Origin of the sequence: Synechococcus sp. Minos11, assembly GCF_014279855.1 — a bacterium.
Classification (GTDB): domain Bacteria; phylum Cyanobacteriota; class Cyanobacteriia; order PCC-6307; family Cyanobiaceae; genus RCC307.
This window is the reverse complement of record NZ_CP047953.1, coordinates 1,673,249-1,781,072: the sequence shown is the minus strand read 5'-3', so window position 1 is coordinate 1,781,072 and position 107,824 is coordinate 1,673,249. Positions and strand designations below refer to the sequence as shown.

Sequence of the window (107,824 nt, the reverse complement as noted above, 5' to 3'; positions counted from 1 at the left end):
TCATGGCAGGCGCTGAAATTCAGCAGGCTCGTGCCAGCTGGGAGCTCTGGCCAGCGCGCGAGCCATTGATTCAGCAGGTCGGCGCGGCGGCTGATCAGGGCCTCAACGAGCAGCGGAGGCAGCGGGAAGTTGTAAGCCAGATGGGCATCGTTGCCGCTGCGCAGATAAGAGAGGTTCTCCTGCTCGGGAACGTTGGTTTCGGTCACCACAACGCCCCGGCTACTGACTGTCTCCAGCAGTTGCCGCAGGATGCGAACCACTGTGTAGGCCTGCGGGCGATGCAGGCATGTGGTGCCCTCTTCCTTCCACACAAATCCCACGGCATCGAGGCGAAGCCAGCTCACCCCATGGCGGCTCAGCCGGCCCAGCAGTTCGCTGAAGCCCAGCAACACCTGGGGCTCGCTCCAATCGAGATCGAGTTGATCAGGGCCAAAGGTGCTCCACACCGGCCTCGGCCCATCGTCGGTGGCCAAGGTGGTGAACAGGCTGGTGCTGCGTGGGCGGATCACATTGGCCCAGCCTGCCTCTGGATCGGGAGCCAGGATGCAGCTCCGCCCAGGCTCGCTGCGCTGCAGAAATTGCAGCACCCAGGGATGGGAGGCAGAGACATGGTTCAAGACCAGATCGGCCATCACCGTTCGCCCTTCGGCGAGTGCAGCGAGATCGGTCCATTCGCCAAAGCCTGGCTCCAGTTCGCTATGGCTGGCTACCGCAAAGCCGCCATCGCTACTGGCCTTGAGGAAGGGCAACACATGCACCACACCATCGAGAGCGCTGAAGTGGGTGTTCAGAATGCCTTTGAGCGTTGTTAGGCCCCTTTCGCCATCTCGTTGCAAGGTGTTGGCGTAGGTGATCAGAACGGCGGTGCTGGCATCCCAACGGGGTTGTTGCTCGGTTATCTGCTTTGTGCTGGTTTGCAGAGATTGCAGCAATTGCGACGACAGTTCTTGGATGAACTCGGAAGACTCCTCCCGATAGAGCTCTCCAAGGAGTGCGTCCAATTGGCCGCTGTGTAGGGCACTCCCCTGCATTCACTCCTCCATTTCTTGCCTACACGGTATGGAGAAATGAGCTCATCGCTGTTGTCGCACGAACTATCGAGTGGATTTCCAGCAGGGGCCCATCACCAGCATCCATGACTACGGCACCGACGCTGATGCGGCCGGCCTGTTGCGTCGGGGATTGCAGCAGCGGCCGACAAGCCTGCTGATCCCCTGTTTGATGGAGGAATTCAGCCGGCCGGCACTGGGGCTGATCCGTGAGGTGCTGCGCGAGCTCGATGGCCTGCAGGAGCTGGTCATCGCCCTCTCGGCTGGAACGGCTGAAGAGGTGTTGCAGGCGGAGGCGTTCTTCGCCGATATGCCCTTCCCCGTGCGGGTGCACTGGACCAATGGGCCGGCGGTGAAGGAGCTGCTCGCCTCGCTGCAAGAGTTCAATCTCGAGGTGATGGGCCCACCTGGCAAGGGTTGGGCTGTTTGGCAGGGGCTTGGGGTTGCCACCCGTCAAGCCGAGGTGGTTGGCCTGTTTGATGCCGACATCCGCACCTTCTCCCCGCAATACCCGGCTCGGATGCTGGCGCCCTTGCTCGACCCCTCCCAAGGCATCGCCTACGTCAAAGCCTTTTACAGCCGCCTGTCGCTGGAAACTCGTGCCTTGCAGGGCCGCGCGACGCGCTTATTTGTGAATCCGCTTCTGGTCAGCCTTGAGCGGATGTTGGGTGAGCTCAACTATCTGCGCTATTTGCGCGCGTTCCGCTACCCCTTGGCCGGTGAATTCGCGTTCACCACTGATTTGGCCATGAACCTGCGCATCCCTAGTGATTGGGGATTGGAAGTGGGCTTGCTCTCAGAGGTCTATCGCCAGGTCGCCATTAGCCGGATTGCACAGGTGGATTTGGGCTTGTTCGATCACAAGCACAAAGAGCTCGGCAACACGCCCAAAGAGGGCTTGCAGCGGATGTGCGGCGAGATTCTCTCCACGGTGCTTCGGGGCTTGATGGAGCACGAAGGTGTGGCCTTGGCTGAGGCCCATGTGCCTGCCCTGGAGGTTCTCTATCGCCGCGTTGGTGAAGATCGCGTGCGTCAGCACGGCTTGGATTCCAGCGTCAATGGCCTGCCCTACGACCGCCATGGCGAAGAGTTGGCTGTGCATGAATTTGCCAATTTGATCCGCCCGGGGATGCATCAGTTCCTACAGCAACCGGTGTCGCTGCAATTGCCGTGCTGGTCGCGCTTGTTGAGCTGCTCCGCATCCCTGCGCGATGACCTGGCCTTGGCTGGTTCGCAGGGCCGCCAAACCCGATTGGTCAATGTGCCTTTGGCTCCCAAGCCCAAGATGGAGGTGGGCCGGGCCCAGCCGGCCCCTTGGCACCAGCCCGCTGCCAGCGGCTCAGCCCGTTAGATCCAGTTGGATGAATTCGGCTCCGTAACATCAGCCCTCGCGCGAGCTGGTGCTGATGGAGGTTCCCCCCAAGCTGATTGCACTTGGTGATAGCGGTGTTTTCGGCTGGGGTGATCTTGAGGCTGGTGGATGGGCAGAGCGGTTGCGCTGCCATTGGATGCCCAGGCCCCAAGCCCCGGTGGTTTACAACCTGGGCGTTCGCGGCGATGGGCTGGAGCGGGTGGCCGCCAGACTCCAGCAGGAGTTCAACGTGCGTGGAGAACTAAGGCGTCAGCAGCCTCAAGGGATGTTGTTGGGCGTTGGCCTCAATGATTGCGCCCGGGTGGGTCGCTGCGATGGCCGCTTGCAATTGGAGCCTGAGGCTTTCCTGTTTGGTTGGGAGCAGTTGCTCAGCCAAGCGGTGCAACTGGCCCCGGTGTTTGTGTTGGGACTAACGCCTGTGAATGAAGAGGCCATGCCCTATGCCGGCTGCCTTTGGTATGGCAATGGCGATGTGGCGCGAGCGAATCGCTTGATCGAAGAGGCCTGCCTTGAGAAGGACGTGCCGTTTTTGCGCTTGTGGGATGGCGATGCCGTTGGAGCGCAATGGCTTGCCCGCCTCAGTCCCGATGGTTTGCATTGCAATAGTGACGGCCACCGTTGGATTTTTGAGCGGCTGCGTAGTTGGCCCGAGCTCTTGCAGTGGGCTGGCTTGCCACCAGAGGGTGCCTGCAAGCTCTAACCCAGAGCTATGACAGGCGTCTTGGCCCTTGTCTGTGATGAATCCCTTTTTGTTGCTGCTCTACACCGTGATTTTTTGCGTGGTGTATGGAGCTGCCTATGGCGCTGCACTCACAGGCAAAATCGCTTGCATCAACCGCAACTCGGCAATCACCGCCCTGGTCTTTGCTGTGGTGCTCTGGCTGCTGAATAAGCCCTTTGGCTGACGCTCATAAAAACGACGCCACAAATTGCGAGCGCAGCAATGTCTCGCCAGCGGAGCGGTTCACAGAGCTTTGTCGAAACAGCTCAGCGACCGCTCCAAAGCTGGGCTCCCTTGGTGTTGATGGGGCGCTGCAGTACTGAATTCCGATCAAGCGGAGCACCGTTCCGCAGCCCATCCCGTCTTGCTGCAAATAGGGCTTTTGCAGCATGGCCAGCCGCACTAGCTCGCCGCTTTGGGCTGCCATCTCGTCACCCATCACCGGCTGACAGTCGCTATCGAGCCTGTGGGGGGCGGTTGCATCACTCCATTGCAGTGCAATCGCATGGCACTGCTCATCGTGGGGGGTCCAAGGGGTAGGCAAGCACTGCCCGCCGCGTTGCGTAACGCTCTCCAGCACATGCTGCAGCTGCTCATCGCGATCGTGCTGCAGTTCGTCGATCACGTGGTTTGGAACTAGGGCGATCAGGCTCTGTCCATGGCTTTCTAGTAGGGGAACCGGATCTGGGGTTAGGAACACTTTGGTGGTCATCAATCCGTTATCCAGCCCTGGTCAGGCCTCCATGCTGGCTGATTGGCCCACAACAACTGGCTTCTTTAGTCTGAAGTGATCTGAGAGTGCCCCATGCCTTTGCTCTGGGAAAACCTGGCGCGCCAACTCGACAGCGTGCGTGCAGCAGACACCACAACAACTGCTGTCACTGATGGCACTGGTGGAGTGTCACGCCAACAGCGTTTGCAGGCAGCTTTGGCTGCCATCCAGGACAAGGGCAATCCCTTGATGGTGGAGTCCCTCAAGGCTGCTCTTGAGGGCAGGGAACCTCGGATGGAATTGCCTGAACTCCCTCAAAGCCTGCAGTCAGATCTCAGTGGCCCGGAGGCTTACCTTCGCTCGATTCCTAAGCAGTTCCAGCCCAAGCAATAACCCCTGCTTTGAACCGAGCTTTGGCAGCGCTTGCTTACTCAACGTCCATCTCAGAGGCATCGAGCACCTGCCAGTCCCCATCACCTTCTTGCTCGCAAAACTCAGCGGCATCTGCCTCGCTGCTGAAGGTGGCGACTTCCCGGTAGATGCCCTCGCTGTCTGTTGGCGCCATCACCAACCAGCGCTCGTCGTGATTCATAAATCAAAAGAGGCTGATGTCATCAAGCATGCTTGATTATGAAAAGTTTAAGTGAGGCGCCTTAAGGAGATTGGGCTTGGCTTAATGATTTCAATGCGAGACGTCCCGGCTAGCCCGGGGCTTTTTTTGTCTTTTTGGCATTCTGCGGCGCCATGATGTTGGCGCTTTCTTGCCCGCCATGGTTGATCCCAAAGAGGAGCAATTGTCGAAGTTGAAGATGGTCCTGGCGCTTGCTGAGAAAAACGGGAATCAGTTGTTTATCGACAACATCAAGCGCGATATCGAGGCCCTGGAGAGCGGCCAGGAGTCTCCGATCATCGCTGAATACTTGACCGACGAGGAGCGCCGCTGAGCGGCGGCGGATCAATTGCTTGATGCCGCATCGCCTAATGCCTGGGCGAGTCAGCAAGAGGCGATGGGCCGGTGATTCCGCTGTTGAGATTTGGTTTCGATATCCATGGGCGTTGGGTGATCAGGCCTTGCTGTTGTGTTTTCGCCTGAACTCCCTCGTTAGGGGCTGGCCTCGTACAACCTCAGCTCCGGCGTTTCCTCTCATGTCCGATCTGCAGTACCGCACTTGCCAGCACAGCGGTGAAAAGGCTTTTGGAGGGCAGTCCCGTCTGCTGACCTATCGCGGCAACACCTACCGGACTCGGGTGTTCCAAGCGCAGCAGTCGGTCAATGGAGGCAGCTCCAACGTGGTTGAGCTCTTTGAGGACCGGCGCGCCGCTTGAGCTGCAGCTGCTGCCGAATCGCTTTGCCCCTGCTTTGTTAGGGGTTTTTTGCTGCGCTCCATAGCGCCAAGCCGCCGCCCCGCCCCCTGGCGACAAGCCATTGGTCCTGTTGAGCGGCAATCAAGGCAAAAAACGGAGTTCGCTTGGGTTTGGGTGCTGGAAGTGGTCGTTGCAGCAGGGTTGTTCCGCCAAGTTCCAGGGTGAGCGTCTCGAAGCGAAAGCACAGCAAGGGCCGTTTGCCCTGCAGCCAGCCAGGTCCGTTGAAGCGCAGCTTCAGGGGGCCCAGGCTGACGGCGTTGCAGATGTTGAAATCACTGGGTTGATCCTCATGGGCGCCGCTGATCGAGAGGCGGGCGTTCAGCCATCGCAGCACTTTGGTTTGGCTTTGGCTCTCGTGGGACTCTCCTTTGCTCCAAAGCCGTTGGGGTGACCATTCCCCTAATAGCGCTGTGGTTGGGATCCCCGATCCTTGGCTGCGGGCCTGAGCTTCCTGCTTGAGGAGGCCAGTGAGCGTGAACGACTCGATGTCGCCAGCGTCGTTGGACATGGTGATGTTTCGGCGATTGTGGCCAATTTTTACGTTGTGTATCGCACTGAACGACAGAGGGATGTTCCAAGCCGATAAAAAGTGTGTGTAGCAACCGCTACAGCACGTTCACCTCGCTCCGGTGAGGCGCAGTTCGATCCAGGCCATGGAACGGGGACCTGGACTGACTCAGAGGAACCTCCCATGACCCTGACCTATCGCGGCCAGCAGTACATCCAATCGAAAGCTGCTGTTGATCAGCAAAAGCCTGCCCTGACCTACCGCGGCGTGTCTTACGCCAAGTGATTAGGCCTTAAGGCTGAACCACCATGGCCCCCGCTTCGGCGGGGGCTTTTTTGTTGCTGTGTCGCTGGCTGGTCGTGGAGCACGGCAATTCGCGTTAACCTTAATCAATCATTAATCAACAAATTCTTTGAATCTGGAGAAGCAGCAGCGAAAGCTGGTCATGCTCAAAGAGCGGGCAGAGCTCTGTCTGAGCCGCGATCAGGCCCAGACGATCATCCGCAAAGCGGAGAAGGCGCAGCGCAAAATTGAGCGGGCGCAAACTGCAATCTGAGCGATGAACCCTGACTTGGCTGACGCGTTGCAGGCTTTGGTGGCCGTCGCGATTGAAAGCACCGTTGGGCTTGAAGATCACACCCAATCAGCTGCTGTAGCTGATGCCATGCGGGCCTGCACGGCTCAATTGCTGAGCGTGTCTGAGCAATTCCAAGACAGCGACTTGGATTAACGACCACCAGCGCAAAGCTGGGCTTGCACTTACTTGGGTCGTTTGGTGATGTCGCCGAAATCATCGTCGTTGGGTTGCAGAAACTGCCACACCACAGGAACAGTGAACAGCACGGTTAAACCGATCGTGGCCCAGATGGCCACTGTGTAGTCACCATTCATGGTCAGAGCTCCAGTCGCTCAGACCTTAACCCTTGCTACCGGCCAATTCGCTTTGTAGTTCACGGCGAATCGTCCGCAGGGATTGCAGCTTGCGGCTGGCTGTCTCCCAGAGCCGGCGATGTCCGTCGTCAAAGAGGCCATCCACCAGACTCTGATGCTCGGCGATGGCGACGTCTACTTGATTCAAGGCAATCTGCAGTTCGCTCATCTGCCTGTGCTTGTCGATAACCACGAGTCAGCCACAGCTTGATGTCGAGTGCAAGGGAGGCATCGGTAACTAGGCGATGCGCATCACTGATCCTGTTTGCCAGGATGGCCTAACACGGGGTCGCGCAAACTCTCCATGACCTTCCGTGAAGCGTTAGTTGCGATCAATCCGGCAACTGGATTGACCATCGACCACTACCCGGTTCTAGATCTCGACGAGATCGATACGAGCGTTCTTGGGTGTCATCGGGCCCATAAAGCTTGGGAGATTGTTGGATTCCAGCAGAGGGCTGAACTTCTTCAGCGCTTGGCAGGCCGGCTTGAGGATCAGCGTGATGACCTCGCACGATTAATTACTGGGGAAATGGGTAAACCCCTGGCTGAGGCAGGAGCTGAGATCGATAAATGTGCCTGGGTATGCCGCTATTTCGCTGAATCAGGTGAGGCTTTCTTGCGGGCCGATGAGATTCAACTGGATGGATCAATCGCCTCAGTTGTTTCAAGGCCTTTGGGCGTCATTTTGGCGATCATGCCTTGGAATTTTCCGTTTTGGCAGGTGTTCCGAGCCTTAGCTCCAGCCTTAATGGTGGGAAATGGGATGCTTCTTAAAGGCGCTTCCAATGTGCCTGGCTGTAGCCGAGCGATTGCCCAACTTCTCGCAGCACTCGACGTTCCTGCTGGCCTGCTCACAAATTTGCCGATCCACGCCTCTGAGATTGAGAGGGTGATTGCGAATCCATTGGTACGTGGTGTGACCCTGACTGGGAGTGAAGCCGCCGGCCGCGCGGTTGCGGCAATGGCTGGCACTCATCTCAAAAAATGCGTTCTCGAATTGGGTGGTCAAGACCCTTACATCGTCCTGGCTGATGCTGACATTGCCCTGGCAGCGCAAAAGTGCGTGCAAAGCCGGATGCTTTGCTCTGGCCAAGTTTGTATTGCCGCTAAACGGTTGATCGTTGTTGATGCGGTTTACGACGCGTTCAGGGGTGAGGTTCTCAAGCTGCTCGAGACCTATCCCTTGGCTAATCCCTCAGAGCAAGCTTGCCGTCTTGGCCCATTGGCGCGACAAGATCTTCGCGACCAGGTGCATGCCCAGGTTGTCGCCAGCATCGCTGCTGGTTGTCGCTTGCTCCGTGGTGGAGCGATTCCAGATCAGCCAGGTTGGTGGTATCCGGCAACCGTGTTGGAAGGAGTTGTGCCTGGCACTCCAGCTTTTGATGATGAGGTGTTTGGCCCGGTTGTGAGTTTGATTCGTGCCAGCGACGAAGAGCACGCCTTAGAGCTGGCTGCTGAGAGTCGCTTTGGCTTGGGGGCTGCAATCTTCACCGCACGGCAAGACCATGCGCAGCATCTGGCTGCTGAGCGCATCGAATCTGGTTCAATCGCAATCAATGATTTTGTTAAGAGTGACCCTCGCGTTCCTTTTGGCGGGATGAAAGACAGCGGCTTTGGTCGTGAACTGGGCCGGCTTGGGATGCAGGAATTTGTGAATCACAAAACTATTGTTTCCCCTGTCTGAAGGGGCACTGATGGATCAGCAAACCTGGGCTGTGGCTCAGAGTTCTGGCACAGCTTGCGAGGGCTCTTTGCAATGGCATCTCATCGCGTCGTTTCCCTCGCAAGCAGAGGCTGAGGCTTATCGCGACGCGTTCTGTCCCGATGATCCGGCCATCGACGTTATGCCGTTGGATCTGCTGAGCTAGAGCGCAAGGCTTTGAGTTCCCAAACAACCCCTCTGGGGTCGTAGCCATCCACCAAAAACTTGCAGAACAAAGGATCGATCACCAAGGGTTCGACACCCTCTTCGCGCCATTCGACCCAATGGTGTTGCCCTTTGCCGTGCTGCCCCATGACGCTCGGGTGATGCAGTTCCCCCGATTCCCTGAACAGGTGCTCACCCCAGGTTTCGTCGTAGGCAACCATCGCTGCCAGGGTGACCCAACTGGCTTCCTCGCAGTCGCTCCAGCTCAGCCCATGGGAGCCAACGGCTTGAAGAGCCATGCCGCTGCGCACTAGATCAAGGTGGCTGAGATCTCTGAGCGCCGTGGTGTCTGGGGTCAAAAACGAGCTGCAACCTTGGCCGTCTTAGCCACGATTGATCGCGGGTTGGAAGAACAGCTCTCCAGCTACCGATCTCTGCCCATGGCGCAGGCTTGAGCACAAGGCTGAAGAGTGCCTAATCCATGAGCAGGCCCAGAGACTCATTCGGAAGGCTGCAAAAGCTCAGCGCACAATCAATGATGCCTTCGCTGAAATGGCAGGGAGGCCCTTCCATCGTTGGCGCTTGATCGGGATGATGCAGTGTCCCCGGACTGCACTAACCCTGTGAGGATCCACCATCCACTGGTGCTCGCTGGCTTGGCCCTGCTGGTTGCTTGCGCGAACCAATCCACAGATTCCGCTCCACCAGTTGCGCCAGAGCCTCCAAAGGCTGACCCTGAAATCTCAATGCCGCTCGAGGATGCCTCTGTTCCGGTGCATCAGGCGGCGATCCAGGCTGGGGCTCTCACCCCGTACAGCGAGGACCAAGCGCCTGAGCTCATCAACCGCTTTTCCACTCGAATTGATGAGGTGGAAGCTTTTCGCCAGCTTGCGGCCAACGCCGCTGCCGCCGATCCGGATTGCCAGGTGATCTCCATGGTGGAAGTGGCCAGCACCAGCACCACAGATGACCTGCGTTTTTGGGTTGAGTGCAGCGACAACAATGGTGATCCGGTTCGCTACAACTTCACTGAGGCTGAGCTCAAGTCTCAGAGTTGAAGACCGCGAGGGCGGATTAGACGTCGGTGTGGATCAGAACTGTGTTGATCAGTTCACAGGCCAACTCTTCGCTTGTGTCCTGCAGGATTTGGCAGGCTTGCAAGACAGCCATTTCCATCTCAGGGCTCATGGTGTCCCCGCGCATGGCAAGAAGAACTTTCTGCTGTTGGAGCTCGGTTGCTTCTTGCTCCAGAATTCTCTGGACGCTGCGGGCGAGCAGCGTTTCGACGGCTTGGCCGACGGGATTGGTGGCGTTGCTTTTCAACGATCTCGTTCGGCTTAAACCATGCTTGCCAAGCTCCGATCTGGCTGTGGCTCCCAGACACAAAACAGCACTTGACTAGGCGACGCGGCAGCCAAGGTTGACCTGCCCTTCATCGATCAAGCGGCCCAGTCGGACGGCTGTCGCGACTTCGGCGCGGCTGAAATTGTCTTGGTGTGCACCCACCCAGGCCATCTCTTGGATGGTGATCACGCCTGTGGAGATCGACTCCAAGAACACTTCGCCAAGAGTCATTAGTTTGTAACGATTCCGTTACATGCTGGCGCGGCCTTGCTCTGGCTGTGGGTTGTTGGTCCTCTGTTTTGGTTTTGGTAAGAGTTAATCCCTAAACCGTGCCCGATCTGACAATAAAGTTCATTTCATGGCCTAAAAATGGACGCATCCCTGGCGGGAAACCGGGGATGCGTCGAGCGCTTGGGGGGCCTGTGGGAGGGCCTTCCTTTTTTTTGTCTGATTCCGGCTGGCGATCGAGCAGGCTGAGCCGATGGATCAGTTGAGTGCGGGCTATTGGCAGCTGGGCTTGTTGGCCCTTGTGTTTGCTGGACTCCAGCTTTGGTGGATTGGCAGCACCTTGCGCCGCAACCGCCAGCGCGACTTGGCCAGGCCCATGAGCGAGAGGGAGTTCAAGCGCTCGTTGGAGCGGATTTTTAAAGACTCCTGAGTCACACGCTGCTCAGCCAAGCTGCTTAGCGCTTTGTCACACATGCGTTAACATTTCTTCATCTGCACAATTCAGATGACCTCATCCGCTTCTACTGATAGCTGGTATCAAGATGCTGCTGCTGCCCAAATCAAGTCAGAGCGACTTGAGAAGGCTGAGCTGCTCAATGGCCGCGCGGCCATGCTCGGTTTTGTCATCGGTGTGCTGACGGAAGCCATTACGGGGCACGGCATCGTCAGCCAGATCACCCTTGGCGCCTTCGGCTGCAACTGATGACCGACTACACCTTGGCCATCTATGGCCTAATTGCCGTCACTGTCGTTATCACTGCTGCTGTCGTCTTCGTCTTGCGTCAGCCTTCGGATCTTCCAGCTTTCAAAAAGCAGCGCGACTGAGCCAATGGCCTTCAGGCCGCGCTTTGCCCCCGCCTAGGCGGGGGCTTTGTTTTGTTTGCTTTTATCCCTCTCAGTGGTGGCCAGCAATGATCGTGGCGGCCGGTTCGGCGCTCCAGTCGGGCCTCGCTTTGCAGTAGGCATTCGGTGCCCAGCTGTTGCAGCGGCGGTTGTAATGGGCCTTCGGCGCCAGCACCATTTTTCTGGTTTGGCAGCTGGCTAGCGTTCCCTGCCAGAGCTCAAAGCCTGCGCAGTAAAGGCAGCGCTTCCATGGTTGTTCGGCTGGTAGCTCAGGCATGAGGAAGCCTTGGTCCCAGGCTTTGTCTGGCATCACTAAGGATAGTAGTTCTGTACTATTTTTAGCTGGCGCTGCTCGTTTTGGCTGTCTGATCAATCGAGCACAAATTCATTGCGCAGAGCCCTGGCATCTTGAATTCTCTGGTCTGCCGCCAAGGTCCTCAAGCGAGTGTCCAGCCAGCGCCTTAGGCGCGTTGACCACATGGATTGGTTCAAAAGATCGTCCGACGGCTCAGGCTCGCCGAAAGGGATCGTCATCGAGCCGTAGCGGTCGTTAACGATAGAAAATTCTGCCGCCAGCGTTGCGTGAGTTAGCGCTGCTGGCCGGCGTTTAGCCCTTGGGCGACAAGTCGAAAGGCGAATGCAGCGGCGATGGAGACAACAGCGGCCACGGCGGCAGAAACAACGATGAACATCGGCGTGTCTCGGATGCCTACAGCGTGGCTCAGGTGCCGCAAGCAGCGCATCCCTTGCAATGCGCAATCCAATCGAAATGAATCCCCTGGATTGGGGGCATGGTCTTCAAGAGGTGCTGCGTGGTTGAGCCCCTAGCGGTCATGAGGCTGGCCAAATCCAAGCTTTTCAGCACGCCAATCTTGATGAAGCACGCCAAAGTTCCATGAACCACCATTGCGGCTCGATGGCTCTCTTTGGGATGTCGAGTAGAAAATCCTTGGCGCCCACCTCTAGGCCCAAGGAGCGACAGAGCCCATGCTCGGAACTCTGTCACCCATTGCTAGCTCCTGGTATGGCTTTGCCGTGAGCAAAAAGCCAGTTTTTATCAAGGGAAGCTTTGGCTTCGTTGGCGGTTAATCAAGGAGTGAGCCGCTTTTTTATTGGCTGCCAGGTGATGTGATGGTTGCCTCTCGTCTGAGCTTCCAAAGCCTTTTCGGGTCCGGCTCGGGTTGGTCGAGCCGGGTGATCCTGTTCTTCCTTGCTGCTAATCGACCGCCAACAAGCACGGGTGTGATCATGAGGTGATGCAGAGATGCGTTACAAAAGTCCGGTGGGGAGCACTCCAGTAGTCAGGATTGTCTATAGAAACTTTCTTCGTGATGACTCAATCTTCAACTTGGAAAAGTGGACCGCCTGCTAACTATGAAAAGCTTTGGCGTGGTCTTGCTCTAGTGGGTGGGGCGCACCTGGCTGGAATGCTCGTCAACGTTCTCTCGCAAATGGCTGGCATTCATGCGTTAGACCGAATTCCTGCGATGTTCCTTGGTCTTTAAATCAACTTGGGTACTAGCAGAACTGCTAATGCCCAAGGGGCCAACAAGGAGTGCATCTGCTTAGGCCGAGGCTTTATGTAATGATCCAAGCCGCACCATTAGGAATGGGCGGCATTTTTTTTAGGTGGTTGGTTCCTCTCGACTGATCCGCCACTCCAGCATCACGCAATCCTTGAAATCAACGTGTTGACAGAGGATCCCTTTCTCTGTGGTGCTGGCCACAAACCCGCTACGCCATTCGCTGCCGTTCAGGCCACCTTTAAACCACAACCAAACTTTTGTGCGGGCGTAATCCATACCTTTCAACAAGGGTTTCCCATGTTGTTGGAATGGGTTCCATTTTGGCTTGCTCACTCCTGGTGCTGCGTCTGGGGGTTCTTGCTGCAGATTTGAGGCTCAGAGATCAAGTGTTGCCAAGTGATGGAAGAGACACGACTGCTTTTAAATCAGTTGATTGATTGTTGTGAGCTTTTGAAATTAGTGAGAGCTTAAAATGTAACTCAGGTCAGGCTATTTACGCTAATTCAAGAATTTCTCATGAAGCATGGGGTGGGTCAAGGACTTTTAGGTGAAAACTCGCTCTTGAAGATGCCTTCTGGGCATGTGAGCAAGGCCCCATAATCCTCTCGGCTATCTGCGTTCGGTTTCCGGGGGTCTCAATTGACGACTGTGTTAGATATTGGTTAGGTGATTGAGGTGTTTATGCAGGAAAATGGAGTTCACCCTTGCAAGCAGGCCTTTTCGGACCAGCTTGCCTTGGGTATTAGTCATTATGGAATCTGGAGTGTATCGAATCCACATACTGAAGATCTTTCCAGGAAGTATTCTGACTTTCTTGAGATGATGAAAAATGCGTTGGAATGGGAAATGGTTAATAACTCAAATAATAATGACTCGACAATTCTTGATAGGGAGAACCTTCAATTTCAGCATTGGTCTTCCAAGGGTGACACTCAATGAGGCTTATAGGGGGCAGGCCTGATGACTTACGCTCTGCGACGTGTGCGATCTGCCGCAGTGTTTTGGTGAGGCGCGTTGAGGGTCTGATAGGAGATGCCTGGGACCATCATCCCATCGGTCGTGATTGCGGTGTACCTCAGGCCAAAGCATTTGGCATCCTTGTTTTGGGGTGACCCGAGGGGCAACCGCCCGCCTAATAGGAGAAAAGTTGAGCAGTTAAGTCTTGTGGAAAGTATCCCTGCTGGTAGTTCTTTGGTTTCAGAGATTCACCAGTATCTGTTGACTCATTGCCTTCTTTCTTGTGGTCTGTTGACGTCGTTGCATAGCTTTGAATCAGAGATTCCATCTGGCCAGCTCGGTCTTGGGCCATTCGTCCTTCTCCTTCGGCCAGATGCTTCCGCAGTTGTGGCAAAACCAAACTTGGTTGACTGCTGACAGCCTTCCTTCGCCGCTGACCCACTCAGTGGTCTGTTCCATGTGGTGGGTTCCACCGGCTCCGCAGCAATAACGGGGCATTAATCCAAAGCCATAGCACTTATTTCTAGAGGCGTTTATCTTGACTCTTATGCAGCGTTGAGATGGGTAACAGAGAGGAGGGTCATCAGCCTCGCCTCAGCCTCGTCACTCAGCAAAGCATGTGTCGTGTGGCCGTCTCCGTCTTCATAGGTGAGCACCTCTTCATCATCAAGCTCAACAGGTGCGTTGATGATGTTGCCGTCGCGAAGTAAGAAACTAAGCATTGCTATTCAAAAATCCGATAAAACTCTGCCGAGTTGAAATCTGATTGCCAAGGAGAAGTTATTGATCCTTCACTCTTGGCCAAAGCAAGCCGGTGATCGGAATTGAACCGACGACCTACTGATTACGAAACGGTGTCAGATCTCAGTGCTGGCCTGGAAAACCCAGATATAGCTTGAATCTTACCGGCTACTTCCGGAAGGCTCCGGAGTGATTGACGTGATTAGTGCGCCCATGTGCGCACTTTTCCTGGGCTGTCAGGTCGGCGATCCAGAGCTCCTGGGCCAGCAAGCCCAGTGAGGCCCCCATTGCGGCGATGCCCTCGCCCAAATCGATCTCGCCGATGGATTCGCAAGCGCGGGCGATGTCCAAGTGATCCGCAAAGGCGGTCTGCATCCACTCGTTCATCCCGTTCCCTAAGTCTGTCTGGAGTGTTCCCCCCTCTAGGCTGAGGGGCTTTTGCGGCGGAGGTGCACCCGCCAAACCACCAAGGCCATGGTTGGGTCGTCTGCAGAGAACAGTCAGGAGGACTTGGTCAAAACATGAGCCTTGACTTTCCACTCGTCGCATTTGGGTTGGGCTTGGGAGCGGTGTGCGGTTTTTTCAATGCTGTTGCTTCAGGTGGCTCGGCAGTGATGTTCCCCGCCTTGCTCGCAATCGGTATGCCAGCTGATGTTGCTAACGCCACTGCACGCCTCCCGATTCTTCTGGGAAGCACAACAGCTCTGTGGTCATTCGAGAGAGCCAAGCTCATCCCCTGGCAATCAGTCCTGCAGCTTTCAATCGTCTTTCTGCCATTCAGTCTGTTGGGAGCAGAGATTGCCACAACAATGAATACTTCGACCAGTCTTCTTCTGATTCGTATTTCCGTATTGATAGCGCTTGCATTTCTTCTGATACGTCCCCAGCAGTTATTGAAACACCGACCGGATGATGGTGATAAAGCCTATATTCAAACGCCTCTGTCTCTCTGGCTGTTAACTGCTTTTTGCGGTTTTTGGGCAGGGCTGATCATCGTTGATGCTGCCATATTTCTCCTTTTAAGCTTGGTGCTCGTTGGAGGTATAAGTCTGAGACAGGCAGTGCCTGTAAAAACTGGCATGGTTTTCTTGTTCAGTATTTCCACTTTCTTGATCTTTGCGAGAAGCGGAAAGGTGGAATGGCAAATCGGGATTCCTATGGTGATTGGCAGCATCTTCGGGTCATTAATCGGGGCGAGGGTGGTAATGAGCCAGTACGCCAATCAATGGGTTTACCGCTGCTTGATCGTCATAGTGCTGATTGAGACCGTGCGGCTATTCCTATGACTCATTGCATGAAAGTCGCTGCCTTACTCGTCAACCTGCTCGAACGGCATTGCAAGGCTCTTGTTTTGGCCTGGGCTTTGGCTTATGGGCTTGTTCCATCACCACCCGCTTTGGGGGAGCCGTACAGCTGGTAAAGGTGAATCAGCTTCAAGGAAACACTGTTTCTGAAATAAATCACCCTGTCGCGCCACTGTCACTTCAGGGACAAAATTGCCTGGCGCCTTTGCTTGCAGCACGGCCCCAGCAGCTCACGCCGCAAGATCAAGAAAATTGCACCGCCACCGCCAGCGCCATTCACCGCTGAATCAGCTGCGGTGCCATTGCTGCGAATTGCTGAGCTTGAGCAATGCCTCGCAGAGTGAACACCTGGAGCAAGGCCCAAGCGATGGTCAGCGCAGAGACCCTGCGCCGCATTGAACAGAGCGGGCGCAATCCAGCGGAGTTCTGCTGCGAGGTTCTTGAGGCAAAACTCACCCAAACGGGGGATCCGCTGCACCCCATGCCGCAGTGATGGTGGAGCCATGAAAAGCCAAAACCTCCGAATAGGGATGCCGCTGGCAGTGTTGCTGTTTTTGGCGACGCCAATCGCAATGCCACGCCCTGCTCATGCTCGCTGTGGGGCTGACTCAATCAATCTCACGGGCACTTCAAATTGGTGCATCCCGCTTTACGGCAGAACGATTAACGAGGCGTGCTGGGAGGAGTGGCAAAAGGTCTTCAAGCGGGCAAGCAAAACCAATGGACCCTGGCCTCAGTACTCAATGAGGGACAACGCAAACATCTGCATTGATGCCAACGGAGGGCGAAAAGGCGCGTGACTGAACTGATTCAGGCTGAACAACTCAAACCGTTCGACACCTCTGGTTTCACCAGAAAAACCTCCTGTGTAGCCAAGTGCCTGCGGGACGAATCCACATGGGAAATCATCTCCATCCATGAAGGCACCTCAGCCATGAAACACGCAGAGCGCCTACAGGAAGAGAACACCGACCAAAACGTCTGGTTTAACGACGGTGCTTGGTTTGAAGGTCGTTTCTGGTTTTACGCAGACCACACCGCAACCCTTGCAATCCCGGCTTCTATAGCTGAGAAGTTTGACCTTTCGGATCGGCTGGCCGAGCACCTAGAAGATTGCGAAGGAATGAATGAGGATGACAAGCCTTTGGATTACAAAGATGAGTTCACTATTTGCTTCGGCCAGGTCATCCAACACCCTTGGCAATTTGACGAACCAGAAGAAGGTGAATTACTGAGGTTCCATGATTTTGACGACCAATTATTGAAAGAAGGTGCCTACTTCGTTGGATGGATGGACGGATAGATGAACAGCTTTCTTGTTGCCGTTGGATTCCTCTTGTTCGCAGCACCTGCCCACGCACGCTGGGCTGACGGTTGCGGCAGCTATGGCAATCCACCCTGCTCGCTGTGTGCCGAACTCAAGGCGGGCGCACCACTTGAAACTCAATGCGTTTGGGGTGCCAACCGCCGCACCTCGTTGCGCGAATACCTGCAAATCAGATTGGAGGAATCCCGATGAAGCAAACGACAGCAAGGGAAGCACTGCTGCGAATTGCCCTGAATGGGATCCGCGAGGGCCGCTGTGAAGACGTGCCCAAGAAAGACGTTGAGACATTCCTGCGGCAGCTGGAAGCGGACAGCCCGCACCTGCTCACTGATGACCCAAAAGCCAGCAAAGCCTGATTGCGCTGCTTTCAAAATCCGCTGACTCAGCACGTTGAACCCCAGTGGTGAAGGTGGGATACGGCTGCTGGTCTTCCAGCGTGCGTTCGGCATCATGCGCGCAGATTTCCCGCCCCAATGCGTCGCCTGCTGACTGCTGCTGCAACCGCGTCACTGCTGCTGGCGCAGGCACCAGTCTTGGCAGAAGGCAGCGCTGATGACATCGGGGTGATGAGCATCAGCCTGAAAGATGTGGTCAAGCCTGATTTTGGCTTTCAAGGCGAAACGCAAGGTGCAGGGACGCCGAATCAAGCCGGTGTTGGCGGGTTCCTACCGCTCAAGATCAACGACAACAGCGTTTGGTTCGTCGATGCACTGGCAAACGTCAACTTCGCGGACTTCAACGCAGCCAACAGCAGCCTTGGCGGCACGGTGCTTGATGCATTCACGATCAGTACCTCAACCCGTCTCGGCTACCGCTGGCTGAACGATGACCGCAGCTGGATGTTTGGCATCAACGCTGGATATGACAGCCGCCCAGTGAAATCAGGTGACACGGTGAGCGGATACAAGGTCTATGACCAGCAAACGCCGTTCTTCCAGCAAGTGGCGGTTTCAGCAGAAGCCATCCATAAGAAATGGGACTTGAACGCCTACGCCTTGATCCCTATTGGCGAATACGGACTGGGCAGTGACAACGTGGCCAACCTCAACAGCTTGGCTGGCGCATCGCCACTGACCACCATTGGATTAAAGGTGGCTTATGCCATCAGTGATCAGTGGAAACTAGGCGCTGGTTATTACTACGAATTTGACGAGAAATCAGATCCTTATTACCCAGAATCTGTCGATGGCTCAGGCGTGCAAGCCAGCCTTAGTTACAACATCAACAACCAACTAGAAGCGGGTGTTCTTTATAGTTATGACGATTACTTTGAATCCAGGGTGAGTGGTAATCTAAGCTGGCGATTCAATAGCCATGAAGGCAAGCCTGATAGCAGCAAATCCTCTGTGCTGCAGGGGCTAAGCGCCAGTCCAATCAACAGAAATGTCAGAGTAGCCAATTCGAAACGCTATTATCCAATCACTCCTCGACAACTGATTGACATATTAAATAGCAGGACGATATTACCTACTGACGAGATCAGGTGGACACCGATGATTTATGCCTATCCGCTTGATCTAGGCTACTCGTATACCTACTGGGAATGGAGCGATCAACAAAGAGCTCCAGGACGTGCTGGGCAAGGTTCTGGTCATGGCGGAGATGCTGCGTAGACACGCCTGGCACCAGAGCTATAGATCAGCTGATCTTGCTTTAATTAACCGCTGAACTTCAACTTGGCGTCTGCAGGAATGGCAGGGGGTTTTGACGACCTGCTTCGGCGGGGGCTTTTTGATGGCGCGTTGAACCGCAGTGATGAAGCTGGAATACGGCTACTGGTCTTCCAGCGTGTGTTCGGCATCATGCGCGCAAATTCAGCTGACCCATGCGCCCGCTGCTGTCACTTGCCGCTGCTGCATCACTGCTAGTTGCCCAGGCACCCGTTCTGGCGGAAGGCAGTGCTGATGACATCGGGGTGATGAACGTCAGCCTCAAGGACAGCATCAAGCCACGCTTTGGATTCCAAGGGCAGACGCAAGGCGCAGGTACTCCCAACGAGGTTGGTGTTGGTGGCTTCCTGCCCATCGCGGTAGGCGATAACAGCGTCTTCTATGCCGACGTTGAAGCCAACGCCAACTTGGCTGACTTCTTGGGCTACAGCTCAATCGACAACACCCAAGTCGATGGCGTCACGGTCAGCACCTCATCGCGTCTCGGCTACCGCTGGCTGAACGATGACCGCAGCTGGATGTTCGGCGTCAACGCTGGTTACGACAGCCGCCCGATGAACACAGGTGACGCCAAGCCTTGGAACCCGATCAAGCGGCGTTATCAGCACCTGTATCTGCCATCGATCAAGTACGCCAAGAACCCCAGAAGTGTGTTCTTCCAGCAGGTTGCTGCTGAGGTGGAAGCGGTCAGCCCGACGTGGAACTTCGGCGCTTATGCCTTGGTGCCTTTCGGCGATACCGAGCAGCGCCTGAACAGCCATTACCAAGGTGGTGCCTTGGATACCTACGGGCTTGATGTTGGGTACTTCATCACCCCAGAGATCAATGCTTCCGTTGGTTATTACTACCAGCAGGGTGATGACAGTGCTGGAAACAGTTCAGGCGTCAAAGGTCGTTTGGCATTTGCTGTCGCCAAGGGTGTTGAGTTCGGTGGAACCTATACCTATGACGATGCTTTCAATGCCCGTGCCTCAGCTGATCTAACGATTCGCTTTGGCGGTGGCAGCCATAAGGAGAAATCAAAGGAACAAGCCAAAGCCGAGGAACAGCCTCAAATCAAGCAGATTTCATTGTCTCCAAGCAATAGGGATGTGCGAGTGCATGATAAGAAGATTTTGATACCTTTTACGACAAGGTCCCAAAGTTCCTATGAAGCTATTTCTTTTCCGATGGACAAAATCGATGCTCCTTATTTGAAATACTTCCTGCTGAATAATCTCCGTGTTCGGAAGTACCAGTTGTACCCTGACTAACCGCTGAATTTCCAGAATGAAACACATCCTCGCTATCACAATCGCACTGCTTCCCACAGCAGTAATTGCTCAGCAATTCACACCGCAGCAGATGATTGATGTGATGACCAAGTCACCAAGCAATAGGGATGTACGGGTACACGACGAACCATTGCCCTTTAATGGGATACAGGTACACGAACAAGTAGACGTTCCTTTGACGTACCCTTTCCCGTAGCCTAATCACCCAAAGCACGTGCAAGCGCAGGGGCTTTTTATTTCTTCAGTCACACCCATAAGCCAGCTAATCAGCCTCCAATACCTGGCACGATTGCCATCAACGCAGCTTGTTTAACCGCTGAACTTCCACTTGGCGTCTGCAGGAATGGCAGGGCCTTTGTTAACTACTTCTCACCAAGTAATTGAGGCCAGCTGAGTTCACCATCAAGCCATTGCCGGCAGCTGCTGCGAAGGCCTTTCACCCATCTGGGCGATTGCTTTGGGCTCTGGGTTTGTGGCATCGGCGTCTCCACTGAGTTGGGTCTAACGCGGAAGTGCGCCCAAAGTGCGCACACCGTCGCTGAAGCCTGGGTGAGAGCCTGGACCGAGTCCCTGAGATCCTTTGCCGTGACTGGAAGCCGGTGATCGGAATTGAACCGACGACCTACTGATTACGAATCAGTTGCTCTACCCCTGAGCTACACCGGCGTGGGCGTCAAATTAGCATCGGCGGAGGTTTGAGCTGAGCTCACTGTTCATGGCAGATCCCTCATCCCGACTGGATCCTGAGCTCAAAGCTCGTCTTTTGCAGGAGGCGCGCACGCCGTGGCGTGGGCTACGCCGGGCCCTCTGGCTGGCCCTCTTCGCTTCCGCCGCTGTCGGTGCCGCCACCATGGCTCTGCGCGCCTCCAGTGGTGGTGTTGTCCCCCTCTCCGACCTCGGAATTCAGGGGCTCGCTTTGTTGATTAGTGGCGCTTTGCTCTGGTGGGATCGCAATCGAGACAGTGCCGAGAGCTGAGCGCAGTTGCCATTGGATCGCTAGCAGCAACAGCAAGGCCCACAGCAAACAGGCCACCCGGCTCTGGTCAGCCCAAGGGCTCATCGTCGTTGCGAGCCCTGCCCGCTGATCGAGCCACAACAGCAAGGGCAGCTGCAGCACAGCAAGCACGGGCCTGAGCAGCGCGAGCGGCAGCACCCAGGGCGGACGGAGCTGCGGCAACAGCACCGCTAAGGCCCACAGCAAGACCATTTCCAGCCGTGGAGCTGGTCCCGGATTGCCGCCAGCGAGAACCAGCTGAAGCAACAACAGCTCCAGCGGCAGCAGCGCCAGGCTGAGCCGTGGGAGCCAGGCTTCCATTTAGGTGGCCAGTGTGCGGCGCTGGGTCACCATCGCAAACGCTTCAACGCGGTCGCCCTCTTGCCAGTCGGCAAAGCGATCGCAACCAAAGCCGCATTCGAAACCGGTGTTCACTTCCTTAACGTCGTTCTTCATTCGCTTGAGCGAATCGAGATCGCCGCTGAACACCAGCTGCTTGCCGCGGTGGACGCGAATCTTGCAATTGCGTTGAATGCTGCCGCTGGTGACGTAGCAACCAGCCACGGCGCTCTTGCCAATGCTGAACACAGCGCGCACCTCGGCTTCGCCCAGAGGTGATTCCACCAGCTCGGGTTCCAGGAGGCCTTCCATAGCGGCCTGGATGTCTTCCAGCAGCTTGTAGATGACGTTGTAATCGCGAACGTCAACACCAGCCAATTCAGCGGCTCGGCGAGCGCCGGATGCCAAGGTGGTGTTGAAGCCAACGATCACAGCGCCCGATGCGGCAGCTAGGTCAACGTCGGTTTCGGTGACTTCGCCTGGTGCAGAGAGCAGCACACGCACCTGAACCTCGCCTTGGGGTAGCTGTTCCAACATTCCCAAAATGGCTTCGACGCTGCCCTGAACGTCGGCCTTCAAGATCAAATTGAGCTCCTTCAGCTCACCTTCGCTGGCCTGGCCAGACATCGACGTCAACGAGACGCGGCGAGAGGCCATCTGCTGAGCCAAGCGAGTGGCGCGCGCCTCGCTGGCGCGATCACCCACCACCGAGCGTGCGGCTTTCTCGTCGGGGTAGACCTCGAACTCGTCGCCAGCGGCTGGTACCTCGCTGAAGCCCAGGACCTCCACGGCGGAGGAGGGAGCCGCTTCCTTCACGCGGCGGCCGCTGTCGTTCACCATGGCCCGGACCTTGCCCAGGACAGGGCCTGCAGCAACAACGTCGCCAGGGCGCAGGGTGCCGTTTTGGACCAGCAGCGTGGCCACGGGGCCCTTGGCCTTGTCGAGGTGAGCTTCCACCACGGTGCCTTTGGCCATCCGCTCGGGGTTGGCCTTGAGGTCTTCAACCTCGGTCACCAGCAGGATCATCTCCAGCAGCTTGTCGAGGCCTTCCCCCTTGAGTGCGCTGACCGGCACCATCACGGTGTCGCCGCCCCAATCTTCCGCCAGCAGGCTTTGATCGGAGAGCTCCTGTTTGACGCGATCGATCTGGGCGCCTTCTTTGTCGACCTTGTTAATCGCCACAACGATAGGCACTTCCGCAGCGCGGGCGTGACTGATGGCTTCCAGGGTTTGAGGCCGAACGCCGTCATCAGCGGCCACCACCAGGATCGCCACGTCGGTGACCTTGGTACCGCGGGCGCGCATAGCGGTGAACGCTTCGTGGCCGGGGGTGTCCAAGAAGGTGACCTTCTTGCTGGCACCGGCATGGTCCACATCGACTTGATAGGCGCCGATGTGCTGGGTGATGCCGCCAGCTTCCCCTGCCGCCACACGCGTTTTGCGGATTGCATCGAGCAAGCTGGTTTTGCCGTGGTCGACGTGGCCCATCACGGTGACCACAGGCGGGCGCCGGATCAGGTGATCGAGGTCGCTCTCCTCGATCATTTCGACGGTCTTCTTGGCGGCTTCTTCGATGTCGTCCTGCAGCACAGGAACACCAAATTCCTGGGACACCTTCTCGATCGATTCGAGATCAAGGGTCTGGGTGACCGTGGCAATGATCCCCTTGAAGAAGAGGGATTTGATGATCTCGGAGCTCTCGACGCTCAGCTTGTCGGCAAGCTCTTGAACGGTGAGGTTGCCTTCGGGCACCACCAGCATTTCGGGCCGGATTTGCTTGGCCTCTCTGGCTTGCCGTAGCTCCATGGCACGGCGGCGTTGCCGTTGACGGGTGGTTTCCTTCTTGCGGCGACGCAGGGCCACGGGCCGTGCGCCTTTGTTGCCCGGCAGATTTTTGGGCTTGCTTGGCCTGGCCAGGCTGGCTTGCAGCACCAGGGCCTCTTGGCCACCGGCGAAGCCGCCGGTCTGTGCGGCTAAGGAATCGTCGTTCTCCCCAATGATGTGCACCTTCTGGCGCTGTTTCTGGGGTGAGCGACTGCGCAGGGCATCGAGCCTGGCGCTGTCATCCCAATCCGGGCGACGAGGACGCCCAGCCATGCCGGGAGCGGCTGCAGGGCGGTAGCCGGGACGGCGCGGCGGCGCTGTGGGTGCGTTGGGGCGGTTGGGGGCTTCGCCGGGACGGCGCGGTGCCTCACTGCCTGGGCGTGCGGGTGGACGCCGGGGACCATCACCAGGGGTAGGCCGACTCCCGGGCTTCTGCAGCTGCATGAGCTCGCCGGGGGACACCGGCTTGCGCATGCCGCCAGGACCACCAGGCCGGCTGGGGGCGCCACCTTGGCGGCCCTGGGGCGCATTGGGTTCGCGCCGAATCGGTTTGCCGACCAGCTCAAGGGAGGACGGGGGACGACCTCCCGGTCCTCCAGGACCGCGACGTTGTTGTGGAGCACCGCCGCGACCAGGCATTCCCGGGCGTTGGGGTGCGCCAGGACGAATCGGGGCGCCACTACGGGGTGGACCACTGCGTTGTGGCGACGGTCGCTGCTGCTGGTTGGGCGGCCGCATGGGGACCGCCGGCCTGTTTTGGTCGCGACGAGGCGCTGGGGCCCCAGGCCTGGCAGGCCTGGGCGGTGGAGCGGTGGGTTTGCTCATCACCACCGGTGGTTTGGCGGCGGGCCTGGCCGGCGGCCGGTTGCTGGGCTGCTGCGGCGGCCGGTTGCTGGCTTGGGGACGCAGGGGTTGGGCAGGCCGCGCTGGAGCTGGCGCGCTGGCTGGCTTAGCGATGGGTTTGGCCACCGGTTTTGGTGCCGGTTTGGCGGGGCTTGCCGGAGCGGCTGGCTTGGCCACCACCTCAGGTTTGCGGCTCGGCGGCGCGCTGGGGGCTGGTTTGGCGGGGCTTGCCGGAGCAGCTGGCTTGGCGACGATTTCTGGTTTGCGGCTCGGCGGCGCGCTGGGGGCCGGTTTGGCGGGGCTTGCCGGAGCGGCTGGCTTGGCGACGATTTCTGGTTTGCGGCTGGGCGGTGCTGAAGCAGGAGCCGCCGCTGATTGGCTTGGCGTGCTTGGCGCTTTCTTCAGCGACAGGATCTGATTGCCAGCGTCTGGCTTGGCCGGTGCCTTGGCGCCACCTGCTGCTTTGCCATTGCTGTTGAGCAGGGCTTTGATCTTGGCCGCTTCACCATCACTGATGGAGCTGCTGTGGCTCTTGGCCGCAATCGAAAGCTTCTCCGCGGCATTAAGCACGTCGCGGTTATCGAGACCAAGGTCCCGGGAAAGCTCATAGATCCGGACTTTGCCGCCGCTCGTCATGCATGACTCCAACAATGTCATCTTGCCTGAAAGGCCGTCAGGCTTCAGGTTCCAGCCGTTTGGCCAGGGCGTCGTAGACGCTGTCTGCAACCGGGACCCTGAGGGCGCGTTGCAGTTTTCGCCGTTTGCGGGCGTCCTCTACGCAGGCATGTGAGGCGCAGACATAGGCCGAGCGGCCCATTCCTTCATCCATCACAACGCCGGCACCCCCTGCAAGCCGGATGATGCGCAGCAACTGACGACGGTCGAACAGTTCCCGGCAACTCACGCAGCGGCGCAGGGTGGGCTGAGCACTCACCTGGCCTCGTCCTCGCTGGCCACGGGCTCTTCGCTGCTGGCTTCGGCGGCAGGCTCTGGTTCGGCTTCGACTTCGGCCTCTGCGATGGGTTGCTGTTCCTCGCCGTAGTCCTCAAGCTCGTCTTCCTCGATCGGATACAGCTCCCTGAGGCGAGCATCTTCCTCGGCTCGGGCAGCTTGTTCGGCTTCGAGGCGGGCTTCGGCTTCCGCTTGAAGTGCTTCCTCCTCACGGCGGTGCTCGATCAGCTCAGCCACCTGTTCGTCCTCGGAGGCCTGGTCGTATTCCTCGCTGTTCTTGATGTCGATTTTCCAGCCGGTTAAGCGTGCTGCCAGGCGCACGTTTTGGCCCTCGCGGCCGATGGCCAAGCTCAGCTGGTCGGGCGGAACCAACACGTGGGCGTGCTGCCCTTCTGGGTCCACCAGACGCACCATGTCCACCCGTGCTGGGCTGAGGGAGTTAGCGAGGTACTGGCCGGGGTCAGGCGACCAACGGATCACGTCAATTTTCTCGCCGCGCAGTTCGTTGACCACCTGTTGAATCCTGGAGCCCCGCGCGCCAATGCAGGCGCCAACCGGGTCAACTTCCCGCTCAACACTGTCGACCGCCACCTTGGTGCGAGGTCCAACGGCCCTCGAAGGTGGGTTGGCTTCACGGGCAACGGCCACGATCCGCACTGACCCTTCCTGGATCTCGGGAACTTCGTTTTCGAACAAATAAACAACCAACCCGGCGTTAGCCCGGCTGATGAACAGCTGGGGGCCGCGGCGGGCAATTTCAGACACCTCTTTAAGGAAGACCTTGAAGGTGGCGTTGGCCCTGTAGTTGTCGTTGGGGAGCTGGTCGCGCCGTGGCAGTTCAGCTTCCACTTCCGGGCGGCCCAGTCCGGAACTCACAGCCATGATCACGCTCTGGCGCTCAAAGCGGATGACGCGAGCGGTCAGAACCGGATCTTCTAGGTCGGCGAATTCCTCCTGGATCATGCGGCGCTGATGCTCCCGCAATTTCTGGGCCAGCACCTGCTTGGTGGTCGCTGCTGCCATGCGCCCGAAATCATCTTTTTCGGGGGTCACATCCAGCACCACCGTGTCGCCCAGTTGGGCGTCGTCGGTCACCTGCTGCACGTCCGCCAGACCAATTTGATGGTCCTCGCTTTCCACCTCTTCAACAATGATTTTTGAGGCCAGAACCCGGTAACCCTCTTCATCGAGGTCGAGGCCCACGTCGAAGTTGCTGAAATATTCTTCGTCGAACGGGTCTTCGCTAATGCCGATATAGAGCGTGCGGCGGTAGCGCTCATAGCCCTTGAGAAGGGCTTCGCGCAGGGCGGCTTCCACCACGTTGGCGGGCAGCTTCTTCTCCTCGCTGATGTCTTCAATGAGGGCCGAGAGGCCCGGGAGCATCACGAGTGCCATGGGTGATCCGTTGAAGCAGTGAACAGAAAGGTGGGCGTGCCGTTAGGCGCTGGGTGAGGTCAGACGAACCTCGAGCACATCGCTGCGTGGGATCCGCTGAATGCGCCCCCGCAGGTTGAGTTCGACCGCATCGGCATCTCTGCCAAGCAGGGTTCCCTCGCGCTGGATTTCGCCTCCTTTGGCATCCCGCTGCCGAACGCAGACGGGGAAACCGCGGAAACTGCGAAAGTCCCGGTCCTGCTGGAGAACGTCTCCAAGCCCTGGACTTGTGATTTCCAGAACATACGCCCCGGTGAGGAGTTCACCGGTCTCCAAGGCCTCCCCGAAGGCTTGGCTGAAGCTGGCGCAGTCGTCGAGATTCACATCGCTGCCATCGCCCTTGCGCACAGCAACGATCAACGCTTGAGGAGCGCGATGGCTATGCAGCACCACGCTCTCCACGAGAAAACCAAGAGATTGAGCCGTTGTCGAGGCAAGGGCTTCGATTGGTTCCAGCGGGGGATGAGCCAAAGCTCGTGGTGCGGAGGGCCGGCCCGGCCCTGCAATCGCCTGATTGGTACGACTGCCTTCTCGCAAGCGAGAAGCATGCCCGCCGGGCACCCTTTCACATTAATACCTGGCCTTTAGGCCGCGCCACCAAGGTCCATGTCAGGCGCGTCGCTGTAGCCATCGCGTGGTCCAGGAGTGCCTCGCAAGGCGGGATCCGTGTTGATGCAGCCCTTGCCCTTGGCGTACTGGCAGACCCGCGCCCAAAGGCGGGTGCGGGTTGATGGTTGACCGGTGCTGAAAATCACCTCCACGTTGGCCGAAGCACTGGTGTCAATCGTGACTTTGCAAAGCGGACAGACTTGGGCGCAGGTGTCCAAAGATCGCTCGGCAGCGTCGCAGGACCCTAGTGAGTCTTTCTGGTGCTGATGGTGTGAATCGATTCAGTCCTGCTGATCTCCACCGATTGCGCTGGTCTTCCTAGGCTCGGTTTTTGGCTGCAGTCGATGGGACGCTGGCGAGGGCTCTGGGCAGCCATGGTGGCTCTGGTGGCTGCGCTGTCGTTCGGCGTTGAGCCGGTTCTCGCTGCCCATGGCTTTGTGGCTCAGGCCGTTGGCCGAGTGGCCCCCAGCGTGGTTCGCATCGACACTGAGCGTCAGGTGTTGATGTCGGGTCTCGATCCTGGTTTGGACGACCCGCTTCTCAAGGAGCTGTTTGGGGATCTGCCCAGTAGCCATCGCGAAAATGGCCAGGGTTCTGGGGTGGTGATTGGCCGCGATGGGCTGGTGTTGACCAATGCCCATGTGGTGGAAGGGGCTGATCGCGTTCAAGTCAGCCTGGCCGATGGAACCCAGTGCGATGGCGAAGTGGTGGGGAGTGATCCGGTGACCGATCTTGCGGTTGTGCGCTTGGCCTCAACGTCTCAAAAACTCAAGGCAGCCCCACTCGGTGATTCCGACGCGCTTGAGCCTGGCGATTGGGCCATTGCCTTGGGCCACCCCTACGGACTCGATAGCACCGTGACCCTTGGCATTGTCAGCAGCCTGCACCGCAACATCAGCAGCCTTGGCTTCACCGACAAGCGCCTTGAGCTGATCCAAACCGATGCGGCGATCAACCCGGGCAACTCTGGTGGGCCACTCATTAATGAGTCCGGGGAAGTGATCGGCCTCAACACCTTGGTTCGTGCTGGCCCCGGCGCAGGACTGGGTTTTGCGATTCCAATCAATTTGGCTAAGGGCGTCGCTGAGCGCTTATCGAGTGGCGGCGAGGTGGTGCACCCCTATCTCGGCCTGCAGCTGGTGCCGCTCACCGTTCGCCGAGCCAAAGAGCACAACGCGGACCCCAATGCCTTGGTGCAGCTGCCGGAACACGATGGTGCCCTCGTCCAGCAGGTGCTGGAGCAGAGTCCCGCTGTGGCGGCTGGATTGCGCCGCGGGGATCTGGTGATTGCCGCCGGTGAGCGCAATGTCCGCGCTCCGGCCGATTTGCTTGCCGTGGTGGAGGCGTCCTCCCTGGGTGATCCTTTGCAACTCAAGGTGTTGCGAGGCTCTGAGCAGATGGAGCTGTCGATTGAGCCAGCTCCGCTGCCGATGAGCCAAGCCGGATGACGCGTTCAACGGGCCATTGCTAAGTTCCCGCGACATTGAGGCGATCGGATGGCAGACCTGCAGACCCAGATGAAGCAGGCCGTTGCCTTGGCTGCCACCGATCAGGTCAAGAACGGCATGGTGCTGGGTTTGGGTTCAGGCTCCACGGCGGCCTTGATGATTCAGGAGGTGGGAGCTCGGCTGCGCGATGGCCGCCTCACCGACATCGTCGGCGTCACAACCTCATTTCAAGGCGAGGTTCTCGCGGCCGAACTGGGGATCCCGTTGCAATCCCTCAATGCCATCGATCGGATTGATTTGGCCATTGATGGCGCTGATGAGGTGGATCCCGCTTTTGAACTGATCAAAGGGGGTGGTGCTTGCCATGTGCAGGAGAAGTTGGTGGCTCGCCGCGCTGAGCGTTTCGTGGTGGTGGTCGACAGCACCAAGCTGGTTGAGCGCCTCAACCTTGGCTTCCTCTTGCCGGTGGAGGTGCTGGCAGGCGCTTGGCGCCAAGTGCAGGCTGAGTTGCAGCAACTGGGTGGTAGCGCTGAATTGCGCATGGCACAGCGCAAAGCAGGTCCTGTCGTCACCGATCAGGGCAATTTGGTGCTGGATGTGAGCTTCGCTGGTGGGATCAACGACCCCGCTGGACTGGAGACCACCATCAACAACATCCCTGGCGTGTTGGAGAACGGTTTGTTTGTGGGGCTAGCTGATCAGGTGCTGGTTGGCGAGATCAACGATGGTGTGGCCGGCGTGAGGGATCTGGTCAAATCTTGATCAGCAATGGCAAGCGCCTGCTTTGGGTTGGCCTTGGCTTGCTCGTCGCCCTTGAGGTTGTTGTCCTTTACCCCCTGGTGAAGGCGTTGTGGCAGGTGGCCGTTATTGCTTCGCGCTGGCCTCACCTGATCGCTGATTCTGCGGTGTTCTTGCAGCAGCAGCCGTTGCATCAAGGGGTGGCTGGTTGGCTTGATCTGCTGAACCCTGTCAATGAGCACAGGGTGCTGGTCAGCCGCCTGATTGCTGTTGTGCCTTTGAGCTTTGGCGGCGAGTTCGGCGTTTGGAGCGTTGGGTTCTCGCTGGTGGTGCTGGCGCTATCGCTGGGCTGGATTTTTTTGATCCTGGGCAGATTGAACCCTCAAGCGCCATTGGCCCTGCGCGTGATGGTGGGCCTTCTCTGCGGTTTGATCCTTGCCAACCCGTGGCAGCTGGAAAACCTGATTTGGGACATCAATGTCCATTGGTTTTTCCAGGGATTGCTGTTGCTGGTGTCCCTGCATCTGCTGCTGAGAAACCAGAGCGTCCCGCCTCTTTGGCTCGATGTGTTGTTGCCCGGATTGGCCCTGATCAATGGCGGCTTGGGGGTGGCCCTGCTGCTCAGCTACAGCGCGATTCGCTTGCTCGCGTTTGGCCGGCGTTGGTTGATTGTTCTATCGGCTGGGTCTGCGCTGCTGATCTACAGCCTGACCTCCTTGGCCAGCTCTGGTTCCCCACTGAATTTCAGCGGGTTATTCGCCTGGCGCATGTTGCAGATCTGGTGGCCCCACAGCGGTCTTTGGATGGCCGCATCGGGGGTGGCCCTCTTGATCCTCCTGTGGCGGCACTGGCAAGGCTTATCCCCTCTGGATCAGCGGCAGCTGCTGGTCTGTTGCCTCCCGGGCGTTTACGCCGTTGCCTTCGCGGTTTTGGTTGACCTCAGTCGCTCAGCGATTTCGCCTGGTTTGGTGATGCGCGAGAGCTACGTCACGCCGGCCTTAATGCTTGGCCTCAGCTTGATTTTTCTGACTTGGAAGCTCTGCGCAGAGCGATCTCTGTGGCGTTGGACTTTGTTAATTCAGGCCGGTTGGTTGCTGTTGCTGCTGCTGCCTCGAGAGTCTTGGACCATTGCTCCAGGGCTCAACAAGCAGCACTTTTCACGGCAGGTGGCCCGCCTGCTCAATGAGCAAGATCGCCGCATCACCTGGTTTCACTGCGCCCAGTTGGAAGCGGGTCAATTGCATCGCAATTGCCCTGAGGTGCCCTTTTACGACGGCTGGAATGTGATCCGCTCGTCGTTGCAAGAGAAGCTTCCGCTTGGCATGCAGCAAGGGCACTTGTCGCCATCACAGGCCAAAGACCAACTGCGCCGCCAACAGCGTGCCGATCTGGAGCGTTGGTATTTGGTTCGTGCTGACTCTGATGGCCGGCGTTGGATTGCTGGCAGACGAGTGGGTGAGCCCCGCCCAGGCGATCTGGTGTTGCAGATGATCCCTGGCCAAGAGCCCGCCCATTGGCTTGTGACCCCGTAAGTCAGCTCTGCAGCCTGCGGCGCACCGACTCGCGGTGACTATGCAATCCCTCATGGGCTGCTAACTCCATGATCGCGGCGCCCGTGGCTTCAAGCGCTTGCCGGTTGAAGTTGATCAGGCTGGTGTGGCGCATGAACGTTTCCACGCTCAAGGCGCCAGCAAAGCGGGCTGTCCCGGAGGTCGGCAGGGTGTGATTGGGCCCAGCAAGGTAGTCGCCAGCTGCTTCTGGGGTGTGCTGTCCCATGAAGATCGCGCCGGCCTGCTGAATGCGTTCAGCCAGCGCGGCTGGTTCCTGCACCAACAACTCCAGATGTTCAGGAGCAAAGCGATCGGAGAGCTGCGCGGCTTGCTCGAGTGATTCGCAGAGCACTATTAAGCCCCAATCGCGGATCGAGGCTTCCGTTACCTCGCGCCTGGGGTGATCCTCCAGTTGCGCTGCAATCGCCTCGGGCACCTCTTGCACGAGGCGCGGGCTGGTGGTCAGCAGAATCGCTGCAGCCAGGGGGTCGTGCTCTGCTTGGGCCAGCAAATCCGCCGCCACCAGCTCGGCTGAGGCGCTGTCATCGGCGATCACCAACACTTCGCTGGGCCCAGCCAGCGAATCAATGCCAACCCGGCCATACACGCTTTTTTTGGCCAGGGTCACAAACAAATTTCCAGGTCCGGTGATCACGTCCACCGCCGGGATCGACTCGGTGCCGAAGGCCAGCGCCGCCACGGCTTGGGCGCCGCCGACGCTGTAGATCTGATCGATGCCAGCCACGTGGGCGGCCGCCAACACAGCGGGGTTGACTTGCCCGTCTGGCCCTGGCGGGGTGACCATCACCACTTGCTTCACCCCCGCGACTTGGGCGGGGATGGCATTCATCAACACCGTGCTGGGGTAAGCCGCGCGGCCACCAGGCACATAGAGCCCAGCGGAGTTGACCGGGCGCCAACGCCTGCCAAGGCTTTCCCCATGGGGACCTTTGAGCTCGATGTCCTGCGGTAGTTGTTCGCGGTGGAAAGCGCTGATGCGCCGATGGGCCAGTTGCAGGGCATCGCGCAAAGCCAGGGGAGCGCTCTGCCAGGCCGCTTCAGTCGCGGCTGGATCCACACGTAGGCAATCGAGCACAACCCCGTCAAAACGCTCGGTGTACTCCTTGAGGGCTGCATCGCCGCGCTCTTTGACAGCCGCCAGAACGGAATCCACGGTGGCTTGCGCTGTAGCGACGCCACTGGAGTGGGTTCTCGCTTCGATTTGCCGCAGACGATCAACGGCCGCGACAGGGTCGTTGAGCAGCTGCATCATCGCGTCTGTCGAGACAATCACTGACGCTAAGCCACCTCTAGGGAAGGCTGTGGAGTTAGGATCTTTGTTTGTCGATCTGCGGCCCCGAAACTTCTGTGGCGAATAACAAGTCTGCTCGTAAGCGCATCGAGATTGCTGAGCGCAACCGCCTGCACAACCGCAGCTATGTCTCGGCGCTTCGCACCTTGATGAAGCGCTGCTTCACCGCCTGCGAAAGCTACGGCAGTGAGCCCGGCGAGCCGGCCAAGAAAGCCGTCAAGGAGAGCCTGAACGCTGCTTTCAGCAAGATTGATAAGGCTGTCAAGGTCGGCGCACTGCATCGCAATGCCGGTGCTCACCAGAAGTCACGCTTGAGCGCTGCTGTCAAAAAGGCCATTGATCCGGCTCCTGCGGCCAAGGCCTGATTTCATCGGTCAAACTGGCAGCTGAACCCGCCCAGATCCGGTGAGTGCTGCCCCACCTCTGATCGATAGCCACTGCCACATCGTTTTTCGGCAGTTCGACGACGATCTTGATGTGATCGCAGCCCGCTGGCGCGAAGCGGGCGTTCAATCGTTATTGCATGCCTGCGTCGAGCCTTCAGAGATCCCTGGGATCCGGGCGCTGGCTGATCGCTTCCCTGAATTGCGTTATGGGGTGGGGGTTCACCCTCTCGATACTGAGCATTGGCAAGCCGACACCCCTGAGGTGCTGCGTGAAGCGGCGGGTGCTGATTCTCGCGTGGTGGCGATTGGTGAACTCGGCTTGGACCTGTTTCGAGCGACCAACCTCGATGAGCAGTTGGCCATGCTGGTGCCCCAGCTTGATTTGGCTGAGGAGTTAGGGCTGCCAGTGATTATTCATTGCCGCGATGCGGCTGAGCCAATGCTGGCCCTGCTTGAGCAGCGCCGAGCTGCTGGCCACAGCATTCAAGGGGTGATGCATTGCTGGGGCGGCACCCCGGCTGAGATGCACGCGTTTTTGGCCTATGGCCTCTACATCAGCTTCAGCGGCACGGTGACCTTCCCGAAGGCCACCGAAACCCATCAGTGCGCCCAACAGGTGCCTGAGGACCGGTATTTGGTGGAAACCGATTGCCCCTTCCTCTCGCCAGTGCCCAGGCGGGGCAAGCGCAATGAGCCTGCGATGGTGCGTCATGTGGCCGAGCGGGTGGCCGAGTTAAGGGGGCAGAGCTTGGAGCAGGTGGCACGCCGCAGCAGCGCCAATGCCAGCAAACTGTTCGCGCTCCCATACCAGCCTCAACCGGAGCCTGCCAACATCGGTCAAGAAGGTTGACAGAAGTTGGACCTGGCTGGGTAAGATCGAACATTGCCCTGCCGTAGCTGGCAGGTCAGTGTTGCTGGCGTTTCTCTTGATCTCTCGCCTCTGATTAAGCCTTCACGGGGCCGCTTCTCAGCTTGCTGGGGGCGGCCGTTGGTGTGGTCAGGCAGAGAATGATGGTGCCGTCAGCAGCTTCTTCCTCAATCCGTTCAGGTCTCCGAATGAGCAGCGCGATTCAGGTCGCCAAGACCGCTACCTACCTCCCTGATCTTGTGGAGGTGCAGCGGGGGAGCTTCAAGTGGTTTCTGGAGAAAGGGCTAATCGAAGAGCTGGAGAGCTTTTCGCCGATTACCGATTACACCGGCAAGCTTGAGCTTCACTTTGTCGGCAGTGAATACCGCCTGAAGCGTCCTCGCCACGATGTGGAAGAGGCCAAGCGCCGGGACGCCACCTTCGCGTCGCAGATGTATGTCACCTGCCGCCTGGTCAACAAAGAGACTGGCGAAATCAAAGAGCAGGAGGTCTTCATCGGCGAGCTGCCGCTGATGACCGAGCGGGGCACGTTCATCATCAACGGCGCTGAGCGCGTGATCGTCAACCAGATCGTGCGCAGCCCCGGTGTCTACTTCAAAGATGAGCAGGACAAAAACGGTCGCCGCACCTACAACGCCAGCCTGATCCCCAACCGTGGTGCCTGGCTGAAGTTTGAGACCGATAAAAACGACCTGCTGCATGTGCGGGTTGATAAAACCCGCAAGATCAACGCCCACGTGATGATGCGGGCCATCGGCTTGTCGGACAACGATGTCCTCGACAAGCTGCGCCACCCGGAGTACTACAAGAAGTCCATTGATGCGGCCAACGAGGAGGGAATCTCCTCAGAGGACCAGGCCCTGCTGGAGCTCTACAAAAAGCTGCGTCCTGGTGAGCCCCCCTCCGTCAGTGGCGGCCAGCAACTGCTGCACAGCCGTTTCTTTGATCCCAAGCGGTACGACCTCGGACGGGTCGGTCGCTACAAGATGAACAAGAAGCTGCGCCTCACCATTCCCGATGCGGTGCGCACGCTGACCCCCGAGGACGTTCTCTCCACCCTCGATTACCTGATCAACCTGGAGCTCGATGTCGGTGGGGCTTGCCTCGATGACATCGACCACCTGGGTAACCGCCGCGTTCGCTCGGTTGGTGAACTGCTGCAAAACCAGGTGCGGGTTGGCTTGAACCGACTGGAGCGGATCATCAAAGAGCGGATGACCGTCGGTGAAACCGATTCCCTGACGCCGGCCCAGTTGGTCAACCCGAAGCCCTTGGTGGCCGCCATCAAGGAGTTCTTTGGCTCCAGCCAGCTGAGCCAGTTCATGGACCAGACGAACCCCCTGGCTGAGCTCACCCACAAGCGCCGCATCAGTGCCCTTGGCCCTGGTGGCCTCACCCGTGAGCGGGCTGGCTTCGCGGTGCGGGATATCCACCCGTCCCACTACGGCCGCATTTGCCCGATCGAAACTCCTGAAGGCCCCAATGCTGGCCTGATTGGTTCGCTGGCGACCCACGCTCGGGTGAATGAGTACGGCTTCATCGAAACCCCGTTCTGGAAGGTCACCGATGGCGTGGTCGATAAGAGCGGTGATCCGATCTATCTCTCCGCTGATCTGGAAGACGAATGTCGCGTTGCCCCCGGTGATGTGGCCACCGATGCCGATGGGCGCATCACAGCCGAGCTGATCCCCGTTCGCTACCGCCTTGATTTCGAGACGGTTCCGCCGAACCAGGTCGACTACGTGCAGCTCTCACCGGTGCAGGTGATCTCTGTGGCGGCGTCCTTGATTCCCTTCTTGGAGCACGACGACGCCAACCGCGCCCTGATGGGCTCCAACATGCAGCGTCAGGCGGTTCCCCTGCTGCGTCCGGAGCGTCCCCTGGTGGGCACCGGCTTGGAAACCCAGGTGGCTCGCGACTCCGGCATGGTGCCGATCACGCGGGTCAATGGCGAAGTGGTGTTTGTGGATTCCACCCAGATCATCGTTCGCGATGACCAGGGCGTGGATCACTACCACCTGCTGCAGAAATACCAGCGCTCCAACCAGGACACCTGCTTGAACCAGCGCCCGATCGTCCAGCAAGGCGACCAGGTGATCGCCGGTCAGGTGTTGGCCAATGGTTCGGCCTGTGAAGGGGGCGAAATTGCCTTGGGTCAGAACTGCCTGATCGCCTACATGCCCTGGGAGGGCTACAACTACGAGGACGCCATCCTGGTGAGTGAGCGCCTGGTGCGCGACGACCTCTACACCTCGGTGCACATCGAGAAGTACGAGATCGAGGCCCGTCAAACCAAGTTGGGCCCTGAGGAGATCACCCGGGAGATCCCCAACGTTGCCGAGGAAAGCCTGGGCAACCTCGATGAGATGGGCATCATTCGCATCGGTGCTTTCGTCGAAAGCGGCGACATCTTGGTGGGCAAGGTGACCCCCAAAGGCGAATCCGATCAGCCGCCAGAAGAGAAGCTGCTGCGGGCGATCTTTGGTGAGAAGGCCCGGGATGTGCGCGACAACTCCCTGCGCGTTCCCAACACCGAACGCGGCCGCGTTGTTGACGTGCGGATCTATACCCGCGAACAGGGCGACGAGCTGCCGCCGGGCGCCAACATGGTTGTGCGGGTCTATGTGGCTCAGCGCCGCAAGATCCAGGTCGGCGACAAGATGGCCGGCCGCCATGGCAACAAGGGCATCATTAGCCGCATCCTTCCGTTGGAGGACATGCCCTACCTGCCCGATGGCACGCCGATCGACATCGTGCTCAACCCCCTGGGTGTGCCGAGCCGGATGAATGTCGGACAGGTCTTTGAGTGCCTGATGGGCTGGGCCGCCGACAACCTTGATTCCCGCTTCAAGATCGTCCCGTTCGACGAGATGCACGGAGCTGAAAAGTCTCGTGAAACCGTTGAGGGCTACCTCAAAGAAGCGGCGAAGCAGCCAGGGCGTGAGTGGGTCTACGACCCCGAGAACCCCGGCAAGATCCAATTGATCGATGGCCGCAGCGGCGAGCCGTTTGATCAGCCGGTCACCGTTGGACGGGCCTACATCCTCAAGCTGGTGCACCTGGTGGACGACAAGATCCACGCCCGCTCCACTGGCCCCTACTCCCTGGTCACCCAGCAGCCCCTTGGTGGTAAAGCCCAGCAAGGTGGTCAGCGTCTTGGTGAGATGGAGGTTTGGGCTCTCGAGGCCTATGGCGCCGCCTACACGTTGCAGGAGTTGCTCACCGTCAAATCCGACGATATGCAGGGCCGCAACGAGGCGCTCAACGCCATCGTCAAGGGCAAGCCAATCCCCCGTCCGGGCACCCCAGAGTCCTTCAAGGTGTTGATGCGAGAGCTCCAGTCCTTGGGCCTCGATATCGCTGTCTACACAGACGAAGGAGCCGAAGTGGATCTGATGCAGGACGTCAATCCCCGCCGCAGCACCCCCAGCCGCCCCACCTACGAATCCCTCGGCGTCGCCGATTACGACGAGGACTGAGCTCTAGGGCGGCCCAGCCCGCCATCTGACGACCATCCGCGACCCATCGATCTCAGGCCATGACCAACAGCAACACCCGTACCGAGAGCCACTTCGATTACGTCAAGATCAAGCTGGCCTCCCCCGAGCGCATCAGGGAGTGGGGTCAACGCACCCTGCCCAATGGGCAAGTGGTGGGTGAGGTGACCAAGCCTGAGACGATCAACTACCGCACGCTCAAGCCCGAGATGGACGGGCTGTTCTGCGAAAAGATCTTTGGTCCCTCCAAGGACTGGGAATGCCACTGCGGCAAGTACAAGCGGGTGCGTCACCGCGGCATCGTTTGCGAGCGCTGTGGCGTTGAGGTCACCGAAAGCCGGGTGCGCCGTCACCGCATGGGCTTCATCAAGCTCGCTGCGCCGGTGTCCCACGTCTGGTATCTCAAGGGCATTCCCAGCTATGTGGCCATCCTGCTCGACATGCCCCTGCGCGATGTCGAGCAGATCGTCTACTTCAACTGCTATGTGGTGCTTGATCCAGGCGACCACAAGACCCTGAAGTACAAGCAGCTCCTCACCGAAGATGAGTGGCTGGAGATCGAAGACGAGATCTACGCGGAAGATTCAGAAATTGAGACCGAGCCTGAGGTGGGCATCGGTGCAGAAGCGCTGAAGGCTCTGCTGGAAGATCTCGAGCTCACTGAAATTGCTGAGCAGCTCCGCGAAGACATCAGCGGCAGCAAGGGTCAAAAACGGGCCAAGTTGATCAAGCGCCTGCGCGTGATCGACAACTTCATCGCCACCGATGCCCGCCCTGAGTGGATGGTGCTCGATGCCATTCCGGTGATTCCCCCCGATCTGCGCCCGATGGTGCAGCTCGATGGCGGTCGCTTTGCCACCAGTGACCTCAATGACCTCTACCGCCGGGTCATCAACCGCAACAACCGCTTGGCCAGGCTTCAGGAAATCCTGGCTCCTGAAATCATCGTCCGCAACGAGAAGCGGATGCTGCAGGAAGCTGTTGATGCCCTGATCGACAACGGCCGTCGCGGGCGCACCGTGGTGGGTGCAAACAACCGTCCGCTGAAGTCACTCAGCGACATCATCGAAGGCAAGCAGGGTCGCTTCCGTCAGAACCTGCTCGGCAAGCGTGTTGATTACTCCGGCCGTTCGGTGATCGTGGTTGGACCGAAGCTGAAGATGCATCAGTGCGGTCTGCCCAAGGAGATGGCGATCGAGCTGTTCCAGCCGTTCGTGATCCACCGCTTGATCCGCCAAAACATCGTCAACAACATCAAGGCGGCCAAGAAGCTGATCCAACGCGCCGACGATGAAGTGATGCAGGTGCTGCAGGAGGTGATCGATGGTCACCCGATCCTGCTCAACCGTGCTCCCACCCTGCACCGTCTTGGCATCCAGGCCTTTGAGCCGAAGCTTGTTGATGGCCGCGCCATCCAGCTGCACCCCCTGGTCTGCCCAGCTTTCAACGCTGACTTCGACGGTGACCAGATGGCTGTCCACGTGCCCCTGGCCCTGGAAGCGCAAACCGAGGCCCGCATGTTGATGCTGGCCAGCAACAACATCCTCTCGCCGGCCACCGGCCAGCCGATCATCACGCCATCCCAGGACATGGTTCTTGGCGCCTACTACCTGACGGCAACGCGCCAAGAACGCAGCAAGCCTGAGTTTGGAGATCGTTCCCGCACTTACGCCAACCTCGAAGACGTCTGCCACGCCTTCGAGGAGAAGCGCATCACCCTGCATGACTGGGTGTGGGTGCGCTTCAACGGTGCCGTTGACGATGACGACGAGGCCAAAGAGCCCATCAAGAGCGAAACCCTCAGCGATGGCACCCGCGTGGAGCAGTGGCAGTACCGCCGCGATCGTCTCGACGAGGACGGAGCGCTGATTAGCCGTTATGTGCTCACCACCACCGGCCGTGTGGTGATGAACCGCACCATCATCGACGCGGTGGTCACCAGGTGACGCTCTTCTGATCGTTCTCTCTTTCTGTTCTCTGCCCTTCCAACCTGTCCCCGGTCATGACCAGCTCCTCCAAGCCCGCCCGGAAGACCTCCAAATCCAAGTCGAAAGCCAGCAAAGCTGCTGAAGCCCCTGCGGCACCCAGCAACGAGCTGTCTCGTGAGGCGCCCACCTTCCAGAACAAGGTGATCGACAAAAAGGCTCTGCGCTCGCTGGTGGCTTGGTCCTACAAGCACCACGGCACCGCGGCCACCTCAGCTCTTGCTGACGATCTCAAGGATCTGGGCTTCCGTTTCGCGACCCAGGCCGCCGTGTCGATTTCGGTTGACGATCTTCGCGTTCCTGGCGACAAAAGCACCCTGCTCCAGGAGGCCGAAGATCAGATCACGGCGACCGAGGAGCGCTACAGGCTTGGTGAAATCACCGAGGTGGAACGTCACACCAAGGTGATCGACACCTGGACTGAGACCAATGAGCGTTTGGTTCAGTCCGTTCGCCGCAACTTCGACGAGAACGATCCACTCAACTCGGTGTGGATGATGGCTAACTCCGGCGCCCGGGGAAATATGTCCCAGGTGCGTCAGCTGGTTGGCATGCGCGGTCTGATGGCCAACCCGCAAGGGGAGATCATCGACCTCCCAATTCGTACCAATTTCCGCGAAGGCCTCACGGTCACCGAGTACGTCATTTCCTCCTACGGCGCTCGTAAGGGCTTGGTGGATACCGCGCTTCGCACCGCGGACTCGGGCTACCTCACCCGCCGCTTGGTCGACGTCGCTCAAGACGTCATCGTCCGTGAAGACGACTGCGGCACCACCCGCAGCATCAAGGTCGCCGCGGATGACAACGGCAAGTACAAATCCCGCCTGGTCGGTCGCCTGCTGGCTGAAGACGTCGTCGACGGCGCTGGGGAAGTGATCGCCACCCGCAACACTGAGGTGGACCCTCCGCTGAGTGCGCGCATTGAGGCGGCTGGCATTGCCCAGGTGCAGGTGCGCTCTCCGCTCACCTGTGAGGCGGCCCGCTCGGTTTGCCGCAAGTGCTACGGCTGGGCTCTGGCTCACAACGAACTGGTGGACCTGGGTGAAGCCGTGGGCATCATCGCGGCCCAGTCCATCGGTGAGCCCGGTACGCAGCTGACCATGCGCACCTTCCACACCGGTGGTGTGTCGACCGCTGAAACGGGTGTGGTTCGTTCGGTGGTGGAAGGCAGCGTTGAATTCAGTGCCAAGGCCAAGGTTCGTCCCCACCGCACCCCGCACGGCGTCGAAGCGCAGCTGGCTGAGACCGACTTCTCTCTGACCGTGAAGCCCAGCGGCAAGGGCAAGACTCAGAAGCTGGATGTCACTGCCGGTTCAATCCTGTTCGTCAATGCCGGTGGCAGTGTCCCCAACGACACGATCCTGGCTCAGATTTCCAGTGGTTCAGCGGTCAAGAAGAGCGTCGAAAAAGCCACCAAGGATGTGGTCTGCGACCTGGCTGGTCAGGTTCGTTATGAGGATGTCATTCAGCCCAAGGAGGTGCCCGACCGCCAGGGCAACATCACTCTCAAGGCCCAGCGTCTCGGCCGTCTGTGGGTGTTCAGCGGCGACGTTTACAACCTGCCGCCCAACGCCATGCCGGTGGTCCAAGGTGGCGCCAATGTCAAAACCGGTGAGGTGCTGGCGGAAAGCCGTCAGGTTTCCGAATTCGGTGGTGCCGTGCGCCTGCGCGAATCCCAGGGTGATTCTCGCGAAGTTGAGATCGTCACCAGCAGCCTCACGCTGAAAGATTGCAAGCTGGTCGCCACCACGACCCACAGCGGTCAGATCTGGCACCTCGAGAGCAAGGACAACACCCGCTATCGCCTCAACACCGAGCCCGGCACCAAAATCGCCAATGGCGAGGTGATCGCTGAGCTGGCTGATGACCGCTTCCGCACCCAGACCGGTGGTTTGGTCAAATTTGCTCCTGGCCTGGCCATCAAAAAGGCTCGCAGTGCCAAGAACGGTTTTGAAGTCAGCAAAGGCGGCACCCTGCTCTGGATTCCGCAAGAAACCCACGAGATCAACAAGGACATCTCCCTGTTGATGATCGAGGACGGTCAGTGGATCGAGGCCGGCACTGAGGTCGTCAAGGACATCTTCAGCCAGACCGCCGGCATCGTCACGGTCACCCAGAAGAACGACATTCTTCGCGAAATCATCGTGCGCTCAGGGCAGTTGCACCTGGTCTCTGACAGCAAGGTGCTGGCTCGCTACACCGATGGTGGCGGCAAGATGGTCAACCCCGGCGAAGAGATCGCTCCTGGCCTCAAGGCTGAGGCCATGCACATGGTCGAAGCCGTCGATACCCCGGAAGGTGGGGCGCTGCTGCTTCGCCCTGTTGAGGAGTACGCCATTCCCAACGAGGCCCACATGCCGGAGCTCGGCTCCGTGAAGCAGGCCAATGGCCCATCGATGGGGCTCAAAGCTGTTCAGCGTCTTGCTTTCAAAGACGGCGAATTGGTGAAGTCCGTCGAGGGTGTGGAACTGCTGCGCACCCAGCTGCTGCTGGAAACCTTCGACACCACTCCCCAGATGACGGTGGATGTGGAATCAGCGCAAGACAAGCGCGCCAAGACCATCCAGCGTCTGCAGCTCACCATCCTGGAAACCCATCTGGTGCGGCGCGACACCCTCTCCGATGCCAGCCATGGCTCCACCCACACCGAGGTGAAGGTGGCCGATGGAGACAACATCAAGCGCGGCGATGTGGTCGCCACCGTTCAGATCCTCTGCAAGGACGACGGTGTGGCTCAATTGCCAGATCGCAAGGACGACGAACCGATTCGCCGTTTGATCGTTGAGCGCCCCAGCGACACCATCACCGTTGACCTCGGTGGCAGCAAGCTCAGCCTCAAGGCTGGCCAGCGTGTTGTGGAAGGCGATGACCTTGGTGGCGGTCTCACCTGCCCCCATAGCGGTCAGGTGGAAGAGGTCAAAGGCAGCAGCCTCACCCTGCGGGTTGGACGTCCTTACATGGTCTCCCCCGACTCGATCCTGCACGTCCGCGATGGCGATTTGGTGCTCCGCGGAGACACCCTGGCCCAGTTGGTGTTTGAGCGGGCCAAGACCGGTGACATCGTTCAGGGTCTGCCCCGTATTGAGGAACTGCTCGAGGCCCGTCGTCCCCGTGAGTCCGCTGTGCTCTGCCGTAAGGCCGGCACCATCAAGGTTGAGCAGCCCGAAGGCGAGGACAACCCCACCGTGTCGGTGAACGAAGGCGAAGAGCTGCACACCGAGTACCCGATCCTGCTGGGCCGCACCGTGATGGTCAGCGATGGCCAAGAGGTCAAAGCGGGCGACCTGCTCACCGATGGTCCGATCAACCCCCACGAACTGTTGGAGGTGATCTTCGAAGACCTGCGCGGTCCCCTGCCAACGATGGATGCGGCCAACCAGGCGATCGGACGCTTGCAGACCGCTTTGGTCCAAGAGGTGCAGAACGTCTACAAGTCCCAGGGCGTGACCATTGATGACAAGCACATCGAAGTGATCGTGCGGCAGATGACCAGCAAAGTGCGGATTGAAGATGCCGGCGACACCACCCTTCTCCCCGGTGAGCTGATTGAGCTGCGCCAGGTGGATCAGGTGAACCAGGCCATGGCGATCACCGGTGGGGCTCCGGCTGAATTCACACCGGTTCTGCTGGGTATCACCAAGGCCTCTCTGAACACCGACAGCTTCATCTCGGCGGCCTCCTTCCAGGAGACCACCCGTGTGCTGACGGAAGCCGCGATTGAGGGCAAGAGCGATTGGCTGCGCGGTCTCAAGGAGAACGTGATCATTGGTCGTCTCATCCCGGCCGGCACTGGCTTCAGTGGCTTTGATGAGCAGCTCAAGGCGGAGGCCTTGCCCCATCCCGACATCCTTGGCGAGGAAAACGCCGGCTACCGCCGCGCCACCAACCTGCGCCCGGATTACACCGTGGAGATGCCGCTGCCTCAGTCGAATACTGCGGTGTTGGATGATCCATCCGATACCGAGTTGGAGGCCACCCGCAGCCGCCACGGCATTGAGGATCGCACTAACCTCGCAGCCTTTGCTCGCCCTGCGGCGGGTGAGGAACTCGCCGAAGAGCATGTCCCTGATCCCGGTGCCCTTGAGGGCCTCCAGGAAGAAGGCCTGCCCAGCCAAGACAGCTGATCTTCATGGTTGCCGCTTCCCCTGTGCCCGCCGCCTCGACGCCGCTCAAGCCACGCTTGGTGCCCCAGCGGCGTCTGCCGCGCTTTGGGTTCCATACCCATTGCGAACGTCTCAATGGCCGGATGGCCATGCTCGGCTTCTTTGCCCTGCTGGCCGCTGAGCATTGGCTGGGCCACGGCCTGCTGGTTTGGCCCTAAAGGCACTGCTGGGCCTGAGTCAGGCTCAGCTAGAAACCTGGGCTAAAGATCAAGGGTTGCCGCCGTTTCGCGGCCGGCAATTGCACGATTGGCTCTATGCCAAAGGCGCCCGCCACTGGCACGACATCACGGTGCTGCCCGCTGCCCTGCGTCAGCAGGAGCCACTGCCCTTGGGGCGTTCCAACGAGCTTGAGCGCCACCTCGCCCAAGACGGCACCCTCAAACTGCTGCTGGCCACAGATGACGGCCTCTCCCTGGAGACCGTTGGGATCCCTACGCGGGATCGGCTCACGGTCTGCGTCAGCAGTCAGGTGGGCTGCCCCATGGCCTGCCGCTTCTGTGCCACAGGCAAAGAAGGTCTGCAGCGCTCGCTTGAGCCCCATGAAATCGTCGACCAAGTGCTCACCGTGCGCGAGGTGATGCAGCGCCGCCCGTCCCATGTGGTGTTTATGGGGATGGGTGAGCCGCTGCTTAATTCAGACCATGTCTTGACGGCGATTGACTGCCTCAGCCGTGATCTGGGTATGGCGATGCGTCAGATCACCGTCAGCACTGTTGGTGTGCCCAACACACTGCCCAGGCTGGCCGAGCTGGCGCTTGAGCGCCTGGGCCGGGCCCAGTTCACCTTGGCGGTGAGCTTGCATGCGCCCGATCAAGCGTTGCGGGAAGAGCTGATCCCCACGGCACGGGCCTACCCCTATGAGCAACTGCTGGAGGATTGCCGCCACTACGTCGCCATCAGTGGCCGGCGCGTGAGTTTTGAATACATCTTGCTGGGCAACCTCAATGACAGCCCGCGTCAGGCCCAAGCTCTGGCGGAGCAGGTCAGAGGTTTCCAGAGCCACGTGAATCTGATTCCCTACAACCCCATTGCTGAAGAGGAGTTTCAGCGCCCTGAGCCAGCGCGCGTCGATGCCTTTGCGGCCGCATTGAAGCAGCGGGGTGTGGCTGTCAGCGTGCGTGCCAGCCGCGGTTTGGATCAAAACGCCGCCTGTGGCCAGTTGCGCCGCCAGCGTAAGGGAGGCCGCTAATGGCCCCCATTGATTGGATCTTGCTGGCGGCTTATCTGCTGTTCACCTTGGTACTGGGCCTGTGGTTGGCGCGGCGTAACCGCAGTGAAGACGACTACTTCGTTGCTGGCCGCAGCCTCAATGGCTGGTTGGCTGGGGCCTCCATGGCGGCCACCACCTTCTCGATCGATACGCCCCTCTACGTGGCAGGTCTGGTGGGCAGTCGCGGTTTGGTGGGCAACTGGGAGTGGTGGAGTTTTGGCCTGGCCCATGTCGCCATGGCGGTGGTGTTCGCACCCCTCTGGCGCCGCAGCGGGGTGCTCACCGATGCGGCCTTCACAGAGTTGCGTTACGGCGGTCCAGCGGCGGCTTGGCTGCGGGGAATCAAGGCCTTTTTGCTGGCCTTGCCTGTGAATTGCATCGGTATTGGCTACGCCTTTTTGGCGATGCGCAAGGTGGTGGAAGCCTTGGGGATCGTTCGTGGTGAGCCGGCCTTCGCTGGCCTCAGCGACACGGTCTGGCTGCTGGTGGTGGTGGCCGCCCTGGTGCTCGTTTACACAGTGGCCGGCGGCCTTTGGGCTGTGGTGGTTACCGATGGTTTGCAGTTGCTGTTGGCCCTCGGTGGTGCCTTGGCGGTGGCGGTCGTCGCGCTGCAGGCCGTTGGTGGCATGGATCAACTGCTGGAGAAGCTGGCTGCCATGGATCGCCCTGAACTGTTGTCGCTCTTCCCTTGGGAGTGGGGCAGTGAGGGGCCCAGCTGGATTGAGGGCAGTGGCATCAGCATCAGCATGTTCAGCGCTTATCTGGCGCTGCAGTGGTGGAGTTTCCGCCGCAGCGATGGGGGCGGTGAATTCATTCAGCGCATGCTGGCCACCAAGGATGAGCGCCAAGCGCAGGTGGCGGGTTGGGTGTTTTTGGTGGTGAATTACCTGGTCCGCAGTTGGCTCTGGGTGGTGGTGGCCCTAGCGGCCTTGGTGCTACTGCCGGCCCAGCAGGACCTGGAGCTCGGCTATCCGGCGCTGGCGGTCTCGTTGTTGCCGCCCGTTGCTCTGGGCCTGGTGGTGGTGTCGTTGGTGGCTGCCTTCATGAGCACGGTCAGCACCGCGGTCAACTGGGGAGCCAGCTATTTGACCCACGACCTGTATCAGCGCTTTTGCCGGCCTCAAGCGGGGCAAAAGGAATTGCTGCTGGTGGGCCAGCTCACCTCGGTGCTGCTGTTGTTGCTTGGTGTGGTCACGGCCTTGATCAGCGACAGCATCGGCACCGTCTTCCGTTTGGTCATTGCCATTGGCACAGGTCCTGGCGTGGTGCTGGTGCTGCGCTGGTTCTGGTGGCGCGTCAATGCGCCGGCGGAGCTGGCCGCCATGCTCAGCGGCTTTTTGGTGGGTTTTTCCACCTCCGTGGTGCCCGTGCTGCGCATCGATGACTACGGCATCCGCTTGATGGTGACCACCGGACTCTCGGCACTCATTTGGCTGGGTGTGCTGGTGGCCACCCCACCGGAATCTCCGGAGGTGCTGGAACGTTTTGTTTTGCAGGTCAACCCGCCGGGCCCGGGCTGGAGCCGCTGGCGCCAACGGCTTGGCGTGGAGCCCTTCGAGGGCTTGGATCGTTTGCTGCGCCGCTTTGTGCTCAGCACCGGCCTGCTCTTTGGTGGATTGCTGGCCACCGGAGGCTTTTTGCTGCATCAACAGCGAGCAGGCTGGATCTGTTTGGCGATTGCGGCCCTCTGTCTGCAGCCCTTACGGCGTGACTGGCGACAGTCGGTAGCCGCGGTTGGGCCCCACAATGGTTGAACGCTTGTTTTCGTTGTGTCTTTTTTCCGTTCCAAGCTGCTACCGGCCGCCATCTTGTTGGTGTTCTCTCTTGCCTTGTTTGCTGTGAGTGCGCGCATCTGGCTACCCGGAGACATGGCCGCTCCAGCTCCCATTGGTTAAGCCATGGCCCAGAGCAACGATCTGCCATTTGATCTGTCTCTTCTCGAGGGGGAACTGCAGCAGGAGGACGCTCCTGATCCCCTTGATCTGATTGATGATTGCGATCAGAGCGAGGCCGTCCCGGAAGCGCTGTTGCAAGACGCCTTGCGTCAGCTGCAGGGCAACCAAGAGGAGCAGCTTCAGGGGCTCAAGGTGTTTTGTGAGCATCGCGATCCCCGCAGCCAGCCTTTGCTGAGGCCCCTGCTCGGCAGCAGTTGCCCCATCCTGCGGATGAGTGCGGTCTATGCCCTGGGCCGCAACCCTGATCCCCAGGCGTTGCCTCAGCTTCAGCAGCTGTTTCGGCTCGATAGCAACTGCTTTGTGCGCAAGGCCTTGGCCTGGACTTTGGGGAACTATCCCGAGGCTGAGGTGGTGCCGGATCTGCTCAATGCCCTGCGCCTCGATAACGCGGCGGTGCGTCTTTGGGCCGCTGGCTCGTTGGCTGATGCCGCTTTGGCTCAGCCCCAGCAACTCGACACCGTGACCCGTGAGTTGCTGCTGACTCTTCAAGTGGATGGTCAGGCGGAAGTGCGCAGCAATTGCGCTTGGGGACTGGGCCGATTGCACTCGGTGTTGGCACCTGAAGCCCAAGCGGAGCTGGTGCATGGCTTGCTGCAGACCCTGCTCAACGACAACGATTTCGGCGTCCGCCAAGATGCCCGCTCAGCCCTGGAGCAACTGGGGGATGGTGACGTCTTGGCCAAGTTGCAGGCTTTGGTGGAAGACGGCCTCATCGCCTGAATTCCGCTGAGATCTCAAGAATTTGGCTAACATCGGGCCTCCTCGGTTGCTTCTCAGTGCCCCTGCAAAGCATTCGCTTCCGCATTCGGCCCGACGGTCGTGTAGAGGAGATGGTTGAAGGGGTTCAAGGCGCCGGTTGCCAGGAGCTCACCAGCTCCATTGAGCAGCGTTTGGGACATGTCAGCTCACGCGAGCTGACGGCTGAGCATTTCCAGGCCAGCGCCAATACCTCCGTAGAGCAGAACAACCATGTCTCACTTCAGCACGGTCAAAACTGAACTCCGCGATCGGGAATCCCTGCTGGCCGCACTGCGTGATCTGGGTCAAGAGCCCAGTTCCGGTGAGCAGCCTGTGCGTGGTTATCGCGGTCAGACGGTGACAGCAGATCTTTGCTGTCCGCAAAGCGAGGGTGGTGATATCGGTTTCCGCTGGAACAGCGCTGAGCAGCGCTACGAATTGGTCACTGACCTCGATCTCTGGAAGCAGAGCGTTCCCGTTGAGCGCTTCTTGGCCCAGCTGACCCAGCGTTATGCGCTGCAGTCCATCCTGCGCAGCAGCGCCGAAGAGGGTTATCAAGTGGCTGAACAGCGCCAACAGGCTGACGGCAGCATCGAGTTGGTGGTGACCCGCTGGCAGGGGTGAGCGGCCTCGATCCTTCACTGGCTTTTCGCGCAGTCCCTGCCCCAGCGGCAGAGGCTGCTTCCAATGGCATGGAGCCTTTGCTCGGGGGTGCCCTCGGTGAGAAAGCGGTGTGGGTGGATGAAGTCGTCTGCATTGGTTGCCGCTACTGCGCCCATGTGGCGTGCAACACCTTCGTGGTGGAGCCGAACTACGGACGCTCCCGCGTGATTCGCCAAGACGGGGACAGCACTGAGCGCATCCAAGAGGCGATTGATACCTGCCCAGTGGATTGCATTCATTGGGTTGGATTTGAAGATCTCGAGGGTTTACGCCGCCAGAGGGAAGGCCAAGACCTCCTGCCCCTGGGCTTGCCCAGTGCCGTTCGGCCCAAACGTACCCTGCCCAGGCCATGATTCCCACCCGCCGTTTCGGCCGCACTGAGCTGCCGATGCCGGTGCTCAGCCTTGGCGGCATGCGCTTTCAGCAGAGCTGGAGCGATTTGGCAGCGGATGCAATTGAGGCCGAGAGCCAGCGCAATGTGGAGGCCACCTTGGCGGCCGCGGTGGCCGCTGGTTTTCACCATGTGGAAACCGCTCGCTACTACGGAACATCCGAGCTGCAGCTAGGTCCGGCGTTGGCCCGCCATCCCGATCCCGAGCGCATCCTGCAAACCAAGATTCCGCCGCGCGATGATCCAGCCGCCTTTGAAGCCGAGTTGGAGCGCAGCTTCGCTCTGTTGGGAGTTGAGCGGGTTGATTTGCTGGCTGTTCATGGCCTGAACCTGCCCGAACACCTTGAGCAGACCTTGCGGCCAGGGGGCTGCATGGAGGTGCTGCGCCGCTGGCAGGCCGACGGGGCCATTGGCCATGTGGGCTTCTCCAGCCATGGCCCCCTGGAGCTCTTGCTGGAAGCCATCGCTAGCGATGCCTTCGATTACATCAACCTGCATTGGTATTACATCCGTCAGGACAACGGCCCTGCCCTCACGGCTGCGCGGGAGCGGGACATGGGGGTGTTCCTGATTAGTCCCACCGATAAGGGCGGCCATTTGCACAGCCCTTCGGCGCGGTTACTGGAGCTTTGCGAGCCACTTCACCCGATCGTGTTCAACGATCTGTTTTGCCTCAGCGATCCCCGGGTGCACACCATCAGCGTTGGTGCCGCTCGCCCCAGCGATCTTGATCGGCATCTGCAGGCCCTGGAGCTCTTGGAGCAGGCACCGGAGTTAGTGAGCCCCATCGCGCAGCGTCTGCAGCAGGGGCTCAGCGAGCGCCTTGGCGAGGCCTGGCTGCAGAGCTGGCAGGAAGGGTTGCCCAGCTGGAACGACACACCAGGCGACATCAACCTGCCGGTGCTGCTGTGGCTGCACACCCTGTTGCAGGGATGGGATCTCGAGAGCTTTGCCCAGGCCCGGTATGGCTTGCTGGGCAATGGCAGCCATTGGTTCCCAGGCCGCAATGCCAACCGCTTTGAGGCAGGTCCCAGCGAGCCGGCCGCCGTGAGCGAAGCGCAATTGTTGGAGGTGCTTAGCGCCAGCCCGTGGCAGCAGCAGATTCCCGGAATTCTGCGGCAAATGAAGGCGCGCTTGGGTCAAAAAACCGTCAAGCGCCTGGGCCCCTAGCTCAAGCCAACGGCAGCTTGGCGGGCACCCCAACAGCCCGGGGGTACTGCTTTGGGCAAACCCCTTGAGGCCGCAGCGGGATCACATGGCGCAGGCCCCGCTCTGCGGGCAGCTCTTGAACTTGGATCGTTTCGGTGCTGCTGTTCAGCTGGGCAGCAGCCCGTTGCAATTGGCGTTGATCCTCATCGCTCCACTGGCCCCGGTACAGCAGGGCGGTGCCATCAGCGCTCAGCAGCGGCACCAAGTATTCGGCGACAACCGGGGCCGCAGCGACAGCGCGGGCGACGGCCAGTTGGAATTGGCGGCGGCAGTGGGGGTCTCGCCCTGTCTTCTCTGCCCGTTCACAGCGCAGTTGCACTCGCTCAGTGAGGCCCAAAGCATCGGCCATGGCTTGCACAGCTTGCACTTTGCGGCCCACCGAATCCACCAGGGTGAGCTGCGCTTGCGGCAGGGCAATGGCGATCGCCAGTCCTGGGAAGCCGCCACCGGTGCCCACATCGATCACCTTGAGCGGCTCGCCCTTGCTCAGCCAGGGCTGCAGCGGCCAGAGGCTGTCAAAAATCTGGCTAATCCAATAGTCCTCTCCCTCCACCAATCGGGTGAGGTTGACCTTGCCGTTCCACTCGCGCAGCAGCTCTTGCAGCCGGTTGAACTGCTGCAGCTGATCGCTGGAGGGCTGCCAGGTCAGTTGGTCCCAGGGTGCGGTTGAACTCAGTGCAGACGGCGCAACATCACTAGGATCGCAAGCCGCGTCTGCAGCCGCAGCTTTGGCCCCTGCTCCCGCCAGCCTCTATGCCCTGTTGGAGGTTCCCCAGGAGGCCAGCAATGAACAGGTGCGCCAAGCCTTTCGCAATCTCAGTAAGCGCTTTCATCCCGACACCACCGAACTGCCGCCTGACTTGGCTTCCGCCCGGTTTCAGGCTCTACAAGAGGCCATGGTGGTGTTGGGAGACCCGCAGAAACGGCGTCTGTATGACGCCAGCCTCAAGGCCGCCGAGCTCAATCAGCAGCGCTTGGCGCAACGCTTCACCTGGCGCCCCAACACCGATCCACCACCGCGGCGCGATCTCTCTGGCGGCGAATGGTTCGCCCTGGTGCTGCTGGCTCTGGCTTTGGGCTTCAGCTTGGTGCTCGGGGTTGGTTTGGCCTGGTGGCGTGGTGTGGATTTGCTGCAAGAGGCCCCGCCACTGCTCTAGGGAGGGCTTCAGGCTTGCCAGTCGCTGTCGAGATACTTCTGCTTGAACGCCAACTGCTCAGAGACGTCTTCAAAATCAGCTGGCGGCTGCACCACGGGCGGGTGTTTCGCTATGAGCAATTCAGCATCAATGTGCGCCAGAGGGGGTTTGCCGTTGCGCTCTCTTTCCTGGTTGAAAATCCTGAGGTGGTGAGCAAATTGCGTCACCACGTAACAGCTCACCAGCCCATTCATGAAGTCAATGAACTCCTGATGGGCGTCGGCATCGTTCATGGCTGCTGTTCTTCTAGTTGCGTTGCTTTGTTGTGAACGTCGATCTGCTGTGTCGCCGGTGGTTTGAGGCTGTCGGTCGCCAAGACATAGGTCACGCCGATGGCGAGAAGTCCCAGCACAAAACCGAAAACCCTGGCGCCACCACCGGGTTTGCTCTGACGAAAGATGTCCCTTTCGTGTCCTGCTCGGCGGCGCTTGTTGATCACGACCATCTCAAGTGGACCAAATCCAGCATTAAGAGCCTGGCGCCGCTGTGTTGTTGCTTACGAATTGCCCTGTTTCCCAGTGCTTGGCTTGACAGGGCTTGTGGTTTTTCTTTGATGGCTCACTAGGGAATGGAGAAGCCAACCATGGGTCCCGAGATCACCACGCAGCCGGATGGCTCACTGCGCGTTTGTTTGACTGAAAGCGGCATCACGGCCTGCTGTTATGTCTCCAGCACGCATCTGGTCGACAGTCATTTGCAGCAACTGCGCGAGTCCATCTTCAAGCAAGCGCTTCGCGCTTACGAGCAGCCCTGTTAAAGGCAGCCCTGCGTCGTCCAGACTGAGACGATCACGCATGGACAATGCCGCTTCCTAGCGCTGAGACCCCGCTGTACAACCATCCGTTGCCGGCCTTGGAGGAATGGCTGCGCAGCAGTGGTTTTGTCCGCAGTGACGAGGATGTGTGTGTGTGGAGCTTGGAGCGGCCGCAGTGGACAGCCCAGCTCGTGCTGCAAAGCGATGGCCTGGTCATCAGCTGGAGCCAGCAGGGCAGCAGCACCGAGCGGGCGTTCTCCTATGGCTTGAGCCGCGCTGATCTGGAAGCCGCCATCCTGGCTGGGCCCTAAAGCGGTAGGGAATCCAGCACTGCCTGCAAGCTGGCGTAGCACTGCGCCAATTCCCCGTCGTTGATGCCGAGCGGTGGCATCAGGTAGACGACCGATCCCAGGGGGCGAATGAACAGCCCTTGTTCCAGGGCCAGTCGCTGCACCTCCAGACCAATCGGTTGGAGGTAGCCGCTGTCCCCTGGCAGCTCAAAGGCAGCAATTCCTCCGAGCAATCGTGGTTTGGTCACCAGCCGGTGCTCGGCCAAGTGTTCCAGGTGCGGCCGATGCCGCGCTTCGATGCTTGTGTAGCGCTGGGGTTCCCGCTCCAGCAGCTCGAGGCTGGCCACGGCCGCGGCACAGCCCAAGGGGTTGGCGGTGAAGCTATGGCCATGGAAAAACGTGCGGTCCGGCTCAGGGCCCACAAAGCTTTGATAAAGCGCCTCACTGGCCAGGGTCACGCCCATCGGCAGAAATCCTGCCGTGAGTCCTTTGGAGAGGGAGACGATGTCGGGTGCAATGCCAGCGCGATGGCAGGCAAACAGGCTGCCGCTGCGGCCAAAGCCCGTGAGCACCTCATCGGCAATCACCAGGGCACCCGCCGCGTGGGCCCGTTGCTCGACGGCTTGCAGGAACGTCTCACGCACCATCGCCATGCCACCGGCTCCCTGCAGCAGGGGCTCAAAGATCACTGCAGCAGTGGGGGTTTGCAGCAGCTCATCCAGCCGTTGCAGGGCCTGGGCTTCCTTTTGCTCAATCTCCCCATCTCCCCACCAGGTGGCGGGCCAAGGGGCTCGGGCCACCGCAAACAGCAAGGGTTCAAACGGGGCGCTGAATAGGCCCCGCTCCCCGAGCGCCATGGCTCCAAAGGTGTCGCCGTGATACGCCCCGTCAAAGGCGATCACCTGCTGCCGCTCAGGTGCTTCCCGTTGGCAGTGCTGCCATGCCATCTTCAAGGCCACTTCCACCGCGGTGGAGCCGTTGTCGGAGAAAAACATCCGATCCAGCCCATCCCATTTGCCGCACAACCGCGTTGCCAGGGTGCTGGCCGGACCATGGCGGAAGTTGGCAAAGATCACCTGCTCGAGCTCTTTGGCTTGATGGCCAATGGCCTCAGCAATGCAGGGCTCCCCATGGCCATGCAGGGTGACCCACCAGCTGCTGATGCCATCGATCAAGCGGCGGCCGTCATCGAGCTCTAGCCACACCCCTTGGCCGCGGCGCACCGGAATCGGAGCAGGGCCTCGCCCTGGCTGGGTAAAGGGATGCCAGAGGTGGGGATGCCAGCCGCTGGTTGTCATCTCAGTCATGGGGCTTGGCCATCCATCCAGGGTTCACGGCTGCATCAAAGGCGTCGGCTTCGATGGCATTCAGCACCAGTGCCGCTTCCCGCAGGCTCAGCCCTTCACTGTGGGCATGCAGAGCAATTTTGGCGGCCATGTCGTAGCCGATCACGGGTGCCAGGGCCGTCACCAGCATCAGCGATTGGTCGCGGAAGTGCCCCACCTTGGAATGGTCCAGGTCCATGCCGCGCACCAGGTGCTCCTCCAGGCTGCGGCAGCTGTCGGTGAGCATTTCGCCGCTGCGCAGCAGATTGAGTCCGAGCAGGGGTTTGTAGACATTCATCTGCAGGTGCCCGGCGCTGCCGCCAATCGCCACCGCTTGATCCATGCCCATCACTTGGGTCGTGGCCATCGCCACGGCCTCGCATTGGGTTGGATTGACCTTGCCGGGCATGATCGAGCTGCCTGGTTCGTTGGCGGGTAACTGCAGCTCCCCGAGCCCTGCCCTGGGACCGCAGGCCAACAGGCGAATGTCGTTGACGATCTTGTGCAGCGCTCCAGCCAGGAGCCTCAGCCGGGCCATTTGCTGCACCAACGCGTCATGGCTTCCCATCAGCGCGAAGCGGTTGCCATCACTGCGCCACTCCACGCCTTCACAGCTGCTGAGCTGCTCACACACGGCTTGCGGATAGCCCTTGGGGGCCCCAATGCCGGTGCCCACAGCTGTTCCGCCAAGGGGAATAGAGCGCAATTCCAGCAGTCCTTGCTCTAGCCGCTCGCCAGCACTGCGCAGTTGGGCGGCCCAGCCACCAACCTCTTGCCCCACCGTCAGGGGAACGGCGTCTTGGAGGTGGGTGCGGCCAATTTTGACGACACCGTCCCAGGCGGCAGCTTTGCTCTCTAGTGCCTCCACCAATTGATGCAGGGCCGGCAGCAGCGCTTGCCGTTGCTGCCGCTCAGCAGCCAAATGGATGGCACAGGGGAACACATCGTTGGTGCTCTGGCTGCGGTTGACGTGGTCATTGGGATGCACCACGTCCCTGGAGCCGCGAGCTTGGCCGGCCAGTTCGCAGGCCCGATTGGCAATCACCTCATTGACGTTCATGTTCGTTTGGGTGCCGCTGCCGCTTTGCCAGCAGGACAGCGGAAATTCCCCATCCAGCTTTCCCCCTTCCACCTCGCGGGCTGCCTCGCTGATCCATTGGCAGCGCTGTTCATCCAGCACGCCGAGCTGATGGTTGGTGTGGGCGGCCATGCGCTTGAGGCAAGCGATCGCATGGATTAACTCCAGCGGAATTGGGTCGTTGCCGATTTGAAAGCGATGCCGGGCCCGTTCGGTTTGAGCTCCCCAGTAACGGTCGGCGGGGACGCGCACATCGCCAAGGCTGTCGTGCTCGAGCCGCCAGGTTTGACCGGTGTGGCTGTGCTGATCCGACATAAAGCAAAAACGTGCCCTGACGAGTTCTTAATCGTTCACCCTTACCACTGACTCATGTGCGCCTTGGGGTCCGGCGATGCTCGAGCACTTGCTCCCGCCGCTGAACGACAAAAATTTGCCCTGGATGGATGTGCTCCATCCCATCGTTGTTCACTTCGTGATCGCGATGGCGCTGATCACGGTGGTTTTTGATCTGATCGGCGTGATCACACGCAAGCCCAACCTCTTTGAGGTGAGCTTCTGGAACCTCTTGGTGGCAACGGTTGCCATCTTCGTGGCGATCATTTTCGGCCAGGTGGAGGCGGGTCTGGCCAGCCCCTACAGCGGCGCCCGCGACATCCTCAACTACCACAGCACCATTGGCTGGTCGTTGGCTGGTGTGCTCAGCCTGCTCACCGCCTGGCGCTATGTGGTGCGTCAAAAAGATCCAGCGGTCTTGCCCAAGGGCTTTTTGGTGATTGATGGGGTTTTGGCGGCCTTGGTCTTCACCCAGGTGTACCTCGGCGACAAGTTGGTCTGGGTCTATGGCTTGCACACGGTGCCGGTGGTGGAAGCCATCCGTGAGGGGGTGATCTCATGAGCCTTCTGGCCACGATTGTCTCCCCCATCAACGACATCGTTGATTCCCTGGGGCCCAACGACCTCCCCTATGCGATTCCGGTGCATCCCAATTTGGTGCACCTGACCATCGGACTGTTCTCGATCGGAATCGCGTTTGATTTCGCCGGGGCCTTCTACCCCTTGGAAAAACGGGTGTTTCGCTTGCTGGCTCTGCCGGTGACCCGCGTCGGTTTCCACGATGTGGGCTGGTACAACGTGCTGGCCTGCAGCATCGTCACCTTCTTCACGGTGGCCGCCGGCTTCTACGAAATGCTGCTGGCCGTGCCCTTGCCCGGGGTCACCAGCGTTTTGGGGCAAAACGCCATCGACACCATGCTCTGGCATGCCGTTGGCGGTGTGGCCCTGCTGCTGCTCATCGTCGCGATAACGATCTGGCGCGGCTTTCAGCGCTTCATCTGGCGCAAAGACCTTGGGCGTCAGGTCAGCTGGCTGTACCTGGCCTGCGGGGCCTTCATCCTTGTGGTGATGGGCGTGCACGGCAGCCTCGGCGCCTGGCTGGCCAGTGAATTTGGTGTGCACATCACTGCCGATCAGTTGCTGGCGGCCGGTGCCAATGTTCAGGAGGTGTTGCCATGACCCCTACAACGCCGATCAAGAAAGGCCCCAACCTCGGCGCCATCGTGATCATCACCCTGGCTGTTGGCGCCAACCTCGCGCTGAGTTGGCTGATGGCCCAGTGGTCCTACGGCTGGTTCCCGCCGCAGGCGTCCACGGCTGCCCCCTATGTCGACAATCTTTTCGCCCTGGAAACCGGCATCGGCACGTTTGTGTTTTTGGGATGCACCGGTGTGATGGCCTGGAGCCTGTTGTTTGACCGGGCAGATAAGTACGACGAGAGCTATGGCGCTCCGATCGAAGGCAACACCCGCCTGGAGATCACCTGGACCTTGATCCCCACGGTGGTGGTGTTTGCCATCGCCTTCTATTCGATGCAGGTCAACGACAAGCTCGATGCCCTGGGGCCGAAACACAAATACGCCATTGGCACGGATCCCCTGGTGGGTGCGGTGGAAGACCCCCGCGCCACCGTTGGGCCGATCGATGTCATTTCGCGGCAGTGGAGCTGGGAGTTTGTGTATCCCAATGGGGTGCGCAGCTCAGAGCTGCACTTGCCCATTAATCAGCGGGTGAACTTTCGCCTGATCAGTGAAGACGTCAACCACAGCTTTTATGTCCCGGCCTTCCGCCTCAAGCAGGACATCGTTCCGGGCAGCGTCATCTCTTTCAGTGTGACGCCGACCAAAGAAGGCCGTTTCCGTCTGCGTGATGCCCACTTCAGCGGGGCCTACTACTCCCAGAACCAAACCGATGTTCTGGTGCAGTCCCAGGCGATCTACGACGACTGGCTGAAGACAACAGCCAAACAACCCCTCCAACCCGGATTGAGCCCTGGCAATGAGCTCTATGCCAAGCGTTTGGCAACGGGGGATCGGGGCTGGGCCACTGTGCCACCCGCGCCACCCCCAATGGTCAATGACCCCGGCGATGCCTCCATCCCCCACGACGCCTGAGCACCATGACCAGCACCAACTTCGATCCCCGCATCCTCAAGGCGCCCCACCCCGTTCCGGGGGCGCCCGATAACTGGAAGCGCTTTTTCAGCATCAACACCGATGCCAAGGTGATTGGCATTCAATACATCGCCACTTCGCTGTTGTTCCTCTTGGTGGGAGGACTGCTGGCGATGATTGTCCGCGGCGAGTTGATCACACCAGAGGCGGATTTGGTGGATCCCACCGTTTACAACGGCCTCTACACGATGCATGGAACAGTGATGCTGTTCCTGTTTTTGTTCCCGGTCCTCAACGGCCTGAACAATCTGCTGATTCCCACCATGATCGGCGCGCCCGACATGGCGTTCCCCAAGTTGAACGCGGCGGCGTTCTGGCTGGTGCCGGTGTTTGCCGTGTTGCTGATGGCCAGCTTTTTTGTTCCTGGCGGACCTGCCCAAGCCGGTTGGTGGTCCTATCCACCGGTGAGCATTCAGAACCCTCTGGGGCATTTCTTCAATGGTCAGCAGCTCTGGCTGTTGGCTGTGGCCTTGTCGGGGATTTCATCGATCTTTGGTGCCATCAATTTCGTCACCACGATCATCCGCATGCGTGCCCCTGGCATGGGCTTTTTCAAGATGCCGCTTTACTGCTGGACGGCGTGGGGCGCGCAAACCATTCAGCTGATTGGCCTTCCTGCGCTCACCGGTGGCGCGATCATGCTGCTGTTTGATCTGAGCTTTGGCACCAGCTTTTTCAAGCCAGAAGGTGGTGGTGACCCGGTGCTCTATCAACACTTCTTTTGGTTCTATTCGCACCCGGCTGTTTACGTGATGGTGCTGCCGGTGTTTGGCATTTTCTCTGAGGTCTTCACCTGCTATTCCCGCAAGCCATTGTTTGGCTACAAATTCGTGGCGTTGGCTTCCTTCGGGATTGTGTTTCTGTCCTTGATCGTGTGGGCCCACCACATGTTTTACACGGGCACACCGAACTGGATGCGCATCCTATTCATGTTCACCACGATGACGATTGCGGTGCCTACCGGCGTCAAGGTGTTCGCCTGGGTGGCCACATTGTGGCGAGGCAAGTTACGGCTCACCACGCCCATGCTGTTTTGTCTTGGCGGCTTGGTGAACTTCATTTTTGCTGGCATTACTGGCGTGATGCTCGGCACCGTGCCGATTGATATCCATGTGGGCAACACCTACTTCGTGGTGGCCCACTTCCACTACGTGATCTTCAACGCGATTGTGCTGGGTGTGTTTGCGGCTGTTTATCACTGGTTCCCCAAGTTCACCGGCCACATGTATTACGAAGGCTTGGGCAAGCTGCACTTTGCGCTCACCTTCATTGGCTGCACCCTGAACTGGTTACCGCTGCATTGGGCTGGCCTGCTGGGAATGCCGCGGCGGGTGGCCTCCTACGACCCTGAATTCGCGATCTGGAATGTGATCGCCAGTGTTGGTGCCTTCCTGTTGGGTGTGGCCGCGATCCCCTTCATCCTCAACATGGTGAGCTCCTGGGCCCGTGGTCCAAAGGCGCCGCCCAATCCGTGGGGTGCCATTGGCCTGGAATGGCTTCTGCCCTCTCCGCCACCGGCTGAGAACTTTGAAGACGACGTTCCCACAGTGCTCAATAACCCCTATGGCTATGGCCTTGATCAGCCCCAGGTGGCCGATGAGGCCTTCTATGTCCGCCGCGCTCAGGAGGCCTGATTGATGACCAGTTCTGATCCATCTGTGCAGCTCGACCACACCCCAGGGCACATCAAGCATGACGGCCACAACCTCACGGGCTTTGTGATCTTCCTGTGCTCAGAAAGCATCATTTTTCTGGCCTTTTTTGCAGGCTTCTCCCTATTCAAGCTCACCTCACCGGAGTGGTTGCCGGCGGGCGTTGATGGCCTTGAGGTGAAGATGCCCCTGATCAACACCATCGTGTTGGTGAGCTCCAGTTTTGTGGCCTATTTCGCCGAGCGCTATCTGCACAAAGGCAATCTCTGGGGTTTCCGAATTGTCTGGTTCATCACCATGTTGATGGGCGCCTATTTCGTCTATGGCCAATACGTCGAATGGTCGAGCCTCAAATTTGGTTTGGATAGCGGTGTCTTTGGCGGCACCTTCTATCTACTCACTGGATTCCATGGCCTGCATGTGATCACGGGCATCGGCCTGATGGGATTAATGCTGTTCCACTCCTTCCGGCCTGGAAATTACGAGAAAGGGGACATGGGTGTGACATCTGTGAGCCTCTTTTGGCACTTTGTGGATGTGATCTGGATCATCCTTTTCTTCTTGATCTACGTCTGGCAGCGCTACTAGGAGACGACCCATGATCATCGACGACCAGCATTACGACGTCATCATCATTGGCAGCGGTGCTGCCGGTGGCACGTTGGCCGGCTCCTTGGCTGGCCAAGGCAAAACAGTGCTGATTCTTGAGCGCGGTGGCCCCATGCCATTGGCGGATCAGAACATGGCGGATGTGGAGCTGCTGCGTTCAAAAGATCGCTTCCACCCCACAGAAAACTGGTTTGGCCCCGACGGCGATCCTTTTGCGCCCCAAACGATGTATGCCCTTGGTGGCAACACCAAGATCTGGGGCGGCGTGCTGGAGCGCATGCGCGAAAAGGATTTCGGCGCCCTGCCTCTGCAAGAGGGTGTCTCGCCGCAATGGGAGCTGAGTTATGGCGATGTCGCCCCCTATTACGACAAGGCCGAACAGCTTTATCAGGTGCATGGCCGCGCCGGTGTGGATCCCACCGAGCCCCCACGGCAGAGCGATTTCAGCGCAGCACCGAAGCCGGTGGAGCCCTTCTTGCAGGAATTGCGCAGTTGCCTCGAGCGTCAGGGTGCTCAGCCCTATGACCTACCCATCAGTTGGTCCGACAACAAGGAGGACCCCAGTGGGGATGCCGAGTTGTTCGGCGTTGCGCCAGCCACGGCAACCTCATCGGTGCAGCTGCGTAGTGGTGCTCGAGTCACGCGGTTGCATGTGAATCCCAGTGGCCGCGAGGTCAAGGGCGTGGAGGCTTGTATCGCTGGCCAGGACTGGTTGTTCCAGTCCCATGTTGTGGTGCTGGCTGCCGGTGCGGTGAACACCCCGGCCATCTTGTTGCGCTCGATCAATGACAGCCACCCGCGTGGGTTGGCCAATGGTTCTGATCAGGTGGGGCGCAACCTGATGAAGCCGCAGCTCACCTCCATTCTGCAGCTGGCGGCAGCTCCCAATAGCGGCCGCTACCACCGCTCCTATGGCGTCAACGACTACTACTGGGGCGATAAGAACGTCAGCTTTCCCCTCGGGCATATCCAGAGCTGCGGTGGTGTTCTGCAAGACGCCCTGTTTGCCGAATCACCTCCGGTGCTTTCTTTGGTCACGAAGTTGATGCCCAACTTCGGCCTTGAGGAGCTGGCCTCCCGCTCGGTGGCCTGGTGGGCCATGAGCGAGGTGCTGCCAGATACCCACAACAAGGTCTATCTGCAGGGCGATCAGCTGCGCATCAACTACATCCCCAATAACCGCGAGGCCCATGACCGCTTGGTCTACCGCTGGATCGACACGCTCAAGGCGGTGGAGGCAGATCCCAACACCCATGTGGTGCGTTCAGCACCGACCCATCCCCGCGGTGAAGCCCCGATCAGCGTGATGGGCTATGCCTGCGGCACCTGCCGGATGGGCAGCAATCCGGCCACCTCTGTTGTGGATCTCCAAGGCCGTAGCCATGAGATCGACAACCTCTACATCGCTGATGCCAGCGTGTTCCCCAGCTGCCCCAGCATTGGCCCCGGACTCACGGTGATCGCCAATGCCTTGCGCTTGGGCGAGCAGCTGGCGGCTGTTCTGTGAGCAATTCTGCGGTGAGTTCCTCCGATGCCACTAGCAGCGAACATCGGCGCATGGCCGAGCGCGATGAAGGCCATCAGCCTTGGTCGCGTTGGGGCAGCTACCTGAGTGATCGCCAATGGGGGACTGTCCGTGAGGACTATTCCGCCGATGGCAATGCGTGGAGTTCATTCCCCCATGACCACGCCCGCATGCGTTGTTATCGCTGGGGCGAGGATGGCCTGCTTGGTATCAGTGATGAGAAGGGGCTGCTTTGTTTTGGCCTAGCCCTTTGGAATGGCCGTGACCCGATCTTGAAAGAGCGGCCCTTTGGCCTGGCCAATGGTGAGGGCAACCACGGCGAAGACCTCAAGGACTATTTCTTTCACCTGCTCAACACCCCAACCCACAGCTTCATGCGGGGGTTGTACAAGTATCCGCAGCAGGAATTCCCCTACCAGCACCTGGTGGAAGAGAACGGTCGCCGCGGCCGCGATCAGCCCGAATACGAGCTGGTGGAGACCGGAATCTTTGATGACAACCGTTACTTCGACGTTTTCGTTGATTACGCCAAAGCCAGCCCTGAAGACCTGCTCATCCGCATTCGCGTGGTCAACCGCGGGGCCGATGAGGCGGAGCTCAGCCTGATTCCTACGCTCTGGCTGCGCAATATCTGGGACTGGGGTTACAAGGAGGAGTGGCGCCAACGCTCACCGATTTGCCGCGATGGCGATGGCATCAAAACGCCTGATGTTCATGGCATTGGCAGCTACCAACTGGCCTGCCGGCAGCAGGGCACCTGGCTGTTCACCGAAAACGCCACCAACACCGAGCGGCTCTATCAACAGCCCAATCTGGAGCCCTATGTGAAAGATGCTTTTCACCGTTATGTGGTGAATGGCGAGCAGGAGGCTGTTAATCCGGCGCAAGAAGGCACCAAAGCCGGGTTGTTGTTGCAGCAGCGCATCGCCGGCGGTGGGGAGTGGGTGGTTGATTTGCGTCTGGCACGCCAGCTGCCAGCTGATCCTTTCGATGGTTCCTTTGATCAGCTGTTGCAACAGCGCGAACAGGAATGTCTTGATTATCTCGATTCCTGCGCCCCTGGCCTCAGCGCTGATGACGCCCTGATCTTTCGCTCGGCGGCCAGTGGTCTGTTGTGGTGCAAAAAGTTTTACCGCTGGACGGTGGTGCGCTGGCTCAGTGGTGACCCCAACCATCCCTCACCGCCACCGGAGCGACTGAAAACAGAGAACGCCTACTGGCGGCGGATGCATGCCGATGATGTGATCTCCATGCCCGATAGCTGGGAGTATCCCTACTTCTGCCAGTGGGACTTGATGTTCCACTCGGTGGCCTTTGCCTGCATTGATCCAGCGATGGCCAAACAGCAGAGCATGTTGCTGCGCAGCCCCTGGTACACCGCCCCCAATGCCCAAACTCCGGCCTATGAATGGGCGCTCTCGGACCCCAATCCGCCCATCGGCGCCTGGGCGGCCTTGCGGATTTTTCAGATTGAACGCAACGAGAAGGGCTTTGGCGATCTGCCCTTTCTGCGCAGCGCCATGCGCAAACTCATCCTCGAGTACGGCTGGTGGGCTAACCGCAACGACCGCTCCGGCGACAACGTGTTTGAGGGGGGCTTCCTTGGCCTCGACAACATCGGGGTCTTTGATCGCCGTTATCCCTTGCCCGATGGCAGCCGCATTGAGCAGTGCGATGGCACCGCCTGGATGGCGACCCTCAGCCTCAGTCTGCTGCAGATGAGTGTGTCCCTGGCCAGGGAAGAGCCTGAGTACACCGATATCGCTGAGCGTTTCCTCTACGACTTCGTGCAGTTGGCCACCACGTTGAACACCGAGGCGGTGATTGATTCCAAGGCCAAGGTGCTGCGCAGCTACAAGAACTGGGATGAGGATGATGGCTTCTATTACGACGTCATCAAGCGGCCCGATGGCTCTTGGGAATACCTGCGTAGCCGCTCGATCGCTGGGTTGATTCCGCTGCTGGCGGTGGCCAGTTTTTCTGTGGACACGGTTGAGAAGTTGCCGGTTCTCAATGTCAAAGAAGATCTCAAGTGGCTGAGCAGCGAACGCGTTCACCCCACGTGGTTGTCTGACCATTTCGGCCTTTGGCACAACGACCGCACCCTGTTTGCCGCCGTACCGGAAGAGAACCTGCGCCGCATTTGTGAATACCTCTTTGATGAGGAGGAATTCCTCTCTCCCCACGGGATTCGTTCGCTCTCCAAGTACTACGAGCAGCACCCCTACAGCTTCTGTGAAGGAGAAGCTTCCGCAACGCTCGCTTACAGCCCAGCGGATAGCCCCGTGGCGATGTTTGGTGGGAACTCCAACTGGCGTGGGCCGGTGTGGATGCCGTTCAACTACCTGCTGATTGAAGCCCTGCAGAAGTTTGGTCACTACTACGGCGACAGCCTCAAAGTGGAATTCCCCACCCGTTCTGGGAATTGGATCAACCTCTGGGATGCCTCACTGGAATTGGAGAAACGCCTTGTGGGGCTCTTCCGGCGCAATGCGGATGGCCAGCGTCCATTCAATGGAGCGGTGGAGCTGTTTCAAAGCGATCCCCATTGGAAGGATCTGCTGCTCTTCAACGAGTATTTCCACGGCGATAACGGCTCCGGTGTTGGCGCCAGCCATCAGACCGGATGGACCGCCATGGTCCTCAAATTGCTCACCCAACTGCAGCGCTACTCCACCCCGTAGCGCTGCTGTTCACCGCCACGCCCAACCATGGATAAACACGTTGAAGTGTTGATCATCGGCAGTGGTGCCGGTGGTGGCACCTTGGCCCGTTGCCTCGCGGAAGCAGGCCGCGAGGTGCTGGTGCTCGAGCGCGGTGATTGGCTTCCTCGCGAACCGCAGAATTGGGATCCTGAGGCGGTCTTTCAGCAGGGGCGTTACGTCTCCACCGATCTCTGGAAAGACAAACACGGCAAAACGTTTCAGCCGGGGAGCCATTACTTCGTTGGCGGCGCCTCAAAGATGTATGGCGCTGCCCACTTCCGCTTTCGGGAGCGGGATTTTGAGGAGATGGTCCATGTCGATGGCCTCTCTCCTGCTTGGCCTGTGCGCTACGGCGACTTCGAGCCGTACTACACCAAGGCCGAGGCGATGTACCACGTCCACGGGCTGCGGGGAGAAGATCCAACCGAACCGCCTGCTAGTGGGCCCTACCCCCATCCGCCGGTGGCCCATGAGCCGCGCATGCAGCAGCTGGTGGATGTGTTCAGCCAGGCCGGGCTGCATCCGTTTCACATGCCGGTGGGGGTCAACCTCACGGAAAACGATTTGCCCCAGAGCGCCTGCGTGAAGTGCAATCGCTGTGACGGCTACCCCTGTGTGCTCACTGCCAAAGGTGATGGCGAGGCCATGGGGATTCGTCCGGCCTTGGCCGCGGCTGGTTCACGCATGAGTTTGCTGACCCGCTCGATGGTCAAGCAGCTCAAAACCGATGCCAGTGGCCGGCGGATCGCCTCGGTGCTGGTGGAACGCGATGGCGAGTTGCTGGAGTTGAGCGCTGATCTCGTTGTGGTCAGCTGTGGTGCTGCCAACTCCGCGAAGTTGCTGTTGATGTCGGCGAACGACCACCATCCGAGTGGCTTGGCGAACAGCTCCGATCAGGTGGGCCGCAACTACATGTTCCACTACAGCAAAGCTGTGGTGGCGGTCACCCATGAGCCCAACCCCACGGTGTTTCAAAAAACACCGGCAGTAAACGATTGGTATTTCGGTGATGCCAACTTTGATTTCCCGATGGGCCATGTGCAGCTCACCGGCAAAACCAATGGGGCGATGATGAAGGGCTACAAGCCGCGCCTCACGGCTTTGGCTCCCAGCTGGAGCATGGATAAGATCGCGGCCCATTCGATGGATTTTTGGCTGCAGACCGAAGATCTGCCGCTGGCCCAGAACCGAGTCACCGTCGATGGCCAAGGCCAAATCACCTTGAACTACACCGCCACCAATGTGCGGGCTTCAGAGGAGCTGCAGCACCGGCTGGAAGCGGTGCTCGATAAGAACTATGGGGTCCATCACTTCGCTGAGCGCGAGATCTATTTCGGCTCGGCCATGGGGATTGAGGCCGTCGGGCATCAGGCCGGCACCTGCCGCTTTGGTGATGATCCACGCACCTCCGTGCTCGATGTGAATTGCAAGGCCCATGACCTCGACAACCTCTATGTGGTCGATACCAGCTTCATGCCGAGCATCAGTGCGGTGAATCCATCACTGACCGCGATTGCCAATGCCATCCGGGTGTCGGAGCACCTGGTTGAGCGCTTGAGCTGACCCGCTTGCTCCATCACCACAGGAGGACCCATGGCCGTTCATTCCGTTGAAGCGGTGATCCAAAACTCAATGGCGGCTGAGGCCGCTGTTGCTTGGTATCAATCCCGCCTTGGTTTTGTTTGCAGCGCGAGCGATGTGCTCACAGGGCCGGAGCTGGCGGCGCTGTTTCAGTGGCCCGAGTCCACCAGCCTGCAGCGCTGGATCCTGCGGCTTGGGGAAGAGACCCTGCAGATCTGGGGATGGCCAGCGGGGGCCTGCGCTCCCTATCCCGATTCCTGGGGCGGCAACGACCGCTGGTTCCAGCACATCTGCTTGGTGAGCGACAACCTGACGGCTCAAGTGGAGGCAATGGCACCGGATCGGCTCGGGGTGATCTCCAGTGCTCCGCAGACGCTGCCGGATTGGAATCCAGCGGCCGCTGGCATTCAAGCCTTCAAGTTCAAAGATCCCGATGGGCACCCGTTGGAGTTGCTCCAGTTCCCTGCTGATAAAGGCGATCCCCGCTGGCACCAGGCCCAGGTTCCATCGGGCCAGCCCAAAGGCATGGATCATTCCGCCATCAGCATCGCCAACACCGATTCGAGCCTTGCGTTCTACCGCGATGTGTTGGGTTTTGCGCTCAAAGGCCAAGGGGTGAATTCAGGCATCGAGCAAGACCGCATGGATGGCCTGCCGCAAACCCGCGTTGCCATCACGGCGATTGGCCCTAGCGCTGGAGCCATGGGAATCGAATTTCTGAACTACCAGTCACCCCCGGGGGGGCGCGACCGCCAGCAGCCCCTGTGGAGTGATCTTTGTGATCGCAAGTTGCTGCTGAAAAGCTTCAATCTGCGCGCCTTGCATCAGCAACTGCTGGCTGATCAAGCCAGTAACCATTGCTCTGCGTTGGTTGCCATTGACCCTGCTTTGCTGGGTGCGCCGATGGCCTTCACGGTGCGTGACCCCGATGGCCATGGCTTGATCGTGATGGGTGATTTGTGAGGGCTTGACAGTCTGTTGGCACTGTTTAGGCCGATGGCTACGTTTTTGATATCTGCGATGGCACGCCGGTGGAGCTTTCTGTAGCGGAGATCTTGCTGCCTTCTGGGCCTTCCACCTTCACAGAAGCAACCCTGTTGCTTCTGCGTTTGTTCATGGGTGTTTGCTTCATTCGCCATGGCTGGCCGAAGCTGCGCAATCTCAAGACTTGGTCCACGGCGATGAAAACACCGGCTTGGTTGTGCTTCCTCTCCGCCTTCTCCATGTGGGCTTCAGGATTTGCCCTGCTGCTGGGGCTGCTGACTCCTTTGGCAGCCTTTGCCATCCTCACCTCGATGGCCTACGCCGTGGTGCTGGAAATTCGCGCGGGCACTCCCTTCATTGCTCCTGACCCTTATCAAATTCCTGAGGGGGATTACGCCGGTCCCATGGGGGTTGGAGAACCTCCGAGCTGGGAAAAAGCCTCGATGTATGTGGTGATGTGCTTGGTGTTGATGTTTTGTGGCGGTGGCTTTTTCTCTCTCGATAACCTGTTGATTGCCGAAGTCCTCCAGGCTTAGGGGATCACTTCCCACCGGCGGATGCCATGGTTGAACAATTTCTCAGCGGCAAGGTGGCCATCGTCACCGGTGCCAACACCGGCATCGGTAAAGCCATTGCCGAAGAGTTAGCCAAGCGCGGCGCCAAAGTTGTCGTTAACTACCGCTCCCATCCCGAGCGCACCGACGAGATGATCAGCGCCATTAAGGCTGCTGGTGGTGAGGCGATGGGCGCTCAAGCCGATGTCACCCATCTCGATCAACTCCAAGCCGTTGTTGATCAGGCCGTTTCCAGCTACGGCCGGCTCGACATCATGGTGAACAACGCTGGATTGGAAACGCGCACGTCCGTGCTCGACACCAGCCCAGAGGATTACGACAGGGTTCTCGATGTGAACCTCAAGAGTGCCTTTTTTGGCACTCAATTCGCTGCCAAGCAGATGATCAAACAAGGCGGTGGCGGCCGCATCATCAATATCTCCTCGGTGCATGAGGACTGGCCCATGCCCAACAACACCGCCTATTGCCTCTCCAAAGGAGGCGTTCGCATGCTGACCCGCACCGCGGGTGTGGAGTTGGCTCCCCACGGCATCACCATGGTCAACATCGGACCTGGTGCTGTCGATACGCCGATCAATGCCTCCTACGCCGGCAACAAGACCTTGCTGGATAAGTTGGACGCCGCGATTCCCCTCGGCCGCATGGCTGAGCCCCAAGAAATCGCCTCTGTGGCTGCCTTTGTGGCCAGCGATGGCGCCAGCTACATCACCGCTACCAGCATCTTTGCCGACGGCGGCATCATGCAGTCAAGCCCGGGCCTCTAGGGCCTCTGACAGGCGTTCAGCCAGGCCGCTGCTGCTCCACAGGCGGCTCAACGCCTGCTGATCAAGTCTTGGCTGCGGCTCCACTTCCGCCAGCACCGTGGTGCCGCCCATGGCGCTGAGGGTTTGGTGATTCGCTGGGTGCCGGGGCCCATTGAGGATCAACCCCAACACCGGGATCTGGCGCCGCTGCAAGGCTTCCAGTGACAGCAGCGTGTGGTTGAGGGTGCCCAGTCCGCTGCGGGCCACCAGCAGCACCGGACGTTGCCATTGCTGGATCTGTTGAATCTGCAAGTAGTCATCCCGCAGGGGCACCAGCAGTCCGCCTGCTGTTTCCACCACCAAAGGCCCGTCCACGGGCGGCAAGCTCAACTGAGCTGGATCAACGGCAAAGCCTTCAGCCCTAGCGGCTTGGTTGGGGGATGCCGGTGCTTTGAGCCGGTAGGCCTCGGGCAGCAGCCGCTGCTGTTGCTGTTCTGCGCTCAAGCCGCAGAGGTTGGCGACACGGCCTGTATCGCCGCCGATCTCAAGATCACCGCACTGCACAGGCTTCCAGTAGTGGGCGCCCAGCCCTTGCACCAACAGGGCGCTGATCACGGTCTTGCCCACGTCGGTGTCGGTGCCCACCACCACCAGTTGATGGGGATGGCGGGGTTTAGGGCTCATCACGACAAGCGAGCAGCAGCAATAGATCCCAGTTCAGGCTCACCCCTTGATCCTGCTCCTGCAGGGGCCAGTGCTTGAGCAGCCGGCGCAGTTCTGTGGGGCTGAGCTGGGCGCTGGCGCCACCATTGACGCCATGGCGTTTGAGCTCAGCGAGGAACGTCATCGCTGAGGGATAGCGGCAGCTGAAGCGCAGCCGCTGCTGCCGGTGCGGCCGGCACCCCGGCGGCAGGGCCGCCAATAGATCCAGCTCTCGCGGCAAGGGCAAGGCGGAACAGGCCACCCCAGCGCCCTCGGCGGCCTGATGCCAACTGGTGAAGCTGCCCTGCAGCGGCACCGCCAAGGCCAGCCAGCCACCAGGCAGCAGCTGCTCGCACCAGTGCCGCAACTGCTGCTCCGGTGCTTTGAGCCAATGCAAGGCAAAGCTGCTCAGAAGCAATGCTGCTGCGCGCGCTTCTGGCGGCAGCCCGGCGTTGAGATCCCATGGCCGGCAGCGGCTTGCTGGTGCTGCGGCCTCCGCCAGCAGTTCCGGGCAGTTGTCCACCAGCAGGGGATCGAGCCCGGGCCGTTGGGCGCTCAGGGCCCGGCTCAAATTGCCTGAGCCAGCACCGAGATCCACCACGGGGCCCACAGGCAGCGGCAAATCACGGCAATGGCGGGCCAGGCGCCAGGCCACGGCCTGTTGCAGCCTGGCGTTGCGGGCATAGCAGCTCGCTCCTCGGGCAAAGGCGTTCAAGGCAGCGCGTCGAGCCAGCCCACCACCTGCTCGCACAACCCAGGGCTGAGCAGTCCATGGCCAACGCCGGCTAACTCCACCAGCTCGGCCTGGGGCAGTTCCTGGCGCAGGGCTGCGCGGCTGTTGGGGTGAACGATGGTGTCGGCCATCGCTTCCACGATCAGCACGGCTGCTTGCTCTGGGAAGGCGCCGGGCAGGCCTTGGCAGCAGCGCAATAGCTCCAGGTCTTGGCGCAAGCGCTGCAGCCCCTCGGCCGATACCGGGCCGTCTTCGATGCCAGGGGGCAGGTGCTCCACGGCCTGGGGTTCAGCCACCTTGATGCGGAAGTCGGCAAACAGGCCGAGCAGATCGCCAGCATCCAGGCGCTGATCCATCAGCCGCAGGGCCTGCTGCAAGGGCCGCCCCGCTGCCCCCGCCGGCACAAAGCGGCCAAAACTGGCCAGCAGCACCACGGCATCGGCCTGCTGCAGCAGGTCGCTGGGCACCAGCTGGCTGCCGAGGGAGCTGAGCAGCAGGGCGCGCCGGCCCTGCGGCAACCAGCTGGCGCTTTGCTGCGGGTAGCGGCCGTAGCCGCGATCAAGCCGTTGCAGCGGCCAGCCCCGTTGCTGGCAGTGGGGCTCAAAAGCGTCCCAGTTGCGCTGGTCGCTGCCCCAGCCGTGCATGCCGATCAGCTGCCAAGAAGAACCCAACGGCGCATCACTGCGGTGTGGTGTCCATCTTTGATCACGGCCGTTTGAAGGGCTCCAGCGTTGCCAGCACACGGCCCAGCGCGTCTTCGGGCAGTTGCGGCCGCAGGCTGAAGCGCAGCATCGCCTCACCTTCGGGCACGGTGGGCGGGCGGATGGCGACCACCAGCAGGCCCTGCCCTTCTAGGGCGGCTGCGGCCTCGAGGGCCCGGCTGTCATCCCCCAGCTTCAGCGCCACGATCGGGCCAACGCCCGCTGGGCGGGGCCAACCCGCGCGGCTGAGCGAATCGCGCCAAAGCTGGGCGTGCCTGCGCAGTTGCTGGCGCCGCTGATCACCTTCAGGCGAGGCAATCAACTGCAAGGCCGCGGCCGCCGCAGCAGCCAGCGGTGGGGCCAGGGCTGTGGTGTAGCGAAAGGCGCCGCTGGTTTGCAGCAGCTCTTCTCCCAGCGATTCGCTGCAGGCCAAAAACGCGCCGCCGCTGGCAAAGGCCTTGCCAAAGGTGCCGCACAGCAGGCTCACCCCATCGAGCCCATGGCCCAGCCCGCGCCCACCGGGCCCCAAAACACCGAGGGCATGGGCTTCATCGAGCAGCAAGGGGGCGCCGTGGCGCTGGCAGAGCGCTGCTAGTGCGCCCACATCGGGGCTGCTGCCTTCCATCGAAAACAGGCTTTCGCTGAGCACCACGCAGCGGCTGCCCTGGCGCTGGTGCAGGCGCTGCTCGAGGTCTTGGAGGTCGTTGTGGGCAAAGCGCTCGAGCTTGGCGCCGCAGGCCCGCACGCCCACCAACAACGAGTGGTGGATGCGCCGGTCGGCCAGCACCACCGTGTGGCGATCAGCCAGCAGCTGCAGGGCGGCGATGTTGGCCTGAAACCCGCTGGGGAACAGCAGCACGCGGCTGCGGCCCAGCCACTGGGCCAAGGATTGCTCCAGCTCGGCGTGCTCAGGCCGGCTGCCGCTGATCAGCCGGGAGGCACCGCTGCCAACACCACTGGATGCAATGGCCGCTTGGGCTGCGGCATTGAGATCTGGGTGCCCCAGCAACCCCAAGGTGTCGTTGCTGGCGAGATCCAACAGGGCCTGATCAGCGCTGCTGCGCAGCTGACCTGGCTGGTCCACCTGGAAGGTTCGCAGCCGCCGAACTCGCTGTGGTGGCTGGTCACCCATAAGATCTAGCCATGAATGCCGCCACTGCAGACTCCCAGGATGGTGGAGTCGCTCTGAGCTCGAACAGCGGACTGGATCCGGCGGCGCTGTTTCCGTTCCCCCTCGATGACTTCCAGCTGGAGGCCGTCGCTGCCTTGAACCAGGGGCATTCGGTGGTGGTGAGTGCCCCCACCGGATCGGGCAAAACCTTGATTGGCGAGTACGCCATCCATCGAGCCTTGGCCCATGGCCAACGTGTTTTTTACACCACCCCGCTGAAGGCGCTGTCGAACCAAAAACTGCGGGATTTCCGCGAGCAGTTCGGCGCCGATCGCGTGGGCTTGATGACGGGGGATCTCACCGCCAACCGCGAAGCCCCGATCGTGGTGATGACCACCGAGATCTTCCGCAACATGCTTTATGCGGAGATCGAAGACGGTAATGACCCCCTGGAAGGGGTGGAAGCCGTGGTGCTCGATGAGTGCCACTACATGAATGATTCCCAGCGGGGCACCGTGTGGGAGGAATCGATCATTCACTGTCCTCCAGCGATTCAGCTGGTGGGCCTCTCCGCCACCGTTGCCAATGCCGGGCAGCTCACCGACTGGATTGAACAGGTCCACGGCCCGGCCGATCTGATCGTCAGCGACTTCCGGCCGGTGCCGCTGCAGTTCAGTTTCTGCAGCGCCAAAGGGCTGCATCCGCTGCTTAATGACAAGGGCACCGGTTTGCATCCCAACTGCAAGGTGTGGCGCGCGCCCAAAGGGCATCACCGCCGCGGCAAAAACCCCAAGCCGCCCCAGCCAGAGCCGCCCTCGATGGGCTTCATGGTGGCCCAGCTGGTGGAGCGACAGATGGTGCCGGCCATCGTCTTTTTGTTCAGCCGCCGCGGCTGCGATAAGGCCGTGCGCGATCTGCTCAAGGCCAGCTTGGTGAATGAGCAGGAAGCCCGTGAACTGCGCTTGGCGCTCGAGGCGTTTGCCCAAACCTCCCCAGAAGCGGTGCGCGATGGCGTCCATGCCGAGGCCCTGTTGCGCGGTGTGGCCGCCCACCACGCCGGGGTGCTGCCGGCCTGGAAAGAACTGATCGAACAGCTCTTCCAGCGCGGGCTGGTGAAGGTGGTGTTTGCCACCGAAACCCTGGCGGCTGGCATCAACATGCCGGCGCGAACCACGGTGATTTCAGCGCTCTCCAAGCGCACCGAGAACGGCCACCGGCCGCTGATGGCCAGTGAGTTTCTGCAGATGGCCGGCCGCGCCGGCCGCCGCGGTCTCGACACCCAGGGCTATGTGGTCACGATGCAGAGCCGCTTTGAAGGCGTGCGGGAAGCGGGCCAGCTCGCCACCAGCCCTCCCGATCCCCTGGTGAGCCAGTTCACGCCCAGCTACGGCATGGTGCTGAACCTGCTGCAGCGCTATGAGCTCTCCAAGGCCAAAGAGCTGGTGGAGCGCAGCTTTGGTCGCTACTTGGCCACCCTGGATCTGGCGGAAGATCAAAGCCGCATCGCCGAACTGCGCCAGCAGCTGGAGCTGCTGGGAGAAACCGTTCCCGATGTGCCTTGGGAAGACTTTGAGGACTACGAAAAGCAGCGCGGCCGTTTGCGGGAAGAGCGCCGCTTGCTGCGGATCCTGCAGCAACAGGCTGAGGAAACCCTGGCCCATGAGCTCACCTTGGCCTTGCAGTTCGCCAGCCCCGGCACGTTGGTGAGCTTGAAGGCACCGCAACTGCGCGGCGGTGTGGCGGCTGCGGTGATCGTCGACAAGCTCGATGGCCCGGGGCAATTCCCCCTGTTGCAGTGCCTCACGGAAGACAACGTCTGGATCGTGGTGCCGTGCAATGCGGTTGTCGGCCTGCATGCCGAACTCAGCTGCCTGCAGGTCAACGATGTGGCTAGCCCCGATATGGAGCGGCCCGGTGAGCTGCGCCATGGCGATCAGCCCAGCGGAGGTTTGGCGTTGGCTGTGGCGGCCATGGCCAAGCGCCATGACATGCACACCCCCCAATACGACCTGGCTGGGGAAGTGAGCGATCAGGCCGAGTTGGTGCGGGCGCTGGAGGAGGAGTTGGAGTTGCATCCCGCGCACCGCTGGGGTGACCGCAAGCAGCTCAAAAAACAGCGCCGCCGCATGGAGGAGCTGGAAGAAGAGATCGCCGAGCGCCAGCAGCTGCTCCACCGCCGCGCCAACCGCCACTGGGAAACCTTCCTGTCTCTGATTGAAATCCTGCAGCACTTCGGCTGCCTCGATGAGCTCGATCCCACCGAGGTGGGCCGCACCGTGGCGGCGTTGCGTGGTGACAACGAGCTGTGGCTCGGCCTGGCGCTGATGAGCGGCCATTGCGATGAGCTGCCGCCGGCTGATTTGGCCTCCGTGCTCGAGGCCATCTCGACCGAGGTGAGCCGTCCGGATCTTTGGAGCGCCTACCCGCCGCCTCCCCAGGCAGAAGAAACACTCCACGACCTGCGGGGCCTACGCCGCGAGTTGCTGCGCCAGCAGGAGATCCATGCGGTGGTGTTCCCTGTGTGGTGGGAGCCGGATCTGATGGGTTTGGTGAAAGCTTGGGCTGAGGGCGAAAGCTGGAGCGATCTGATCGCCAACACCTCATTGGATGAAGGCGATGTGGTGCGCTTGCTGCGGCGCACGGTTGATCTGTTGGCGCAGCTTCCCTATTGCCCAGCTGTGAGTGAGGAGTTGCGCAGCAATGGCCGCCGCGCGCTGCAGATGATCAATCGCTTCCCGGTGAAGGAAGCGGTGGTGGAAGGCGTTGTGGATGACTCGCTGAATCCGGCGACGATGCGAGCCGCTAGTGACTGACTGGGAAAGTCCTTCGTCTCAGTACTTCGACGCCTAACTGTCACCGTTGGCTGCAGTGGCGTCATAGCCCTTCATCATTTCCTCGCTGCAGTGGAAAATTAAAGCTTGGAAGGCTGGCAGAGCAGGCTTTTCATTCATTGATTGCCAAGCAGAATTCGCTTGCTTTCAGCCTTTTTTCTGGTCTTATCGCCATATGTTTGCGACGCCGTTTTTGACCGTGGATGAAGTCCTACTCAATTACTGAGCCTCGCTTCCCTCAAAACCCAGAGCCACAGGCTCTCCGGAAGACATACGTCGATCTACGTAAGACAGCGATCAGCCTCAACATGAGCCGTGGGCGCATTAAGGCTGAGCGCGATAAACAACTGGCAATCGTTCAGGACCAGGAGATCAAGCTTCGTGAGTTCGCAGAACAGGCTGGGCTGCTCCTCAAGCAGAAGGCAGAGCTGAACACCATCCTCGATAGCTACGCATCAACGCTGGAAGGGATGGAGGCAGCGACCGATGAACTGGAGCTGGCCATGGACGAGTTCAAGGGCGGCATCAGGAACTGGTTCAACCTGATTGGAGTCTTCTCGAAGTTCCTTGCCTTCATGCGTGCTTCCAAGGACCTCCCAAAGGCAGACACCAAGGAGCTGACCGATGGGACTAGCTACTGAACTCAGGGCTGCTGTCTCGGCAGTCAATGAAACGGATCGTCAGTTGGCCAGGCTGGTTGGTCAGCACATCACTGATACAGCCCAAGGGCTACAGGAACTCAGGGGCGCACTGGAAGCAAAGGCTCTTGCCCCAGCCAATTTCCGCTCACTGCCACCCGCTTCAGCAGAACAGCTGACCAGCCTGAAAGTGCCCGAGTTGAAAGCGATTGCTACACGGATGAATCTTCCTGGGCGAAGTAAGCCCAAGCGGAAGCCAGACATCATCAACTTCTTGGTCGCTCATCAAGCCCCAATGGCTCCGTCATACGAGCAGCTACTGGCCTTCTGGGTGGAGCACGGCTGACTCGGTTCAGATCGGGCCGCAGGCCCGCTCCAGGCGCTGAGCATCGAGGTCCCCAGCTATCGGCTCGATCCAATCGCCGGGATGCCAGGCCTGCTGCTGGTAACGCAGGCGTCGCTCAGTGCAATCAAATTCAACCGTTCCCTGCTGCTGGACTGGACATGGTGTGCGCCATGGCGCCAGATGACGGCCATCAGCATTGCGCCGCAACGCTTGCCAGATCACCGCACCACGGCAACTGCTGGCCTCTTCAAAGGTGCGCCAAGGGGCGGCGACTGCCGTGCCACAAGCCAGCAAGACAAGCGCAGCGGACAGCAGGCGACCCATTAGGGCGGGAAATCTGCGCGCATGATGCCGAGTTCAGCGTCGTCGTTGCAGAGCTTGGCTTGATGGTGAACTCAGCTGGCCTCAATTACTTGGTGATAAGTAGTTACTAAAGGCCCTGCCATTCCTGCAGACGCCAAGTGGAAGTTCAGCGGTTAGTTAATGAGCGAAATGCTGGCTGGCAACAAGGTGACTTAATTGAAGTTGGATTGATTAATTGGCTTCAGCAAGGGTGGATCAGTAAACAAAAGGTGGCAGGTAGTCATTCCCATGGAGTTGGTTGTCGCGCCGTAAAGATGCACCGGCTTCTTGGATCTGTCCAATCGAGTCGACCCCGGTGAGCTGCATCGCCCGCACCAGATCAGCTTTGAGGATTTCAAACACTCGCCTGAGGCCGGTTTCGCCTCCAGAACCAATACCTGCTGCCATGGCACGGCCAATACCAACTGCACGGATGCCATAGGTAAGAGCGATGAAGATATCGGTGCCATTGCGAATACCGCCGTCCATCAGGAATTCAAGCTTCGAATCCTTCAACTTCGGCATCTCATTTCGGACCATATGCAGTGTGGGTTGGACCCGATCCATTTGACGGCCGCCATGGTTCGACCAGACCACCCCATTGGCGCCGCAATCCTCGGCGCGCTGAGCATCCTCAGCACAATGCACACCTTTGACAATCAGGGGTTGGTCGCTACCCCACGCCTGCTTAATCCACTCGAGATCGCTCCAGGTGATTGCTGATTCAGCCAATTGACTGCCGATGTCGGTAAAGGGCATCGGCTTGCCTTCGGCATCAATGATGTTGACGAACTCCATCACCCCGTGATCGGCGTAGAAATCAAGCAACCAGTTGAGCCGAGGCAGCATCTGCGGAGCCAGCGAGATAATCCGCCGCAGTGATTGCAGTTTCTGCTGCAGTGTCAAACCCTCCCAGGAGCGCATTGCCTCCAACGGCTTCATCCGGGCATGCACCAGCCTCTGCCCTGAGACGCTGGTGTCAATGGTCAGGACTAGTGCTGTGAAGCCGGCTTTCTTAGCGCGAGCGATGCCGCGCAGTGCTGTCTCCCTACCACCGCAGAGATAGAGCTGGAACCAGCAGGAATTACTGGAAGCCTGCGCCACCTCCTCCATCGGTGTGCCCGAGAGGGTAGATAGGCCCATAACGGTGCCGAACTGCCCCGCCACCTTGGCCGCAACAGCTTCTGCCTTGGGATAAAGCGTGCGCAGGCTGCCGACAGGCGTGATGTACCAGGGCAGCTGAATCCGGTGATCCAAAACCGTAGTAGAGGTGTCGACCGCCTCAAAGTGCGTAGCTCCCTCGGCATTGACGAAGCTCTGCTGAAAGGCGCGGACATTGGCGTGCAGTGTGATTTCTGCATCAGCGCCACCTCGGAAGTATTCGGACACGACAGGAGGCACTCGCCGTTGCATTCGGTACCAGATGTCTTCAGTAGTCATGCAGTCCTCGAAACCACCTGGAGGCATGACGGAAGGGCTTGGTTTATTCCTTGTTGCTAGCTAGCGATTTGGACTCAGGCTTTGTTTGCTGTGCTCCAACTGGCTGCCTTCCCGGACACCTGCACCATCTCCTCTGCCTTTGTGAGGCGCTAACCATCCGCTGGCTAGCCCAACGACTACTGCAAGGCCAAGCTCGATTGGAGCGCTGAACCCGCTGCCGAGATCGTTGGCGGCAACCCGGAGTTCCTGTGACCAGGCACGAAAAAAAGGGCGGATCCCTCAACCGCCCCAGTGTTCGACGCACCGCGAATCCCCATTCACGGCGAACTAACGCTATGTATCCGCCTGAACCTTTTTGTGCTCAAAAGCACGATCTGTGTATCCGCCTGAACACTTTGGGTGGTGCCCCACCTAGAAGGGGCGGTCTTAGACGACGACCCTTGGTTCATCTATGGGTGTCAGGTGTACGCCCTTCAGAACCTTCAGGCCCGCCACTACAGAGAACTGATCGCCAAGGCTTACGAACTTCAGGGCTATCGAGTCGAAACGATCGACCGTCCACCCACAACAGCAGAAGCCAAGCGCTGTACAGCCCAAACAGCTCATACAGACGCTTCAAACCTGAAAGAAGCGGACCTAATCGCGGACGCCGACGAACTCTCAGATGACCAGTCACCTGAAACGGTTGCCCGTGACAGGAAGAAAGATGACATCTGCAAGAGATTCAATATCAGCCATGGAGAACTGACCGCTGAGCATGTACTCGGCGTAGCTAACGCTTTCCCCGCCCTTCGCAGCAGGCTGCTCTACAACAATGCGACCGCGCTTGGTTTGTTTACTCATGGTCGGTTAGAGCAATTGGGTGATGCTTACGTCTTAGACCGAGCGCGAATTGCACAACTGCATCTAGAGCTGCATTGGATAAAACAACTGACTACCGAAGCCTGTGCCGCAGATTTACTCACCAAAAAGGACTGGTTTAGTGCCAACGACGACTGGGTGAAGCGTTTACATCGACTGGTGATGGAAGATTCCTGTGCCAAGCGATACATAGGCAGCAGACACTCAAGCTTCAGCTGTCCCATTGGTGTTGTGCAGGCAATTCTGCAAATTTTTGGATTCGGCACTGAAATAAAGCGCCAACGGGTTGATGGCCAAATTGTCCGCTTCCATCGCGTGACTGACCCGCTGCACCACTTCAACCCCGCCAAGGTGCTGAATCACTGGGAAGCCAGGCCAGAACTGGTTTTAGGCGACCTAGACGCTGCCGAAAGCGAAGTAGCTATGACGGATTATCCGTAATAGAAAGCGCAATGCAGATAATCCGACACAGGGACTAAATACTGTCCCGTCTAAACGGTACGGTTCGCTACTTCACCTGCATTCAGCGATTGCCACTTTGAAAATATCCCGCATGGTTTTGCAGGACTGCAGCGGGTCAGCATCGCCTCAGCACTTAGGAACAGCTGGGGCTTTGCGCCACTAAGTAAGCACTAATTACTGTCCCATCTAGACGGTACAGATGAATACAGAATCACAGTTCTGTGTCTGACAGGTTGAACCAGTTCAAGGAGTTTCATCCGTCTCCGAAGAGCAGCATCGCCTCAGCTTCCCGCCCTTTGGCTGGGGCTTTGTTGTGTCCGCAGAAATACTTAAATACTGTCCCATTTAGACGGTACGGCTGGACACCACATCGTCAGCAGGGTTTCATCCGTGTAAGGAGTTAACCCTCTTACCTCACACAACCACACCTCGGCGGACACGTCATTCGTCGAGGCTTTGTTGTAGCTGGTTGTTAGCTAAAGCCATGCCTCTTTCGGGCGCGCTTGGTTGCGGTCTTCTTGCTCACCACGCCAAACGACTGGGGCGGGTTGAAGTCGAATGAGTTGACCAGATCCAGGGTTTCATCTGGGGTCTTTGTGCCAAAGAGATATCCGAGTTCTTCAAGAAAATCATCGTCAACCAGCAGCGTGTCATTGAGCATGCCTGCGGTTCAACGTCGTTGCCTAACTGTCACCGTTGGCTGCGCTGGCGTTATCGCCCTTCATCCTTTCAACGCAGCTGGGGTACTCCTGGGCATCTAGGCACAGCCTGTGAACCTTTGGATCTAAGCAGTTGTCGCAAGCGAACGCTGGGAGGCTGCCTGTAATGACAGCGAGAGCAACGAGAGCAGTGCGGAGCTTCATCCCCGTGGCGTCGAAAAAGTTGATTTAGGTCTAGGCATGGAACCCAGCCTTGGCTCGTCATTTCCTCTGGAGCCGCCTCCACTCCGAACCAACCGGCGGCAGCACCGGAGCAAGCTCAAGCATCTGCGGAATGCTCAGCACAACGTCTTCTGAGAACACCGCCACAAGCTCAAGGTCCAAGACGTGCTCAAGGCCGTGGTGAATTGCCCTTGGCCCTTATTACCTCCTGCCGAGCACGTAGCCGATCAGCAATCCAGATCCACCGGTCAGCAAGGCCATTTGAAGGCGCTCTAGATCCTTGTCGCTCATGCCTCTGCTGAATGCCAACGCAGCGGATACCAGCAGCATGAAAACCGCGAGCCAATAAACACGCCCTTTGGTTGGGCGCTTGCCTGAACCACCAGTCCTTCCTGAGTCACCAGAACCACCAGAGTCTCCGCCCCATACCGATCTCCCGGTTGGCGGTTGATTGCCCCCGGCAGCATCAGTGCGGCTCAAGCGTTTGGCCTCCGCTTCATCCCTGGCCATCTCTTCTTCGACTTGGCGCAGCTGTTCTTTGGGATCCATCGAGCCAGCCTCTCTCAATAGCTGGGGTCATGGCGAGGAAAGCAGGGAAAGCTGGCTGGCTTGTAGACATCAAAAAGCCCCTGCTTCTGCAGGGGCGGGGAGCGCTAGCCATTTCAGAGCTGGATTACTAAAGAGTTAATCCATAGATGTTTGCAAATTCATCCTGGAATGGAGACGATTTCAGCAGCTCGGTGATACCCAATTCATCCTGCCAATCGATGATCGATTGTTCCCAGCCATCTTCCCAGCGAGGCGAGAAAAGTTCAGGCACCTTTTGGCCAACTGCAATACCAAAACCGATGGCATCCCAGATTAATCGGTGCTCACTGGGCTCGTAGGCGCCTCGCAGCATCCATGACGATAGAACTCCAATGTGGTACGGACTTGATCCAGTGCTTGCATAAAATGCCGTCGCAGCAGCTTCACCTGCAACTGTGATCGGAAGACCAAGAATCGTGTGGTGAATTTCGTGCAAACGTGCACCTCTGGTTACCACGTATTCTTCATCTGTTTGGGATTCTTTCACCTGTGATTGATTCACTAAGAAAGAAATTCCAAGCTTCTCTAGGCGGCGATGGACGCACCATCCAAGGCTCCCTTTGGGCATAGCAGCCATTTGCTCAAGGTCTGGCCACAGCTGTGAAGGTCGGTTGGCAAGCAGGGTCTGGATTTTTGGTGTGGCCAGAGCTCTTTTTAGAATGTCTTTCTGCAGCTTGGTATCTCCTGGAATGCCAAAATATCGACCGTGTTGGAATATTTTGTCAGGCTGCTTTGCTGTCTGAAGAATAGAAAGTCCTAGCTTGGTAGCGCCATCAGATAAAGCTGATCGTACGTAATGCTTTTGTTCTGAAGTCATCTGTTGATGAAGCTCTGTCATCAATGTCGCTGGAACCCCAGGAGAGTTGCTCCCCTGAAAGGGTGATTTGCTTCTGAGACTTTCCTAAGTCAGCGGCGCCTGCCGAGGTCCTGCAGCTCTGAGGTCTTGGTTGATTGAGCGCTAAGGCGTATGTGATCTTCAAGGCATCGCAAACGATCTGAAAGCAGCTACTTTTTCGGCACCAACTGCCCGCATCAGTGATGCACCCGGATCTTGCCGAGGCCTTGCAGGAGCACATGGGGCTGGTTGTTGACCTTGCCACCGCTTGTGAGGACACCGAGGAATCAGTGATTGCAGCGAGGTCAATCCGAGAGGCCACCATCCGGCTCAGTGGACTGTTTGAGGTGCTCAATGCGACCAGCGCAACCCTCCCTGCTCAACCAGCTCCATCCACAGTGGTGACCCCACGCCATGTGCCTGGGCAGCTCATTCCTCTGGCCGCAGGAACACCGATCCGGGCCGCTGCATGAAGGTGGCTAGATCCAGCATTTCGTCGACGGTGAAGCCAGCATCCTCTGCGAACACAGCGACGAGCTCGCGATCCAAGACATGCTCCATGCCATGACGCATTGCGTCCTGCCGTGATTCGCATCGGTAGGGGCTGAGCTTGTATTCATCGCCGACCTTGAACGCCAGCCAGTACAGCTTTCGCGTCATTGCGCCAGCCTCGCTGCTCTGCGCCGCTGATCCTTCAACGAGAGCTGAGCGCACTCAGCGCCCTTGAACCCGAATTGGCAATAGAAGCGGACGTAGGCAGTCAACGCGGCGGGCAAAAGCCAAACGGCAACAGCTGCAGGCAATAGGAGCAGCCCCCACCTGATGCAAGAGAGGTAGGAAGCCATCAGCGGAAGCGATTCTCGATCTCCAGGCGTTGATGAGCCGTTGGCGCCAGCTCCAGGCTGTAAGCCGCAAACCCGATGCAGGCCAGCAGGGAGAGAGTGACGACCAGGGGGCCAGTGCCGAAGATTTCGTGGAGGAGTTTCATCGCTCCACCATCACTGCCGTTGAGGGTTCCCCGCTTCCCCCAAATGGGTGAATGGCCAGGCGGTTCAACGGCAGCCTTTCCAGCGCTCAGCAGCAGAGCTAGTGATGCAAAAAGACTGCTCGAACTGCTTGGCTTGTTCGCCTGCATGAGCAGGCTCTGGTTTGGCCATGGCCAGTCCGGTGATTGCGGCGGCAGCGCCGATGGTGCCGGCCAGGAATTTAATTGCGTTGTTCATAGGTCTTCCTCTCGGATGACTTCACCATCGCTGGAAACTTGCGAGGTTTGGTCCCCTGAAATGGTGATTTGCCTCTGAGACTTTCCTGAGTCTGCGGCGCCTACTGAGGTCTTGCGGCTTGGCCTCGGGACCACCCGGAAGACGTTGGTGGCTAGGTGGCGAGAACTTGATACTGATAGTGCACAAATCAACGGTGAACAAAGCTGAGCTTTGATGTAGCTCCTTAGGTTGAATTTCCAGTGGTTGTTCTCCAGAAATGGAAACTCTTCAGCCAAAGACTTTCCAACACCCCCTGGATGAACAGGAGCTGTTGGAGCGGATCATGGCCCGTTGGAGAGCACGCCTGCTTCTCCATGGACCTGATAGCGACCTGGGCCGAGAAGCCAGGCGCCAGCTTTTCAAGCTGGAATCCAGGAGAAACAATCTCAAGTGGAGAGGCACGCCCCTCAATCAAAAGAAGCGCCAGCAATCCTCAGGCGGATCTGCACAGCACCCCGCCTGATTGAAACGGCGGTTCAAAGCGCCCTGAACGTTTTCATGGCCCATCAGTGGAAGGGTGGAGATAACTTCATCAACGCTCAGCTGCTTTTCACCAGAACAGGGGATCACAGCCGCTGAGTTACGAGCGACGGTGGAGATGTCGGGTGAAGATCCATGCCTCGCTCAACCCAATTCATGATGGCCAGCGTTGTTGCTGGCTTGGCGGGAATTTTCATCGCTGCTGGTGCTGCCATTTCCCATCAGGCGGGCCCTTGTGAGATCAGCGTTGCCGATGGCAGTCCCTTGAGAGAGGGAGCGGTCAGGCTCTACGGCATCCGGCTGATTTGCGCCCAACCGCGGCTGACGGAGATCAACCGCTGAGCTGGAAGCCGCTCGTTTGCTCAGGCTTAAGCCTGCTTCATCAGCTTGGACCTGTCGCTAGCCAGAACGATGCTCCTCGCTATGGCGCAACCAGCAACTGCGGCCGCTGAGTCATTGGCCCATGCCATCCGCTTGTCGATGGCGCCGGCATTTCTGCTGGTGGGTGTGGGCGGGCTGATGGGTGTGATGACCACTCAACGGCTCAAGATCGTTGAGCGCTACCGGGTGCTGCATGCCGTGCGTAACACCGGAGAGGATCTGGTCAGTGCTGATCAGATCGCTTGTGAACTGCGTGTTCTGCAACGGCGTTTGCGGCTCACCATGCAAGCCATCACGTTGCTGACGCTGGTGGTGATGATCATCTCGCTGGTGATCGCGATTCTGTTCATCAGCGTGATCAGCCAGATCGATCTGACCCTGGCGCTGGTGCCCCTGTTTGTGCTGGCGATGCTCGGGCTGATTCTGGCCTCAGCGTTGTTCCTGCTGCAGCTGCGCGTGTCGTGGCAACAGGCTCTGCGCGTTGGCGTTGCCGTTTGATTTACCAAGACGATGACTCGCGTTCTCTTTCTCTGCACCGGCAATTACTTCCGCAGCCGTTTTGCCCAGGAATGGTTCAACGCCCAGGCTCAGCAGCGCGGGCTGAGCGATCGGCTGCAGGCCAGCTCCGCCGGCCTGAACGTCCATAGCGGCAGCGGCAATGTGGGTGCGATGGCGCCAGAAGCGATTGAGGCTCTGGAGCAACGGGGCATTTCCCTCGTGGTTGACGAGCTGGCCATGCCCCGGCAAGTGACGGAAGCTCTGCTGCAGAGCGCTGATCGGGTGGTGGCTGTTGATGAAGATGCCCACCGGCCGATGGTGCAGGCCCTCTTCCCTGCCTGGGAAGAGGCGATCTGCTTTTGGAGCATCAAAGACTTGGGCGAAGGCGATCCAGCTGTGGACCCGATCGCAGCGATTGAGCACAAGCTCAACAGCCTGTTGGATGAGTTGAGTTAAGGCGCCAGCTGGATGGGCCGATTGCTAATGGATGCAACGCCAACACCGCGGCGGTTCAACGGCAGGCTTTCCAGCGCTCAGCGCCAGAAGCGGTGAAGCAATAGGACTGCTCGAACTGCCTGGCTGCTTCGTCTACGGGCGAAGCTTGAGATGGGCTCGCATAGGTAGCGGTGGTGATAAGAACAGCAATGGCACCACAAGCAAGCGAAGCAACTGCTTTTTGGAAGTTGGTCATTTGCTTTAAAGGGGTAGTGGAATCTCTCCCGGACCTCTTCACCATTGCTGGAACCCTGCGAGGTTTGATCCCCTGAAATGGTGATTTGCCTCTGAGGCTTTCCTTAGTCAGCTCACTCAGTTGGAGCGAGGTGCTGGGCGAGCCTTAATCAGGCTGCTGTAGGACACCCGAGCACACTTGCCAGAAGTGCCATGGCTAGGCCCTTGGCCCTGCCCGAGCAGGCGACCGGTGCTTTTGAAAAAGGCGGCTGGCAGGTGTTGTTCCGCCTCAGCGACGGGAAGCGCGTCAGCAGCACCACCCTGCTGCATCCAAGTGAACGGCTGCAGGTGACCCTGCAGATCCCCTTCGAGGAGGACGGCAGCGACTGGATGCTCTGGCTGGAAGCCTGCGGCGAGATGCCCGCCAGCCTTAGCGGTGCCCTGGCCCAACCCATGACGCTTCGGACCATGCTTGATGTGGCCAGGTGGCTGCAAGGTCCGATCGAGGAAATCGAAGCCATGGCCCTGGCCAGTGGCACCCAATTGGTGCTGCAACTGGCCGGCAGCGGGCCCAACAGCTGACCTAAGGCAGGCAGGCCCCTGTGAAACGCTCCCTGCTGCCTGAACGCGTGTTGGTATCAACTTGGACCTTTAGAGGGCAGGTGGACCCGTACTGTTTTCATACGGCCGCTTCTAAAAAGCGATCGGACAAAACAGGTGCCCTCGGCTGGGCGCCTTTTTTATTGCCTAGCCGAGGGCGCGGACGCTTGAGGCTCCGGATTTGTGATGGTTACGGGTTGCGTTGGCTTGGCTAGAGAGTCAACGGGGGGAACGGTCCTGTCCCTGGCTCGAAGAGCCTCGGGTTGTTGACCACCCCGCGCGCCAAAGTCCGGCGTAGATCGTGGATGACTCCCTTAACCGGGCGAACTGGCGCGCCAACGCCGATCGCTCAGATCGCCAAGCGGGCGTAGATGGTGTCGAGCTGGGCTTGATGCCGCTCGGTGCTGAAGCAATCGGCTAAGCGCTCAGCGCTGATGCGATCGGTGACTGCGGGATCGTTCTCGAGCGCCTTGCGGAAGTTGCCGCCTTCGACATTCCAGGCGGAATGGGCATGGCCCTGCACCAGCCGATAGGCGTCTTCGCGGCTCATGCCGCTGTCCACTAAGGCCAGCAACACCGTTTGGCTGAACACCACACCGCCGTAGCGGTTCATGTTGCGCTCCATGGTGTCGGGGTAGACCTGCAGACCGCTCACGACCTTCGTCATCTCCCGCAGCATGAAATGCAGGGTGACGCTGACATCGGGAAGCATCATGCGCTCCACCGAGCTGTGGCTGATGTCGCGCTCGTGCCACAGCGCCACGTTTTCCAGAGCTGCCACGGTGTAGCTGCGCAACACCCGCGCCAAGCCGCTGATGCGTTCGCTGCGGATCGGGTTGCGTTTGTGGGGCATGGCTGAGCTGCCCTTTTGCCCCTTGGCAAAGGCTTCTTCCACCTCGAGCACATCGCTGCGCTGCAGGTTGCGAATCTCTGTGGAGAAGCGCTCCAGGGCCGTGCCCACCAGGGCCAGGGTCTGCACGTAATCGGCGTGGCGGTCGCGGCTGATCACCTGGGTGCTGGCTGGATCGGGCCGCAGCCCCAGCAGCTCACAGGCCCGTTCTTCGATCTGCGGTTCGGTGTTGGCGTAGTTGCCCATGGCGCCACTGATCTGGCCCACGCTGACGGCCTTCTGCAGTCGCTTGAGGCGTTTGATGTTGCGCTCGGTCTCCGCGAGCCAGCCAGCCAGCTTGAAGCCAAAGGTGATCGGCTCGCCGTGGATGGCATGGGAGCGCCCGATCATCACGGTGTTTTTGTGGGCCCGTGCTTGCACGCGGATGGCTTCTGCGAGCTTGTCGAGCTCGCTGCGCAGCAGCTTCACCGAGGCCTTGAGTTGCAGCGCCAGGCCGGTGTCGAGCACATCGGAGCTGGTCATGCCCACGTGGATGTAGCGCCCGGCATCACCCACGTGTTCGTTCACGTTGGTGAGGAAAGCGATCACGTCGTGGCGCACCTCGGCCTCGATCTCGAGGATTCGCTCGCGGCTGAAGGCTGCTTTGTTCTTGATCGTGGCGAGTGCTTCAGCGGGCACGCGGCCCAGCTCGGACTGGGCTTCGCAGACAGCGATTTCAACGTCCAGCCAGCTTTGAAACTTGGCGTCTTCCGTCCAGATCCCGCCCATCTCCGGCAGGGTGTAGCGCTCGATCAAGGGTTTTGCTCGGCCAATCGACCAAATTACCCGGGGCTCAAACTGCGGCGGGCCACTTCCCATTGGATCGCTGGGCCCCAGGCCTGCTGACGTACCCAGCAGCGCCGCCCTTGGCAGCGAATCAGTTCAAACGCCGGCAGGTCGCTGGGGTGGTGGTCCAGCTTCACAAAACTGCCCGGCAGAAGCCTCTCCGGGAAAGCCACCACGGCCTCGGCGTCGGCAAGTTTGCGGAGTGGGTCGGCCATCGACTCTCTGCAGCGAATTGATCTTCGTCGGAATTTTTCAGCTGGCAGGTGACCGTCTGGATTTCCTCGGATTTGGTGTTGCGATCTGTGATGGAATCAGCAAATGGCACGTCGGCAGCGGCTCGATCTACGGCTGGTGGAATTGGGCCTGGTGGCCAGTCGCCAGAAGGCCCAGCAGCTAATTCGCGCCGGCAAGGTGCGCCTCGGTGATGCGGTGCTCGACAAGCCCGGCCATGAGATTTCGCTGGAAGCGGTCCCGGAGGTGACGTTGCCGCCCCGCTTTGTCTCCAGGGGTGGAGAGAAGCTGGCTGCCGCCCTGGAGGCTTTGCCGGTGCAGGTGGAAGGGCGCTGTTGCCTTGATGCCGGCATCTCAACCGGTGGCTTTAGCGATTGCTTGCTGCAGCACGGGGCCAGCCGCATCTATGGCATTGATGTGGGCTATGGCCAAACCGCTTGGAGCCTGCGCCAAGACCCCCGAGTGGTGTTGCGGGAGCGCACCAACCTGCGCCACCTCACGTCAGAGGATCTCTATGGGCCGGGTGATCCCCAGCCCGATCTGGCGGTGGCCGATCTCTCGTTTATTTCCCTCTCGCGCGTGCTGGAGCCGATGCAAGGGCTGTTGGCTGGTGGGCCGCAAGCCGAAGCGGTGTTGCTGGTGAAGCCGCAGTTTGAAGTGGGCCGCGAGCGAGTGGGCAAAGGCGGCGTTGTGCGTGACCCCAAAGCCCACGCCGATGCCATCGCTTTGGTGGCAGCAGCTGCTGAACCCCTGCAGTGGTTTCCGCAGGGGTTGGTGGAATCACCGATTACCGGTGCCGCTGGCAATCACGAATATCTGCTGTGGCTGGGCCCCAAAAACGAGCTGGACTCCAGCGCCTGGACAGCATTAATTGAGCAGGTGGTGCAGCGCACCAATGCCTGAAGGGCTCAGATCGCAGTGTTGTCGCGATCGCCGGTGCGGATGCGCACCACCGAATCAACGGGGGAGACAAAGATCTTGCCGTCGCCGATCTCACCGGTGCGGGCGGCTTCTTGCACGGCATTGACCACCGTCTCAACTTGAGGCTCGTCCACGACGATTTCGAGCTTGAGTTTCTGCAGGAATTCGACGGTGTATTCCGAGCCCCGATAGCGCTCAACCTGCCCTTTCTGGCGTCCAAAACCGCGCACCTCGGTGACGGTCATGCCCACGATGCCGGCATTCACCAGCGCCATCTTCACGTCGTCCAGCTTGAAGGGGCGAATGATTGCCTCGACTTTTTTCATGGTCTGCGCGGCCTTTGACAGGATTATGGCCCCGGCTCATTCCATCGAGCGAGTCCTGGGGAAGGCGTAATGGTCGTTACGGTCTTCCAGTGTCTGGGCCCTGCCCTTCGATCGATCACCTGTGACCTCTTCAAGCAGCACTCAACGTCCTTCCTATGGCGAGCGGGCCATCGCTGAGGCAGAGCTGATCTGTTTCGACAATCCCCGCCAGGGGCGCCCCTATGACGTGGCGATTTCCCTGCCTGAGTTCACCTGCAAGTGCCCGTTTTCGGGCTATCCCGATTTCGCCAAGTTGCAGCTCACCTATCAACCCGGCCCGCGCGTTCTTGAGCTCAAAGCCCTCAAGCTCTACGTCAACAGTTGGCGTGATCAGGCCATCTCCCATGAGGAGGTGGTGAATCGCATCCTCGATGATTTGGTGGCTGCCGCTGCACCCCAGTGGATGGAATTGGTGGCTGATTTCAATCCCCGCGGCAACGTTCACACGGTGATCACCGTGCGTCATGGGGAGCGCCAGTGATGGCGGAGCTGCCCAGCTTGGGGAGCTCATCGGCAAAGGCCACCAAATTGCGATTGCAGAGCCCAGCGATGTGAAGCCGGTCTGATTCGCTGATCGCCCACAGCTGTCGGGTGGCGATCAGGCTGAGGCCGCCCCCCAGCAGGGTGATGGCAAAGCCGGCGTACACCAAGGGCACGCCGGGGTCGCGCTTGATCAATAGGCCACTAGCTGGCATTACATCAGCAATGCGCAGCGGCAGCCCCAGAATCTCCTGGCTTTCACCCCCAACGGTAAGTAGGCCCAGTTGCTGGCTATCGGCGCCGTAGACCTCCACTGGCCCCAGCTCGCTCTGCAGCGCCAGCAGCACAGGATCGCTGCCATCGGGGCGTGTGGGCAGCACCAGGCCCCAAACCTGCTCGCCGAGTTCGGGGAAGGTTTGCAGCGGCAGCTGCAGCAGCGGGCTTTGGCCCAGTTGCATCGTGACGGCCGCCAGGCCCCAGTCGGCTTGGTAGACGGTGATGCCGCGATGCCGCAGTGGGTGATTCACGCTCACGGCCGCCGGCTGCGCTGGGGCGCCGGTGCCATCGCGAAGCAGCAGCTGGGAGGAGAACTGTTCGGGCCGGCCGGCCGGATCCCGTTGGATCGCAAAGGAATCAAGTTGCAATTCCAGCCGCGTGTCGCCTTGGGGGTTGAGCAGTTCCAGCGAGCGGCCGGGCGCCAAGAAGCGCTCCAGCCGCTGGCCGCCAAAGGCTCCCACCACAGCGCCCACCATGAACACGATCAGTCCGGTGTGCACCAGCAAGGGCCCCACCCTGCCGATCACGCCGCGGCGGGCGGCGAGTCGGTTCTGTTGACGGCGCACTGCCCAGCCCTGTTGCTGCAGTTGGCGTTCCAGTTGGTCAAGGGCCGCGGTGGAGTCGCCCGTGTCCAGGCTGGTGGCAACAGCCAATTTGCTCAGCTGTCTGGGCTTGGTGTAATCGAGCCAGCGCAGGCTGGCCCGCAGAGCAGGCCATTGGCGCCGCAGGCTGCAGAGCAGCAGGGCCAAGCCCAGCCAGGCCAGCAACAGCAAAAACCAGTTGCTTGTGTAGAGGTGATCGAGCTCCCAGCTCAGCAGTTGATTGCCATTGACCACCCCCAGCCAGGGGGCTGCGTCATAGCGCTCGTGATAGAAGGCCGCCGGCTCCCCCTGAGGGATCGCCGTGCCCAGCCCGCTGCAGGCTGCAATCAACAGCAGCAGCACGATGGCGACGCGCAGGTCGGACAACCAGGCCGCAGCTTTGAGAACCAGGCTCTTCATGTCAGGCGCGAGACCAGGCTGAGGCCGCCGATGACCACCAAAACAGCGCCACTAATCGGAGGAATCCATTGGCTCACTGCGCGCAGCGCCAGCAGCTTGGGAATCGAAGCGGCCAGGCTGCCGGCCAGCAGCAGGGGCAACACCTGACCGGCGCCAAAGCAGCTGAGCAACACCATGCCCACCAACGGTTTGCCGCTTTGCGAAATCCACGCCAACAGCACCGCCAGCACCGGAGTGGTGCAGGGGGAGGCCGCCAGGCCAAAGGCCAAACCAGCGGCCGGTGGACCGAAGCCAGCTGGTGCAAACCGGCGCCAGCGCTCAGGGTCGGGCCCGGAAGGCAGCCGTAAGGGCAGGAGCCCAAGCAAATTCAGCCCCATCAGCACCGCCAAGATGGCGACCGCCACGGAAATCGCTTCGGGTGTTTGCCCGTAGAGGCGGCCGAGCATGGCGCTGGCAGTGCCCAAGATCACCAGGGCCCCCACCACCCCTGAGCAAAAGCCTGCGCTCCGCTGCCAGGCCGGGCCCTCTCCAAAACCGGCCAGGTAGGCCACGCTCACCGGCAGCAGCGACAAACTGCAGGGACCAAGGCTGGTGAGCAAGCCACCGGCGAACACCAGCACCAAGGTGAGGGGCGTGGGATGTTCCAAGCCACTGCGCAGCAGCTGTTCGCTGGCTTGGGCCAGGTCGGCAAGCGAAAAAGAAAGGCTCACCAAAGCACCCTATCGAGCAGGAGGGGCACTCCACGGGGCTTGCTGCAGATAGGCCTCAACGGGAATCGGTTGCTGACGCTCATACCCCTCGGGCAACCAGAGGTCTCCGTTGGGCGAGGCGTAGTGGATTTGCCATTGGTGGAATTGGGCCAGGCGCTTGGGGTCTTCCCGCATCAAATCCGCGTAGGTCTGCACCGCGCGCACGTAGTTCCAGCTGTTGTTGTATCCCCAGATCGCCTGGGGCATGTTCTCCGGTCCACCTCGGCGCACCAAGTAACGGGCCGCTGCCGCGATGGCATCAGCGGGATCATCAATCGAGCCAGCACCGATGCCGGGCTCTGCCCAGGTGCTGGGCAAAAACTGCATCGGTCCGCGGGCCCCAGCGACCGAGAGGCCTTGCAAGCGGCCCATGCCGGTTTCCACCAGGTTGATGGCGGCCAGGGTGGCCCAGTCGATGCCGGTGTCTTGTTCCGCCTGCTTGTAGTGCTTCAGCAGGGCATCGGCGCTAATCGGTGGGCTGATGCGCCAGGCCGGCAGTTGGGCCGGGGCTGGGCTGTAGCGGTGCATGGCTAAAAACTCGCGCCTGGCCTGCACCTGGCGTTGGGCTACCGAACGCAGCTCAGGGTTGAGTTGCTGCAGGACCGCGGCATCCCAGTCCGGGTGGTGTGACCACTGCCGGTAAAGCACCTGCTGGCGGTGGGCCAAGGACGCGAAGCTCGCATCACTGGGGTTCATCCCAGCCAGCTGGTTTTCGACGCGGTTGAGCTGCTGAGCCAGTGGCACCGCGGCCTTGGGCACGCTCGGGTAGCTGCGGCCGTTGGGAGCCGCTACGCCAGCTGGGTATTGGGGAGCCGGAGGCTCCTGGCTAATCGCTTCGCTTTGTCGTCCCGCGCCGCAGGCCGTTAGGAGCGCGACGGCCGCGAGGAGAGCGAGAGAGGATCGGCGGATTCCAGCGAGCATCGAACAAGCAGACCGGCAATGAACAGGCTGGCCAACAGTGAATTGCCGCCATAGCTGACCAGCGGCAGGGGCAGGCCGGTGGTGGGCATGGCGCCGCTGGCAACAGCGATGTTCATTATTGACTGGCCCACCAAGATCGTGGTGCAGCCAATCGCGACAAGGCGCAACTGGTTGCCCCTGGATCGCAGCGCCACCCGCAAGCCCATCAGGGCAAAGACAGCCAAAAACAGCAGCACCACCACCGAGCCCACAAAGCCAAATTCCTCGGCGTAAACGGCAAAGATGAAATCGGTGGTTTGAATCGGCAGGTACATCAGCTTTTGAGTGCTGAGCCCGTAGCCACTGCCGCTCAATCCGCCTGAACCGATGGCCAGCAGGCTTTGCACTAGCTGGTAGCCGTTGCCTAGCGGGTCTTGCCAGGGATCAAGGAACGAGGTGACCCGCAACCGCTGGTAGTCATTGATCAAGATGCTGGTGGTGCCGGCCGTGAGCCCGAGCCCTGCAATGCCCACCAGCCAGTGCAAGGGAAGCCCGGATGCCAGGGCCATGAGCCAAAGAACCAGTCCGGTGAGCGAGGCCGTGCTGAGGTTGGGTTGCTTGAGGATCAACAGGATGATGCCGCCAAGAATCGCCATCCACAGCACCCGCTGATCCAAGGCCAGGCGCCGCCACTGGGAGAACAACACCGCCCCTTGCAAGACGATGAAGGGCTTGATGAGTTCAGTGGGCTGGAGCTGAATCGGCCCTAACACCAACCATCGGCTGGCCCCATTCACGGTGGTGCCGATGATCAAGGTGAGGGCAACCAGTCCGGTGCCGATCAAGAGGGCCGGTGCGGCCAGCTGCAGCCAGCGTTTCAAAGGCGTGCGCACCACAACGGAAAACAGGGCCCAGCCGGCCAGCATCCAGATCAGTTGCCGTTTGATCGTGTAGAGGGCATCGCCGAGTTCCTGCTGCGACACCCACCAACTGGCGGAGGCCAGCACCAGCAGGCCGAACACACTCCAAGTGGCAATCAGGCCCAGCAGCAGTCTGGTTTCCGCGGGCCAGAGGTTGATGGGAAGGGTCAGGAGCCCCTGGGTCCCCCGGGCCATGCCAAGTCTCCTAATGGCCTATTGAGCCGTGTGGCGGCTCGGCAGGCACCTGGGCAAGGACAAAAAAAAGCCCGGCACTGGGCCGGGCGCAGGGCTTTTGAGCGATCAACAGTCAATTGCCAACGTTGGCTTGCCGGCGACCGGTGACCAGCTCAACTTTGATGATTTTTCCGCCTTGTTTCATGATCCGCTGCTGCTCAGCGAACCAGCTCTCATAGGGCACCCACTTGGTGAAGAAGGTGTTTTGGATCTCCCGTTGAGTCTGGATTTTCTCCGGACTGGGGATGCAGGCGGTGACTTTGAAGAGGCGCATGGGGCTCCGTAGTGGGAGGGGAGCTCCTGGCTCAGTTGCCGAGGCCTGAGCAGATGTAGTCGAAGTAGACGGCCATTTCGCGACCGGCATCAGCACCAACCAGAGCGGCGGTGGCTTCCTTCATGGCCTGGATGGCTTGAACGGTGGCACCGATGGGCACGCCCAGGGAGTTGTAGGTCTCCTTGAGGCCATTCAGCACACGCTCATCAAGGATGGAGGTGTCGCCGGCCAGCATGGCGTAGGTGGAATACCGCAGGTAGTAGTCCATGTCGCGGATGCAAGCTGCATAGCGACGGGTGGTGTACATGTTCCCGCCGGGGCGGGTGATGTCGGAGTAGAGCAGCGCCTTGGCAACGGCATCACGAATGATGTTGGAGGCGTTGGCGCTGATGGTGGCAGCGGCGCGGACCCGCAGTTCGCCACTGGCGAAATACTGCTCCAGACGGCCCATCGAGTTGGTGTCCAGGTAGAGGCCCTGAACGTCGGACTGATTGATGACGTTGGTGATCGCGTCTTGCATGGATTCCTGAGGGTGAAGTGAGTGGGTTCTGTTCGGGCCTCAGGAGAGGGCGCCGATCACATAGTCGAAGTAGAAGCCTGCTTCCTCGGCGTCTTCGCCGCTCAGCAGACCCATGGCAACGTTCTTCATCTCGCGCACCGAGAGGGCCATGGCCTCGAGGTTGGTGCCGAGGGAGCGGTAGAGCTCTTTGGCGCCGATCACGCCGATCTCCTCGATCGGGGTGATGTCGCCAGCGACCACGCCGTAAGTCACCAGGCGCAAGTAGTAATCCATGTCGCGCAGGCAGGTGGCGGTCATCTCGTCGCCGTAGGCGTTGCCACCTGGGGAGACAACATCAGGGCGGCGCTGGAACAGCGCGCTGCCGGCTTGTTTGACGATGCGCTCGCGGCCCTCGGAGAGGATTTGGGCTACTCGCAGACGGCGTTGCCCGCCAGTAGCGAAGGCCTTGATCTGATCAAGCTCGCCAGGGCTGAGATAACGAGCCTCGGCGTCAGCGTTGATGATCGAGTTGGAGACGATGCTCATGCAGTTCGGCCTCGAGGACAGGCGGCCGCCAGAGAGGTGACCGGGGATTCTTGGGTACGTTTTGCCGCGGGGACAAGCCCGTTGGCTGGATCAGTTTGGCTGATCGCTCGGCCATTCTGTGGCAGAGCCCTCGTGCTCCCTGAGCTGCAGTAACAGTTCTTTACCCCTGCGCTATTTCAAGAAACCCTTTGCAGAACAGGTGTTTCGACGGAGTTGTTGTTAACAACCGTTCAAGAAAATTATTTTGCTTAAAAGGCCATTGTATGGCTAAAAAATGTGATTAACGGGCGTCGATTAAGGGCGCGCCAATGGGTTTGCGTGATTTTCCTCTGCAGGAATGCACCAGGAGTGGCTGGATCAAATAGCCGCGTCGCTCGGAGTTGGGTTGAGGCCAGCATTGCCTTGGGCCATGCGCGCGGTCTGGGTCAGGCTGACCAAGGGCACGCCAGCTTGGCTTTTCACGCCGATGGGGCTCGGCACGATCTTGCGACCGAAGTTGTTGTTGTAGGTCTCTGAATCAATCAGATCAGCAACAGCTTGTTGTTGGCCGTTCTCGGCGCGATTGGTGAGGAAACCGCTGATCTCCTCCGGCAATGGAGCGCGACCCAGCAATGCCAGGTGGGCTGCCGCTGCTGCCTGTAGAGGAGGCAGGGCGTGCAGGCGAGATTGGAACAGATCGCTAGCGGCGACCTGGGCGACGAAGTCGATCACTCCAGTTGACCCAGATCGCAATTGGGCTTCGGCCTCATTGAGACGCTCGGAATCAAAGGGCACCCGGTCAATCAGCTGCTGATACGTGGCCGCAATGATTTCCTGCAGCTCGCTTTCTGTGGGGTCATCCACCAGGGCGCGAGGAGCTGGCAGCTCAGCCGAACCGGCCCTGAGCGCTTTGGGATCAGCGCCGCTCATCAGCGCCAGCATGTTGGCTGCGCTGGTGGGAGCTTTCAGTCCGGTGTCAGCTCCAGCTGCCGGCTTGCTCTGGAATCGGCTGAGTCGATTGCTGAAGCTTGGACGAGCAGCTTTGAAGCCTGAGAAGCCAGGGTTTGAGCTGCCGGTTGGGCTCTTGAGGTTGCGTTGAACGGTGCTGCCGGGCGTCCGCAGTTCGGTTTTGGCTGTTGGCTCGGGTCTGGAGACGCTGGGCCGGCCCACCTGGGCAGGAAGCTTCGACGTATCCAGGGTTGGCCGGAAGGAGGGGACCCTGCGGCTATTGAGGTCAAACGCTGTGATGAACCGTTCAAAGGGAACGGTGTTGTCGCCAAAGGCAGTTTGGTATTCCTCGCTGTCGATCAGGGCATCCACCACACCAAAGAAGCCTTTGCGTGCTGCGGTGTCGAAATAGGAGTCAATTTCCCAGCGGCCAAAGGTGGGGCGTCCCAGCAGGCGCCGGTGCATCACCTCGATGGCTTTGGTGATGTACAGACCATCCCAGTAGCGCTTTTGGAAGGCTTTGGAGCGGGCGAGCTGCCGGATGAACTCCTTCAAGCAGATTTCGCCGTTGGCAAGGCGCGATTCGGCTGAAAGCTGCTGTTCGCCGGCATAACCGCTGTTGCCAATGATTTGCGTGTACGCCGCGCGGATCACGGCTTGAACGGTTTTGGCGGATTCATTGACCTCAGGGCGCCGGCCTTCATTGGCTGTGGCGGGCATGGACACCACCCTCGGTCCAACCTTGCGGGGCTTGGTGGAGTTGAACGTGGGGCCATTGATTTGGCCCGAAAGGTTCAGGCCGTTGCCCACCATCAAGCGACGGGCGCTGTAGCCATAGGGAGCTGGGCGAGTCCTCACCGAGGCCGTGGGCGAGGGGAAGATGGCGCCGTAGCCCAGTGCGAGCGGATCGTTGCCGCCGCCATAGGCGTGTTGGTCAGCCAGGGGCTGGCGGTAGGAGGCGTAAAGGGTGAGGTACTGGGGAGCTCCATCAAACGGTGCGCTGAAGCGGAACAGCTTGCGGTTGGAACCCCAACCCGCACTCTCCTGAGCCTCTTCGCCCAGATCACGCAGGTAGGGAACGGTTTCCTCGCCAAAGACGCGGGCGTATTCCATGGAGTTCACCAGGGAATCCACCAGGCCATTGAGGCCCTGCGCGCTCACGATCGAGAAATACTTGCGGAACTCCTCAAGGGAGCTGACGCCGCGACCCAGGAAATGGCGGAAGGCCAGCTCAACAGCGCGGGTATTGGCAAAACGGCTGAAGAATTGCTGGCGGTACTCCTTGCTGCGGCCAAGGGCACGAATGAACTCGCGCATTGAGATTTGGCCCTGGGCTACCTGGGAGGCCTCTACTGGGCAGGGAGCCTGTGAATAGGCCTTGGCAATGTCGCGCTGGAACACCTGGCGGTAGGCGGCACGAACGATCTCGGCCTTCTCCACACCGGAAAGGTTGGGCTTGATCACAAAGCGTTGGGGCCCCTCAGCTGCCAAGGCATAGATGGCAGGCAGTTGCAGACCCTGTTGCTGCGGATTGCCAGGACGCTGCCGGGCTGATGGGGTCGCCACAGCGAGCTCCTCAATCAGCACGTTGAAGCAGGCAATCACCAGGTTGCGCTCCTCGCTGTCAACCTCGAAAAGAGCCGCTGCAGCGGCGCGCATTTCCTGAAGAGCCAGGTTGGTGGCCGGTAGGGAGCAGCCCTTCTCAAGGATGTCCCGCAGCCCCCTGGCGTTGACGCGCAGGATGCTCGGATCGCCTGCCACCAAGGCGTAGCCCACGTAGCGCACGAACCAGCCCAGGTCGCGCACGGATTTGCGCATCCGTTCGTTGCCGTAACGGGAAATGTTGATGGGGGTGAAACCCGCCGGAATCAGGATGCGGACGTCGGCTGGGGTGGAAAAGCCTTCGCGGATGCGGCCGAGGAAGCCGCCACCGCCGCTGCCTTGGACAAAGGTTTCAACGGAGCTCGCAAACGCTTGCTGGTCAGCAGCGAGGCGATCTTCACCCCGTTGGCTGGTGGCCGGAGCAAGGGGCTCATCGAGGAACGAGAGCGGCGTGCCACCCACAAAGATGCGGTTGGCGGCGCGGGCCACGATCAGCTGAGCGTTGGCACTCAGAACCCTGGAGGCCTGAACACGGCTTTGGCCGCTTTGGAAAAAATTGATCAGGTTGTCCAGCTCCCCTCGGTCGGGGAAGCGGTCCTGTTGCTCGGCCTGACGGACGCTCGAGAGGGGCAGGGTGTCGTACAGCTGGGGGCTGACCCTTGGGCTGCCACTACTCGCGGTCACAGACATTTAAAAGCTCCTCTGGCAACCGGCCACGGCCGGGGCCCGTGCAGATTACGGCTGAGCTCGCAGGCGTTGCTGGCTGCATGAACAAATGTTTGCAGCCTTGATCCAGTCGATGGGGCGGCGATGAGAGGCTCACCGAGCGCCCCATTTCAGGCTGTTGACTCCAGGCCCCCACCCCACGGATTCCGCCACCCCCGTGGTGAGTGCCTTTTACGACCGTTTCCCCTACCCCGCTGATCCGATCCAAGACGGTCCACCGCCTGGGTACAACTGGCGCTGGAGCCACGCGGATGCCCACAGCTCATGTGCTGGTGTGTTGCCTCCCCAGCGCCCAACCCTGCGGATCCTCGATGCGGGCTGTGGAACAGGGGTCAGCACGGATTACCTCGCCCACCTCAATCCAGGTGCCGAGATTTTGGCCGTCGATATCAGTGCCGGGACCCTGGCCATGGCCCAAGAGCGGTGCCAGCGCTCAGGCGCGATCGAGCAGGCCACGGTGCGTTTTCAACAGCGCAGCCTGTTGGACCTGGCAGGTGAAGGCCCCTTTGATCACATCAACAGCGTTGGGGTGCTGCATCACCTCGACAATCCCCAGGCTGGATTGAAGGCCTTGGCGCCGTTGCTGGCCCCTGGCGGAATCTTGCATCTATTTCTGTATGCCGATGCCGGCCGCTGGGAGATCCACCGGGTGCAGCGCGCCTTGGGCTTGCTTGGTGCTGGCTATGGCGAAGAGGGGCTGCGCTTGGGACGGGCCCTGTTGCGCGAGCTGCCCGAAGAGAACCGCCTGCGCCAACGCCATGAATCCCGTTGGGCCATCGATACCGCCCATGACCCCAACTTCGCGGACATGTACTTGCATCCGCAGGAGACCAGCTACGACCTGCGCCGGCTGTGGGATTTCGTTGCCGCCGCTGATTTGCATTTCCTTGGTTTCAGCAATCCAGAGCAGTGGCAACTGGAACGTTTGCTGCAGGGAGAACTGCTCGAGCGCGCCCAGGCGTTGCCCCAAGAGCAGCAGTGGTTGTTGATGGAGGCGTTGGATCCCGAGATCAGCCACTGGGAGTTTTTTCTGTCCAATCAGCCCCTCGCCCGCCAGGGGTGGACGGATGATCAACAGCTCATGGCGGCTATCGGAACGCGCAGCGGCTGTCTGTGGGGCTGGCCGAGCCCAAATTTGTTGGACCGCAACATGGCGCCACTGCAGCTCAGCGATGAGCAGTGGGCCCTGATGCAGGCGGTGAATCCAGACCAGAACCTGGGGTCCCTCGATCTGGCACTGACGCCGGCGCAGCGTTGCAAAGCAGCCCGGGAGATGCATGCCGCAGGCGTGCTTTTGCTCGCCAAGGGACGCTGAACGCACGTGATAGATTCCGCGGGCTCTTGGCGGCATCGACACCCTTGAGATCACAATCCTCAGGTGCGTTCTTGCTTCCTTGGCCATGACCATTGATCCCATGGCGGACTACCGACGTCTTCAACGTTGGTCGCTGCTGATGTCCTTGGTCTTGGCAGCCTTCGCTGTGCTGATCAGTGCGGTTTGGTTCTCAGGAACCACCGTGTTGAGCGTGGCGGTTGGTTGCGTTGCTGGTTGGCTCTACCTCCTGCTTCTCTCCCGTGCTGTTGAGAAGTTGGGAACCCAGAGCAGGTCATTGGGCAAAGCCCAATTGCTTGTTCCGGTTGTTCTGGTGTTGCTCTCCACCCGCTGGCCGTTGCTTGAGCTGCTGCCAGCCCTGATCGGTTTTCTGATCTACAAACCCGCGGTGATCATCACCACCGCTTTGGATCTTCGATCCAATCCCAAGCCCTCAAACGCCTAGGACCCGGTGCTTTTACACCTTCCCCTTGCCGAACTCGAGGTGGGTCACCACCTCTACTGGCAGATCGGCAATCTGAATATTCACGGTCAGGTTTTTCTCAGCTCCTGGATCGTTATTGGCGCCCTTCTTGCTGTGGTTGTCCTTGGCACCCGCAAGATGGAGCGTGATCCGCGCGGAGTGCAGAACCTGCTGGAGTTCCTCTGGGACTACCTGCGTGATCTGGCCCGTGATCAGATTGGTGAAAAGGTTTACCGCGATTGGCTGCCATTCATCGGCACCCTGTTCCTGTTCATTTTTGTCAGCAACTGGGGTGGCGCTCTGATTCCTTGGCGCATCGTTCATCTGCCTAGCGGCGAACTTGGTGCGCCCACGGCTGACATCAACACCACCGTGGCCATGGCCCTTTTGGTGTCCTTGGCGTTCTTCTATGCCGGTCTGAGCAACAAGGGTCTGAAGTTCTTCGAGTACTACGTGGAGCCGACTCCGATCATGCTCCCGTTCAAGATCATCGAAGAATTCACCAAGCCTCTGTCCCTGTCCTTCCGTCTGTTTGGCAACATCCTTGCCGACGAATTGGCAGTGGCCGTTCTGGCTTCTTTGGTGCCTTTGCTTGTGCCTCTGCCGGTCATGCTCCTTGGCCTGTTTACCAGTGCCATTCAGGCTTTGATCTTCGCGACCCTCGCCGCCTTCTACATCGGTGAGGCTGTTCACGAGGAAGCTCATTAAGCCGTTTGGCTTTCGCCCTAACCCGGCGATCTGCTAAACACTTCGCGCGCAGGTCCGGCTGCTGACCGGGCCCTTCCCTGCTCCCAGGGTTGTCCCAGGCGCTCATGGGGTCCCAACCCCTCCCATAGCCCACTCAGCGCTCCCGCAGCGCCCCCCATAACTCCTCTCAACATGGATTCCATTACCTCCGCTGCTTCTGTTGTGGCCGCTGGTCTGGCTGTCGGCCTCGCCGCCATTGGCCCCGGTATCGGCCAGGGCACCGCATCCGGCGGCGCTGTTGAGGGCATTGCCCGTCAGCCCGAAGCCGAAGGCAAGATTCGCGGCACCCTGCTGCTCTCCCTGGCGTTCATGGAATCGCTGACCATCTACGGCCTTGTGGTGGCACTGGTGCTCCTGTTCGCCAACCCCTTCGCCGGCTGATCTGAGGACTTGGGAGCGCTCTAGCGCTCCCCATCCCCTTTCTTTTCCTCTGTCCCAGCGCCTCAGGTTCCATGCACAGCTGGCTTCTGCTGGCCGAAGCAGCTACCCCCAAGGGTGGTCTGTTTGATCTCGATGCCACCCTGCCGCTCATGGCGGTCCAGGTTGTGGTGCTCACCTTCGTCCTCAACGCCCTGTTTTTCCGCCCAGTCGGCAAAACGGTGGAGGACCGCGAGGGTTACATCAGCACCAGCCGCGCCCAGGCCAAAGAAAAATTGGCCCAGGCCGAGCGTTTAGAGGCTGAGCTCAAGGCCCAGCTCCTGGATGCACGCAAGCAATCTGTTGCGGTCATTCAAAAAGCGGAGGAAGAGGTGGATCGCCTCTTCCGTGAAGCCTTGGCTGTTGCCCAAAGCGAAGCCAACAGCGTGCGTGAGAAAGCTCGTGGCGAGGTGGATGCCGAAAAGGCCAAGGCCTTCTCTGGTATTGATTCTCAAGCCGAAAAGCTCAGCTCCTTGATCGTTGACCGTTTGCTGGCCGCCTGATGACCACGTCACTTCCTTTCGTTCTGGCGAATCACGGGTTTGCCCTGAACTTCAACGTCTTTGAGACCAACCTCATCAACCTGGTCCTCGTGATCGCGTTGCTGGTGTATTTCCTCAAGGGATTCCTCGGCGGCATTCTCGAGCGTCGCCGTGAGGCCATCCTCGCAGACCTCAAAGATGCTGAGGAGCGCCTGGTTACTGCCAGCAAGGCCCTGGAAGAGGGACAGCGTGAACTGGCTCAAGCCAAGTCAACCGCTGAAAAAATCTTGGCCGAAGCCAAGCAGCGCGCTGATCTGATCCGCGAGGACGGTGAGAAGCGCACGATCGAAGAGATGGCACGCATCAAGCAAGATGCCAACGCCAATCTCAACGCCGAAGCCGCCCGTGTGATTGAAGCCCTGCGCGCTGAAACAGCGCGGACGGCCATCGATAAGGCATTGGCTGCCCTGCCCAAGCGTCTGAACGATGCGAAGCGGGCTGAACTGATCGACCGTTCCATCGAGGCACTCGGATAAGGCCATGCCCCTGCTCAACACCCTTGCCACCCCCTACGCCGACGCCTTGTTGCAGGTGGGTGAATCCCGCAAGCAGAGCGATGCTCTGGCTGATGAAGCCAAAGCCCTGCTCAGCGCCTGGTCATCCAGCCAGGATCTGCAGGACGCGATGCGCTCTCCGGTGCTCTCTGTCGAGGGCAAGAAAAAAGCGTTGGATAGCCTGTTCAGCGAGAGCATCAGCCCGGCGATGCTCAATCTCCTCAAACTGCTTGCCGACCGTCAGCGGATCGGCATGCTCGACGCTGTCCTGGAGCGATTCCTAGAGCTCTACCGCGAGCTTCGTGGCATCACCCTGGCCTACGTCACCTCGGCCACTGCTCTGAGCGAGCAGCAACAGGACAAACTCACCGAGAAGGTGAAGACCGTGGCCGGCACCACCGCGGTGGATATTGATCTATCCGTTGACCCCGATTTGATCGGTGGTTTCGTGGTGCGACTTGGCTCACAAGTGATCGACGCCAGCCTGCGAGGTCAGGTGCGGCAACTCGGCCTGTCCCTGGCACGGGCCTGATCACCCTCATCCCTTTCCCCCTTCCCCCTTCACCGCTTCCAAGCCATGGTTTCCATCCGTCCCGACGAGATCAGCGCCATCCTCAAGCAGCAAATTGAGGATTACGACAAGTCGGTCTCTGTCAGCAACGTCGGCACCGTGCTTCAGGTGGGTGACGGCATCGCTCGCGTCTACGGCCTCGACAAGGTCATGGCCGGTGAGCTTGTCGTTTTTGAAGATGGCACCGAAGGCCTCGCCCTGAACCTCGAAGACGACAACGTGGGTGTCGTGCTGATGGGTGAGGGCTATGGAATCCAGGAAGGCAGCACGGTGAAGGCCACCGGCAAGATCGCCTCTGTGCCGGTTGGTGAAGCCATGCTTGGCCGTGTGGTCAACCCCCTGGGTCAGCCCATGGACGGCAAGGGTGAGATTGCTAGCACCGACGTCCGCCTGATTGAAAACCCTGCGCCTGGAATCATTCAGCGCAAATCGGTTCACGAGCCGATGCAGACGGGCATCACCGCCATCGACGCGATGATCCCCATCGGTCGTGGCCAGCGCGAGCTGATCATTGGTGACCGCCAGACCGGCAAAACCGCGATCGCGATCGACACGATCATCAACCAGAAGTCCGAAGACGTGGTTTGCGTCTACGTGGCAATTGGCCAGAAGGCCGCCTCTGTGGCCCAAGTCACCGAAGTACTGCGTGAGCGTGGCGCTCTCGACTACACCGTGATCGTGGCCGCCGGCGCCTCGGAAGCTGCCTCACTGCAATACCTGGCTCCCTACACCGGCGCCGCCATTGCTGAGCACTTCATGTATCAGGGCAAGGCCACCCTGGTGATTTATGACGACCTCACCAAGCAGGCCCAGGCGTACCGCCAGATGTCTCTGCTGCTGCGTCGTCCGCCCGGCCGTGAGGCTTATCCCGGCGACGTCTTCTATTGCCACAGCCGCCTGCTGGAGCGTGCCGCCAAGCTCTCTGATGCCATGGGCAAAGGCAGCATGACTGCCCTGCCGATCATCGAAACCCAAGCTGGTGACGTGTCGGCTTACATCCCGACCAACGTGATCTCCATCACCGATGGTCAGGTGTTCCTCAGCTCCGACCTGTTCAACTCCGGTCTGCGTCCTGCCATCAACGTGGGTATCTCCGTGAGCCGGGTGGGTGGTGCTGCCCAGACCAAGGCGATCAAGAAGATTGCTGGCACCTTGAAGCTTGAGCTGGCTCAGTTCGATGAGCTGGCGGCCTTCTCCCAGTTCGCCTCCGATCTCGACGCTGCCACCCAAGCCCAGTTGGGCCGCGGTAAGCGTCTGCGCGAGCTGCTCAAGCAAGCCCAATTCAGCCCGCTGCTGCTGGCTGAGCAGGTGGCCATCGTTTATGCCGGCACCAAGGGCTTGCTTGATGAGCTGCCTGTGGAGAAGGTCACCGAGTTCGTGCGCGAACTGCGTGATTACCTCAAGACCAGCAAGCCTGAGTTCATCAACGCCATCCAGACCGAGAAGGTGATGAGCGAATCCTCTGAGGCCATCCTCAAGGACGCCATCAAACAGGTGGTCTCCGGACTGCTGGTTGCAGCCTGAGGTTGGATCAATGGCGAACCTGAAAGAGATCCGAGACCGGATTAAATCGGTCAAGAACACCCGCAAGATCACCGAGGCCATGCGCCTGGTGGCTGCAGCGAAGGTGCGCCGTGCCCAGGACCTGGTGCTTCGGAGCCGCCCCTTCGCAGACCGCCTGGCCCGCGTGCTGGAAAGCCTGCAAAGCCGTATTGCCCTGGAATCAGCAGACACCCCTCTGCTGCAAGCGCGTGACCCCCGTCACATCACCTTGGTGGCCATGACGGGCGACCGCGGTCTTTGCGGTGGCTTCAACGCCAACATCATCAAGCGCACGGAACAGCGCTTCGCTGAGCTCAAGGCCTCTGGTTATGAGGTGGCTCTGATCACGGTTGGCCGCAAGGTCGACACCTACTTCCAAAACCGCAACTACCCGATTACGGCGAGTTTCACCGGTTTGGATCAGTTGCCCACCTCCACCGATGCCCTGCAGGTCTCCGATGCGGTTCAGGCTGAATTCCTTGGTGGTGCCACCGATCGCGTTGAGCTGATCTACACCAAGTTCATCAACTTGGTCAGCACGAAGCCGGTGTCTCAAACCCTGCTGCCGCTGGATCCCCAGGGCATTGCCAGCCCTGACGACGAGATTTTCCGTTTCGTCACCAAGGAGGGTGAACTCGGTGTGGAGCGCAGCAGCGCCTCCAACCAAGAGGACAAGCTGAAGTCGGATCTGGTGTTTGAACAGAGCCCCAGCCAGCTGCTGGATGTGCTGCTGCCCCTCTATCTCCAGAACCAGGTGTTGCGCTCACTGCAGGAGTCCGCTGCCAGTGAACTGGCCAGCCGGATGACGGCCATGAACAATGCCAGCGACAACGCCAAAGCCCTCGCCAAGGAGTTGACCCTGGATTACAACAAGGCTCGCCAAGCTGCGATTACTCAGGAAATCCTTGAAGTGGTGGGCGGTGCTTCGGCAATGGCTTGATCGTCAGCCAACACGTCATGCTGAAACCGGCCCCTTGGGGCCGGTTTTTTTGTGGTTGCTCTCTGCTTGCTCAGCACCGGCGTGGACCTTCAAGCTCTTTTCCCCTTGGCCCTAGCCCGGGTGCAGCTGCAGCCCGATCCGTTGCAGCTGGCCCAATGGATGCAGGAGGTGATTCAGCTGCGGGGCCAGGCCGAAGGCAATCCCGAGCCTGGTTGTGCCTGGACCGGCGACATCAACGGCCTCTGGCAACTGCACCAGCACCCGGCGTTTGCCCCGTTGGTGGCTGCCGTTGCTGAGCACGCCCACGCCTATGTGGCCGCTCTGGGGTTCGATCTCAGCCAGGTGGAGCTGCATATTCAACGCAGCTGGCCTGTGGTGAGCGGGCCGGAGCAAGCCATTGGGCGGCATCACCACCCCAACGCCCATCTCAGCGCGATTGTGTATCTCACTGGCGATGGCACTGGCGCCACTGGTTGCCTGCGCTTGTTTGCCCCCCACACCCTCAATGAGCTGGTCCCAGGTTTGGCGGTCGGACACGGCGGCCCGTTGCAGCAGCACTCAACAGCCGCCAAATGCTGGAACGCTCCATGGATGGATATTCCCCCAAGCGCAGGCTTGTTGCTGCTGTTCCCGGCTGCCCTGGACCATGCGGTGACCGCCAACACCAGCAGCGATGAAGAGCGCCTCTCGATCGCCTTTGATTTGGCGCTCACCGCACCGAAGGGCGACGTCCCGCCGGAGTATTTGGCGCCCCACCCCAGCCAGTGGGATTCGCTGCGTCAAGATGGTCCGCTGAGCAACTGATGGCGATGGCGGACACCTTTCAGGTGCAGTTGGAATTGGAAGGCCAGACGCACACCTTCCCTTGCCACAGCGATCAGACCGTCTTGGCCGCGGCGGAGGCGGCCAATTTGACCTTGCCGAGCTCCTGTTGTGCAGGCGTGTGCACCACCTGCGCCGCCAGCATTCGTTCCGGTGAGTTGCACCAGCCCGATGCCATGGGTGTCAAAGAAGAGCTGCGTCAAAAGGGTTTTGCCTTGCTGTGTGTGGCGCAGCCCCGCAGTGATGTGCAGCTGCTGGCCGGACAAGAAGATGCGCTCTATGAGGCGCAATTCGGTCAATACCAAAAGTGAGGTTGCAGCCGTTTGAGCTGGAACTGGTGATCGAGCCGCAGCGCTGGCGACAAGGGCGTGTGGCGGCATGCCGCCAGGCCTTGGCTGCCCATGGTGAGCCCTTGCGTTGGGCGATTACAGCGGCTGAGCAGCGCCCCGAGGGGCAATGGTTGCGGCTGGAAGCCGTGCTGCTGGTGTGAGCGAGCCGCTGCCCACGCTGCTGGTGATCCCCACAGGGATCGGCTGCGAGCAGGGGGGCTTCGCGGGCGATGCCTTGCCCGTGGCCCGGCTGCTGGCTGCCGCGAGCGACTGTTTGATCACCCATCCCAATGTGATGAATGGGGCGGCCCTCTATTGGAGCGATCCCCGCATCCACTACGTGGAAGGTTGGAGCCTTGATGCCTTTGCCAAGGGCTCGCTGCGGCTGCGGCCCCAGCGTCGCCAGCGGATTGGGGTGCTGTTTGATGCCGGCATCGAACCCGAGCTGCTCTTGCGTCATCGCCAGGTGCTGGCGGCTGCACGGGCCACCTTGGGCTTGGATATCGGCCCAGAGCTGGTGAGCGATGAGCCCCTTGGCGTCAGGCTCAGCCAGGCCTCCAGCGGCAGCAGCTGGGGCCAGCTGGAGCAGCCCGGTGCGCTACTGCGGGCTGGTTCACGCCTGAAGCACGCGGGCGCCACAGCCATTGCGGTGGTGGCGCGTTTCCCTGATGACAACGGCAGCGACGCCCTGCAGGCCTACCGCAACGGCAGTGGTGTGGATGCTTTGGCTGGAGCTGAGGCGGTGATTAGTCATTTGCTGGTGCGGGAGCTGCAAATCCCTTGTGCCCATGCCCCCGCCCTGGCGCCGCTCGCGCCCATGGCCGAGCTCGATTCACGCGCCGCTGCTGAAGAGTTGGGCCACACGTTTTTGCCCTGCGTGTTGGTGGGGCTGAGCCGTGCGCCCGATCTCCGCCCGGCCTCTGAGCCCTGGCATCCCCAGGAGCTGGCGATTGATCAGGTGGGCGCGGTGGTGGCACCCGCTGGTGCCCTCGGCGGGGAAACCGTGTTGGCCTGCGCTGATCGCGGCATCCCGATCGTTGCGGTGCGCAGCAACCCCAGCCTGTTGCAGGTGGATGCTGCTGCGTTGGATCTTGCTGTGGTGCCAGCGGCTGACTACAGCGCAGCGGCTGGATTGGTGTTGGCGTGGCGCGAGGGACTGGACCCGAGGGCCTTGATGCGGCCGCTCAGCGCGTGCTGAGGTGCGTCAGCAGTTGGTTGAAGATCTGCTCGCAGCGGGTGTTGCGTTGGGCCATTAATTCATGGCTGCGCACTTGCAGTAGCGCTTCCCCCAGGTTGTCGGCGTCGGAGCGGTCGCAAATCACCGTGACGTACTGGTTGGGCTTAAGTCCGCGGCGAAAGCTTTCGCTCGCGTAGATCAAGGTGGGCAGCTGCGGGTGGTATTCCGGACTCAGGCCAGCGGCTTTCAGAACATCAATTGCCAGATCTTCGCTGGGCGTTGGAATCACCGCTTGATGAAAGGCCACGGGCGCCGGGCGGGGTGCTTGCCCGGTGTATCCAGAGGTTTGGCGAAGCCAAAGGGATGCGATGAATCTCTTCTTTCCCCTCAGCAGCCGTTAATTCACGTTGCTTAGCGCAGGCAGGCCATGGGGTGGCGTGGGGGCACATCGAGGGCCCGGGCAACACCGGGATGGCACACCGCCCCGTCGACGGTGTTGAGCCCGGAGAGCAGCTCGGGGCGCTCGGTCACCGCTTCGCTCAGGCCCCGTCCGGCAATGGTGACGATGTAGGGCAGCGTCACGCTCACCAGCGCTTCGGTGGACGTGAAGGGAACAGCGCCAGGCATGTTGCCGACGGCGTAGTGCTGCACGCCAAATTTTTCGATCACCGGTTCGGTGTGGGTGGTCTCCTCGCTGCTGGCGATGCAGCCGCCTTGATCGATGGCCACATCGACGATCACCGAGCCAGGGCGCATCTGTTGCACCAGCGCTTCATCCACCAGGGTTGGGGCCCGCCCGCCCGGGGTGAGCACCGCACCGATCAGTAGATCGGCGGTGGGGATCACCCGTTCGATCAAGCCGCGGCTGCTCACCAAGCTGACCAGGCGTCCGCGCCGGTCGGCTTCCAGATTGCGCAGCCGCTGCGGGGAGCGATCCAGCAGCATCACCTCGGCATCCATGGCTGCTGCGACGCGGGCCGCGTTCCAGCCCACGGTGCCGGCGCCCAACACCACCACCCGGGCGGGCTTGACGCCGGTGCAGCCGCCGAGCAGCACGCCGCGACCGCCATGGGGACGCTCCAGCAGGTAGGCCCCCGCTTGGGTGGCGAGCCGGCCGGCGATTTCGCTCATCGGCGCCAGCAGGGGCAGGCTGCCGTTCTCCAGCTGCACCGTTTCGTAGGCAATCGAGGTGCAGCCGCTCTCCAGCAGGGCCTTGCCAACAGCGGGGTAGGCCGCCAGGTGCAGGTAGGTGAACAGCACCATGTCGCGGCGCAAGAAGCCGAACTCCTCGGGCTGCGGTTCTTTCACCTTCACCACCAGGTGAGCGGCCCAGGCCTCCTCTTTGGACACCATGGCTGCGCCGGCGGCGGCAAAGCTGGCGTCATCGATGCCAGCTCCGCGGCCAGCGCCCTGCTCAATTCGCACCTCCAGGCCAATGCTCACCAGCTCGCGCACGGCATCGGGGGTGAGAGCCACCCGCTGCTCATCGGGCTTGATCTCCCGAGGAATGCCGATGCTGCTCATCGAGGCGGCGGGTTGGGGAGCGGCCATGGTGGGTTGGTTCTGCTATCAGCCTGGCGATTCCTAGCCTTCGGCGCCAGTGCTGGCGGCGATTGGCATGCGCCAACCGCAACCGAAGGAGCGAGCACTCAGTTTGAGCACCGGTGCAGCTTGGCGCCGTTTGAATTCTGACCGTTTCAGCAGCCGCCAGATCCGCTGCACGGCGTCGCTCGGCTCACCGCTGGCGATGAGCTCTTCCGGCGAGGCATGCTCCTCGATAAAGCGCTGCAGCAGGCGATCGAGATAGGGGTAGTCGGGCAGGGAGTCGCTGTCTTTTTGATCCGGCCTCAGCTCGGCGCTGGGGGGCTTATTCAAGATCGCGTCCCCGATGACAGGCCCATCGGCTGGCAGCCCGCAGCGTTGCCGCTCGCCGGCAGCAGCCGGGCTATCGAGCCAGCGCGTCAGCCGAAACACCTCGCTTTTGTAGAGATCCCCGATGACGGCCAGGCCGCCATTCATGTCGCCGTAGAGCGTGCAGTAACCAACGGCCAGCTCGGATTTATTGCCGGTAGCTAGCAGCAGTTGGCCTTCGCTATTGGCCACGGCCATCAGCAACGTGCCGCGGATGCGCGATTGCAGGTTTTCGGCGGTGATGCCCTCGGGCTTCTGCCCCAGCGCTGGGTCCAAGCTGCCGTCGTATTGCTGCATCAAGGGCTCAATCGGCACCGTGCTGGTGGCCAGATTCAACCGACTGGCGAGGGCCAGGGAATCCTGCAGCGAGCCTTCAGAGCTGTAGGGCGATGGCATCAACAGCGCCCGCACCTGCTGACTGCCCAGAGCCGCAACGGCTAGGGCTGCCACCAGGGCCGAATCAATGCCGCCACTGAGCCCGAGCAAGGCTTTGCGGAAGCCGCATTTGCGGGCGTAGTCCTGCACCCCGAGCACGAGCATGCGCCAGAGCTGAGCCTCGGGACTCAGGGGCTCGGGTGGGGTTGGGGTCGCTGGGCTCTGGCTGTCCCAAATCTGCAGCGCGCTCTCGCCGCAGGGCAGTTGCTGCTGCAGCGCCCCAGTGGCATCCAGCACAAAGCTGTTGCCATCAAAAATCAGTTCGTCGTTTCCCCCCACCTGATTGACGTAGAGCACTGGGCATCCCAACCGCTGCTGGGCGGCCCCCGCCAGCTGCCGGCGACGCTCCGCTTTGCCCTGGCCAAAGGGGGACGCTGAGAGGTTGATCAATAGATCCGGCTTGAGGGGCTGAAGTTCAGCAATTGGATCGCACAGCGGCGCATTGCGGCCGCTGATTTTGGGTTCAACCCAGAGGTCTTCGCACAGGGTCAGCCCAAGGCGCTGACTGCCCCAGCTCAGCAGCGCGGGTTGATCACCGCTGTGGAAATAGCGCTGTTCATCGAAGACGTCGTAACTGGGCAGCAACCGTTTGCGCGCCACCAAGCGCCAGCCGCCGCGCTCCACCAGGGCCATGGCGTTGAACAGCTTCTGGCCACTGGTCTCAACCACCCCAAGCAGCAGCCCAAACCCCGGCGGCAACGCGCCACTGAGCTGATCGAGTTGGCGGTCTTGTTGCTGCCGTAGGGCCGGCTGCAACAGCAGATCCCGGGGCGGATAGCCCCAGAGGGCGAGTTCAGGGGCCAGGGCGAGTTCGGCTCCGGCTTCGGCAGCCTGCAGGCACTGCTGTTGCAGGCGTTGCCGATTGCCCTGCAGATCACCGACCAGCGGGTTGGATTGGATCAGTGCGATCCGCACAGGGGAGGTCGTCGATGCTGAAACCGTAAAGGTTTCGCTGCGCTAAGTCAGTGAGCAACTCGCTGGGGACCAGTTCGGGGTTGGGGTGATGCCGCACTGAGGAGCTTGCAGCTGCTGGAATTTCTAG

128 protein-coding genes and 1 tRNA gene (2 of these 129 cut by a window edge) are annotated in these 107,824 nt (G+C 60.1%); 72 read left to right on the top strand and 57 right to left on the bottom strand.

Going from position 1 to position 107,824, the window contains the following annotated elements; translation table 11 throughout:
* Positions 1-1,031, bottom strand: partial view of an alpha-amylase family glycosyl hydrolase gene (locus SynMINOS11_RS10055; RefSeq protein ID WP_186548297.1) — the 5' portion only. 706 nt of this gene lie to the left of the window's left edge; the window shows 1,031 of its 1,737 coding nt (coding positions 1-1,031); it begins with the start codon at positions 1,029-1,031; the stop codon falls past the left edge of the window.
* Between the two features lie 70 nt (positions 1,032-1,101).
* Between SynMINOS11_RS10055 and SynMINOS11_RS10050 the strand changes: the two genes are divergently transcribed.
* From SynMINOS11_RS10050 to SynMINOS11_RS10040, 3 genes are read left to right on the top strand one after another with little or no spacing between them, the layout of a single operon-like run.
* Entirely contained in the window at positions 1,102-2,400 is a 1,299-nt protein-coding gene (locus SynMINOS11_RS10050; RefSeq protein WP_186548295.1) for a glycosyl transferase, read from the top strand.
* A 55-nt stretch (positions 2,401-2,455) separates the two neighbouring features.
* Positions 2,456-3,121, top strand: coding sequence for a GDSL-type esterase/lipase family protein (locus SynMINOS11_RS10045; protein ID WP_370586164.1), 666 nt, complete (start codon positions 2,456-2,458; stop codon positions 3,119-3,121).
* 37 nt (positions 3,122-3,158) lie between these two features.
* Positions 3,159-3,326, top strand: a complete 168-nt coding sequence (locus SynMINOS11_RS10040; protein WP_186548291.1) for a hypothetical protein — start codon at positions 3,159-3,161, stop codon at positions 3,324-3,326.
* 3 nt (positions 3,327-3,329) lie between these two features.
* Here the strand turns inward: SynMINOS11_RS10040 and SynMINOS11_RS10035 are convergent, their stop codons facing one another.
* On the bottom strand, positions 3,330-3,854 hold the full coding sequence (locus tag SynMINOS11_RS10035; protein WP_186548289.1) for a hypothetical protein: 525 nt from the start codon (positions 3,852-3,854) through the stop codon (positions 3,330-3,332).
* 93 nt (positions 3,855-3,947) lie between these two features.
* Here SynMINOS11_RS10035 and SynMINOS11_RS10030 point away from each other — a divergent pair, with 93 nt between their 5' ends.
* Positions 3,948-4,247 (top strand): hypothetical protein, encoded by a 300-nt coding sequence (locus SynMINOS11_RS10030; RefSeq protein ID WP_186548287.1) that lies wholly within the window; start codon positions 3,948-3,950, stop codon positions 4,245-4,247.
* 34 nt (positions 4,248-4,281) lie between these two features.
* Here the strand turns inward: SynMINOS11_RS10030 and SynMINOS11_RS10025 are convergent, their stop codons facing one another.
* Positions 4,282-4,446, bottom strand: a complete 165-nt coding sequence (locus SynMINOS11_RS10025; RefSeq protein ID WP_186548285.1) for a hypothetical protein — start codon at positions 4,444-4,446, stop codon at positions 4,282-4,284.
* 178 nt (positions 4,447-4,624) lie between these two features.
* On the opposite strand from SynMINOS11_RS10025, the gene SynMINOS11_RS10020 reads away from it, so the two are divergent.
* A complete protein-coding gene (locus SynMINOS11_RS10020; RefSeq protein ID WP_186548283.1) occupies positions 4,625-4,798 on the top strand; it encodes a hypothetical protein in 174 nt (57 codons plus the stop codon).
* Positions 4,799-5,000: 202 nt separating this feature from the next.
* Complete coding sequence (locus SynMINOS11_RS10015) at positions 5,001-5,180, top strand: hypothetical protein (protein WP_186548282.1); 180 nt, start codon at positions 5,001-5,003, stop codon at positions 5,178-5,180.
* Positions 5,181-5,217: 37 nt separating this feature from the next.
* Here the strand turns inward: SynMINOS11_RS10015 and SynMINOS11_RS10010 are convergent, their stop codons facing one another.
* The gene (locus tag SynMINOS11_RS10010; RefSeq protein WP_186548280.1) at positions 5,218-5,727 is read right to left on the bottom strand and encodes a hypothetical protein; all 510 of its coding nucleotides are present in this window, start codon (positions 5,725-5,727) and stop codon (positions 5,218-5,220) included.
* Positions 5,728-5,910: 183 nt separating this feature from the next.
* On the opposite strand from SynMINOS11_RS10010, the gene SynMINOS11_RS10005 reads away from it, so the two are divergent.
* From SynMINOS11_RS10005 to SynMINOS11_RS09995, 3 genes are all read left to right on the top strand, one after another.
* A complete protein-coding gene (locus SynMINOS11_RS10005) occupies positions 5,911-6,012 on the top strand; it encodes a DUF4278 domain-containing protein (protein WP_083831725.1) in 102 nt (33 codons plus the stop codon).
* A 127-nt stretch (positions 6,013-6,139) separates the two neighbouring features.
* Entirely contained in the window at positions 6,140-6,283 is a 144-nt protein-coding gene (locus SynMINOS11_RS10000; RefSeq protein ID WP_011936405.1) for a hypothetical protein, read from the top strand.
* Positions 6,284-6,286: 3 nt separating this feature from the next.
* Positions 6,287-6,457, top strand: a complete 171-nt coding sequence (locus tag SynMINOS11_RS09995) for a hypothetical protein (protein WP_186548278.1) — start codon at positions 6,287-6,289, stop codon at positions 6,455-6,457.
* Between the two features lie 29 nt (positions 6,458-6,486).
* On the opposite strand, the gene SynMINOS11_RS13010 is transcribed toward SynMINOS11_RS09995, so the two are convergent.
* Both SynMINOS11_RS13010 and SynMINOS11_RS09990 read right to left on the bottom strand, forming a co-directional pair.
* A complete protein-coding gene (locus SynMINOS11_RS13010; protein WP_255445387.1) occupies positions 6,487-6,618 on the bottom strand; it encodes a hypothetical protein in 132 nt (43 codons plus the stop codon).
* Positions 6,619-6,643: 25 nt separating this feature from the next.
* On the bottom strand, positions 6,644-6,826 hold the full coding sequence (locus SynMINOS11_RS09990; RefSeq protein WP_043737296.1) for a hypothetical protein: 183 nt from the start codon (positions 6,824-6,826) through the stop codon (positions 6,644-6,646).
* A 135-nt stretch (positions 6,827-6,961) separates the two neighbouring features.
* Here SynMINOS11_RS09990 and SynMINOS11_RS09985 point away from each other — a divergent pair, with 135 nt between their 5' ends.
* A complete protein-coding gene (locus SynMINOS11_RS09985; RefSeq protein ID WP_186548276.1) occupies positions 6,962-8,344 on the top strand; it encodes an NAD-dependent succinate-semialdehyde dehydrogenase in 1,383 nt (460 codons plus the stop codon).
* A 158-nt stretch (positions 8,345-8,502) separates the two neighbouring features.
* On the opposite strand, the gene SynMINOS11_RS09980 is transcribed toward SynMINOS11_RS09985, so the two are convergent.
* Positions 8,503-8,826, bottom strand: a complete 324-nt coding sequence (locus SynMINOS11_RS09980; RefSeq protein ID WP_186548274.1) for a hypothetical protein — start codon at positions 8,824-8,826, stop codon at positions 8,503-8,505.
* 21 nt (positions 8,827-8,847) lie between these two features.
* On the opposite strand from SynMINOS11_RS09980, the gene SynMINOS11_RS13005 reads away from it, so the two are divergent.
* Together SynMINOS11_RS13005 and SynMINOS11_RS09975 are read left to right on the top strand one after the other, a co-directional pair.
* A complete protein-coding gene (locus tag SynMINOS11_RS13005) occupies positions 8,848-8,982 on the top strand; it encodes a hypothetical protein (RefSeq protein WP_255445386.1) in 135 nt (44 codons plus the stop codon).
* A gap of 291 nt (positions 8,983-9,273) precedes the next feature.
* Complete coding sequence (locus tag SynMINOS11_RS09975) at positions 9,274-9,585, top strand: hypothetical protein (protein ID WP_186548272.1); 312 nt, start codon at positions 9,274-9,276, stop codon at positions 9,583-9,585.
* A 16-nt stretch (positions 9,586-9,601) separates the two neighbouring features.
* Here the strand turns inward: SynMINOS11_RS09975 and SynMINOS11_RS09970 are convergent, their stop codons facing one another.
* Together SynMINOS11_RS09970 and SynMINOS11_RS09965 are read right to left on the bottom strand one after the other, a co-directional pair.
* Positions 9,602-9,850, bottom strand: a complete 249-nt coding sequence (locus SynMINOS11_RS09970) for a hypothetical protein (protein WP_011936399.1) — start codon at positions 9,848-9,850, stop codon at positions 9,602-9,604.
* Positions 9,851-9,925: 75 nt separating this feature from the next.
* A complete protein-coding gene (locus SynMINOS11_RS09965; RefSeq protein ID WP_011936398.1) occupies positions 9,926-10,102 on the bottom strand; it encodes a hypothetical protein in 177 nt (58 codons plus the stop codon).
* A 250-nt stretch (positions 10,103-10,352) separates the two neighbouring features.
* On the opposite strand from SynMINOS11_RS09965, the gene SynMINOS11_RS09960 reads away from it, so the two are divergent.
* The 3 genes from SynMINOS11_RS09960 to SynMINOS11_RS13000 all read left to right on the top strand — a co-directional run bounded on the left by SynMINOS11_RS09960 (position 10,353) and on the right by SynMINOS11_RS13000 (position 10,924).
* Positions 10,353-10,529 carry a hypothetical protein gene (locus tag SynMINOS11_RS09960; RefSeq protein ID WP_186548270.1) on the top strand — a complete coding sequence of 59 codons (177 nt, stop codon included), beginning with the start codon at positions 10,353-10,355 and terminating at the stop codon, positions 10,527-10,529.
* 75 nt (positions 10,530-10,604) lie between these two features.
* Positions 10,605-10,802, top strand: coding sequence for a chlorophyll a/b-binding protein (locus tag SynMINOS11_RS09955; RefSeq protein WP_011936396.1), 198 nt, complete (start codon positions 10,605-10,607; stop codon positions 10,800-10,802).
* Positions 10,802-10,924, top strand: coding sequence for a hypothetical protein (locus SynMINOS11_RS13000; protein WP_255445385.1), 123 nt, complete (start codon positions 10,802-10,804; stop codon positions 10,922-10,924). Before SynMINOS11_RS09955 ends, SynMINOS11_RS13000 begins: the two co-directional genes overlap by 1 nt.
* A 70-nt stretch (positions 10,925-10,994) precedes the next feature.
* On the opposite strand, the gene SynMINOS11_RS12995 is transcribed toward SynMINOS11_RS13000, so the two are convergent.
* From SynMINOS11_RS12995 to SynMINOS11_RS09940, 4 genes are all read right to left on the bottom strand, one after another.
* Positions 10,995-11,120 carry a hypothetical protein gene (locus tag SynMINOS11_RS12995; protein ID WP_255445384.1) on the bottom strand — a complete coding sequence of 42 codons (126 nt, stop codon included), beginning with the start codon at positions 11,118-11,120 and terminating at the stop codon, positions 10,995-10,997.
* 1,447 nt (positions 11,121-12,567) lie between these two features.
* Positions 12,568-12,801 (bottom strand): hypothetical protein, encoded by a 234-nt coding sequence (locus SynMINOS11_RS09950; protein WP_186548268.1) that lies wholly within the window; start codon positions 12,799-12,801, stop codon positions 12,568-12,570.
* A 1,169-nt stretch (positions 12,802-13,970) separates the two neighbouring features.
* Entirely contained in the window at positions 13,971-14,147 is a 177-nt protein-coding gene (locus tag SynMINOS11_RS09945) for a hypothetical protein (protein ID WP_186548266.1), read from the bottom strand.
* A gap of 187 nt (positions 14,148-14,334) precedes the next feature.
* A complete protein-coding gene (locus SynMINOS11_RS09940; RefSeq protein ID WP_186548264.1) occupies positions 14,335-14,541 on the bottom strand; it encodes a hypothetical protein in 207 nt (68 codons plus the stop codon).
* Positions 14,542-14,687: 146 nt separating this feature from the next.
* Here SynMINOS11_RS09940 and SynMINOS11_RS09935 point away from each other — a divergent pair, with 146 nt between their 5' ends.
* The 3 genes from SynMINOS11_RS09935 to SynMINOS11_RS09925 all read left to right on the top strand — a co-directional run bounded on the left by SynMINOS11_RS09935 (position 14,688) and on the right by SynMINOS11_RS09925 (position 16,773).
* On the top strand, positions 14,688-15,452 hold the full coding sequence (locus SynMINOS11_RS09935) for a sulfite exporter TauE/SafE family protein (RefSeq protein ID WP_186548262.1): 765 nt from the start codon (positions 14,688-14,690) through the stop codon (positions 15,450-15,452).
* 346 nt (positions 15,453-15,798) lie between these two features.
* Positions 15,799-15,963 carry a hypothetical protein gene (locus SynMINOS11_RS09930; RefSeq protein ID WP_186548260.1) on the top strand — a complete coding sequence of 55 codons (165 nt, stop codon included), beginning with the start codon at positions 15,799-15,801 and terminating at the stop codon, positions 15,961-15,963.
* A 303-nt stretch (positions 15,964-16,266) separates the two neighbouring features.
* Complete coding sequence (locus tag SynMINOS11_RS09925; protein WP_186548258.1) at positions 16,267-16,773, top strand: hypothetical protein; 507 nt, start codon at positions 16,267-16,269, stop codon at positions 16,771-16,773.
* A 140-nt stretch (positions 16,774-16,913) separates the two neighbouring features.
* Here SynMINOS11_RS09925 and SynMINOS11_RS09920 read toward each other — a convergent pair whose 3' ends face one another.
* Entirely contained in the window at positions 16,914-17,246 is a 333-nt protein-coding gene (locus tag SynMINOS11_RS09920; RefSeq protein ID WP_186548256.1) for a hypothetical protein, read from the bottom strand.
* A gap of 24 nt (positions 17,247-17,270) precedes the next feature.
* On the opposite strand from SynMINOS11_RS09920, the gene SynMINOS11_RS09915 reads away from it, so the two are divergent.
* A complete protein-coding gene (locus SynMINOS11_RS09915; RefSeq protein ID WP_186548254.1) occupies positions 17,271-18,410 on the top strand; it encodes a carbamoyl-phosphate synthase in 1,140 nt (379 codons plus the stop codon).
* Between the two features lie 212 nt (positions 18,411-18,622).
* The gene (locus tag SynMINOS11_RS09910; protein WP_255445383.1) at positions 18,623-19,720 is read left to right on the top strand and encodes a carbamoyl-phosphate synthase; all 1,098 of its coding nucleotides are present in this window, start codon (positions 18,623-18,625) and stop codon (positions 19,718-19,720) included.
* A gap of 615 nt (positions 19,721-20,335) precedes the next feature.
* Here SynMINOS11_RS09910 and SynMINOS11_RS09905 read toward each other — a convergent pair.
* Positions 20,336-20,407, bottom strand: a tRNA-Thr gene (locus SynMINOS11_RS09905).
* 49 nt (positions 20,408-20,456) lie between these two features.
* Between SynMINOS11_RS09905 and SynMINOS11_RS09900 the strand changes: the two genes are divergently transcribed.
* Positions 20,457-20,717, top strand: coding sequence for a DUF3493 domain-containing protein (locus SynMINOS11_RS09900; protein ID WP_186548252.1), 261 nt, complete (start codon positions 20,457-20,459; stop codon positions 20,715-20,717).
* A 339-nt stretch (positions 20,718-21,056) separates the two neighbouring features.
* Here SynMINOS11_RS09900 and infB read toward each other — a convergent pair whose 3' ends face one another.
* The 5 genes from infB to SynMINOS11_RS12780 all read right to left on the bottom strand — a co-directional run bounded on the left by infB (position 21,057) and on the right by SynMINOS11_RS12780 (position 26,887).
* On the bottom strand, positions 21,057-24,377 hold the full coding sequence (gene infB, locus SynMINOS11_RS09895) for a translation initiation factor IF-2 (protein ID WP_186548250.1): 3,321 nt from the start codon (positions 24,375-24,377) through the stop codon (positions 21,057-21,059).
* 37 nt (positions 24,378-24,414) lie between these two features.
* The gene (locus SynMINOS11_RS09890) at positions 24,415-24,675 is read right to left on the bottom strand and encodes a YlxR family protein (RefSeq protein ID WP_011936384.1); all 261 of its coding nucleotides are present in this window, start codon (positions 24,673-24,675) and stop codon (positions 24,415-24,417) included.
* On the bottom strand, positions 24,672-26,087 hold the full coding sequence (nusA, locus tag SynMINOS11_RS09885; RefSeq protein WP_011936383.1) for a transcription termination factor NusA: 1,416 nt from the start codon (positions 26,085-26,087) through the stop codon (positions 24,672-24,674). Before nusA ends, SynMINOS11_RS09890 begins: the two co-directional genes overlap by 4 nt.
* A 42-nt stretch (positions 26,088-26,129) precedes the next feature.
* The gene (locus tag SynMINOS11_RS09880) at positions 26,130-26,597 is read right to left on the bottom strand and encodes a ribosome assembly cofactor RimP (protein ID WP_186548248.1); all 468 of its coding nucleotides are present in this window, start codon (positions 26,595-26,597) and stop codon (positions 26,130-26,132) included.
* Positions 26,598-26,710: 113 nt separating this feature from the next.
* A complete protein-coding gene (locus tag SynMINOS11_RS12780; protein ID WP_222929707.1) occupies positions 26,711-26,887 on the bottom strand; it encodes a hypothetical protein in 177 nt (58 codons plus the stop codon).
* Between the two features lie 192 nt (positions 26,888-27,079).
* Here SynMINOS11_RS12780 and SynMINOS11_RS09870 point away from each other — a divergent pair, with 192 nt between their 5' ends.
* From SynMINOS11_RS09870 to SynMINOS11_RS09860, 3 genes are read left to right on the top strand one after another with little or no spacing between them, the layout of a single operon-like run.
* A complete protein-coding gene (locus SynMINOS11_RS09870; RefSeq protein ID WP_011936380.1) occupies positions 27,080-28,183 on the top strand; it encodes a trypsin-like peptidase domain-containing protein in 1,104 nt (367 codons plus the stop codon).
* A 48-nt stretch (positions 28,184-28,231) separates the two neighbouring features.
* Positions 28,232-28,945, top strand: coding sequence for a ribose-5-phosphate isomerase RpiA (rpiA, locus tag SynMINOS11_RS09865; RefSeq protein WP_011936379.1), 714 nt, complete (start codon positions 28,232-28,234; stop codon positions 28,943-28,945).
* 38 nt (positions 28,946-28,983) lie between these two features.
* The gene (locus SynMINOS11_RS09860) at positions 28,984-30,453 is read left to right on the top strand and encodes a hypothetical protein (RefSeq protein WP_186548246.1); all 1,470 of its coding nucleotides are present in this window, start codon (positions 28,984-28,986) and stop codon (positions 30,451-30,453) included.
* Position 30,454: 1 nt separating this feature from the next.
* Here the strand turns inward: SynMINOS11_RS09860 and hisD are convergent, their stop codons facing one another.
* The gene (hisD, locus tag SynMINOS11_RS09855) at positions 30,455-31,741 is read right to left on the bottom strand and encodes a histidinol dehydrogenase (RefSeq protein ID WP_255445382.1); all 1,287 of its coding nucleotides are present in this window, start codon (positions 31,739-31,741) and stop codon (positions 30,455-30,457) included.
* A gap of 98 nt (positions 31,742-31,839) precedes the next feature.
* Between hisD and rpsT the strand changes: the two genes are divergently transcribed.
* The 13 genes from rpsT (at position 31,840) to SynMINOS11_RS09790 (ending at position 48,809) form a co-directional block, all read left to right on the top strand.
* Complete coding sequence (gene rpsT, locus SynMINOS11_RS09850) at positions 31,840-32,148, top strand: 30S ribosomal protein S20 (protein WP_186548242.1); 309 nt, start codon at positions 31,840-31,842, stop codon at positions 32,146-32,148.
* A 40-nt stretch (positions 32,149-32,188) separates the two neighbouring features.
* Positions 32,189-33,019, top strand: coding sequence for a TatD family hydrolase (locus tag SynMINOS11_RS09845; protein ID WP_186548240.1), 831 nt, complete (start codon positions 32,189-32,191; stop codon positions 33,017-33,019).
* Between the two features lie 206 nt (positions 33,020-33,225).
* On the top strand, positions 33,226-36,516 hold the full coding sequence (gene rpoB, locus SynMINOS11_RS09840; protein ID WP_186548239.1) for a DNA-directed RNA polymerase subunit beta: 3,291 nt from the start codon (positions 33,226-33,228) through the stop codon (positions 36,514-36,516).
* Between the two features lie 59 nt (positions 36,517-36,575).
* Positions 36,576-38,480, top strand: coding sequence for a DNA-directed RNA polymerase subunit gamma (locus tag SynMINOS11_RS09835; RefSeq protein ID WP_011936372.1), 1,905 nt, complete (start codon positions 36,576-36,578; stop codon positions 38,478-38,480).
* A gap of 56 nt (positions 38,481-38,536) precedes the next feature.
* Positions 38,537-42,643, top strand: a complete 4,107-nt coding sequence (locus SynMINOS11_RS09830) for a DNA-directed RNA polymerase subunit beta' (protein WP_186548237.1) — start codon at positions 38,537-38,539, stop codon at positions 42,641-42,643.
* Between the two features lie 5 nt (positions 42,644-42,648).
* Entirely contained in the window at positions 42,649-42,840 is a 192-nt protein-coding gene (locus tag SynMINOS11_RS09825) for a chlorophyll a/b-binding protein (RefSeq protein ID WP_011936370.1), read from the top strand.
* Positions 42,831-43,871 (top strand): 23S rRNA (adenine(2503)-C(2))-methyltransferase RlmN, encoded by a 1,041-nt coding sequence (gene rlmN / locus SynMINOS11_RS09820; protein WP_186548235.1) that lies wholly within the window; start codon positions 42,831-42,833, stop codon positions 43,869-43,871. The genes SynMINOS11_RS09825 and rlmN overlap by 10 nt, the downstream gene beginning before the upstream one ends.
* The gene (locus SynMINOS11_RS09815) at positions 43,871-45,646 is read left to right on the top strand and encodes a sodium:solute symporter family protein (protein WP_186548233.1); all 1,776 of its coding nucleotides are present in this window, start codon (positions 43,871-43,873) and stop codon (positions 45,644-45,646) included. The genes rlmN and SynMINOS11_RS09815 overlap by 1 nt, the downstream gene beginning before the upstream one ends.
* A 144-nt stretch (positions 45,647-45,790) precedes the next feature.
* Entirely contained in the window at positions 45,791-46,567 is a 777-nt protein-coding gene (locus tag SynMINOS11_RS09810; RefSeq protein ID WP_186548231.1) for a HEAT repeat domain-containing protein, read from the top strand.
* Positions 46,568-46,623: 56 nt separating this feature from the next.
* The gene (locus SynMINOS11_RS09805; RefSeq protein WP_011936365.1) at positions 46,624-46,845 is read left to right on the top strand and encodes a DUF2997 domain-containing protein; all 222 of its coding nucleotides are present in this window, start codon (positions 46,624-46,626) and stop codon (positions 46,843-46,845) included.
* The gene (locus tag SynMINOS11_RS09800) at positions 46,817-47,209 is read left to right on the top strand and encodes a DUF1257 domain-containing protein (protein WP_011936364.1); all 393 of its coding nucleotides are present in this window, start codon (positions 46,817-46,819) and stop codon (positions 47,207-47,209) included. The genes SynMINOS11_RS09805 and SynMINOS11_RS09800 overlap by 29 nt, the downstream gene beginning before the upstream one ends.
* Positions 47,206-47,601, top strand: a complete 396-nt coding sequence (locus tag SynMINOS11_RS09795) for a ferredoxin (RefSeq protein ID WP_186548229.1) — start codon at positions 47,206-47,208, stop codon at positions 47,599-47,601. Before SynMINOS11_RS09800 ends, SynMINOS11_RS09795 begins: the two co-directional genes overlap by 4 nt.
* Positions 47,598-48,809 carry an aldo/keto reductase gene (locus SynMINOS11_RS09790; protein WP_186548228.1) on the top strand — a complete coding sequence of 404 codons (1,212 nt, stop codon included), beginning with the start codon at positions 47,598-47,600 and terminating at the stop codon, positions 48,807-48,809. Before SynMINOS11_RS09795 ends, SynMINOS11_RS09790 begins: the two co-directional genes overlap by 4 nt.
* 1 nt (position 48,810) lies before the next feature.
* Here SynMINOS11_RS09790 and rsmG read toward each other — a convergent pair whose 3' ends face one another.
* Entirely contained in the window at positions 48,811-49,524 is a 714-nt protein-coding gene (gene rsmG, locus SynMINOS11_RS09785; RefSeq protein ID WP_011936361.1) for a 16S rRNA (guanine(527)-N(7))-methyltransferase RsmG, read from the bottom strand.
* 52 nt (positions 49,525-49,576) lie between these two features.
* Here rsmG and SynMINOS11_RS09780 point away from each other — a divergent pair, with 52 nt between their 5' ends.
* Positions 49,577-50,005, top strand: coding sequence for a J domain-containing protein (locus SynMINOS11_RS09780; protein ID WP_186548226.1), 429 nt, complete (start codon positions 49,577-49,579; stop codon positions 50,003-50,005).
* A gap of 8 nt (positions 50,006-50,013) precedes the next feature.
* On the opposite strand, the gene SynMINOS11_RS09775 is transcribed toward SynMINOS11_RS09780, so the two are convergent.
* From SynMINOS11_RS09775 to SynMINOS11_RS09765, 3 genes are all read right to left on the bottom strand, one after another.
* Positions 50,014-50,277 (bottom strand): hypothetical protein, encoded by a 264-nt coding sequence (locus SynMINOS11_RS09775; protein WP_186548224.1) that lies wholly within the window; start codon positions 50,275-50,277, stop codon positions 50,014-50,016.
* Positions 50,274-50,489: a hypothetical protein gene (locus tag SynMINOS11_RS09770; RefSeq protein WP_043737260.1), complete on the bottom strand. Its 216-nt coding sequence runs from the start codon at positions 50,487-50,489 to the stop codon at positions 50,274-50,276. Before SynMINOS11_RS09770 ends, SynMINOS11_RS09775 begins: the two co-directional genes overlap by 4 nt.
* Positions 50,490-50,660: 171 nt before the next feature.
* Positions 50,661-50,840, bottom strand: coding sequence for a hypothetical protein (locus SynMINOS11_RS09765; protein ID WP_186548222.1), 180 nt, complete (start codon positions 50,838-50,840; stop codon positions 50,661-50,663).
* 5 nt (positions 50,841-50,845) lie between these two features.
* On the opposite strand from SynMINOS11_RS09765, the gene SynMINOS11_RS09760 reads away from it, so the two are divergent.
* On the top strand, positions 50,846-51,109 hold the full coding sequence (locus tag SynMINOS11_RS09760; protein WP_186548220.1) for a DUF3143 domain-containing protein: 264 nt from the start codon (positions 50,846-50,848) through the stop codon (positions 51,107-51,109).
* On the opposite strand, the gene bioA is transcribed toward SynMINOS11_RS09760, so the two are convergent.
* Together bioA and SynMINOS11_RS09750 are read right to left on the bottom strand one after the other, a co-directional pair.
* A complete protein-coding gene (bioA, locus tag SynMINOS11_RS09755) occupies positions 51,106-52,395 on the bottom strand; it encodes an adenosylmethionine--8-amino-7-oxononanoate transaminase (RefSeq protein WP_186548218.1) in 1,290 nt (429 codons plus the stop codon). The two genes, SynMINOS11_RS09760 and bioA, sit on opposite strands and share 4 nt — an antisense overlap.
* Positions 52,388-53,806, bottom strand: a complete 1,419-nt coding sequence (locus tag SynMINOS11_RS09750; RefSeq protein ID WP_011936355.1) for a class II fumarate hydratase — start codon at positions 53,804-53,806, stop codon at positions 52,388-52,390. Before SynMINOS11_RS09750 ends, bioA begins: the two co-directional genes overlap by 8 nt.
* A gap of 76 nt (positions 53,807-53,882) precedes the next feature.
* On the opposite strand from SynMINOS11_RS09750, the gene SynMINOS11_RS09745 reads away from it, so the two are divergent.
* From SynMINOS11_RS09745 to SynMINOS11_RS09695, 11 genes are all read left to right on the top strand, one after another.
* The gene (locus SynMINOS11_RS09745) at positions 53,883-54,386 is read left to right on the top strand and encodes a DUF2231 domain-containing protein (RefSeq protein ID WP_011936354.1); all 504 of its coding nucleotides are present in this window, start codon (positions 53,883-53,885) and stop codon (positions 54,384-54,386) included.
* Complete coding sequence (locus SynMINOS11_RS09740) at positions 54,383-55,003, top strand: DUF2231 domain-containing protein (RefSeq protein ID WP_186548216.1); 621 nt, start codon at positions 54,383-54,385, stop codon at positions 55,001-55,003. The genes SynMINOS11_RS09745 and SynMINOS11_RS09740 overlap by 4 nt, the downstream gene beginning before the upstream one ends.
* Positions 55,000-55,938 (top strand): cytochrome c oxidase subunit II, encoded by a 939-nt coding sequence (locus tag SynMINOS11_RS09735; protein WP_186548214.1) that lies wholly within the window; start codon positions 55,000-55,002, stop codon positions 55,936-55,938. The genes SynMINOS11_RS09740 and SynMINOS11_RS09735 overlap by 4 nt, the downstream gene beginning before the upstream one ends.
* Positions 55,939-55,943: 5 nt before the next feature.
* The gene (locus tag SynMINOS11_RS09730) at positions 55,944-57,632 is read left to right on the top strand and encodes a cytochrome c oxidase subunit I (protein WP_186548212.1); all 1,689 of its coding nucleotides are present in this window, start codon (positions 55,944-55,946) and stop codon (positions 57,630-57,632) included.
* Between the two features lie 3 nt (positions 57,633-57,635).
* Positions 57,636-58,238: a cytochrome c oxidase subunit 3 gene (locus SynMINOS11_RS09725; protein WP_011936349.1), complete on the top strand. Its 603-nt coding sequence runs from the start codon at positions 57,636-57,638 to the stop codon at positions 58,236-58,238.
* A 10-nt stretch (positions 58,239-58,248) separates the two neighbouring features.
* Positions 58,249-59,766 carry a GMC oxidoreductase gene (locus SynMINOS11_RS09720; RefSeq protein ID WP_186548210.1) on the top strand — a complete coding sequence of 506 codons (1,518 nt, stop codon included), beginning with the start codon at positions 58,249-58,251 and terminating at the stop codon, positions 59,764-59,766.
* Between the two features lie 50 nt (positions 59,767-59,816).
* Entirely contained in the window at positions 59,817-62,468 is a 2,652-nt protein-coding gene (locus SynMINOS11_RS09715) for an MGH1-like glycoside hydrolase domain-containing protein (RefSeq protein WP_186550829.1), read from the top strand.
* A 27-nt stretch (positions 62,469-62,495) separates the two neighbouring features.
* Positions 62,496-64,052 (top strand): GMC oxidoreductase, encoded by a 1,557-nt coding sequence (locus SynMINOS11_RS09710; RefSeq protein ID WP_186548208.1) that lies wholly within the window; start codon positions 62,496-62,498, stop codon positions 64,050-64,052.
* Positions 64,053-64,082: 30 nt separating this feature from the next.
* Complete coding sequence (locus SynMINOS11_RS09705; protein ID WP_186548206.1) at positions 64,083-65,033, top strand: VOC family protein; 951 nt, start codon at positions 64,083-64,085, stop codon at positions 65,031-65,033.
* 68 nt (positions 65,034-65,101) lie between these two features.
* Positions 65,102-65,590, top strand: coding sequence for a DoxX family membrane protein (locus SynMINOS11_RS09700; protein ID WP_011936344.1), 489 nt, complete (start codon positions 65,102-65,104; stop codon positions 65,588-65,590).
* Positions 65,591-65,616: 26 nt separating this feature from the next.
* Positions 65,617-66,393, top strand: coding sequence for an SDR family NAD(P)-dependent oxidoreductase (locus SynMINOS11_RS09695; protein WP_186548204.1), 777 nt, complete (start codon positions 65,617-65,619; stop codon positions 66,391-66,393).
* On the opposite strand, the gene bioD is transcribed toward SynMINOS11_RS09695, so the two are convergent.
* From bioD to SynMINOS11_RS09675, 4 genes are read right to left on the bottom strand one after another with little or no spacing between them, the layout of a single operon-like run.
* On the bottom strand, positions 66,376-67,056 hold the full coding sequence (gene bioD, locus SynMINOS11_RS09690) for a dethiobiotin synthase (protein ID WP_186548202.1): 681 nt from the start codon (positions 67,054-67,056) through the stop codon (positions 66,376-66,378). The two genes, SynMINOS11_RS09695 and bioD, sit on opposite strands and share 18 nt — an antisense overlap.
* Positions 67,046-67,789 carry a methyltransferase domain-containing protein gene (locus tag SynMINOS11_RS09685; RefSeq protein WP_255445381.1) on the bottom strand — a complete coding sequence of 248 codons (744 nt, stop codon included), beginning with the start codon at positions 67,787-67,789 and terminating at the stop codon, positions 67,046-67,048. The genes bioD and SynMINOS11_RS09685 overlap by 11 nt, the downstream gene beginning before the upstream one ends.
* Positions 67,786-68,478, bottom strand: a complete 693-nt coding sequence (locus SynMINOS11_RS09680; RefSeq protein WP_255445380.1) for an alpha/beta fold hydrolase — start codon at positions 68,476-68,478, stop codon at positions 67,786-67,788. The genes SynMINOS11_RS09685 and SynMINOS11_RS09680 overlap by 4 nt, the downstream gene beginning before the upstream one ends.
* A 34-nt stretch (positions 68,479-68,512) precedes the next feature.
* Positions 68,513-69,640 (bottom strand): aminotransferase class I/II-fold pyridoxal phosphate-dependent enzyme, encoded by a 1,128-nt coding sequence (locus SynMINOS11_RS09675; protein WP_186548198.1) that lies wholly within the window; start codon positions 69,638-69,640, stop codon positions 68,513-68,515.
* Between the two features lie 11 nt (positions 69,641-69,651).
* Here SynMINOS11_RS09675 and SynMINOS11_RS09670 point away from each other — a divergent pair, with 11 nt between their 5' ends.
* Together SynMINOS11_RS09670 and SynMINOS11_RS09665 are read left to right on the top strand one after the other, a co-directional pair.
* Positions 69,652-72,432 (top strand): DEAD/DEAH box helicase, encoded by a 2,781-nt coding sequence (locus SynMINOS11_RS09670; protein WP_255445379.1) that lies wholly within the window; start codon positions 69,652-69,654, stop codon positions 72,430-72,432.
* A 326-nt stretch (positions 72,433-72,758) separates the two neighbouring features.
* Positions 72,759-73,091, top strand: coding sequence for a hypothetical protein (locus SynMINOS11_RS09665; RefSeq protein WP_186548196.1), 333 nt, complete (start codon positions 72,759-72,761; stop codon positions 73,089-73,091).
* Between the two features lie 349 nt (positions 73,092-73,440).
* On the opposite strand, the gene SynMINOS11_RS09655 is transcribed toward SynMINOS11_RS09665, so the two are convergent.
* Together SynMINOS11_RS09655 and SynMINOS11_RS09650 are read right to left on the bottom strand one after the other, a co-directional pair.
* On the bottom strand, positions 73,441-73,758 hold the full coding sequence (locus tag SynMINOS11_RS09655) for a hypothetical protein (RefSeq protein ID WP_186548194.1): 318 nt from the start codon (positions 73,756-73,758) through the stop codon (positions 73,441-73,443).
* 234 nt (positions 73,759-73,992) lie between these two features.
* Positions 73,993-75,189: an alpha-hydroxy acid oxidase gene (locus tag SynMINOS11_RS09650; RefSeq protein WP_255445547.1), complete on the bottom strand. Its 1,197-nt coding sequence runs from the start codon at positions 75,187-75,189 to the stop codon at positions 73,993-73,995.
* A 489-nt stretch (positions 75,190-75,678) separates the two neighbouring features.
* Here SynMINOS11_RS09650 and SynMINOS11_RS09645 point away from each other — a divergent pair, with 489 nt between their 5' ends.
* Positions 75,679-76,518, top strand: a complete 840-nt coding sequence (locus SynMINOS11_RS09645) for a hypothetical protein (protein WP_186548190.1) — start codon at positions 75,679-75,681, stop codon at positions 76,516-76,518.
* A gap of 493 nt (positions 76,519-77,011) precedes the next feature.
* Here SynMINOS11_RS09645 and SynMINOS11_RS09640 read toward each other — a convergent pair whose 3' ends face one another.
* The 8 genes from SynMINOS11_RS09640 to SynMINOS11_RS09610 all read right to left on the bottom strand — a co-directional run bounded on the left by SynMINOS11_RS09640 (position 77,012) and on the right by SynMINOS11_RS09610 (position 80,535).
* A complete protein-coding gene (locus tag SynMINOS11_RS09640) occupies positions 77,012-77,200 on the bottom strand; it encodes a hypothetical protein (RefSeq protein WP_186548188.1) in 189 nt (62 codons plus the stop codon).
* Between the two features lie 259 nt (positions 77,201-77,459).
* A complete protein-coding gene (locus SynMINOS11_RS12990) occupies positions 77,460-77,582 on the bottom strand; it encodes a hypothetical protein (protein ID WP_255445378.1) in 123 nt (40 codons plus the stop codon).
* A 39-nt stretch (positions 77,583-77,621) separates the two neighbouring features.
* Positions 77,622-77,969 carry a hypothetical protein gene (locus SynMINOS11_RS09635; RefSeq protein WP_186548186.1) on the bottom strand — a complete coding sequence of 116 codons (348 nt, stop codon included), beginning with the start codon at positions 77,967-77,969 and terminating at the stop codon, positions 77,622-77,624.
* Positions 77,970-78,096: 127 nt separating this feature from the next.
* Entirely contained in the window at positions 78,097-78,846 is a 750-nt protein-coding gene (locus SynMINOS11_RS09630; protein WP_255445377.1) for a Coq4 family protein, read from the bottom strand.
* A 426-nt stretch (positions 78,847-79,272) separates the two neighbouring features.
* The gene (locus SynMINOS11_RS09625) at positions 79,273-79,503 is read right to left on the bottom strand and encodes a hypothetical protein (RefSeq protein ID WP_186548184.1); all 231 of its coding nucleotides are present in this window, start codon (positions 79,501-79,503) and stop codon (positions 79,273-79,275) included.
* Positions 79,504-79,687: 184 nt separating this feature from the next.
* A complete protein-coding gene (locus SynMINOS11_RS09620; RefSeq protein WP_186548182.1) occupies positions 79,688-79,831 on the bottom strand; it encodes a hypothetical protein in 144 nt (47 codons plus the stop codon).
* A 64-nt stretch (positions 79,832-79,895) separates the two neighbouring features.
* Positions 79,896-80,066 carry a hypothetical protein gene (locus SynMINOS11_RS09615; protein WP_186548180.1) on the bottom strand — a complete coding sequence of 57 codons (171 nt, stop codon included), beginning with the start codon at positions 80,064-80,066 and terminating at the stop codon, positions 79,896-79,898.
* Between the two features lie 223 nt (positions 80,067-80,289).
* Positions 80,290-80,535 carry a hypothetical protein gene (locus SynMINOS11_RS09610; RefSeq protein WP_186548178.1) on the bottom strand — a complete coding sequence of 82 codons (246 nt, stop codon included), beginning with the start codon at positions 80,533-80,535 and terminating at the stop codon, positions 80,290-80,292.
* Between the two features lie 185 nt (positions 80,536-80,720).
* On the opposite strand from SynMINOS11_RS09610, the gene SynMINOS11_RS09605 reads away from it, so the two are divergent.
* From SynMINOS11_RS09605 to SynMINOS11_RS09595, 3 genes are all read left to right on the top strand, one after another.
* Positions 80,721-80,927, top strand: coding sequence for a hypothetical protein (locus SynMINOS11_RS09605; RefSeq protein WP_186548176.1), 207 nt, complete (start codon positions 80,721-80,723; stop codon positions 80,925-80,927).
* 69 nt (positions 80,928-80,996) lie between these two features.
* Complete coding sequence (locus SynMINOS11_RS09600; RefSeq protein WP_186548174.1) at positions 80,997-81,464, top strand: DUF2721 domain-containing protein; 468 nt, start codon at positions 80,997-80,999, stop codon at positions 81,462-81,464.
* Positions 81,465-81,476: 12 nt separating this feature from the next.
* Positions 81,477-81,920 (top strand): arsenate-mycothiol transferase ArsC, encoded by a 444-nt coding sequence (locus tag SynMINOS11_RS09595; RefSeq protein WP_186548172.1) that lies wholly within the window; start codon positions 81,477-81,479, stop codon positions 81,918-81,920.
* Between the two features lie 55 nt (positions 81,921-81,975).
* Here SynMINOS11_RS09595 and SynMINOS11_RS09590 read toward each other — a convergent pair whose 3' ends face one another.
* Positions 81,976-82,155 carry a hypothetical protein gene (locus SynMINOS11_RS09590; protein ID WP_186548170.1) on the bottom strand — a complete coding sequence of 60 codons (180 nt, stop codon included), beginning with the start codon at positions 82,153-82,155 and terminating at the stop codon, positions 81,976-81,978.
* A 191-nt stretch (positions 82,156-82,346) separates the two neighbouring features.
* Between SynMINOS11_RS09590 and SynMINOS11_RS09585 the strand changes: the two genes are divergently transcribed.
* A complete protein-coding gene (locus tag SynMINOS11_RS09585) occupies positions 82,347-82,715 on the top strand; it encodes a hypothetical protein (protein ID WP_186548168.1) in 369 nt (122 codons plus the stop codon).
* A gap of 367 nt (positions 82,716-83,082) precedes the next feature.
* Here SynMINOS11_RS09585 and purB read toward each other — a convergent pair whose 3' ends face one another.
* Both purB and SynMINOS11_RS09575 read right to left on the bottom strand, forming a co-directional pair.
* Positions 83,083-84,378, bottom strand: coding sequence for an adenylosuccinate lyase (gene purB, locus SynMINOS11_RS09580; RefSeq protein ID WP_011936314.1), 1,296 nt, complete (start codon positions 84,376-84,378; stop codon positions 83,083-83,085).
* 26 nt (positions 84,379-84,404) lie between these two features.
* Positions 84,405-84,623 (bottom strand): hypothetical protein, encoded by a 219-nt coding sequence (locus SynMINOS11_RS09575; RefSeq protein WP_186548166.1) that lies wholly within the window; start codon positions 84,621-84,623, stop codon positions 84,405-84,407.
* 103 nt (positions 84,624-84,726) lie between these two features.
* Here SynMINOS11_RS09575 and SynMINOS11_RS09570 point away from each other — a divergent pair, with 103 nt between their 5' ends.
* Positions 84,727-85,542, top strand: a complete 816-nt coding sequence (locus SynMINOS11_RS09570; protein ID WP_186548164.1) for a TlyA family RNA methyltransferase — start codon at positions 84,727-84,729, stop codon at positions 85,540-85,542.
* Positions 85,543-85,547: 5 nt separating this feature from the next.
* Here SynMINOS11_RS09570 and SynMINOS11_RS09565 read toward each other — a convergent pair whose 3' ends face one another.
* The gene (locus tag SynMINOS11_RS09565; RefSeq protein ID WP_011936310.1) at positions 85,548-85,886 is read right to left on the bottom strand and encodes a P-II family nitrogen regulator; all 339 of its coding nucleotides are present in this window, start codon (positions 85,884-85,886) and stop codon (positions 85,548-85,550) included.
* Positions 85,887-86,007: 121 nt separating this feature from the next.
* Between SynMINOS11_RS09565 and queF the strand changes: the two genes are divergently transcribed.
* Complete coding sequence (gene queF, locus SynMINOS11_RS09560) at positions 86,008-86,406, top strand: preQ(1) synthase (protein WP_011936309.1); 399 nt, start codon at positions 86,008-86,010, stop codon at positions 86,404-86,406.
* Here the strand turns inward: queF and SynMINOS11_RS09555 are convergent.
* From SynMINOS11_RS09555 to SynMINOS11_RS09520, 8 genes are all read right to left on the bottom strand, one after another.
* The gene (locus tag SynMINOS11_RS09555) at positions 86,378-87,682 is read right to left on the bottom strand and encodes a cytochrome c biogenesis protein ResB (RefSeq protein WP_186548162.1); all 1,305 of its coding nucleotides are present in this window, start codon (positions 87,680-87,682) and stop codon (positions 86,378-86,380) included. The two genes, queF and SynMINOS11_RS09555, sit on opposite strands and share 29 nt — an antisense overlap.
* Positions 87,679-88,395 (bottom strand): cytochrome c biogenesis CcdA family protein, encoded by a 717-nt coding sequence (locus SynMINOS11_RS09550; RefSeq protein ID WP_011936307.1) that lies wholly within the window; start codon positions 88,393-88,395, stop codon positions 87,679-87,681. The genes SynMINOS11_RS09555 and SynMINOS11_RS09550 overlap by 4 nt, the downstream gene beginning before the upstream one ends.
* 6 nt (positions 88,396-88,401) lie before the next feature.
* A complete protein-coding gene (locus tag SynMINOS11_RS09545; protein WP_186548160.1) occupies positions 88,402-89,352 on the bottom strand; it encodes a lytic transglycosylase domain-containing protein in 951 nt (316 codons plus the stop codon).
* Positions 89,295-90,446 carry an FtsW/RodA/SpoVE family cell cycle protein gene (locus SynMINOS11_RS09540; protein ID WP_011936305.1) on the bottom strand — a complete coding sequence of 384 codons (1,152 nt, stop codon included), beginning with the start codon at positions 90,444-90,446 and terminating at the stop codon, positions 89,295-89,297. The genes SynMINOS11_RS09545 and SynMINOS11_RS09540 overlap by 58 nt, the downstream gene beginning before the upstream one ends.
* Positions 90,447-90,558: 112 nt before the next feature.
* Complete coding sequence (locus SynMINOS11_RS09535) at positions 90,559-90,759, bottom strand: phycobilisome linker polypeptide (RefSeq protein ID WP_011936304.1); 201 nt, start codon at positions 90,757-90,759, stop codon at positions 90,559-90,561.
* A 31-nt stretch (positions 90,760-90,790) separates the two neighbouring features.
* Entirely contained in the window at positions 90,791-91,279 is a 489-nt protein-coding gene (apcB, locus tag SynMINOS11_RS09530; protein ID WP_011936303.1) for an allophycocyanin subunit beta, read from the bottom strand.
* Between the two features lie 39 nt (positions 91,280-91,318).
* On the bottom strand, positions 91,319-91,804 hold the full coding sequence (locus SynMINOS11_RS09525) for an allophycocyanin subunit alpha (protein ID WP_011936302.1): 486 nt from the start codon (positions 91,802-91,804) through the stop codon (positions 91,319-91,321).
* A 357-nt stretch (positions 91,805-92,161) separates the two neighbouring features.
* Entirely contained in the window at positions 92,162-95,023 is a 2,862-nt protein-coding gene (locus SynMINOS11_RS09520) for a phycobilisome rod-core linker polypeptide (RefSeq protein WP_186548158.1), read from the bottom strand.
* A gap of 154 nt (positions 95,024-95,177) precedes the next feature.
* Between SynMINOS11_RS09520 and SynMINOS11_RS09515 the strand changes: the two genes are divergently transcribed.
* From SynMINOS11_RS09515 to SynMINOS11_RS09455, 13 genes are all read left to right on the top strand, one after another.
* The gene (locus tag SynMINOS11_RS09515) at positions 95,178-96,374 is read left to right on the top strand and encodes a class I SAM-dependent methyltransferase (RefSeq protein ID WP_186548157.1); all 1,197 of its coding nucleotides are present in this window, start codon (positions 95,178-95,180) and stop codon (positions 96,372-96,374) included.
* Positions 96,375-96,459: 85 nt separating this feature from the next.
* Entirely contained in the window at positions 96,460-96,837 is a 378-nt protein-coding gene (locus SynMINOS11_RS09510) for a hypothetical protein (RefSeq protein ID WP_011936299.1), read from the top strand.
* A gap of 6 nt (positions 96,838-96,843) precedes the next feature.
* Complete coding sequence (atpB, locus tag SynMINOS11_RS09505) at positions 96,844-97,563, top strand: F0F1 ATP synthase subunit A (RefSeq protein WP_011936298.1); 720 nt, start codon at positions 96,844-96,846, stop codon at positions 97,561-97,563.
* A gap of 171 nt (positions 97,564-97,734) precedes the next feature.
* Positions 97,735-97,983 (top strand): ATP synthase F0 subunit C, encoded by a 249-nt coding sequence (atpE, locus tag SynMINOS11_RS09500; RefSeq protein WP_006851467.1) that lies wholly within the window; start codon positions 97,735-97,737, stop codon positions 97,981-97,983.
* A gap of 71 nt (positions 97,984-98,054) precedes the next feature.
* Positions 98,055-98,522 carry a F0F1 ATP synthase subunit B' gene (locus SynMINOS11_RS09495; RefSeq protein WP_011936297.1) on the top strand — a complete coding sequence of 156 codons (468 nt, stop codon included), beginning with the start codon at positions 98,055-98,057 and terminating at the stop codon, positions 98,520-98,522.
* Positions 98,522-99,037 (top strand): F0F1 ATP synthase subunit B, encoded by a 516-nt coding sequence (locus SynMINOS11_RS09490; protein ID WP_011936296.1) that lies wholly within the window; start codon positions 98,522-98,524, stop codon positions 99,035-99,037. The genes SynMINOS11_RS09495 and SynMINOS11_RS09490 overlap by 1 nt, the downstream gene beginning before the upstream one ends.
* Before the next feature lie 4 nt (positions 99,038-99,041).
* Positions 99,042-99,587, top strand: coding sequence for an ATP synthase F1 subunit delta (atpH, locus tag SynMINOS11_RS09485; protein WP_011936295.1), 546 nt, complete (start codon positions 99,042-99,044; stop codon positions 99,585-99,587).
* 45 nt (positions 99,588-99,632) lie between these two features.
* The gene (atpA, locus tag SynMINOS11_RS09480; RefSeq protein WP_011936294.1) at positions 99,633-101,150 is read left to right on the top strand and encodes a F0F1 ATP synthase subunit alpha; all 1,518 of its coding nucleotides are present in this window, start codon (positions 99,633-99,635) and stop codon (positions 101,148-101,150) included.
* A gap of 10 nt (positions 101,151-101,160) precedes the next feature.
* Positions 101,161-102,108, top strand: a complete 948-nt coding sequence (locus SynMINOS11_RS09475) for a F0F1 ATP synthase subunit gamma (RefSeq protein WP_011936293.1) — start codon at positions 101,161-101,163, stop codon at positions 102,106-102,108.
* Positions 102,109-102,159: 51 nt separating this feature from the next.
* On the top strand, positions 102,160-102,912 hold the full coding sequence (locus SynMINOS11_RS09470) for a 2OG-Fe(II) oxygenase family protein (RefSeq protein ID WP_186548155.1): 753 nt from the start codon (positions 102,160-102,162) through the stop codon (positions 102,910-102,912).
* Positions 102,912-103,241, top strand: coding sequence for a 2Fe-2S iron-sulfur cluster-binding protein (locus SynMINOS11_RS09465; protein ID WP_011936291.1), 330 nt, complete (start codon positions 102,912-102,914; stop codon positions 103,239-103,241). Before SynMINOS11_RS09470 ends, SynMINOS11_RS09465 begins: the two co-directional genes overlap by 1 nt.
* 2 nt (positions 103,242-103,243) lie before the next feature.
* Positions 103,244-103,420 (top strand): hypothetical protein, encoded by a 177-nt coding sequence (locus SynMINOS11_RS09460; protein ID WP_186550903.1) that lies wholly within the window; start codon positions 103,244-103,246, stop codon positions 103,418-103,420.
* Entirely contained in the window at positions 103,387-104,457 is a 1,071-nt protein-coding gene (locus SynMINOS11_RS09455; RefSeq protein ID WP_186548153.1) for a DUF3326 domain-containing protein, read from the top strand. The genes SynMINOS11_RS09460 and SynMINOS11_RS09455 overlap by 34 nt, the downstream gene beginning before the upstream one ends.
* On the opposite strand, the gene SynMINOS11_RS09450 is transcribed toward SynMINOS11_RS09455, so the two are convergent.
* From SynMINOS11_RS09450 to SynMINOS11_RS09435, 4 genes are all read right to left on the bottom strand, one after another.
* On the bottom strand, positions 104,444-104,743 hold the full coding sequence (locus SynMINOS11_RS09450; RefSeq protein WP_011936288.1) for a hypothetical protein: 300 nt from the start codon (positions 104,741-104,743) through the stop codon (positions 104,444-104,446). The two genes, SynMINOS11_RS09455 and SynMINOS11_RS09450, sit on opposite strands and share 14 nt — an antisense overlap.
* A gap of 104 nt (positions 104,744-104,847) precedes the next feature.
* The gene (gene ald, locus SynMINOS11_RS09445; RefSeq protein WP_011936287.1) at positions 104,848-105,987 is read right to left on the bottom strand and encodes an alanine dehydrogenase; all 1,140 of its coding nucleotides are present in this window, start codon (positions 105,985-105,987) and stop codon (positions 104,848-104,850) included.
* A 33-nt stretch (positions 105,988-106,020) separates the two neighbouring features.
* Entirely contained in the window at positions 106,021-107,697 is a 1,677-nt protein-coding gene (locus tag SynMINOS11_RS09440) for an NAD+ synthase (RefSeq protein WP_186548151.1), read from the bottom strand.
* Positions 107,657-107,824 carry the end of a nicotinate-nucleotide adenylyltransferase gene (locus tag SynMINOS11_RS09435; protein WP_186548149.1) on the bottom strand. It continues 465 nt past the right edge of the window, so only the last 168 of its 633 coding nucleotides appear in the window; the start codon falls outside the window, past its right edge — the gene reads right to left on this strand; it ends in the stop codon at positions 107,657-107,659. The genes SynMINOS11_RS09440 and SynMINOS11_RS09435 overlap by 41 nt, the downstream gene beginning before the upstream one ends.

Bases quoted from the DNA above. Each gene is read 5' to 3' on its own strand.
- SynMINOS11_RS10045 (WP_370586164.1), top strand. From the start codon at position 2,456: ATGGAGGTTCCCCCCAAGCTGATTGCACTTGGTGATAGCGGTGTTTTC.
- SynMINOS11_RS10040 (WP_186548291.1), top strand. From the start codon at position 3,159: ATGAATCCCTTTTTGTTGCTGCTCTACACCGTGATTTTTTGCGTGGTG.
- SynMINOS11_RS10035 (WP_186548289.1), bottom strand. From the start codon at position 3,854: ATGACCACCAAAGTGTTCCTAACCCCAGATCCGGTTCCCCTACTAGAA.
- SynMINOS11_RS10030 (WP_186548287.1), top strand. From the start codon at position 3,948: ATGCCTTTGCTCTGGGAAAACCTGGCGCGCCAACTCGACAGCGTGCGT.
- SynMINOS11_RS10025 (WP_186548285.1), bottom strand. From the start codon at position 4,446: ATGAATCACGACGAGCGCTGGTTGGTGATGGCGCCAACAGACAGCGAG.
- SynMINOS11_RS10020 (WP_186548283.1), top strand. From the start codon at position 4,625: ATGGTTGATCCCAAAGAGGAGCAATTGTCGAAGTTGAAGATGGTCCTG.
- SynMINOS11_RS10015 (WP_186548282.1), top strand. From the start codon at position 5,001: ATGTCCGATCTGCAGTACCGCACTTGCCAGCACAGCGGTGAAAAGGCT.
- SynMINOS11_RS10010 (WP_186548280.1), bottom strand. From the start codon at position 5,727: ATGTCCAACGACGCTGGCGACATCGAGTCGTTCACGCTCACTGGCCTC.
- SynMINOS11_RS10005 (WP_083831725.1), top strand. From the start codon at position 5,911: ATGACCCTGACCTATCGCGGCCAGCAGTACATCCAATCGAAAGCTGCT.
- SynMINOS11_RS09995 (WP_186548278.1), top strand. From the start codon at position 6,287: ATGAACCCTGACTTGGCTGACGCGTTGCAGGCTTTGGTGGCCGTCGCG.
- SynMINOS11_RS13010 (WP_255445387.1), bottom strand. From the start codon at position 6,618: ATGAATGGTGACTACACAGTGGCCATCTGGGCCACGATCGGTTTAACC.
- SynMINOS11_RS09990 (WP_043737296.1), bottom strand. From the start codon at position 6,826: ATGAGCGAACTGCAGATTGCCTTGAATCAAGTAGACGTCGCCATCGCC.
- SynMINOS11_RS09985 (WP_186548276.1), top strand. From the start codon at position 6,962: ATGACCTTCCGTGAAGCGTTAGTTGCGATCAATCCGGCAACTGGATTG.
- SynMINOS11_RS09980 (WP_186548274.1), bottom strand. From the start codon at position 8,826: ATGGCTCTTCAAGCCGTTGGCTCCCATGGGCTGAGCTGGAGCGACTGC.
- SynMINOS11_RS09975 (WP_186548272.1), top strand. From the start codon at position 9,274: ATGCCGCTCGAGGATGCCTCTGTTCCGGTGCATCAGGCGGCGATCCAG.
- SynMINOS11_RS09965 (WP_011936398.1), bottom strand. From the start codon at position 10,102: ATGACTCTTGGCGAAGTGTTCTTGGAGTCGATCTCCACAGGCGTGATC.
- SynMINOS11_RS09960 (WP_186548270.1), top strand. From the start codon at position 10,353: ATGGATCAGTTGAGTGCGGGCTATTGGCAGCTGGGCTTGTTGGCCCTT.
- SynMINOS11_RS09955 (WP_011936396.1), top strand. From the start codon at position 10,605: ATGACCTCATCCGCTTCTACTGATAGCTGGTATCAAGATGCTGCTGCT.
- SynMINOS11_RS13000 (WP_255445385.1), top strand. From the start codon at position 10,802: ATGACCGACTACACCTTGGCCATCTATGGCCTAATTGCCGTCACTGTC.
- SynMINOS11_RS12995 (WP_255445384.1), bottom strand. From the start codon at position 11,120: ATGGTGCTGGCGCCGAAGGCCCATTACAACCGCCGCTGCAACAGCTGG.
- SynMINOS11_RS09945 (WP_186548266.1), bottom strand. From the start codon at position 14,147: ATGCTTAGTTTCTTACTTCGCGACGGCAACATCATCAACGCACCTGTT.
- SynMINOS11_RS09940 (WP_186548264.1), bottom strand. From the start codon at position 14,541: ATGCAGACCGCCTTTGCGGATCACTTGGACATCGCCCGCGCTTGCGAA.
- SynMINOS11_RS09935 (WP_186548262.1), top strand. From the start codon at position 14,688: ATGAGCCTTGACTTTCCACTCGTCGCATTTGGGTTGGGCTTGGGAGCG.
- SynMINOS11_RS09930 (WP_186548260.1), top strand. From the start codon at position 15,799: ATGCCTCGCAGAGTGAACACCTGGAGCAAGGCCCAAGCGATGGTCAGC.
- SynMINOS11_RS09920 (WP_186548256.1), bottom strand. From the start codon at position 17,246: ATGCCGAACGCACGCTGGAAGACCAGCAGCCGTATCCCACCTTCACCA.
- SynMINOS11_RS09915 (WP_186548254.1), top strand. From the start codon at position 17,271: ATGCGTCGCCTGCTGACTGCTGCTGCAACCGCGTCACTGCTGCTGGCG.
- SynMINOS11_RS09910 (WP_255445383.1), top strand. From the start codon at position 18,623: ATGCGCCCGCTGCTGTCACTTGCCGCTGCTGCATCACTGCTAGTTGCC.
- SynMINOS11_RS09900 (WP_186548252.1), top strand. From the start codon at position 20,457: ATGGCAGATCCCTCATCCCGACTGGATCCTGAGCTCAAAGCTCGTCTT.
- infB (WP_186548250.1), bottom strand. From the start codon at position 24,377: ATGACGAGCGGCGGCAAAGTCCGGATCTATGAGCTTTCCCGGGACCTT.
- nusA (WP_011936383.1), bottom strand. From the start codon at position 26,087: ATGGCACTCGTGATGCTCCCGGGCCTCTCGGCCCTCATTGAAGACATC.
- SynMINOS11_RS09870 (WP_011936380.1), top strand. From the start codon at position 27,080: ATGGGACGCTGGCGAGGGCTCTGGGCAGCCATGGTGGCTCTGGTGGCT.
- rpiA (WP_011936379.1), top strand. From the start codon at position 28,232: ATGGCAGACCTGCAGACCCAGATGAAGCAGGCCGTTGCCTTGGCTGCC.
- hisD (WP_255445382.1), bottom strand. From the start codon at position 31,741: ATGCAGCTGCTCAACGACCCTGTCGCGGCCGTTGATCGTCTGCGGCAA.
- rpoB (WP_186548239.1), top strand. From the start codon at position 33,226: ATGAGCAGCGCGATTCAGGTCGCCAAGACCGCTACCTACCTCCCTGAT.
- SynMINOS11_RS09835 (WP_011936372.1), top strand. From the start codon at position 36,576: ATGACCAACAGCAACACCCGTACCGAGAGCCACTTCGATTACGTCAAG.
- SynMINOS11_RS09830 (WP_186548237.1), top strand. From the start codon at position 38,537: ATGACCAGCTCCTCCAAGCCCGCCCGGAAGACCTCCAAATCCAAGTCG.
- SynMINOS11_RS09825 (WP_011936370.1), top strand. From the start codon at position 42,649: ATGGTTGCCGCTTCCCCTGTGCCCGCCGCCTCGACGCCGCTCAAGCCA.
- SynMINOS11_RS09815 (WP_186548233.1), top strand. From the start codon at position 43,871: ATGGCCCCCATTGATTGGATCTTGCTGGCGGCTTATCTGCTGTTCACC.
- SynMINOS11_RS09810 (WP_186548231.1), top strand. From the start codon at position 45,791: ATGGCCCAGAGCAACGATCTGCCATTTGATCTGTCTCTTCTCGAGGGG.
- SynMINOS11_RS09800 (WP_011936364.1), top strand. From the start codon at position 46,817: ATGTCTCACTTCAGCACGGTCAAAACTGAACTCCGCGATCGGGAATCC.
- SynMINOS11_RS09790 (WP_186548228.1), top strand. From the start codon at position 47,598: ATGATTCCCACCCGCCGTTTCGGCCGCACTGAGCTGCCGATGCCGGTG.
- SynMINOS11_RS09775 (WP_186548224.1), bottom strand. From the start codon at position 50,277: ATGAACGATGCCGACGCCCATCAGGAGTTCATTGACTTCATGAATGGG.
- SynMINOS11_RS09770 (WP_043737260.1), bottom strand. From the start codon at position 50,489: ATGGTCGTGATCAACAAGCGCCGCCGAGCAGGACACGAAAGGGACATC.
- SynMINOS11_RS09765 (WP_186548222.1), bottom strand. From the start codon at position 50,840: ATGCGTGATCGTCTCAGTCTGGACGACGCAGGGCTGCCTTTAACAGGG.
- SynMINOS11_RS09760 (WP_186548220.1), top strand. From the start codon at position 50,846: ATGCCGCTTCCTAGCGCTGAGACCCCGCTGTACAACCATCCGTTGCCG.
- bioA (WP_186548218.1), bottom strand. From the start codon at position 52,395: ATGACTGAGATGACAACCAGCGGCTGGCATCCCCACCTCTGGCATCCC.
- SynMINOS11_RS09750 (WP_011936355.1), bottom strand. From the start codon at position 53,806: ATGTCGGATCAGCACAGCCACACCGGTCAAACCTGGCGGCTCGAGCAC.
- SynMINOS11_RS09745 (WP_011936354.1), top strand. From the start codon at position 53,883: ATGCTCGAGCACTTGCTCCCGCCGCTGAACGACAAAAATTTGCCCTGG.
- SynMINOS11_RS09740 (WP_186548216.1), top strand. From the start codon at position 54,383: ATGAGCCTTCTGGCCACGATTGTCTCCCCCATCAACGACATCGTTGAT.
- SynMINOS11_RS09735 (WP_186548214.1), top strand. From the start codon at position 55,000: ATGACCCCTACAACGCCGATCAAGAAAGGCCCCAACCTCGGCGCCATC.
- SynMINOS11_RS09730 (WP_186548212.1), top strand. From the start codon at position 55,944: ATGACCAGCACCAACTTCGATCCCCGCATCCTCAAGGCGCCCCACCCC.
- SynMINOS11_RS09725 (WP_011936349.1), top strand. From the start codon at position 57,636: ATGACCAGTTCTGATCCATCTGTGCAGCTCGACCACACCCCAGGGCAC.
- SynMINOS11_RS09720 (WP_186548210.1), top strand. From the start codon at position 58,249: ATGATCATCGACGACCAGCATTACGACGTCATCATCATTGGCAGCGGT.
- SynMINOS11_RS09715 (WP_186550829.1), top strand. From the start codon at position 59,817: ATGGCCGAGCGCGATGAAGGCCATCAGCCTTGGTCGCGTTGGGGCAGC.
- SynMINOS11_RS09710 (WP_186548208.1), top strand. From the start codon at position 62,496: ATGGATAAACACGTTGAAGTGTTGATCATCGGCAGTGGTGCCGGTGGT.
- SynMINOS11_RS09705 (WP_186548206.1), top strand. From the start codon at position 64,083: ATGGCCGTTCATTCCGTTGAAGCGGTGATCCAAAACTCAATGGCGGCT.
- SynMINOS11_RS09695 (WP_186548204.1), top strand. From the start codon at position 65,617: ATGGTTGAACAATTTCTCAGCGGCAAGGTGGCCATCGTCACCGGTGCC.
- bioD (WP_186548202.1), bottom strand. From the start codon at position 67,056: ATGAGCCCTAAACCCCGCCATCCCCATCAACTGGTGGTGGTGGGCACC.
- SynMINOS11_RS09675 (WP_186548198.1), bottom strand. From the start codon at position 69,640: ATGGGTGACCAGCCACCACAGCGAGTTCGGCGGCTGCGAACCTTCCAG.
- SynMINOS11_RS09670 (WP_255445379.1), top strand. From the start codon at position 69,652: ATGAATGCCGCCACTGCAGACTCCCAGGATGGTGGAGTCGCTCTGAGC.
- SynMINOS11_RS09665 (WP_186548196.1), top strand. From the start codon at position 72,759: ATGAGCCGTGGGCGCATTAAGGCTGAGCGCGATAAACAACTGGCAATC.
- SynMINOS11_RS09655 (WP_186548194.1), bottom strand. From the start codon at position 73,758: ATGGGTCGCCTGCTGTCCGCTGCGCTTGTCTTGCTGGCTTGTGGCACG.
- SynMINOS11_RS09650 (WP_255445547.1), bottom strand. From the start codon at position 75,189: ATGCAACGGCGAGTGCCTCCTGTCGTGTCCGAATACTTCCGAGGTGGC.
- SynMINOS11_RS09640 (WP_186548188.1), bottom strand. From the start codon at position 77,200: ATGCTCAATGACACGCTGCTGGTTGACGATGATTTTCTTGAAGAACTC.
- SynMINOS11_RS09635 (WP_186548186.1), bottom strand. From the start codon at position 77,969: ATGGATCCCAAAGAACAGCTGCGCCAAGTCGAAGAAGAGATGGCCAGG.
- SynMINOS11_RS09630 (WP_255445377.1), bottom strand. From the start codon at position 78,846: ATGACAGAGCTTCATCAACAGATGACTTCAGAACAAAAGCATTACGTA.
- SynMINOS11_RS09625 (WP_186548184.1), bottom strand. From the start codon at position 79,503: ATGACGCGAAAGCTGTACTGGCTGGCGTTCAAGGTCGGCGATGAATAC.
- SynMINOS11_RS09620 (WP_186548182.1), bottom strand. From the start codon at position 79,831: ATGAAACTCCTCCACGAAATCTTCGGCACTGGCCCCCTGGTCGTCACT.
- SynMINOS11_RS09615 (WP_186548180.1), bottom strand. From the start codon at position 80,066: ATGAACAACGCAATTAAATTCCTGGCCGGCACCATCGGCGCTGCCGCC.
- SynMINOS11_RS09605 (WP_186548176.1), top strand. From the start codon at position 80,721: ATGCCTCGCTCAACCCAATTCATGATGGCCAGCGTTGTTGCTGGCTTG.
- SynMINOS11_RS09600 (WP_186548174.1), top strand. From the start codon at position 80,997: ATGCTCCTCGCTATGGCGCAACCAGCAACTGCGGCCGCTGAGTCATTG.
- SynMINOS11_RS09595 (WP_186548172.1), top strand. From the start codon at position 81,477: ATGACTCGCGTTCTCTTTCTCTGCACCGGCAATTACTTCCGCAGCCGT.
- SynMINOS11_RS09590 (WP_186548170.1), bottom strand. From the start codon at position 82,155: ATGACCAACTTCCAAAAAGCAGTTGCTTCGCTTGCTTGTGGTGCCATT.
- SynMINOS11_RS09585 (WP_186548168.1), top strand. From the start codon at position 82,347: ATGGCTAGGCCCTTGGCCCTGCCCGAGCAGGCGACCGGTGCTTTTGAA.
- SynMINOS11_RS09575 (WP_186548166.1), bottom strand. From the start codon at position 84,623: ATGGCCGACCCACTCCGCAAACTTGCCGACGCCGAGGCCGTGGTGGCT.
- SynMINOS11_RS09570 (WP_186548164.1), top strand. From the start codon at position 84,727: ATGGCACGTCGGCAGCGGCTCGATCTACGGCTGGTGGAATTGGGCCTG.
- SynMINOS11_RS09565 (WP_011936310.1), bottom strand. From the start codon at position 85,886: ATGAAAAAAGTCGAGGCAATCATTCGCCCCTTCAAGCTGGACGACGTG.
- SynMINOS11_RS09555 (WP_186548162.1), bottom strand. From the start codon at position 87,682: ATGAAGAGCCTGGTTCTCAAAGCTGCGGCCTGGTTGTCCGACCTGCGC.
- SynMINOS11_RS09545 (WP_186548160.1), bottom strand. From the start codon at position 89,352: ATGCTCGCTGGAATCCGCCGATCCTCTCTCGCTCTCCTCGCGGCCGTC.
- SynMINOS11_RS09540 (WP_011936305.1), bottom strand. From the start codon at position 90,446: ATGGCCCGGGGGACCCAGGGGCTCCTGACCCTTCCCATCAACCTCTGG.
- SynMINOS11_RS09535 (WP_011936304.1), bottom strand. From the start codon at position 90,759: ATGCGCCTCTTCAAAGTCACCGCCTGCATCCCCAGTCCGGAGAAAATC.
- apcB (WP_011936303.1), bottom strand. From the start codon at position 91,279: ATGCAAGACGCGATCACCAACGTCATCAATCAGTCCGACGTTCAGGGC.
- SynMINOS11_RS09525 (WP_011936302.1), bottom strand. From the start codon at position 91,804: ATGAGCATCGTCTCCAACTCGATCATCAACGCTGACGCCGAGGCTCGT.
- SynMINOS11_RS09520 (WP_186548158.1), bottom strand. From the start codon at position 95,023: ATGTCTGTGACCGCGAGTAGTGGCAGCCCAAGGGTCAGCCCCCAGCTG.
- SynMINOS11_RS09510 (WP_011936299.1), top strand. From the start codon at position 96,460: ATGACCATTGATCCCATGGCGGACTACCGACGTCTTCAACGTTGGTCG.
- atpE (WP_006851467.1), top strand. From the start codon at position 97,735: ATGGATTCCATTACCTCCGCTGCTTCTGTTGTGGCCGCTGGTCTGGCT.
- SynMINOS11_RS09495 (WP_011936297.1), top strand. From the start codon at position 98,055: ATGCACAGCTGGCTTCTGCTGGCCGAAGCAGCTACCCCCAAGGGTGGT.
- SynMINOS11_RS09490 (WP_011936296.1), top strand. From the start codon at position 98,522: ATGACCACGTCACTTCCTTTCGTTCTGGCGAATCACGGGTTTGCCCTG.
- atpH (WP_011936295.1), top strand. From the start codon at position 99,042: ATGCCCCTGCTCAACACCCTTGCCACCCCCTACGCCGACGCCTTGTTG.
- atpA (WP_011936294.1), top strand. From the start codon at position 99,633: ATGGTTTCCATCCGTCCCGACGAGATCAGCGCCATCCTCAAGCAGCAA.
- SynMINOS11_RS09475 (WP_011936293.1), top strand. From the start codon at position 101,161: ATGGCGAACCTGAAAGAGATCCGAGACCGGATTAAATCGGTCAAGAAC.
- SynMINOS11_RS09465 (WP_011936291.1), top strand. From the start codon at position 102,912: ATGGCGATGGCGGACACCTTTCAGGTGCAGTTGGAATTGGAAGGCCAG.
- SynMINOS11_RS09455 (WP_186548153.1), top strand. From the start codon at position 103,387: ATGGTTGCGGCTGGAAGCCGTGCTGCTGGTGTGAGCGAGCCGCTGCCC.
- ald (WP_011936287.1), bottom strand. From the start codon at position 105,987: ATGGCCGCTCCCCAACCCGCCGCCTCGATGAGCAGCATCGGCATTCCT.